General features: G+C 59.6%; 110 protein-coding genes and 1 pseudogene (1 of these 111 only partly in view). 30 read left to right on the top strand and 81 right to left on the bottom strand.

All coding sequences use genetic code 11. The annotated features are described in order from the left end of the window. Positions 1-186: 186 nt before the first annotated feature. Complete coding sequence (gene gltA / locus BLX89_RS01450) at positions 187-1,476, top strand: citrate synthase (RefSeq protein WP_075288872.1); 1,290 nt, start codon at positions 187-189, stop codon at positions 1,474-1,476. 30 nt (positions 1,477-1,506) lie between these two features. Here gltA and lpxB read toward each other — a convergent pair whose 3' ends face one another. The 14 genes from lpxB to BLX89_RS01380 form a co-directional block, all read right to left on the bottom strand. Beyond that, positions 1,507-2,694 carry a lipid-A-disaccharide synthase gene (lpxB, locus tag BLX89_RS01445; RefSeq protein ID WP_075288871.1) on the bottom strand — a complete coding sequence of 396 codons (1,188 nt, stop codon included), beginning with the start codon at positions 2,692-2,694 and terminating at the stop codon, positions 1,507-1,509. After that, positions 2,694-3,572, bottom strand: a complete 879-nt coding sequence (locus tag BLX89_RS01440; RefSeq protein ID WP_075288870.1) for an LpxI family protein — start codon at positions 3,570-3,572, stop codon at positions 2,694-2,696. The genes lpxB and BLX89_RS01440 overlap by 1 nt, the downstream gene beginning before the upstream one ends. Positions 3,573-3,577: 5 nt before the next feature. Beyond that, on the bottom strand, positions 3,578-4,390 hold the full coding sequence (lpxA, locus tag BLX89_RS01435) for an acyl-ACP--UDP-N-acetylglucosamine O-acyltransferase (RefSeq protein WP_075288869.1): 813 nt from the start codon (positions 4,388-4,390) through the stop codon (positions 3,578-3,580). A 4-nt stretch (positions 4,391-4,394) separates the two neighbouring features. Further along, the gene (gene fabZ, locus BLX89_RS01430) at positions 4,395-4,862 is read right to left on the bottom strand and encodes a 3-hydroxyacyl-ACP dehydratase FabZ (protein ID WP_075288868.1); all 468 of its coding nucleotides are present in this window, start codon (positions 4,860-4,862) and stop codon (positions 4,395-4,397) included. Further along, positions 4,855-5,916 (bottom strand): UDP-3-O-(3-hydroxymyristoyl)glucosamine N-acyltransferase, encoded by a 1,062-nt coding sequence (gene lpxD / locus BLX89_RS01425; protein WP_075288867.1) that lies wholly within the window; start codon positions 5,914-5,916, stop codon positions 4,855-4,857. The genes fabZ and lpxD overlap by 8 nt, the downstream gene beginning before the upstream one ends. A 47-nt stretch (positions 5,917-5,963) precedes the next feature. Next, positions 5,964-8,345: an outer membrane protein assembly factor BamA gene (gene bamA / locus BLX89_RS01420; protein WP_075288866.1), complete on the bottom strand. Its 2,382-nt coding sequence runs from the start codon at positions 8,343-8,345 to the stop codon at positions 5,964-5,966. Positions 8,346-8,593: 248 nt separating this feature from the next. Beyond that, entirely contained in the window at positions 8,594-9,727 is a 1,134-nt protein-coding gene (gene rseP, locus BLX89_RS01415; protein ID WP_075288865.1) for an RIP metalloprotease RseP, read from the bottom strand. 81 nt (positions 9,728-9,808) lie between these two features. Further along, on the bottom strand, positions 9,809-10,642 hold the full coding sequence (locus tag BLX89_RS01410; RefSeq protein ID WP_075288864.1) for a phosphatidate cytidylyltransferase: 834 nt from the start codon (positions 10,640-10,642) through the stop codon (positions 9,809-9,811). Further along, the gene (locus tag BLX89_RS01405; protein WP_075288863.1) at positions 10,642-11,391 is read right to left on the bottom strand and encodes an isoprenyl transferase; all 750 of its coding nucleotides are present in this window, start codon (positions 11,389-11,391) and stop codon (positions 10,642-10,644) included. The genes BLX89_RS01410 and BLX89_RS01405 overlap by 1 nt, the downstream gene beginning before the upstream one ends. Positions 11,392-11,427: 36 nt before the next feature. Beyond that, positions 11,428-11,988 carry a ribosome recycling factor gene (gene frr, locus BLX89_RS01400; RefSeq protein ID WP_075288862.1) on the bottom strand — a complete coding sequence of 187 codons (561 nt, stop codon included), beginning with the start codon at positions 11,986-11,988 and terminating at the stop codon, positions 11,428-11,430. A gap of 48 nt (positions 11,989-12,036) precedes the next feature. Then, a complete protein-coding gene (pyrH, locus tag BLX89_RS01395; protein WP_075288861.1) occupies positions 12,037-12,759 on the bottom strand; it encodes a UMP kinase in 723 nt (240 codons plus the stop codon). Positions 12,760-12,911: 152 nt separating this feature from the next. After that, positions 12,912-13,835 carry a translation elongation factor Ts gene (gene tsf, locus BLX89_RS01390; protein WP_075288860.1) on the bottom strand — a complete coding sequence of 308 codons (924 nt, stop codon included), beginning with the start codon at positions 13,833-13,835 and terminating at the stop codon, positions 12,912-12,914. A gap of 257 nt (positions 13,836-14,092) precedes the next feature. After that, positions 14,093-14,860, bottom strand: coding sequence for a 30S ribosomal protein S2 (gene rpsB / locus BLX89_RS01385; RefSeq protein WP_075288859.1), 768 nt, complete (start codon positions 14,858-14,860; stop codon positions 14,093-14,095). 193 nt (positions 14,861-15,053) lie between these two features. Further along, entirely contained in the window at positions 15,054-15,890 is an 837-nt protein-coding gene (locus BLX89_RS01380; RefSeq protein WP_075288858.1) for a cell envelope integrity EipB family protein, read from the bottom strand. Positions 15,891-16,044: 154 nt separating this feature from the next. Here BLX89_RS01380 and BLX89_RS01375 point away from each other — a divergent pair, with 154 nt between their 5' ends. The 4 genes from BLX89_RS01375 to BLX89_RS01360 are packed head-to-tail and all read left to right on the top strand — an operon-like array spanning position 16,045 to position 18,905. After that, positions 16,045-16,512 (top strand): RidA family protein, encoded by a 468-nt coding sequence (locus BLX89_RS01375; RefSeq protein ID WP_075288857.1) that lies wholly within the window; start codon positions 16,045-16,047, stop codon positions 16,510-16,512. A gap of 12 nt (positions 16,513-16,524) precedes the next feature. After that, entirely contained in the window at positions 16,525-17,256 is a 732-nt protein-coding gene (locus BLX89_RS01370; protein WP_075288856.1) for a glycerophosphodiester phosphodiesterase, read from the top strand. After that, positions 17,253-18,446: a GNAT family N-acetyltransferase gene (locus BLX89_RS01365; protein WP_075288855.1), complete on the top strand. Its 1,194-nt coding sequence runs from the start codon at positions 17,253-17,255 to the stop codon at positions 18,444-18,446. The genes BLX89_RS01370 and BLX89_RS01365 overlap by 4 nt, the downstream gene beginning before the upstream one ends. A 33-nt stretch (positions 18,447-18,479) precedes the next feature. Further along, a complete protein-coding gene (locus BLX89_RS01360; protein ID WP_075288854.1) occupies positions 18,480-18,905 on the top strand; it encodes an HIT family protein in 426 nt (141 codons plus the stop codon). Positions 18,906-18,908: 3 nt separating this feature from the next. Here the strand turns inward: BLX89_RS01360 and BLX89_RS01355 are convergent, their stop codons facing one another. The 8 genes from BLX89_RS01355 to BLX89_RS01320 form a co-directional block, all read right to left on the bottom strand. Further along, positions 18,909-19,253, bottom strand: a complete 345-nt coding sequence (locus BLX89_RS01355) for an AzlD domain-containing protein (RefSeq protein ID WP_075288853.1) — start codon at positions 19,251-19,253, stop codon at positions 18,909-18,911. Beyond that, positions 19,250-19,984 carry an AzlC family ABC transporter permease gene (locus BLX89_RS01350; protein ID WP_075288852.1) on the bottom strand — a complete coding sequence of 245 codons (735 nt, stop codon included), beginning with the start codon at positions 19,982-19,984 and terminating at the stop codon, positions 19,250-19,252. Before BLX89_RS01350 ends, BLX89_RS01355 begins: the two co-directional genes overlap by 4 nt. Before the next feature lie 73 nt (positions 19,985-20,057). Further along, positions 20,058-22,586 carry an ATP-dependent Clp protease ATP-binding subunit ClpA gene (gene clpA, locus BLX89_RS01345; RefSeq protein WP_075288851.1) on the bottom strand — a complete coding sequence of 843 codons (2,529 nt, stop codon included), beginning with the start codon at positions 22,584-22,586 and terminating at the stop codon, positions 20,058-20,060. Between the two features lie 9 nt (positions 22,587-22,595). Beyond that, positions 22,596-22,949: an ATP-dependent Clp protease adapter ClpS gene (clpS, locus tag BLX89_RS01340; RefSeq protein WP_075288850.1), complete on the bottom strand. Its 354-nt coding sequence runs from the start codon at positions 22,947-22,949 to the stop codon at positions 22,596-22,598. A 248-nt stretch (positions 22,950-23,197) separates the two neighbouring features. Next, entirely contained in the window at positions 23,198-23,548 is a 351-nt protein-coding gene (locus tag BLX89_RS01335) for a phasin family protein (protein ID WP_075288849.1), read from the bottom strand. A gap of 234 nt (positions 23,549-23,782) precedes the next feature. After that, positions 23,783-23,986, bottom strand: coding sequence for a DUF3126 family protein (locus BLX89_RS01330; RefSeq protein WP_075288848.1), 204 nt, complete (start codon positions 23,984-23,986; stop codon positions 23,783-23,785). A gap of 149 nt (positions 23,987-24,135) precedes the next feature. After that, the gene (gene cysE / locus BLX89_RS01325; protein ID WP_075288847.1) at positions 24,136-24,963 is read right to left on the bottom strand and encodes a serine O-acetyltransferase; all 828 of its coding nucleotides are present in this window, start codon (positions 24,961-24,963) and stop codon (positions 24,136-24,138) included. Between the two features lie 81 nt (positions 24,964-25,044). Next, positions 25,045-25,830, bottom strand: coding sequence for an alpha/beta fold hydrolase (locus BLX89_RS01320; protein ID WP_075288846.1), 786 nt, complete (start codon positions 25,828-25,830; stop codon positions 25,045-25,047). 171 nt (positions 25,831-26,001) lie between these two features. Here BLX89_RS01320 and BLX89_RS01315 point away from each other — a divergent pair, with 171 nt between their 5' ends. Together BLX89_RS01315 and BLX89_RS01310 are read left to right on the top strand one after the other, a co-directional pair. After that, positions 26,002-26,250: a zinc-finger domain-containing protein gene (locus BLX89_RS01315; RefSeq protein WP_075288845.1), complete on the top strand. Its 249-nt coding sequence runs from the start codon at positions 26,002-26,004 to the stop codon at positions 26,248-26,250. A 39-nt stretch (positions 26,251-26,289) separates the two neighbouring features. Then, on the top strand, positions 26,290-27,429 hold the full coding sequence (locus BLX89_RS01310; protein ID WP_075288844.1) for an FAD-dependent monooxygenase: 1,140 nt from the start codon (positions 26,290-26,292) through the stop codon (positions 27,427-27,429). On the opposite strand, the gene BLX89_RS01305 is transcribed toward BLX89_RS01310, so the two are convergent. Next, positions 27,430-28,620: a cystathionine beta-lyase gene (locus BLX89_RS01305; RefSeq protein WP_075288843.1), complete on the bottom strand. Its 1,191-nt coding sequence runs from the start codon at positions 28,618-28,620 to the stop codon at positions 27,430-27,432. A 341-nt stretch (positions 28,621-28,961) separates the two neighbouring features. Between BLX89_RS01305 and BLX89_RS01300 the strand changes: the two genes are divergently transcribed. From BLX89_RS01300 to BLX89_RS01285, 4 genes are all read left to right on the top strand, one after another. Next, positions 28,962-29,987: an amino acid ABC transporter substrate-binding protein gene (locus BLX89_RS01300; RefSeq protein ID WP_075288842.1), complete on the top strand. Its 1,026-nt coding sequence runs from the start codon at positions 28,962-28,964 to the stop codon at positions 29,985-29,987. A gap of 97 nt (positions 29,988-30,084) precedes the next feature. After that, positions 30,085-31,278, top strand: coding sequence for an amino acid ABC transporter permease (locus BLX89_RS01295; RefSeq protein ID WP_075288841.1), 1,194 nt, complete (start codon positions 30,085-30,087; stop codon positions 31,276-31,278). 3 nt (positions 31,279-31,281) lie between these two features. Further along, the gene (locus tag BLX89_RS01290; protein ID WP_075288840.1) at positions 31,282-32,433 is read left to right on the top strand and encodes an amino acid ABC transporter permease; all 1,152 of its coding nucleotides are present in this window, start codon (positions 31,282-31,284) and stop codon (positions 32,431-32,433) included. A 13-nt stretch (positions 32,434-32,446) separates the two neighbouring features. Beyond that, on the top strand, positions 32,447-33,220 hold the full coding sequence (locus BLX89_RS01285; protein WP_075288839.1) for an amino acid ABC transporter ATP-binding protein: 774 nt from the start codon (positions 32,447-32,449) through the stop codon (positions 33,218-33,220). A 129-nt stretch (positions 33,221-33,349) separates the two neighbouring features. On the opposite strand, the gene BLX89_RS01280 is transcribed toward BLX89_RS01285, so the two are convergent. The 6 genes from BLX89_RS01280 to BLX89_RS01255 all read right to left on the bottom strand — a co-directional run bounded on the left by BLX89_RS01280 (position 33,350) and on the right by BLX89_RS01255 (position 42,317). Further along, positions 33,350-34,909: a caspase family protein gene (locus BLX89_RS01280; RefSeq protein ID WP_075288838.1), complete on the bottom strand. Its 1,560-nt coding sequence runs from the start codon at positions 34,907-34,909 to the stop codon at positions 33,350-33,352. Positions 34,910-34,911: 2 nt separating this feature from the next. After that, a complete protein-coding gene (locus BLX89_RS01275) occupies positions 34,912-36,438 on the bottom strand; it encodes a caspase family protein (RefSeq protein ID WP_158025925.1) in 1,527 nt (508 codons plus the stop codon). Between the two features lie 2 nt (positions 36,439-36,440). Continuing rightward, complete coding sequence (locus BLX89_RS01270; protein ID WP_075288836.1) at positions 36,441-37,337, bottom strand: OmpA family protein; 897 nt, start codon at positions 37,335-37,337, stop codon at positions 36,441-36,443. Positions 37,338-37,348: 11 nt separating this feature from the next. Next, positions 37,349-40,609, bottom strand: coding sequence for a c-type cytochrome (locus BLX89_RS01265; protein WP_075288835.1), 3,261 nt, complete (start codon positions 40,607-40,609; stop codon positions 37,349-37,351). 25 nt (positions 40,610-40,634) lie between these two features. Further along, positions 40,635-41,894 (bottom strand): ferredoxin reductase family protein, encoded by a 1,260-nt coding sequence (locus BLX89_RS01260; protein WP_075288834.1) that lies wholly within the window; start codon positions 41,892-41,894, stop codon positions 40,635-40,637. A gap of 207 nt (positions 41,895-42,101) precedes the next feature. After that, positions 42,102-42,317: a hypothetical protein gene (locus BLX89_RS01255; protein WP_075288833.1), complete on the bottom strand. Its 216-nt coding sequence runs from the start codon at positions 42,315-42,317 to the stop codon at positions 42,102-42,104. A gap of 166 nt (positions 42,318-42,483) precedes the next feature. Here BLX89_RS01255 and BLX89_RS25285 point away from each other — a divergent pair. Further along, a pseudogene (locus tag BLX89_RS25285) lies at positions 42,484-43,848 on the top strand (M10 family metallopeptidase); the annotation flags it as partial. A gap of 156 nt (positions 43,849-44,004) precedes the next feature. On the opposite strand, the gene BLX89_RS01245 reads toward BLX89_RS25285, so the two are convergent. From BLX89_RS01245 to cysG, 5 genes are all read right to left on the bottom strand, one after another. After that, entirely contained in the window at positions 44,005-44,820 is an 816-nt protein-coding gene (locus tag BLX89_RS01245) for a ferredoxin--NADP reductase (RefSeq protein ID WP_075289216.1), read from the bottom strand. Positions 44,821-44,958: 138 nt separating this feature from the next. Further along, positions 44,959-45,456 carry a DUF934 domain-containing protein gene (locus tag BLX89_RS01240; protein WP_075289215.1) on the bottom strand — a complete coding sequence of 166 codons (498 nt, stop codon included), beginning with the start codon at positions 45,454-45,456 and terminating at the stop codon, positions 44,959-44,961. A 10-nt stretch (positions 45,457-45,466) separates the two neighbouring features. Next, positions 45,467-47,140, bottom strand: coding sequence for a nitrite/sulfite reductase (locus tag BLX89_RS01235; RefSeq protein ID WP_075288831.1), 1,674 nt, complete (start codon positions 47,138-47,140; stop codon positions 45,467-45,469). Between the two features lie 12 nt (positions 47,141-47,152). Then, the gene (locus BLX89_RS01230) at positions 47,153-47,467 is read right to left on the bottom strand and encodes a DUF2849 domain-containing protein (RefSeq protein WP_075288830.1); all 315 of its coding nucleotides are present in this window, start codon (positions 47,465-47,467) and stop codon (positions 47,153-47,155) included. 1 nt (position 47,468) lies between these two features. Then, a complete protein-coding gene (cysG, locus tag BLX89_RS01225; protein WP_075288829.1) occupies positions 47,469-48,920 on the bottom strand; it encodes a siroheme synthase CysG in 1,452 nt (483 codons plus the stop codon). Between the two features lie 236 nt (positions 48,921-49,156). On the opposite strand from cysG, the gene BLX89_RS01220 reads away from it, so the two are divergent. Then, positions 49,157-49,753 carry a deaminase gene (locus BLX89_RS01220; RefSeq protein ID WP_245292736.1) on the top strand — a complete coding sequence of 199 codons (597 nt, stop codon included), beginning with the start codon at positions 49,157-49,159 and terminating at the stop codon, positions 49,751-49,753. A gap of 4 nt (positions 49,754-49,757) precedes the next feature. After that, positions 49,758-50,597 (top strand): nucleoside triphosphate pyrophosphohydrolase, encoded by an 840-nt coding sequence (gene mazG / locus BLX89_RS01215; RefSeq protein ID WP_075288827.1) that lies wholly within the window; start codon positions 49,758-49,760, stop codon positions 50,595-50,597. Here mazG and BLX89_RS01210 read toward each other — a convergent pair. From BLX89_RS01210 to dusB, 9 genes are all read right to left on the bottom strand, one after another. After that, positions 50,594-51,139: a hypothetical protein gene (locus tag BLX89_RS01210; RefSeq protein ID WP_143523409.1), complete on the bottom strand. Its 546-nt coding sequence runs from the start codon at positions 51,137-51,139 to the stop codon at positions 50,594-50,596. The two genes, mazG and BLX89_RS01210, sit on opposite strands and share 4 nt — an antisense overlap. 81 nt (positions 51,140-51,220) lie before the next feature. Next, the gene (gene hflX / locus BLX89_RS01205) at positions 51,221-52,549 is read right to left on the bottom strand and encodes a GTPase HflX (protein WP_075288825.1); all 1,329 of its coding nucleotides are present in this window, start codon (positions 52,547-52,549) and stop codon (positions 51,221-51,223) included. A 76-nt stretch (positions 52,550-52,625) separates the two neighbouring features. Continuing rightward, positions 52,626-52,868 (bottom strand): RNA chaperone Hfq, encoded by a 243-nt coding sequence (gene hfq, locus BLX89_RS01200; RefSeq protein ID WP_018325164.1) that lies wholly within the window; start codon positions 52,866-52,868, stop codon positions 52,626-52,628. A 110-nt stretch (positions 52,869-52,978) separates the two neighbouring features. Then, on the bottom strand, positions 52,979-53,842 hold the full coding sequence (locus BLX89_RS01195) for a D-amino-acid transaminase (protein ID WP_075288824.1): 864 nt from the start codon (positions 53,840-53,842) through the stop codon (positions 52,979-52,981). Positions 53,843-53,866: 24 nt separating this feature from the next. Beyond that, positions 53,867-55,231 (bottom strand): two-component system response regulator NtrX, encoded by a 1,365-nt coding sequence (ntrX, locus tag BLX89_RS01190; protein ID WP_075288823.1) that lies wholly within the window; start codon positions 55,229-55,231, stop codon positions 53,867-53,869. Beyond that, positions 55,221-57,494, bottom strand: a complete 2,274-nt coding sequence (locus BLX89_RS01185) for a sensor histidine kinase NtrY-like (RefSeq protein WP_075288822.1) — start codon at positions 57,492-57,494, stop codon at positions 55,221-55,223. The genes ntrX and BLX89_RS01185 overlap by 11 nt, the downstream gene beginning before the upstream one ends. Positions 57,495-57,714: 220 nt before the next feature. Continuing rightward, positions 57,715-59,169 carry a nitrogen regulation protein NR(I) gene (ntrC, locus tag BLX89_RS01180; RefSeq protein ID WP_075288821.1) on the bottom strand — a complete coding sequence of 485 codons (1,455 nt, stop codon included), beginning with the start codon at positions 59,167-59,169 and terminating at the stop codon, positions 57,715-57,717. Next, positions 59,166-60,314: a two-component system sensor histidine kinase NtrB gene (locus BLX89_RS01175; RefSeq protein ID WP_075288820.1), complete on the bottom strand. Its 1,149-nt coding sequence runs from the start codon at positions 60,312-60,314 to the stop codon at positions 59,166-59,168. Before BLX89_RS01175 ends, ntrC begins: the two co-directional genes overlap by 4 nt. Continuing rightward, on the bottom strand, positions 60,311-61,330 hold the full coding sequence (gene dusB, locus BLX89_RS01170; RefSeq protein WP_075288819.1) for a tRNA dihydrouridine synthase DusB: 1,020 nt from the start codon (positions 61,328-61,330) through the stop codon (positions 60,311-60,313). The genes BLX89_RS01175 and dusB overlap by 4 nt, the downstream gene beginning before the upstream one ends. Before the next feature lie 209 nt (positions 61,331-61,539). Here dusB and BLX89_RS01165 point away from each other — a divergent pair, with 209 nt between their 5' ends. Both BLX89_RS01165 and BLX89_RS01160 read left to right on the top strand, forming a co-directional pair. After that, positions 61,540-62,754 carry a bifunctional 2-C-methyl-D-erythritol 4-phosphate cytidylyltransferase/2-C-methyl-D-erythritol 2,4-cyclodiphosphate synthase gene (locus tag BLX89_RS01165; RefSeq protein ID WP_075288818.1) on the top strand — a complete coding sequence of 405 codons (1,215 nt, stop codon included), beginning with the start codon at positions 61,540-61,542 and terminating at the stop codon, positions 62,752-62,754. Positions 62,755-62,758: 4 nt separating this feature from the next. After that, entirely contained in the window at positions 62,759-63,262 is a 504-nt protein-coding gene (locus BLX89_RS01160) for a CinA family protein (protein WP_075288817.1), read from the top strand. On the opposite strand, the gene BLX89_RS01155 is transcribed toward BLX89_RS01160, so the two are convergent. The 20 genes from BLX89_RS01155 to tpiA all read right to left on the bottom strand — a co-directional run bounded on the left by BLX89_RS01155 (position 63,263) and on the right by tpiA (position 82,897). Then, positions 63,263-64,099 carry a hypothetical protein gene (locus tag BLX89_RS01155; protein WP_075288816.1) on the bottom strand — a complete coding sequence of 279 codons (837 nt, stop codon included), beginning with the start codon at positions 64,097-64,099 and terminating at the stop codon, positions 63,263-63,265. 67 nt (positions 64,100-64,166) lie between these two features. Continuing rightward, positions 64,167-64,619 (bottom strand): type II toxin-antitoxin system RatA family toxin, encoded by a 453-nt coding sequence (locus BLX89_RS01150; protein ID WP_075288815.1) that lies wholly within the window; start codon positions 64,617-64,619, stop codon positions 64,167-64,169. 10 nt (positions 64,620-64,629) lie between these two features. Beyond that, entirely contained in the window at positions 64,630-65,199 is a 570-nt protein-coding gene (locus BLX89_RS01145) for a P-loop NTPase family protein (RefSeq protein ID WP_075288814.1), read from the bottom strand. 90 nt (positions 65,200-65,289) lie between these two features. Continuing rightward, on the bottom strand, positions 65,290-66,264 hold the full coding sequence (gene lipA / locus BLX89_RS01140; RefSeq protein ID WP_075288813.1) for a lipoyl synthase: 975 nt from the start codon (positions 66,262-66,264) through the stop codon (positions 65,290-65,292). A gap of 111 nt (positions 66,265-66,375) precedes the next feature. Continuing rightward, the gene (gene lpdA, locus BLX89_RS01135) at positions 66,376-67,821 is read right to left on the bottom strand and encodes a dihydrolipoyl dehydrogenase (protein WP_075288812.1); all 1,446 of its coding nucleotides are present in this window, start codon (positions 67,819-67,821) and stop codon (positions 66,376-66,378) included. Positions 67,822-67,888: 67 nt separating this feature from the next. Then, the gene (locus BLX89_RS01130) at positions 67,889-68,530 is read right to left on the bottom strand and encodes an SGNH/GDSL hydrolase family protein (protein ID WP_075288811.1); all 642 of its coding nucleotides are present in this window, start codon (positions 68,528-68,530) and stop codon (positions 67,889-67,891) included. Continuing rightward, positions 68,527-68,964 carry an endonuclease domain-containing protein gene (locus BLX89_RS01125; protein WP_075288810.1) on the bottom strand — a complete coding sequence of 146 codons (438 nt, stop codon included), beginning with the start codon at positions 68,962-68,964 and terminating at the stop codon, positions 68,527-68,529. Before BLX89_RS01125 ends, BLX89_RS01130 begins: the two co-directional genes overlap by 4 nt. 84 nt (positions 68,965-69,048) lie before the next feature. Next, complete coding sequence (locus tag BLX89_RS01120; protein WP_075288809.1) at positions 69,049-70,410, bottom strand: pyruvate dehydrogenase complex dihydrolipoamide acetyltransferase; 1,362 nt, start codon at positions 70,408-70,410, stop codon at positions 69,049-69,051. Between the two features lie 15 nt (positions 70,411-70,425). Then, positions 70,426-71,847, bottom strand: a complete 1,422-nt coding sequence (locus BLX89_RS01115; RefSeq protein WP_075288808.1) for a pyruvate dehydrogenase complex E1 component subunit beta — start codon at positions 71,845-71,847, stop codon at positions 70,426-70,428. Between the two features lie 21 nt (positions 71,848-71,868). After that, positions 71,869-72,915 (bottom strand): pyruvate dehydrogenase (acetyl-transferring) E1 component subunit alpha, encoded by a 1,047-nt coding sequence (gene pdhA, locus BLX89_RS01110; protein ID WP_075288807.1) that lies wholly within the window; start codon positions 72,913-72,915, stop codon positions 71,869-71,871. Positions 72,916-73,064: 149 nt separating this feature from the next. Continuing rightward, the gene (locus BLX89_RS01105; protein WP_075288806.1) at positions 73,065-73,373 is read right to left on the bottom strand and encodes an FtsB family cell division protein; all 309 of its coding nucleotides are present in this window, start codon (positions 73,371-73,373) and stop codon (positions 73,065-73,067) included. 134 nt (positions 73,374-73,507) lie between these two features. After that, on the bottom strand, positions 73,508-74,782 hold the full coding sequence (gene eno / locus BLX89_RS01100; protein ID WP_075288805.1) for a phosphopyruvate hydratase: 1,275 nt from the start codon (positions 74,780-74,782) through the stop codon (positions 73,508-73,510). A 126-nt stretch (positions 74,783-74,908) separates the two neighbouring features. Continuing rightward, positions 74,909-75,748, bottom strand: a complete 840-nt coding sequence (gene kdsA / locus BLX89_RS01095; RefSeq protein ID WP_075288804.1) for a 3-deoxy-8-phosphooctulonate synthase — start codon at positions 75,746-75,748, stop codon at positions 74,909-74,911. Next, positions 75,745-76,641, bottom strand: a complete 897-nt coding sequence (locus tag BLX89_RS01090; protein WP_075288803.1) for a VOC family protein — start codon at positions 76,639-76,641, stop codon at positions 75,745-75,747. Before BLX89_RS01090 ends, kdsA begins: the two co-directional genes overlap by 4 nt. 94 nt (positions 76,642-76,735) lie before the next feature. After that, complete coding sequence (locus BLX89_RS01085; protein ID WP_075288802.1) at positions 76,736-77,308, bottom strand: transglycosylase SLT domain-containing protein; 573 nt, start codon at positions 77,306-77,308, stop codon at positions 76,736-76,738. 73 nt (positions 77,309-77,381) lie between these two features. Continuing rightward, positions 77,382-79,082 (bottom strand): GH32 C-terminal domain-containing protein, encoded by a 1,701-nt coding sequence (locus BLX89_RS01080; RefSeq protein WP_075288801.1) that lies wholly within the window; start codon positions 79,080-79,082, stop codon positions 77,382-77,384. Between the two features lie 92 nt (positions 79,083-79,174). Beyond that, on the bottom strand, positions 79,175-79,675 hold the full coding sequence (locus BLX89_RS01075; RefSeq protein ID WP_075288800.1) for a GNAT family N-acetyltransferase: 501 nt from the start codon (positions 79,673-79,675) through the stop codon (positions 79,175-79,177). A 24-nt stretch (positions 79,676-79,699) separates the two neighbouring features. Further along, positions 79,700-81,328 carry a CTP synthase gene (locus tag BLX89_RS01070; protein ID WP_075289214.1) on the bottom strand — a complete coding sequence of 543 codons (1,629 nt, stop codon included), beginning with the start codon at positions 81,326-81,328 and terminating at the stop codon, positions 79,700-79,702. A gap of 149 nt (positions 81,329-81,477) precedes the next feature. Beyond that, positions 81,478-81,978 (bottom strand): preprotein translocase subunit SecG, encoded by a 501-nt coding sequence (gene secG, locus BLX89_RS01065; RefSeq protein WP_075288799.1) that lies wholly within the window; start codon positions 81,976-81,978, stop codon positions 81,478-81,480. 148 nt (positions 81,979-82,126) lie between these two features. Next, on the bottom strand, positions 82,127-82,897 hold the full coding sequence (tpiA, locus tag BLX89_RS01060; RefSeq protein ID WP_075288798.1) for a triose-phosphate isomerase: 771 nt from the start codon (positions 82,895-82,897) through the stop codon (positions 82,127-82,129). Positions 82,898-83,070: 173 nt separating this feature from the next. Here tpiA and BLX89_RS01055 point away from each other — a divergent pair, with 173 nt between their 5' ends. Together BLX89_RS01055 and BLX89_RS01050 are read left to right on the top strand one after the other, a co-directional pair. Further along, positions 83,071-84,699, top strand: coding sequence for a caspase family protein (locus BLX89_RS01055; RefSeq protein WP_143523404.1), 1,629 nt, complete (start codon positions 83,071-83,073; stop codon positions 84,697-84,699). A 28-nt stretch (positions 84,700-84,727) separates the two neighbouring features. Next, entirely contained in the window at positions 84,728-85,330 is a 603-nt protein-coding gene (locus BLX89_RS01050; protein ID WP_075288796.1) for a hypothetical protein, read from the top strand. 131 nt (positions 85,331-85,461) lie between these two features. On the opposite strand, the gene BLX89_RS01045 is transcribed toward BLX89_RS01050, so the two are convergent. The 6 genes from BLX89_RS01045 to BLX89_RS01020 all read right to left on the bottom strand — a co-directional run bounded on the left by BLX89_RS01045 (position 85,462) and on the right by BLX89_RS01020 (position 92,226). Next, the gene (locus BLX89_RS01045; RefSeq protein ID WP_425348588.1) at positions 85,462-86,913 is read right to left on the bottom strand and encodes an aspartate aminotransferase family protein; all 1,452 of its coding nucleotides are present in this window, start codon (positions 86,911-86,913) and stop codon (positions 85,462-85,464) included. Positions 86,914-86,930: 17 nt separating this feature from the next. Then, positions 86,931-87,941 carry an NAD-dependent epimerase/dehydratase family protein gene (locus BLX89_RS01040; RefSeq protein ID WP_075288794.1) on the bottom strand — a complete coding sequence of 337 codons (1,011 nt, stop codon included), beginning with the start codon at positions 87,939-87,941 and terminating at the stop codon, positions 86,931-86,933. Next, positions 87,938-88,369 carry an EamA family transporter gene (locus tag BLX89_RS01035; RefSeq protein WP_075288793.1) on the bottom strand — a complete coding sequence of 144 codons (432 nt, stop codon included), beginning with the start codon at positions 88,367-88,369 and terminating at the stop codon, positions 87,938-87,940. The genes BLX89_RS01040 and BLX89_RS01035 overlap by 4 nt, the downstream gene beginning before the upstream one ends. A 94-nt stretch (positions 88,370-88,463) precedes the next feature. Next, on the bottom strand, positions 88,464-89,786 hold the full coding sequence (locus BLX89_RS01030) for an FAD-binding oxidoreductase (protein WP_075288792.1): 1,323 nt from the start codon (positions 89,784-89,786) through the stop codon (positions 88,464-88,466). After that, positions 89,786-91,225, bottom strand: coding sequence for a UbiA family prenyltransferase (locus BLX89_RS01025; RefSeq protein ID WP_075288791.1), 1,440 nt, complete (start codon positions 91,223-91,225; stop codon positions 89,786-89,788). Before BLX89_RS01025 ends, BLX89_RS01030 begins: the two co-directional genes overlap by 1 nt. Positions 91,226-91,350: 125 nt before the next feature. Next, positions 91,351-92,226, bottom strand: a complete 876-nt coding sequence (locus tag BLX89_RS01020) for an alpha/beta fold hydrolase domain-containing protein (RefSeq protein ID WP_075288790.1) — start codon at positions 92,224-92,226, stop codon at positions 91,351-91,353. A 217-nt stretch (positions 92,227-92,443) separates the two neighbouring features. Between BLX89_RS01020 and parE the strand changes: the two genes are divergently transcribed. After that, a complete protein-coding gene (gene parE / locus BLX89_RS01015) occupies positions 92,444-94,534 on the top strand; it encodes a DNA topoisomerase IV subunit B (RefSeq protein ID WP_075288789.1) in 2,091 nt (696 codons plus the stop codon). 62 nt (positions 94,535-94,596) lie between these two features. On the opposite strand, the gene BLX89_RS01010 is transcribed toward parE, so the two are convergent. Continuing rightward, entirely contained in the window at positions 94,597-95,085 is a 489-nt protein-coding gene (locus BLX89_RS01010; RefSeq protein ID WP_075289213.1) for a GNAT family N-acetyltransferase, read from the bottom strand. A 211-nt stretch (positions 95,086-95,296) separates the two neighbouring features. Here BLX89_RS01010 and BLX89_RS01005 point away from each other — a divergent pair, with 211 nt between their 5' ends. After that, positions 95,297-95,773 (top strand): hypothetical protein, encoded by a 477-nt coding sequence (locus BLX89_RS01005; protein WP_075288788.1) that lies wholly within the window; start codon positions 95,297-95,299, stop codon positions 95,771-95,773. Between the two features lie 49 nt (positions 95,774-95,822). Here the strand turns inward: BLX89_RS01005 and BLX89_RS01000 are convergent, their stop codons facing one another. After that, the gene (locus tag BLX89_RS01000) at positions 95,823-96,842 is read right to left on the bottom strand and encodes an SDR family oxidoreductase (RefSeq protein WP_075288787.1); all 1,020 of its coding nucleotides are present in this window, start codon (positions 96,840-96,842) and stop codon (positions 95,823-95,825) included. 59 nt (positions 96,843-96,901) lie between these two features. Continuing rightward, positions 96,902-98,038 carry a DUF2336 domain-containing protein gene (locus BLX89_RS00995; protein WP_075288786.1) on the bottom strand — a complete coding sequence of 379 codons (1,137 nt, stop codon included), beginning with the start codon at positions 98,036-98,038 and terminating at the stop codon, positions 96,902-96,904. A gap of 72 nt (positions 98,039-98,110) precedes the next feature. Here BLX89_RS00995 and BLX89_RS00990 point away from each other — a divergent pair, with 72 nt between their 5' ends. Beyond that, positions 98,111-98,737, top strand: a complete 627-nt coding sequence (locus BLX89_RS00990) for a hypothetical protein (protein ID WP_143523403.1) — start codon at positions 98,111-98,113, stop codon at positions 98,735-98,737. Here BLX89_RS00990 and BLX89_RS00985 read toward each other — a convergent pair. Further along, positions 98,734-99,336: a flavin reductase family protein gene (locus tag BLX89_RS00985; protein ID WP_075288784.1), complete on the bottom strand. Its 603-nt coding sequence runs from the start codon at positions 99,334-99,336 to the stop codon at positions 98,734-98,736. The two genes, BLX89_RS00990 and BLX89_RS00985, sit on opposite strands and share 4 nt — an antisense overlap. Continuing rightward, positions 99,336-99,920: a nitroreductase family protein gene (locus tag BLX89_RS00980; RefSeq protein WP_075288783.1), complete on the bottom strand. Its 585-nt coding sequence runs from the start codon at positions 99,918-99,920 to the stop codon at positions 99,336-99,338. The genes BLX89_RS00985 and BLX89_RS00980 overlap by 1 nt, the downstream gene beginning before the upstream one ends. 156 nt (positions 99,921-100,076) lie before the next feature. Between BLX89_RS00980 and BLX89_RS00975 the strand changes: the two genes are divergently transcribed. Next, complete coding sequence (locus BLX89_RS00975) at positions 100,077-101,033, top strand: hypothetical protein (RefSeq protein WP_075289212.1); 957 nt, start codon at positions 100,077-100,079, stop codon at positions 101,031-101,033. A gap of 22 nt (positions 101,034-101,055) precedes the next feature. Here BLX89_RS00975 and BLX89_RS00970 read toward each other — a convergent pair whose 3' ends face one another. The 5 genes from BLX89_RS00970 to BLX89_RS00950 form a co-directional block, all read right to left on the bottom strand. Further along, positions 101,056-101,895 carry a lysophospholipid acyltransferase family protein gene (locus tag BLX89_RS00970; protein WP_075289211.1) on the bottom strand — a complete coding sequence of 280 codons (840 nt, stop codon included), beginning with the start codon at positions 101,893-101,895 and terminating at the stop codon, positions 101,056-101,058. A gap of 106 nt (positions 101,896-102,001) precedes the next feature. Continuing rightward, the gene (gene thrS / locus BLX89_RS00965; RefSeq protein WP_075288782.1) at positions 102,002-104,005 is read right to left on the bottom strand and encodes a threonine--tRNA ligase; all 2,004 of its coding nucleotides are present in this window, start codon (positions 104,003-104,005) and stop codon (positions 102,002-102,004) included. Between the two features lie 122 nt (positions 104,006-104,127). Then, complete coding sequence (locus tag BLX89_RS00960) at positions 104,128-104,670, bottom strand: DUF1697 domain-containing protein (protein ID WP_143523463.1); 543 nt, start codon at positions 104,668-104,670, stop codon at positions 104,128-104,130. Beyond that, positions 104,667-105,023 (bottom strand): membrane protein insertion efficiency factor YidD, encoded by a 357-nt coding sequence (gene yidD, locus BLX89_RS00955; protein ID WP_075288781.1) that lies wholly within the window; start codon positions 105,021-105,023, stop codon positions 104,667-104,669. Before yidD ends, BLX89_RS00960 begins: the two co-directional genes overlap by 4 nt. Before the next feature lie 207 nt (positions 105,024-105,230). Continuing rightward, entirely contained in the window at positions 105,231-105,674 is a 444-nt protein-coding gene (locus BLX89_RS00950) for an iron-sulfur cluster assembly scaffold protein (protein ID WP_143523399.1), read from the bottom strand. Positions 105,675-106,016: 342 nt separating this feature from the next. Between BLX89_RS00950 and folE the strand changes: the two genes are divergently transcribed. The 3 genes from folE to BLX89_RS00935 all read left to right on the top strand — a co-directional run bounded on the left by folE (position 106,017) and on the right by BLX89_RS00935 (position 108,281). Further along, positions 106,017-106,634, top strand: a complete 618-nt coding sequence (folE, locus tag BLX89_RS00945; RefSeq protein WP_075288780.1) for a GTP cyclohydrolase I FolE — start codon at positions 106,017-106,019, stop codon at positions 106,632-106,634. Positions 106,635-106,655: 21 nt separating this feature from the next. After that, a complete protein-coding gene (hisI, locus tag BLX89_RS00940; protein WP_075288779.1) occupies positions 106,656-107,108 on the top strand; it encodes a phosphoribosyl-AMP cyclohydrolase in 453 nt (150 codons plus the stop codon). A gap of 207 nt (positions 107,109-107,315) precedes the next feature. Next, positions 107,316-108,281 carry a patatin-like phospholipase family protein gene (locus BLX89_RS00935; protein WP_075288778.1) on the top strand — a complete coding sequence of 322 codons (966 nt, stop codon included), beginning with the start codon at positions 107,316-107,318 and terminating at the stop codon, positions 108,279-108,281. Positions 108,282-108,355: 74 nt separating this feature from the next. Here the strand turns inward: BLX89_RS00935 and BLX89_RS00930 are convergent, their stop codons facing one another. Further along, a complete protein-coding gene (locus tag BLX89_RS00930; protein WP_075288777.1) occupies positions 108,356-108,784 on the bottom strand; it encodes a CBS domain-containing protein in 429 nt (142 codons plus the stop codon). Between the two features lie 216 nt (positions 108,785-109,000). Beyond that, a complete protein-coding gene (locus BLX89_RS00925; RefSeq protein WP_075289208.1) occupies positions 109,001-109,738 on the bottom strand; it encodes a rhomboid family intramembrane serine protease in 738 nt (245 codons plus the stop codon). A gap of 348 nt (positions 109,739-110,086) precedes the next feature. Here BLX89_RS00925 and BLX89_RS00920 point away from each other — a divergent pair, with 348 nt between their 5' ends. The 5 genes from BLX89_RS00920 to BLX89_RS00900 all read left to right on the top strand — a co-directional run. After that, entirely contained in the window at positions 110,087-110,716 is a 630-nt protein-coding gene (locus BLX89_RS00920) for a PAS domain-containing protein (protein WP_075288776.1), read from the top strand. Positions 110,717-110,840: 124 nt separating this feature from the next. Continuing rightward, positions 110,841-111,449 (top strand): PilZ domain-containing protein, encoded by a 609-nt coding sequence (locus BLX89_RS00915; protein ID WP_075288775.1) that lies wholly within the window; start codon positions 110,841-110,843, stop codon positions 111,447-111,449. Positions 111,450-111,986: 537 nt separating this feature from the next. Continuing rightward, a complete protein-coding gene (locus BLX89_RS00910) occupies positions 111,987-112,595 on the top strand; it encodes a transglutaminase-like cysteine peptidase (RefSeq protein ID WP_075288774.1) in 609 nt (202 codons plus the stop codon). Positions 112,596-112,865: 270 nt separating this feature from the next. Further along, entirely contained in the window at positions 112,866-113,594 is a 729-nt protein-coding gene (locus tag BLX89_RS00905) for a hypothetical protein (protein WP_075288773.1), read from the top strand. A 168-nt stretch (positions 113,595-113,762) separates the two neighbouring features. After that, positions 113,763-114,300: the beginning of an SPOR domain-containing protein gene (locus BLX89_RS00900; RefSeq protein WP_075288772.1), read on the top strand. It continues 923 nt past the right edge of the window; the window shows 538 of its 1,461 coding nt (coding positions 1-538); it begins with the start codon at positions 113,763-113,765; its stop codon lies off the right edge, out of view.

Here is a 114,300-nt window from a genome sequence, read left to right as displayed (position 1 = left end):
CTGTGCCTAGAGCATTGGACACGTTGAAAAAACATGCAATTATCGCGACGCCGCATGCTGAATTTTGCAGCGCACAATTTGCCTTTGGTTCAACTTGGCAGCTGTGATTAAATCAGATAGCACATGGTCGGCGTTAATATATGCGGCATATTTATGTGCCAGTTTGCGGCAAACGGAGGACACCCTATGACGGAAAATAGCGCAGTCGTAACAGTCGATGGCAAGTCGGTTGATTTGCCGGTGCGATCGGGGTCTATCGGTCCTGACGTGGTCGATATCGGCTCCCTCTACAAGCAAACCGGCCGGTTCACCTACGACCCAGGCTTCACATCGACCGCATCCTGCGAATCCAAGATCACCTACATCGATGGCGACGAGGGTGTGCTCCTGCACCGCGGCTATCCGATCGAGCAACTGGCCGAGCATGGCGACTTCCTCGAAGTCTGCTATCTGCTTCTCTACGGCGAACTTCCGACCAAGGCACAGAAGATCGACTTCGACTATCGCGTCACCCATCACACGATGGTCCACGAGCAGATGTCGCGCTTCTTCACCGGCTTCCGCCGCGACGCACACCCGATGGCCGTGATGTGCGGCTGCGTCGGCGCGCTGTCGGCCTTCTATCACGACTCGACCGACATCACCGATCCGCACCAGCGCATGGTCGCCTCGCTGCGCATGATCGCCAAGATGCCGACGCTCGCCGCCATGGCCTACAAGTACCATATCGGCCAGCCCTTCGTTTACCCGAAGAACGATCTCGACTACGCGTCGAACTTCCTGCGCATGTGCTTTGCCGTTCCGTGCGAAGACTATGTCGTAAACCCGGTTCTGGCCCGCGCCATGGACCGCATCTTCATCCTGCATGCCGACCACGAGCAGAACGCCTCGACCTCGACTGTTCGCCTTGCCGGCTCGTCGGGTGCGAACCCGTTCGCCTGCATCGCAGCCGGCATTGCCTGCCTCTGGGGTCCGGCTCACGGCGGCGCCAACGAAGCGGCTCTCAACATGCTCGCCGAAATCGGCTCGGTAGACCGCATTCCGGAATATGTCGCCAAGGCCAAGGACAAGAACGATCCGTTCCGCCTGATGGGCTTCGGCCACCGCGTCTACAAGAACTACGACCCTCGCGCCAAGATCATGCAGAAAACGACGCATGAGGTTCTGGCGGAACTTGGCCACAAGGACGATCCGTTGCTCGAAGTGGCAATGGAACTGGAGCGCATCGCGCTCACCGACAGCTACTTCATCGAAAAGAAGCTCTATCCGAACATCGACTTCTATTCGGGCATCACGCTGAAGGCGCTGGGCTTCCCCACGACCATGTTCACCGTTCTCTTCGCACTCGCCCGCACCGTCGGCTGGATCGCTCAGTGGAACGAGATGATCGAAGACCCGGAACAGCGCATCGGTCGTCCGCGCCAGCTTTATATCGGCGAGCCTTCGCGCGACTACGTGCCGGTCTCCAAGCGTTAAGCGCAGAACGATAGAATAAACGAAGCCCGGTCAGAAATGGCCGGGCTTGTTTTTTTGATCGATAACGGAAAGCAACGTCTCGGCTGCCATTTCTCCGGGCGGCCTTTCCGTCTGCATGCGGTCCCAGACGGTCGCATAGCCTTGCATCATAGCAGCGCGTTCGGCGGTGGGTGAAACAAGCCGTTCGATCCAGCGGGAAAGCGCACCCGCCCGGATCGCTTCGTTCAGATATTCCGGAACGATTACGTAGTCTGCGATCAGGTTGGGCAAGGCCGCCGTCCAGATACGGATACGCTTGTGCATGAGGCGGACGATCCAGTCTGCACGGTATGCCGAAACGACGGGAATACCGCAAAGCCCAAGCTCAAGAATGACAGTGCCGGACGCCGCAAGTGCCGCATCCGCTTGTGCAAAGGCCTTCCATTTTTCCGCAGGCCCGACACTCACCTCCGGCTTCACCGGAAGCTCCGCCACGAGCCGCCGCACCAAGGCTTCCTGGCGGGGTACGGTCGGCAAAAGGAATCGCATTCCGGGGTTGCGGTCCTGAAGAACCTGCATCGTTTCGCCGAAAGCCGGCAGCAGGCGTGTAATCTCGCTGGCGCGCGAGCCCGGCAAGAGCAAGCATGTCTTCCCGCCAATCGAAAGCCCGTGTTCTTCTTTCGCACGCTGCGCGGCACGAACGCTCAGCACGTCCCGGCTACTTGCCAATCTATGACCAACGTAAGTCGTTGGCGGCCCCTGAAGCCTGGTCATAACGTCGGGCTCGAAAGGCAGCACCGCAAGCACATGATCGACATAGGCGCGCATGGCTGGCGCGCGCTCTTCCTTCCATGCCCACACACTTGGGCAGACATAGTTGATAACAGGCAGACCCGGCAGCGCCTTGCGCACGCGACGAGCGACGCGATGGGTGAAATCAGGGCTATCGATGATCAGAAGCGCATCCGGCTTGGCCGCAATAATCGCATCCGCCGTCTCACCAATGCGCCGCATAAGGCGGGGCAACCGGGCCAAAACCTGGGCGATGCCCATGATCGACAGTTCCGAGTAATCGAACAGGGATCGCAGGCCTTCTGCCTCAAGTCCCTCGCCGCCGACACCCACGAGCTCGACCGGACCCTTCACCATCGGCTTCAATGCCTGAACGAGATCCGCTCCGAGAAGATCGCCGGAAACTTCGCCGGCAATGACGGCAAGCTTCAAACCGCGATCTCTCATCATGGCTCTCCCGGGTGGGTGCGATCGATACCTGTCACGAAAATGCCATGCGCCTTGGCCGCCGAAAGCAGCGCGTCGCGCTCCAGCACCAGGGCACGACCGGCTTCCACGGCGACGCCTGCAAGTCCTGCTTCGTAAGCACCAAGCACGGTGGAAGGGCCGACCGACGGAAGATCCGCGCGCTGATCCTGCTGCGGTTTGCAGAGCTTGACGAGCACCCCTTTGCGGCGGCTCGATATTCGCCCATCGGCGCGCAATTGCCCCACACGTCGCAGCATGGCGTCGGTACCCTCCGGCCCCTCCAGCGCCACGACACGGCCCCCGACGGCCACAGCCCCCTGCCCGACATCCAGACGCCCCAACGCAACGGCCGCCTCGACAGCAATTTCGATATCCCGGCGATCTTCCGAATTCGGGGTCAAGGAACCAAGCGGTCCGATATCGGCCAACAGCTCTGGCACGATTTCCTGCACGCCAATGACCCGGGCGCCGCTTGCCTCGATCAATTCGATCGCCATTTTCAAGACGGCATCGTCGCCGCCCGAAAGCAGCGTGCTGAGAACGCTCGGAACCTTGGCAAGGGTCTTGAAGGTCGGCTTGAGATCCCGCCATTCCGGACGGCGGCGAACGCCACCTGAGAGAACGACCCGATCGATACCCTGCGCGCGGAAGGTCGCGGTGATATCCCGGAAATTGCCGATTCCAAGCGAGCAGTGATCAAAACCGGTCCAGTCTTGATCGGCTTCGTTGGAAAGTGCGATGATATAGGGGTCTTCACCGTGCAGACGCGCCGCATCGGCAACGTGATGCGGCAGCATGCCGCCGCCGGCGATGATGGCCAGCCTACCCGTTTTTTGCGGCTGGCCCAGAATCGTCATGATGCTCAGCCTTTTTTACCCCGGCTTGGCGAAGACAAGGCCCGATCACTTTCGGCCGCAATAAAGTCCAGAATTTCAAGCGCCGGCTTGCAGTCGATATATTCCTCGCGAATAGCCGCCGCATTGATGCGGATCGCGTTGGCACCTTCGAAAATCTGCTTGTATGCGCGGCGAACCGTGTGGATCGTCGGCTTGTCGAAGCCTGCACGGGTCATACCGACGACGTTAAGGCCGCTCAGGACCCCCGGGTTGCCGTTCAGCATGCCGTAGGGAATGACATCGTAGCTGACTGCCGAAAGCCCACCGATGAAGGCCTGACGGCCGATACGGGTGAACTGATGAACAGCGGAACCGCCGCCCAGAATGGCACGATCCTCAACCGTCACATGCCCCGCAAGCATCACGTTGTTGGAGAGGATAATGTTGTTGCCGAGGCGGCAATCATGCGCAACGTGCGCGTAGGCAAGGAACAGGTTGTTGTTGCCGACAACCGTTGCGCCGCCATGCTCGACCGTGCCGGTGTTCATCGTCACGCCCTCACGGATCGTGCAGTTCTCGCCGATCGTCAACGTCGTATCGACAGCGCTGTGATGCACGCTCTGCGAATCGCCACCGATGACGGCGGACGGGAATATCCTGGTTCCCTTGCCGACGGTGGTTCGTCCCAACATGGTGACGTGGGATATCAGTTCGACGTTATCGCCGAGAGTAACCTTCGGGCCGATATAGCAAAACGGGCCGATTTTGACGTTTTCGCCAATCACTGCGCCGTCATCGATGACCGATGACGGGTGGATTTTTGCGCTGGCTGCGATCATGGCTTTAAGCATTTTCCTTGCTGACAATCATCGCGCCGATATCAGCTTCTGCAGCAAGTTGCCCGTCAACTTTTGCTTCACAATGAAATTTCCAGATATTGCCGCGCTGCTTCTGCTTGACGACATGGAACTCCACGCGATCGCCCGGCACGACCGGTTTGCGGAAGCGGGCATTGTCGATGGTCATGAAATAGACGATGTTCGAGCCCGTGCCGGTCTTGCGCGCGCAGATGGCGCCTGCCGTCTGGGCCATGCCCTCGATCAGCAGCACGCCCGGCATGATCGGCTCTTCCGGGAAATGGCCGGTGAAGTGCGGTTCGTTCGCAGTCACGTTCTTGATGCCGATCGCAGAATTGTCGCTGTCGATCTCGATGATTCGATCAACGAGCAGGAACGGATAGCGATGCGGCAGCAGCTTCATGATTTCCTTGATATCCGCCGTACCGAGAACGGTGCCTGCTGCTTCACTCATCTTTGCCTCCGGTCGTCTTCTGTCTCTTGTGGCTACGTGCCGTCATTTCCGCGATATCGCGCAGGAAATCGCGCATCGGGCGTGCGGGTATACCGCCGTAGCGCTCGCCCGCTGGTACATCGGCGGCAACACCGCTCATCGCAGCGATCTGGACGCCGCTGCCGATCGTGATATGGCCATTTATTGCGCTCGCGCCGCCGATCAAGACGCCATCACCAATCCTGGTGCTGCCGGCGATACCGACCTGGCTGGCGATACCGCAATGGCGGCCGATACGGACGTTGTGAGCGATCTGGATCTGGTTATCGAGCTTCGTACCCTCGCCGATCACGGTATCGTCCATGGCACCGCGGTCTATCGTCGTACCGGCGCCCACCTCGACATTGTCCTGGATGATGACCCGGCCGATCTGCACGATCTTGATCATGCCGCGCGGCCCCGGCGCAAAGCCGAAACCGTCCTGACCGATGCGCGCGCCGGGATGGATAATGACATTATTGCCGATAAGCGCACACAGCACGCTCGCGCCGGCGGCCACCGTGCAATCGCGCCCGATGCGCACACCCGCGCCAATAACAGCGCCTGCCCCGATGCGCGTGCCCTCGCCAATCTCTACGTCCGCGCCGATAACGGCGAATGGTTCGACCTCCACGCCTGGCTCAAGCCGAGCGGAGGGGTCGATAGCGGATTGAGGGGAAATTCCCGTCGCACTCAAAGCTGATGATGGTCGCAGAGCTGAAGGATGGAGAAGGTTTCCGGCCAACGCAAAAGCTGCATGCGGACTTGCGGTCAGGAGAACCGGAATATGTTCGGGAACGAGCGTTGCGATCGACTGGTCGCAAATGATCGCCGTGGCCTGACACGTTTGAAGTTCGTCGCGGTGCTTGCGCGACAGCATGTAACAGATGTCGCCTTCCTTGGCCCGGTAGACGGGCGAAACGGACCGGGCGAGCCGATCCGCAGCACTGGCGTTCTGAAGCGTCGCGCCGACGGCATCCGCAAGATCGCTCAGACGGATGCCGCCATGTGGCGGGAAAAACCAGTTATGTTCCATGGCCAAACTCCAGAACAGATATGGCAGACAGTTCTGGACTGCCGGTATCAGAAGGACGACGAGATGCCGAACTTGATGTTCTGAACGCGGTCGAAGTCTTCCTTGGCAACCGGAATGGCGTAATCGACACGCAGCGGGCCGAACGGCGAAGCCCAAAGCAGGCCTACACCGACCGATGCACGGATAGACATATCCGTCCCGACGATATCGTCGTCGGCGCGAGTGTCTACATCGTTGCCATACAGCGTACCGGCATCAGCAAAGATCGCACCACGGAACCCGGAGTCACGCGGAATACCCGGAAGCGGGAACGTCGCTTCAGCAGAGGCTGTAAAGTACGTCGTACCCCCGATGGCGTCGTCGTACTTATCGCTGCGCGGACCGATACCGTTGCGTTCAAAGCCACGCAGTTCGTTCGGTCCGATCTGGAACTGATCAAACACTTCGAGGTCGCCCGAGGTCTTGAACACATGACCTGCGGTACCCGACAGCGAGCCGATGATATCGGCATCGTCGTTGAGCGTGTAATACCACTTACCCTTCGCCGTCAGCTTGTAGTAATCAGACGTGCCGCCAAGGCCGGCATATTCCTGTGTGATCGACGCGATAATACCTTCATGAGGCACCTGCGCATCGTCAAGCGTGTTGTACGTCAGGCTCTGTGAGATCGAAGAGCGGGTCCAATCGTCTCCCCTTACGGCATCGACGAATGGAGATGCGATGTCGTCAGACCCCACACCAGCACCGCCAGACGAAAGAGGGTCATCGCCATAGTATTCGGAGCCACTGTAATTCAGGCGCGTATAATTGTAGCGGACCGTCGTGGACAACGCCTCGGTGATCGGAGCGGTCACACGAAGGCTGAAGCCCTGATCTTCGTAGCTGTAATCATCGTCGTCGTAGTCGTTTTCGTTCCGGAAGATATCGAAACCGGCAGCCAGACGATAACCAAGGAAATATGGTTCGGTGAACGCGAAATTGTAGGTACGGCTATCCGTGCCGCGACCGGCAGCCAGACGAATATACTGACCGCGACCCAGGAAGTTCTTTTCCTCGATAGAGGCTTCAAGCAGCAGCCCGCCACCGCTGCCAGCGGCGTAACCAGCACCGATACCAAACGAACCGGTGGACTGATCCTGAACATCAACGACGACGACGACGCGATCCGGAGCAGAGCCCTGCTGGGTCGAAATATTGACCGCCGAGAAGTAACCCAGAGCCTCCAGGCGACGCTTCGCAGACGCGATCATTTCCTGATTGAAGGCGTCGCCTTCGCTCATGTCGAATTCGCGACGAATGACGTAGTCGCGGGTGCGGGTGTTGCCGCGGATATCGATGCGCTCGACATATGCGCGTTCGCCCTGATCGACCAGGTAATCGACGGCGATCGTGCGGCTGCCGAAATCGCGGTTGCCGCGCGGCGTGACGCGCGCGAACGGGTAGCCCTGCGCAGCGACCCGCTTGGAGATCGCGGCCATGGAGTTCTGAACATCCTTGGCTCGATAGATCGAACCTTCAGAGCTCGACACCAGCCCCCTCAGTTCCGTGGCATCGACACCTTCGACCGTCGATTCGACGTTCACGGCGCCGAAATCGTAACGGTCACCCTCTTCCACCGTGATCGTCACGGTGTATTCGTTGCTCGTTTCGTCGAGCGTGGCATCAGAGGATACAACGCGGAAATCGGCGTAACCGCGATTGAAGTAGAACTGGCGCAGCAACTCTTCATCTGCACGAAGCTTGTCTTCGTTGTAGACGTCCTTGCGGCTCAGGAACGAGAACAGGCCGGATTCCTTGGTCGCGATAACAGCCTGCAGACGGCCGTCGCTGTAGGCATTGTTGCCGACAAAATTGATGGCACTGATTTTCGTCTTCTTGCCTTCATCGACGACAAAAGCAAGGTTTACACGACCCTCGGCGATGGGAACGACCTGCGTCGTCACCGTGACATCGCTGCGACCCGTCGCGGCATAGGCATCCTTGATGGACTGAATATCGCCCTCGACGGTCGCCTCGCTGTAGGGACCAAGCGCACGCGACCGCACGACGGCCTGCAGCTTGTCATCCTTGATCTTGCGGTTGCCGTTGAACACAACCTGATTGATCAACTGATTTTCTGCAACTGTTACGACGAGCGTGCCACCGGACACGTTGATGCTGACATCGGAAAAGTAGCCGGTCTGGTACAGGCGCTTAACGGAAGAATCGATATCGGCATTGCTGAAGCTCTTGCCCGGAACGATCGTGATGTTGGCGCGCACGGTTTCTGCGCTGACACGGGTTGCACCACGAACCTCGACACGGCTGATCGTTGCGGCTTCTGCGACAGTTGCACTTGCAAGCGTTACGACACCAGATCCCGTTGCCACCATGCTGGTCGACAGGGCAACGGCCGACACCGCGTTCAAAAACTTTGAACCAGCTTTCATAAACTTTACCTTCTTCCAAATGTCCCGCAGCGAACTCGCACCGACTCCGGCACGTTTGCCGTTTTAACCGCTTTTCCCATACAAGCAAGGTCGCTCGTTAATTTCTGTTTACTTCAATTCAAACCGTGGCCTAACGGCCACTACGGACTTGTATTATCGTAAACAATTCCTTTCGGCCAACGTCCTGAAAATCGGCAAAACCGGTCTTCTCCCGATCATTTTCAAGCCGAATTTCAAAGCGCGAAAACCTAGCCCAACAGCGAACTTATGTCGTTCCAGGTGGCGAAAACCATCAGCATCAAAATCATCGCAAACCCGATCCGGAATGCGACGTCCTGAGCAGCAGGGCCCACCGGCCTCCCCCGAACGGCCTCAACCGCATAGAACATCAGATGCCCGCCATCAAGTACGGGAACGGGCATAAGATTAAGAAGTCCAATGGAAACCGACAGGACCGCTGCGAGATGCAGCACGGCGACCACGCCGATAGTTGCCATCTGGCCGGATGCCTGGGCAACGCGGATCGGTCCACCCAGCTGATCGGCCTTCATTCGTCCCGTCACGAGATTCGAGAGGTACTTGAACGTGCCGGTAACAATGTTCCAGCTCTCGATCGCTCCCTGCCCTACAGCCTCCAGCGGGCCATAGGTCTGCAGACGGAAATTGCCTGTCTCCTGATTGGTCAGGATGCCGATGATACCGAGTTCCACCTTGTTGCCAAACTGGTCGGTGATCTCGGTACGGCGCGGAACCATGGGCACATCGAACGGGCTGCCGTTGCGCTCGATCGTGATGACAATCTTCGTTTCAGGCCGGATACTGACATAGCGTCGCACATCGTCGAATGTCTTGACCGGATTGCCGTCGATTGCCACGAGCAGGTCGCCCGGCTGGATACCGGCCGCGGCAGCAGCACTGTCCGGCTTCACCTCGGCAACCACCGGATCGGCAATCTGCTTTCCATAAATTGAAAAAAGTACGGCAAAGATGGCAATCGCCAGAATGAAATTCGCGATCGGGCCTGCCGCCACCGTTGCGGCGCGCTTCCAGAGCGCAGCCCCGGGGAACGTCCGATCCCGCTCTTCGGCCGGAAGGGCCTCAAGCTTCCCATAATCGGGCGTGCTTGCAGCATCCTCGTCGCCGTAAAACTTCACATAGCCGCCGAGGGGAATCGCGCAAATTTTCCAACGGGTCTGATGCTTGTCCGTATAACCGACCAGCTCCGGCCCGAAGCCCACGGAGAAGGCTAGAATGCGAATGCCCGACCAGCGACCGATGAGGTAGTGGCCCATCTCATGGACAAACACCAGAAGGGTCAACACCAGCAGAAACGGCAAGATGTAGCCGATCAGGAAGTTCATCGTATCGCCAAGGAAAGCCATATCGTACCTCAAACGTGATCCCGGTCGACCTTGCGGCCGCAACTGTGGATCATCCTGTGATTCTCGATGCCAGCCCTCGTTCTAGAGGCCAAGCAATGCCGCGCCGACAAGTTGCCCCTGTGCACCTTGCGCCAAAATGGTCATCAACGCCACGAAAAGCGCCGCGAAACTTGCAAAAACGAGCCCGTCCACGCGATCCATCACGCCACCGTGGCCAGGGATGATACGTCCGGAATCTTTTACCCCGAAGCGACGCTTAATGAATGATTCGAAGAGATCGCCAATCTGGCTGAACACAGAGAGGACCGCCGCCAAAATGGGGATGCGCACGTCAAGGGACGAAAATTCAACCATGTAGACTGCGGTTCCGGCCAGAACACCCGACAATGCACCCCCGATGGCGCCCGACCAGGTCTTGCCGGGTGAAATTTTCGGAGCCAGCTTCGGCCCGCCGATGGCGCGCCCGACGAAATAGGCCAGAATGTCGGTGGCCCAGACGACCGCGAAGACAAAAATCATCGCAATTAGACCGATATGCGCGTCGTCGCGAATGGCAGAAAGCGAAATGCCGGTCAGCCCCGCATAGACGATCCCGCCGGGCAGCCACCAGCTGCCCTTGCGAAGCAGCACCCACGCGATGGCGACAACCGTCGACAAACCGAGAACGGGCAAGGTCCAGGCAATCTCGCCCAGCAGCACGAGGCCGGCAATGACGACCTGCGACAGCCAACCAAAGGCGTTGCCCTGCAAATCGTTCTCACCGAGCCGGGTGATGGTCGACCATTCGGAATAAACGAGGAGGGCAATAACGATCGCAAGCACACTGAAGGCGATGCCGCCTGCCCATGTTGCGGCCAGAGCGACGACAGCAAGCAAAATGCCGGAGATGATCCGGAGCTGCAATTCCTTTTGCATCAGGAGCCGACCGCCAGCGTTGCCGGCTGTTTTGACAGGCCCCCGAAGCGACGCTCCCGCGCCGCATAACGGTCCAATGCAGCAAGAAAGCTGTCACGGTTGAAATCAGGCCAGAGCTCCGGCACGAACAGCAATTCGGAATAGGCCGACTGCCATAACAGAAAATTCGAAAGCCGCTCTTCGCCGCTTGTGCGCAGCACGAGGTCGGGATCGGGAATGCCTGCCGTATCCAGCCGGCCCGCGATGCGCTCGGGGGTGATCTGGTCAGGCTGCAGCAGCCCTTCCTTCACGTCCATCGCCAGAGAACGAACGGCGCGCGCCAGTTCGTCACGGGCTCCGTAATTGAACGCGATGACCAGCGTGATGCCGGTGTTGTTGCGCGTCGTGTCTTCCGCTTCCAAAAGCAGCGGCAGGATGTCGCTGCGCAGGTTCGTCTTGTCGCCGATCACGCGGATGCGCACGTTCTGGCGATGGAGATCGGCCAGATCCCGACGGATAAACGCCTTCAGCAAGCCCATGAGATCGGAAATCTCGTCTTCCGGCCGGGTCCAGTTTTCCGATGAAAAGGCAAAGAGCGTGAGGTAGCGGATGCCGAGTTCGCCCGCGGTGCGAACCGCCTCACGAACCGCTTCGACACCCTTGCGGTGCCCCATGGTGCGCGGCAAGCCGCGCGCATTGGCCCAGCGCCCGTTGCCGTCCATGATGATGGCAACGTGGGTGGGAACATTTCTCAAGGGCGATATAGACATCGATTGTCCGGAAAAGAGAGACTCGAAATATGCAGATTATACCTGCATGATTTCCTTTTCCTTCTCGCTGAGCAAGCGATCGATGTCCGAAATCATGTCATCGGTAATTTTCTGGACCTTTTCCGACTGGCTACGGCTCGTGTCCTGGCCGATATCACCGTCCTTTTCCGCCTTTTTCAAGGTGTCCATGCCGTCGCGACGCACGTTGCGGATCGCGATCTTGGCCTTTTCGGCATAATCATGGGCAACCTTGACCAGTGACCTGCGGCGCTCTTCGTTGAGTTCCGGCAGGGGAATGCGCAGATTCTGGCCATCGACGATCGGGTTGAGGCCCAGATTCGATTCGCGGATTGCACGATCGACGGCGCCGACCATGGATTTGTCCCAGATGGAGACACCGAGCATACGGGGCTCCGGAACGGTAATGTTGGCGACCTGGTTCAGCGGTACGCGCGAACCGTAGGCTTCGACCATCACCGGATCGAGAACGTTGGCCGAGGCGCGGCCGGTGCGCAGCGATGCAATGTCGCTCTTGAACGCGTTCACAGCACCATCCATGCGGCGCTTTACATCGTTCAGATCAATACCTTCACTCATGGATCAAACTCCCGTTTTCGACGACGCCCTGAGGTATGATGTCGTGTATCAATTGTCGGTAACGATGGTTGCCCGGCCACCGCCGGTCAGAATTTCCGCAAAACCACCCTTCTCGTGGATAGAGAAGACGATGATCGGAATCTTGTTTTCGCGTGCCAGCGCAACGGCTGCGACGTCCATGACAGCGAGCCCCTGTCGCAGGACCTGATCATGGGTCAGATGGTCATAGCGGGTGGCGGTTGTGTCCTTCTTCGGATCGGCCGTGTAGATGCCATCGACCTGCGTGCCCTTGAAGATGGCTTCCGCACCGATTTCGGCCGCACGGAGAGCGGCAGCCGAATCCGTCGTGAAGAACGGGTTGCCCGTACCGCCGGCGAAGATCACCACGCGGCCGAGCGACAGGTGATATAGGGTCGCACGCTGCGAAAAGCTTTCGCAGATTTCCGGCATGGCGATAGCGGAGAGAACGACCGTGTCGATGTCGAGCTTGCGCAGCGATGTCGCCAGAGCGAGCGCGTTGATGACGGTCGCCAGCATGCCCATGTGGTCGCCGGTTACCCGGTCGCCGCCCTTGGAGGCTACGGCCACGCCACGGAAGATGTTGCCCCCGCCGACGACGACGCCGACTTCGACACCCATGGCACGGGCTTCAGCGATATCCGACGCGATGCGGTCGGCAACGGCAACATCGATACCGAACCCCTGGTTGCCCATCAGGGCTTCGCCGGAGGCCTTGAGCAGAACACGCTTGTAGAGTGGTTTCGCCGACATTATCGCTCCTGAACAAAAATGATGTGTCCGCGCGACCTCCGCCGATCGGGCGATCGAATGCGGGCCAGCGCCAAATATGGTGATGCCGGATACACGAAGGGCACCGCGTTGTCACGCGATGCCCTTCGGTTTTCCAGATCAGGATGAAGAAATCAACCCTTGGCGACAGCGGCCACTTCTGCTGCGAAGTCGCTTTCTTCCTTCTCGACACCTTCGCCGAGGAGAAGACGGGCCATGCCGGTGATTTCGATCGGCGCGCCGACCGACTTCTCAGCTTCCTTGACGGCTGCTTCGACGGTCAGGTCGGGGTTCATGACGAAAGCCTGCGACAGCAGGGCAACTTCCTCGAAGAACTTGCGCATGCGGCCTTCGACCATCTTTTCGATGATCGCGTCCGGCTTGCCGGATTCGCGAGCCTGCTCGATGAAAACGTTGCGCTCGCGCTCGGCGACGGCAGCGTCAACTTCGCTCGAACGGATGGCGAGCGGGTTCGTGGCAGCGATGTGCATGGCAACCTGGCGGCCGATGGCGTTCAGGGCGTCCTTGTCACCGGTCGACTTCAGCGCGACGAGAACGCCGAGCTTGCCGAGGCCGTCAGCAACCGAGTTGTGGATGTAGGTGGCGACAACGCCTTCTTCGACCGACAGGAGAGCCGAACGGCGCAGGGTCATGTTTTCGCCGATGGTGGCGATCGCATCGGTGATAGTTTCGGAAACGGACTTGCCGGTCGCCGGATAGGTGGCAGCAGCGATTGCTTCGACCGAACCGTCAGTGCTTACAGCAACATTGGCGATGCCGCGAACGAGGTCCTGGAAGGCATCGTTGCGGGCAACGAAGTCGGTTTCGGAGTTCAGCTCGACAACGACGGCCTTGGTGCCGGCGGAAGCGATACCGATCAGGCCTTCGGCAGCAGCGCGGCCCGACTTCTTGTCGGCCTTGGCAATGCCCTTGGCGCGCAGCCAGTCGATTGCGGCTTCCATGTCGCCATTGGTTTCAGCCAGGGCCTTCTTGCAATCCATCATGCCTGCGCCGGTCTTTTCGCGCAGTTCCTTCACCATTGCTGCAGTAACGCTCATCTTCTTTGCCTCTTTTGCTTGTTCGGCTGGTGTGCTGCCAGAAATCCGGCGCGCGACCAGGAGGGTGTGGCAGGGCATGACCCCTGAATGTGACATCGTGATGAAGAATCATCATGAAGAACGCCGCGGAGTTTCGAAATGGCGCAAAGCCGTTTCCTCCGGGGCAAATGAACAAGGCCGTTTACATCTTCGATCGCAAACGGCCTTGTCCAGATTTTACGTCGAGAAGCGGCCGGTCACCCAGCCGCCTGTCCCGATCAGGCTTCGGCAGACTCTTCGAGAGCCGGCTCGAGCGGCAGGTCTTCTGCGGCGCCGAGGTCACGGCCCGAAGCGCCCTGCTGACGAGCAATACCGTCGAGAGCAGCGCGCGAGATCAGGTCGCAGTAGAGCGAGATCGCACGCGAAGCGTCGTCGTTGCCGGGGATCGGGAAGTCGATCTGGTCCGGGTCGCAGTTCGAATCGATGATAGCAACGACCGGGATGCCGAGACGCTTGGCTTCCTGGATGGCGATCGATTCCTTGTTGGTGTCGATGATGAACATCAGGTCCGGAACGCCGCCCATATCGCGGATACCGCCGAGAGCGCGGTTCAGCTTTTCGCGTTCGCGCTCAAGGTTCAGACGCTCCTTCTTCGAATAGCCGGAGCCTTCTGAAGCGAGGATCTCGTCGAGCTTGCGCAGGCGCTGGATCGAGTTCGAGATGGTCTTCCAGTTGGTCATCATGCCGCCGAGCCAGCGAGCGTTGACGTAGTACTGGGCCGAACGCTTGGCAGCGTCAGCAATGATTTCCGAAGCCTGACGCTTCGTGCCGACGAACAGAACGCGGCCGCCCTTGGCAACGGTGTCGCTGACGGTCTGAAGCGCGCGCGAAAGCAGCGGTACAGTCTGTGCGAGGTCGATGATGTGGACGTTGGAACGTTCGCCGAAGATGTACGGCTTCATCTTCGGGTTCCAGCGGTGGGTCTGGTGGCCGAAGTGAACACCAGCTTCCAGAAGCTGGCGCATGCTGAAATCAGGCAATGCCATGCCTTTTTCTCCTTTTCCGGTTAACCTCCGCAGGGCAAACAGCGTCTTCTCTTGAAGATCGCCACCGGCGGAACCTTCCGGATTTCTCCCGGAAAATCCCAAACCCTGCGTGTGGAATGGGGTGGCCATACAGCGGACCGCCCCAGAAATCAACCCCTCGCCCAAGAAAAGCGAGGCGTCGCGCTGTCCTCAATTACTTGCAATCGCCGGGCTGGAACAGTTCCAGATCGGCAAGCTTTCCGCTGAGGACGAAATCGCCGTAGTCCATGGTGAGATCGCGGGTAATGCCGTTTTCATAGAGCTTGAACTCCATGCGGTAGATCGGCAGCGCGTCACCTGCGCTATCGTCATTGAAGTAGGAGATCGTCACCGGCCAATAGGCTTTGTCCGCCATCTCGCCTGCCTGGCTCACATCAGGATCATTTTCCAGCGGTCCGCGCTGCTTGCCGACCAGCGTCGTGGTGATCAGCGTCTTGTCGCCCGAATCCGAGCCGTCAAAGATGCGCGATTCGAACAGGGTTTCGCCCTTCTTCGCCTTGTCGATGACTTCAAGCATGTGCTCGGTCGGGAACAGGCTCTGAGCAAGATCGACCTTGCGCTTTTCCGGCTCCGTCAGATCGACGACAACGCCCGCCTTGTCGTCATGCGCCGAGCCGCGAACTTCCTTGTCGAGCTTCTCATCGGTGAAGGAACGGGTGAGGAAACGGAAGTTGCCGCCTTTTACATCCTCATACGTCGTGGTTTGCTGGTCGGTAAGCTTTACCTCTTCACCGTTGTCGACCTTGGTGACGAAACGGAAGCTGACCGTATAGCCTTCGCAGGCAGAACCATTGAACTCGTAGACCATGCGGCCATACATGCCGGAAATGCCGGAGCGTTCGGAGGCGTCTTTCAGCTCAAGGTCATACACTGCGCGATGCGGCACGAGCCCACTGCCCGGCGCGGCATGAGCGGCCGTCGCCGTCACACCCGAGATACATGCCCATGCCATAGGGACCCCTGCCATGACGGCAATGCCTGCACGAAACATCCGTTTCCTCCTGTTGGACTCGCTGACGATGCTATAGAACACCCACATCAGAAGCGAGGCACATCCGTTCTCGAAGTGTACATGACGACTTCGTGAATCTCGGCTGTGCATGCCGCATTTGCAAGCAAAACACAACATTCTCCGGGAGCCATTCATGTCCGCAACGATCGAAGCCCGTCTTAAAGAACTGGGAATCACCCTGCCGCAGGCCGCCGCACCGGCTGCAAACTACGTTCCCTACGTCATCAGCGGCTCGCTTCTTTATATCTCAGGCCAGCTTCCGATGGAAAACGGCAAGGTCGCAATCACCGGCCATCTCGGCGATGACGTTGACGTGCAGACCGGCCAGCGCGCAGCCGAACTTTGCGCCATCAACATCCTGGCCCAGGCTAGCGCCGCACTTGGCGGCGATCTCGGCCGCATCACTCGCGTCGTCAAGCTCAACGGATTCATCGCCTCCGTACCGACCTTCGTCGAGCAGCATCTCGTCATGAACGGCGCCTCGAACCTGATCGCCACGATCCTCGGCGATGCCGGCAAGCATGCCCGCGCCGCCGTCGGCATGGCTGCCCTGCCCTTCAATGCCGCCGTCGAAATCGACGCTGTCCTCGAAATTGCCTGACGGATCGCAGCAATGAAGGATATTTCCTGGTTGACCGCGCAGCCGATCGCGCATCGCGGCTATCACGACATGAACCACACGATCTGGGAAAACACGCTTTCCGCCTTTTCCCGCGCCGTCGAAAACGGCTACGCGATCGAGTGCGACGTGCAGTATTCGGCCGATGGCGTGCCGGTGATTTTCCATGACGACGACATGCAGCGCCTCTGCGGGATCAGGGGCGATGTGCGCTCGAAGACGGCAGGCGAACTCGCCCTGATGGCCGTCGGCGGTACAGCCGATAAGGTTCCCTCGCTCGGTCAGCTCTTGCGAATGGTCAAGGGTCGTGTTCCGATCATCGTCGAGCTCAAGGGCCGCAAGGGCGACGATGATGGGTTTGCCGATGCTGTGGTCGAAACGCTTGAGGGTTATCAGGGGCCTGTAGCCCTCATGAGCTTCGACCACTGGCTGCTCAAGGACCTGAAGGCGCTCGATCCACCCTATCCTATCGGTCTGACGGCAGAAGGCGCCAATCCGGACACCTTCTTCGTTCACGAAGAAGCGATGCAGCTCGGGCTTGATTTCATTTCCTATTTCTATGGACATCTGCCAAATTCGTTCGTCACGGCGCAACGCACTCAGGGTCGTCCAATCATCACCTGGACGGTTCGTGACAGTCAGGCCGTCGAGCACACCTTTGCCCATGCCGACCAGATGACGTTCGAGGGTTTCGACCCCAAGCAAGGATCTGCCGCCCACGTATGACCGGCGAGATAAAAATCCGAGTAGAGACCTCCTTTGCCAACATCGCGAAGGACGAGTGGAACAGCCTCTCCGGCGCGGCAAAGGGCCAGCCGGGGAGCATCTACAATCCGTTCCTGTCGCACGCCTATCTCTCCTCTCTGGAGGAATCAGGCTCGGCGGTGGCGGAGACGGGTTGGCTTGGACAACATCTGCTGATCGAGGACGACACCGGCCGAATTTCCGGTGGCCTCATCTCCTATCTCAAGAACCACAGCCAGGGTGAATACGTCTTCGACCACGGTTGGGCAGACGCATTTTCCCGCGCAGGCGGGCACTACTATCCAAAACTGCAAAGCTCCGTGCCGTTCACACCGGCGACGGGCCCCCGACTTCTCATACGCCCGGGCGAAGACCGGGATAGCACGCAAGCCGCCCTTGCTGCAGGCTTGACCGAGCTCACCCGCCGTCATGGCGCTTCATCCGCGCACATCACCTTCCTGCCGGAAGACGAACTGCCGACGCTCGAGGCAGCAGGCTTTCTCCATCGTACGGACCAGCAGTTCCATTTTTCCAATGCCGGATATGGTTGCCATGACGATTTTCTGGAAACACTCGCCTCGCGAAAGAGAAAGGCACTGAAGAAGGAGCGGCGCGCCGCGCTGGAGCATGGGATCACGATCGACTGGCTGACCGGCGGTGATCTCACCGAGCGCATCTGGGATCAGTTTTTTACCTTCTACATGGATACCGGAAGCCGCAAGTGGGGCCGCCCCTATCTGACCCGGAAGTTCTATTCGCTGATTGGCGAGCGCATGCCGGACGACATCCTGCTGGTCATGGCAAAGCGCAATGGCCGCTATATTGCCGGCGCGATCAACTTCATCGGTGGCGACGCGCTTTATGGCCGCCACTGGGGCGCAATCGAGGATCATCCGTTTCTGCACTTCGAGGTCTGCTATCATCAGGCCATCGATTTTGCGATCAGCAAGGGTCTTGCCCGTGTCGAGGCGGGCGCGCAGGGCGAACACAAGCTCGCCCGTGGGTACATGCCGATGACGACCCATTCGGCGCATTACATCTCGCATCTGGGGTTGCGACGCGCCGTCGCCGATTATCTCGTGCGCGAGCGGCACGAGGTGGAAGAGATCGGCGAAATCCTTGGCGAGCACAGCCCTTTCCGCAAGGGCGAGCGCCAGCAGCATGACGATTGAAACACGAAGATCACTTCAGGGAAGGAACGGGCCATGAGCGGCTATGACGACAACAACATCTTCGCCAAGATCCTGCGCGGCGAAATCCCTTCGCACCGCGTCTATGAAGATGATGCCGTAATTGCCTTCATGGACGTCATGCCGCAGGCGGAAGGCCATACGCTTGTGGTCCCCAAAGCGCCGTCGCGCAATATTCTTGATGCCGATCCTGCAACGCTGGCAGCGCTCATCCCAGTCGTGCAGAAGATCGCGGTCGCGGCCAAAAAGGCCTTTGATGCCGATGGCGTCACCATCATGCAGTTCAACGAGGCACCTGCCGGGCAATCGGTTTTCCATCTGCATTTCCATGTCGTACCCCGCAAGGACGGCATGGCGATGAAGCCGCATTCAGACGGAATGGAAGATGGCGCGGTGCTTGCCGCCAATGCCGAAAAGATCAAGGCTGCGCTTGGACAATAAGGATCAAAAGCCCAGCATATAGAGGCCGGTCGCGAGGGTCAGAATAGCCGCCGCGATCCCCACGGCCGGTTTTTGAGCCGCGGCAAAGAAGGCAGCGGCTCCCACGGCAATCGAGCCCAGTCGCAGCCAGAGCGGCGAGGTTTCCAGAACGCCCGTCGGATAAAGGATGAGCTTGGCAACGACGGCTGCCACCAGTGCGGTCGCAACAGCCCTTACCCAATTCAGCGCCTCGGAATCCTCCCGAAGCCTGTTGCCGGCGACAACCCCCAGCCAACGCCAGATGTCGGTCGCGAGCCAGCCGGCAACCGCGATGAAGACATATGGCCACCATCCCTCGAAGCCTGTCATCGACCGCCCTCCTGCTTCTGCCGCCAAAGCTTTTCACCGGCCCAGGCAAGCGTTCCGCCGACCAGCCCGGCCAGCAGAATATCGAACTCGGGAAAAAGCCAGTAAAACAACGGCCCGGCGGCGAGACCCAGCACCAGCGCGATGTGGATCACACGATGGCGCGCTGAATTCCAGATGGATGCGAGAAAATAGACCGGCGTCAGGAAGAAGAGACAACCCGCCACGATCGGCGGAAAGGTTGCGACATAGCGATAGGCTATGGCAACGAGCAGCATGTTGGCGAGCACCAGCGTAATGCCGAAGCCGGCGAAGAACGAAACGCGGCGTTCGCGGGGAACGCTTTCGACCTTCTCCATCGCATAGACCCAGGCGGTGATCGCCACGAAATGCGACAGGAACAAGAGCAGCCAGGTCGGTGTCCTTTGCCCCCTGATCTCCGGCACGAGTGCGGCCACCATCGGCATCATGCGCACGGACGATAGTGTGACTGCGATAAATGCGGTCAGAAGATTGGCACCAGCCATCATGGAGCCGACGAGGATAACCTTGGCCGGCAGGGCCCAGACCGCGCCTGTCATGAAGACCACCTGCTCCACCGGAATGCCCGCCTGGACGGTGAGTGCACAGAAACCGATGAAAGACAGCATCAGGATGATGGCCGGGAGACTGATGATGCCGCGCATGCCCACCAGAAACCAATGGGTATGGGACGCGATGTTCTCCTGCTCCATAAACGTGCCTGCAATCTCGACATAAAAAGATGCCGGGCTTTTAACCCGGCATCACACTCTCATCAGCCAGTGCTTACTTCTTGCGCGGCACCTTGGGGACGGTGCGGCCCTTGCGGGGTGCTTCGGCCGCAGCAGCCGGTGGTGTCTCGGCCTTGGCTGGGGCCTTGGTCGCGGCAGCTTTCTTCGGCTTCGGCTTTACATCGCTGTCAGCACCCACGGTCTCGACATCCTTTGGCTTGGCAGCCTTGGACTTTTTGACCGGTGTCACGATCTCGGCCTTCGGCTTGATACGGGCCGTTTCCGGAACCGCATCGAGCAGGATGCCCTTTGTGCCGTCCGTCTTGATACCGACAGAAACGGTGACGACGCCGCCCTTCTTGAGCTTGCCGAAGAGGATTTCGTCGGCGAGCGGCTTCTTGATGTTTTCCTGGATGACGCGTGACAGCGGCCGCGCACCCATCTTTTCGTCGTAGCCCTTCTCTGCAAGCCAGGCGATCGCATCGGGGTGCAGATCGAAGGTGACGTTGCGTTCGGCAAGCTGGGTTTCCAGCTGCATGACGAACTTCTGCACGACCTGATGGATGACCGGCGTCGGCAGCGAGCCGAACGGGATCACCGCATCGAGACGGTTGCGGAATTCCGGTGTGAAGAGGCGGTTCAGCGCCTCCACGTCATCGCCCTCGCGCTTGGACGAACCGAAGCCGAACGCGGCCTTGGCCATTTCCGAAGCGCCCGCATTGGTCGTCATGATCAGGATCACGTTACGGAAGTCGATCTTCTTGCCGTTGTGATCCGTCAGCGAGCCATGGTCCATGACCTGCAGCAGGATGTTGAACAGGTCCGGATGCGCCTTTTCGATTTCATCGAGCAGCAGCACGCAATGCGGATGCTGATCGACGCCGTCGGTCAGCAGACCACCCTGATCGAAGCCGACATAACCGGGAGGTGCGCCAAGCAGCCGCGAGACCGTATGGCGTTCCATGTATTCCGACATATCGAAGCGCAGCAGCTCGACGCCGAGCGAGGCGGCAAGCTGCTTGGCGACTTCCGTCTTGCCGACGCCGGTGGGGCCGGAGAAGACGTAGGAGCCGATCGGCTTGTTCGGTTCGCGCAGGCCGGCGCGTGCCAGCTTGATCGCAGACGACAGGGCCTCGATTGCCAGATCCTGACCGTAGACCACCGAGCGCAACTCCTTCTCGAGGTTGGCGAGAACAGTCTCGTCGTCTTTCGAAACGGTTTTCGGCGGAATGCGGGCCATAGTGGCGATCGTGACCTCGATCTCCTTTTCGGTGATCAGCTTTCGACGCTTATTGGCGGGAAGCAACATCTGAGCCGCACCGGTCTCGTCGATCACGTCGATCGCCTTGTCCGGCAGCTTGCGGTCGTTGATGTAACGGGCCGAAAGCTCTACGGCCGACTTGATAGCCTCGTTCGAGTATTTCAGCTTGTGATAGTCCTCGAAATAAGGCTTCAGGCCCTTCATGATCTCGATGGCGTCGTCGATCGTCGGCTCGTTGACGTCGATCTTCTGGAACCGACGGACGAGCGCCCGATCCTTCTCGAAGAACTGGCGATATTCCTTGTAGGTGGTCGAGCCAATGCAGCGGATTGCCCCGGAGGACAAAGCCGGCTTCAACAGGTTCGACGCATCCATGGCGCCCCCCGACGTCGCTCCCGCACCGATGACGGTGTGGATTTCGTCGATGAACAGAACCGCACCCGGATAATCTTCCAGTTCCTTGACGACCTGCTTCAGGCGCTCTTCGAAATCGCCGCGATACCGCGTGCCGGCAAGCAGAGTGCCCATGTCGAGCGAGAAGATGGTCGCATCTTCAAGCGCTTCCGGCACCTTCTTCTCGACGATACGCTTGGCAAGGCCTTCGGCGATCGCGGTCTTGCCGACGCCAGGGTCGCCAACATAGAGCGGGTTGTTCTTCGAGCGGCGGCACAGGACCTGGATTGTGCGGTTGACCTCGGCATGGCGACCGATCAGCGGATCGATCTTGCCGACCTTGGCCTTCTCGTTGAGGTTGACGCAGTATGCCGTCAGAGCGTCCTGCTGCTTCTTGGCGCCGCCCTCTTCCTGGTCGCCACCACGAGGAGCCTTCTGCTCTGACTCGGATTCGTCTGTACCACGCGGCGTGCGGCTCTCGGACGTTCCCGGACGCTTGCCGATACCGTGAGAGATGAAGTTGACCGCATCGTAGCGGGTCATCTCCTGTTCCTGCAGGAAATATGCGGCATGGCTTTCGCGCTCGGCGAAAATCGCGACGAGCACATTGGCGCCGGTCACTTCTTCGCGACCGGAGGATTGCACATGGATAACAGCGCGCTGGATGACACGCTGGAAGCCAGCGGTTGGTTTGCTGTCCTCGTCATAGCCCGTCACCAGATTGCCGAGCTCGTTGTCGACATAGTCGGAGACTGTCTTGCGAAGACTGTCGAGGTTGACGTTGCACGCGCCCATCACCGCCGCAGCATCCGAATCGTCAATCAGCGCCAGCAGCAGGTGCTCGAGCGTTGCGTATTCGTGATGACGCTCGTTGGCCAATGTGAGAGCCTGGTGCAGCGCCTTTTCAAGGCTGGTCGAAAATGTTGGCACGTTCGTTCCTCATTTCTTTTCCATGACGCATTGCAACGGATGTTGATGCTGGCGGGCAAAATCCATTACCTGCGTCACTTTGGTTTCGGCGACCTCGTAGGTGAACACGCCGCACTCGCCCACGCCATGATTGTGAACATGCAGCATGATGAGGGTCGCCGCTTCGCGGTCCTTCTGGAAAAAACGCTCCAGAATGTGGATCACGAACTCCATGGGCGTGTAGTCATCGTTCAGAAGCAGGACACGATACAGGCTGGGCTTCTTCGTCTTGGGCTTTGTCCGGGTGATAACGGAGGTGCCGCGGTTGCCATTCCCGGCGTCCCCGTCACCTTCACCCTGCATCCGGACCGGCATTACTGTCATGCGTCTTCATTCCCTTGGTCGTATCGCGCTAAGTGCGAGTGGTCCGCGACCTTACGTGACACATAATCTAGTGGTTCTTTTTACGATTTTAAGGCCGTTCTTCCGCACTGCAATCACAATTGCATCGTCATGGCGAAGATTGACTACTTTTCTTGTGCCGGCCTATCGGCACGGAGGGGGCAACAACAACGAAAAACCGGCCGTGAAACCACGACCGGTCGCAACAATCAGAATTTCAGGTCGACCGATTAGGCTGCGGCGGCCTTGACAGCAGCCGTTGCCTTGGCAACCGGCGCTTCGTAAGGCTTGTAGGCATCCTTAGCGAGATCGGCATACATTTCGCCAAGCTTCTGGGCTTCGGCCACGTAGCTCTCATAAGCAGACTTCAGGTAATTGGTCTGGAGCTCAAACGCAGCTTCGACGCTCTTTACGGAAGTAAGCTTCTCAAAATGAGAAACGCTCTCCTCGAAGGCCTTCTTGGAGTAGTCGGCAGCTTCCGTCGCGATCGCCTGAAAACCCTTGGTCATCGATGCGTAGCTCTTCAGAGCCGTGTCGATGGTTTCCTTGCTCTTCTTGTTGGCATCTTCGAAATTGAACATTGAGGCGCTCCTTTTTTCCAACCCTCGAATGCCAGTAATCTTATGTGCACTGCACAAAAAAGTCAATATATGCGTGCAACGCAATAAAACTCAATCCCACCAACAACTTGCGCGATTTGGGACAAATTCATCGAAATTTCACAAAAACCCGCCGAAAAAGTATGATTTTTTAAAGAAAACCCGGCCTGAAAAGCTTCAGACCGGGTGAAATTCGTAAGAATCTACTTTCAGCGATCACAGGTCGATATCGAGGACCGCCATCGAGAAGTTGTAGGAGAGTTCGCCATCTTCCTCATCGCGGAAGATCACGCCGAGGAACTCGTCGCCCAGATAGACTTCTGCGGATTCATCCTTGCGCGGACGCGCCTTGATGACGATCGACTGATTGAATGTGCGCTTGAAGTAGGCTTCGAGCTTGCGGATTTCTTCTGGCTTCAAGACGTTTCTCCATGAGCTTTAAAAGTGCGTCGCTTCTCGCACAGAGGTTCAAGAGGTGTAAACCCGTAAAGGGGCCGGAGACTGCCAATTCACACCGAACAGGCAACCGGAAAACGCGAGGGTACGGGAACAGGGGTACAGAACGTTGATCAGATCTCGTAGGAGGCGAGGATCTGGTCCATGGAACGGGAGGGCTCGGAGCAACCGGCTTCGCCGACCACGCGCGCCGGCACGCCGGCAACCGTCGTCTTCGGCGGCACCGCCTTCAGCACCACGGAACCGGCCGCGACGCGCGAGCAATGACCGATATGGATGTTGCCCAGAATTTTTGCGCCGGCGCCGATCAGAACGCCATTGCCGATTTTCGGATGGCGATCGCTGCCCTCTTTGCCGGTGCCGCCAAGCGTCACGCCATGCAGGATCGACACGTTGTCTCCTATCACGGCCGTTTCGCCGACGACAAGGCCGGTTGCGTGATCGAGGAATATCCCCTTGCCTATACGGGCAGCCGGATTGATATCCGTCTGGAAGACCGACGAAGACCGGCTCTGCAGATAGAGCGCGAAATCGCGGCGGCCGCGTTCGAGCAGCCAGTGTGCGAGGCGATGGGTCTGCAGGGCGTGAAACCCTTTGAAATAGAGTACGGCCTCGATGAAGCGCGTGCAGGCGGGATCGCGGTCATAGACGGCCTGGATGTCGACACGCAGGATCGAGCCCCATTCCGGCCATTCATCGAGCATTTCGGCAAAGGTCTGGCGCAGGAGGTTCGCCTGCAGGTCCGGGTGATCGAGACGTTCACAGATCCTATAAATCACAGCATCCTCCAGCGAGCGCTGGTTGATCACCGTCGAATAGAGGAACGCGGCCAGAAGCGGGTCCTGGCTTGCGGCAATGCGCGCCTCTTCCTGAAGACTGTCCCAGATGGGGTCCATGATCTTCAGGGTTTCGGTCGGGCGAATGTCTGTCCTGGCGACCATAGTCGCACTCCTTCGTGATCCGTCGTCTTTTCAGATATAAGGCAAATCGCCGCCAATAGAAATGGGCGGCAATCTGCTTCTTCAGGCTTGGCCGAATGTGGTCAAGAATTCCAATACAGCTTTCTTGAAAACCCTGTCTCCCACCGCAAGCATGTGGTCGCGACCTGGGATATCGAGCGCTTTCGCATGGGGCATGATGGCCGCGAGCTCCTGGGCGGAACCGGCGATATCGTCCTTTGTTCCGACCCCGATCAACGTGGGCACATCGATGCGCTCCATGTCGTCAACGGTCAACAGGTCGCGGGAGGTGGAAATGCAGGCGGCAAGCGCCTGCCGATCGCTTTTCGTCTGGTCTGCAAAGGCGCGAAACATGCGACCTCGCGGATGGCTGACATCATCGAGCGACGGCGCAAGCAGCGCGTCGGCAATCGGATCCCAGTCGCCGACGCCCGTCACCATGCCGATTCCAAGGCCGCCAAAGACGATCGAGCGAACGCGGTGCGGATTGGCCAGCGTCAGGAACGCCGTGATGCGCGCGCCCATCGAATAGCCCATGACGTTCGCGGACGCGATGCCCAGATGGTCGAGCAGGGCGATCGCATCGGACGCCATCGACTGTGGATGATAGACAGATGGATCATGCGGCTTGCTGCTTGCCCCATGGCCACGGTTATCAAGTGCGATGACGCGGTATCCGGCGTCTCCCAAGGTCTTGAGCCAACCCGGGAACACCCAATTCACATTCGCGCTGGAGGCAAAGCCGTGAATAAGCAGGACCGGTGCACCGGACGGATCGCCCTCGTCGAAATAGGCAATCGATAGTCCATCATGCTTGAATGTCGAGAATGGAGGGGGATTGAGATCCATGGCATCGCGTCCGGCAGGTCTGAATTTTGGCGGGAACCTATTCGTTCCGTTGGCGCGATTAAACCCCTACCCCTCAAAAAACGCCGGGCAGCGACATCTTTGCCGCTACACATTTACGTCAAAGCTTTCTATGGTGCGCCACAACAATCACATTGAGACTTGGAGCATCACATGGCCGGGCACGGTATTCCCCACTTCCAGAACGACGGCGGTCATCAGGTGATCGAAATCGGCGTGAAGGAATTCATGTGCACGGGCGCCTCGGTTCCCTACGATCATCCTCACATCTACATCGACATGGGCGACGACAACGAAAAGGTCTGCTCCTACTGCTCGACCCTCTATCGCTACAACCCGTCGCTCAAGGCCAGCCAGACCGTTCCGGACGGCTGCGTCTTCCACGATCACAAGGCGGCCTGATCGCTTCTGCGATCCCGCCTTTCCTCACAGTCGCACACCATGGCTGAAACCGGTCCCATCATGATCGCGGGGGCCGGCATCGCCGGCCTGACGGCAGCGCTTTCGCTTGCCCGCAAAGGTTTCGCCTCAACGATTGTCGACCAGGCGAAAAGCCTGAGCGAGGTGGGTGCCGGGCTGCAACTCTCCCCGAATGCAACACGCATTCTCGAAACGCTCGGTCTTGGACCCGCGCTTCAGCGGGTGTGGCACCTTCCGCCCGCCGTCTCGCTCGCCGATGGCACATCTCTACGCACGCTCGCCACAGTACCGGCTGGCGATTTCGCGTTGGAGAGATGGGGAGCGCCTTACGCCGTTCTGCATCGCGGCGATCTGCAGCGTATGCTTCTCAATGCTGTAAAAAACGAGCCCCTCTGTACGCTGCGTCTGGGAGACCGTTTTGATACCAGTCAACCGCCTGCAGGTAACAGCCTCCTTGTCGGGGCCGACGGCGTCTGGTCACGCACGAGATCGCGCCTCCAACGTACCGGAATATCACGTTTTACCGGCAATGTTGCGTGGCGCATCACGTTACGAGAGGCGGACATTCCGCCTGTTCTGAATACGCATCGGGTGACGGCTTTTCTCGGGCACGGCGCGCATCTTGTCGCCTACCCCTTGAGCCGAGGTCGATTCAACATCGTCGCGATATCGAAAGGTTCGGCCCTTGGGGAAAACTGGAGCGGAGAGGCCCGGGATCGCGGTGACTTGCTCAACTCTTTCTCCGGCTGGAACCCTGCCCTGACCGATCTGCTCGCCAAAGGCGACAACATCACGCGGTGGCCGCTGCATGAGGTGACGGAAGGCGCATGGCATGATGGCGAGCACACGATCCTGATCGGCGATGCGGCCCATGCGATGATGCCGTTTGCCGCGCAAGGGGCAGCCATGGCGATCGAAGACGCCTTCGAACTTGCCCATTTTCTGGCGGGTCGCGGCATCAATCAACAGGCGCTAAAGGCCTTCAGCGAGCATCGAAAGAAACGTATCGCGCGCGTTCGTACACGCGGCGCCTTTAATCGCTTTGCCTATCATGCGGCCGGCCCCTTCCGGATCGGCCGCAATCTCGTTTTGTCCCTGCGAAAGCCGGAGAGCCTCGCTAAGGATTTCGACTGGCTCTACGGCTATCGCGCTTTGGATTGATCAGACCGCGGCCGCGGCTGCAAGTCCAGCCTCTATATCCCGGCGAATATCGGCGACGTCTTCCAGACCGATCTGCAGGCGCAGGACCGGGCCCTCGGTCGGCGCCTTGCAAATACGGCGATCCGACAGGCCGACATGGACCGCAAGGCTTTCGAAACCGCCCCAGGAGTATCCGAGGCCGAAGAGACGAAGCGCGTCCAGGAAAGCGTGTGCCTTGGGTTTGAACTGCTCGGCGCTGTCGACCTTCAGCACGAAGGAGAAGATGCCGCTCGCGCCCTTGAAGTCGCGCCTCCAGAGATCGTGGCCGGGGAAACTCGGCAAGGCCGGATGCAGCACCCGGGCAACGTCTTCGCGCTCTTCCAGCCAGCGGGCGAGATTGAGCGCGCTCTCTTGATGCCGCTCGAGCCGAACGCCCATCGTGCGCAGGCCCCGCAGGATCTGGTAACTGTCATCGGGCGAACCGCAGATGCCAAGCGTGATGTTGGCTTCCTTCAGTTGATCCCAGTGCGTCTCATTGGCCGAAACCGTGCCGAGCAGAATGTCGGAATGGCCGGACGGATACTTGGTCGCCGCATGGATCGAGATATCGACACCATGGTCGAGCGGCTTGAAATAGAGCGGCGTCGCCCAGGTGTTATCCATCGTCACGACACAGCCATGGCGATGAGCGGCGGCAGCGATCGCGCCGATATCCTGCATTTCAAATGTATTCGAACCGGGGGCCTCGGTGTGGACGAGCTTCGTGTTCGGCTTGATAAGCGCCTCGATGCCGGCGCCGATCATCGGGTCGTAGTAATCGACCGTCACGCCGAGGCGCTTTAGCATCGTGTCGCAGAAATGACGGGTCGGGAAATAGACCGAATCGACAATCAAGGCGTGGTCGCCCGCGGACAGAAACGCCAGGAACGGAACCGTGACGGCTGCGAGACCGGACGGGACGAGAATGGTGCCGGCTGAGCCTTCAAGCGCATCGATGGCTTCACACAATGCGTCAGTCGTCGGCGTACCGCGGGTACCGTAGGTGTATTTCTGCGCTCTGGTTTCCATCGTGCGGGCGTTGGGAAACAGCACCGTGGAGGCATGAACGACCGGCGGATTGACGAAGCCGTGAAATTCTGTGGGATCGTTGCCGATATGGGAAAGCCGCGTATTCATACCGGCTTCATCAAGGAAGCTTTTCTTGTCGCTCATGGGAAATCCGTCTGCGAGGAGGGTTTATCGAGGCGACTTTTCAGCCCCGCGCGCGCATCGGTCAAGTCCTGAGTTGTTACCACGACAATAGCGCGCCCGCTGCAGAATTGTCGTTTTTTTGATCATTCCCTGCCCTGATCCGCAGAAAACTGCCCATTCGCCGGGCGTATCGCAGTCTTGTTCGCTTCCGGCCCAAAAAATCGGCAGGATGTCTTGACCCTGCGGACATTTAAGCATGAGATAGCTGGTACTCGCGCCAGGAGGGTGGCGGGGGCTGCAGCCGTCTTCTACGGGTCGGACGGCGCAGGACGGAGAACGACAACTTAAAAAGGTTATAAAAAATGGGAAAAAGAATCCTGACGGCGCTGATCGGCGCTGCCGTGATGGGGATTGGCACTCAGGCTGCCTCGGGCGCGACGCTTGATGACGTAAAGGCCAAGGGTTTCGTTCAGTGCGGCGTCAACACGGGTCTCGCAGGCTTCGCCTCTCCGGACGCTTCGGGTAACTGGAGCGGCTTCGACGTCGATTATTGCAAGGCTATCGCTGCCGCCATCTTCGGTGACGCAACCAAGGTCAAGTACACGCCGACCTCGGCGAAGGATCGCTTCCCGGCCCTGCAGTCCGGCGAAGTCGATGTCCTCGCCCGCAACACGACCTGGACCATCAACCGCGACACCGCTCTCGGCTTCAACTTCCGCGCCGTCAACTACTACGACGGTCAGGGCTTCATGGTTCGCAAGGGCCTGAACGTGAAGTCGGCTCTCGAGCTCTCCGGCGCTGCCGTCTGCGTACAGACCGGCACCACCACCGAGCTGAACCTCGCCGACTACTTCAAAGCCAACAACATGCAGTACAACCCGGTCGTCTTCGAAAAGCTCGAAGAAGTCAACGCCGCCTACGACGCCGGTCGTTGCGACGTCTACACCACCGACCAGTCGGGCCTGTATTCGCTGCGTCTGACGCTTTCGGCTCCGGACGATCACATCATCCTGCCGGAAATCATCTCCAAGGAGCCGCTCGGCCCGGCCGTTCGCCAGGGCGACGATCAGTGGTTCGATATCGTCAGCTGGGTTCACTACGCCCTGGTCAACGCTGAAGACTTCGGTATCACCCAGGCCAACGTCGAAGAGATGAAGAAGTCTCCGAACCCGGACGTCCAGCGCTTCCTCGGCGTTGAAGCCGACACCAAGATCGGTACCGATCTCGGCCTCGAAAACGACTGGGCCGTCAAGGTCATCACCGCCGTCGGCAACTACGGCGAAGTCTTCGACCGCAACATCGGTGCCGGCAGCCCGCTGAAGATCGAGCGCGGCCTCAATGCTCTGTGGAGCAAGGGCGGCATCCAGTACGCCCCTCCGGTTCGCTGATCCGGCCGAAACGATATCGAAAAGCGGCTTCGGCCGCTTTTCTTCTCCCAATAAGAATGATCGTCCATAAGGGCGGCTCGGGGATATGAGGCTCTGAATGACAGTTGACGCCATGAATCCGTCCGGCAAAAGCCGGTCGACAGGCTCCCTATTAAACGACCCGAATGTCAGGGGTATCGCCTACCAAATCCTGACGATGGTACTGCTGGTCCTGTTCATCTATTGGGTGAGCGCCAACACCATCGAAAATCTGAAGCGCGCCAATATCGCCTCCGGCTACGGCTTTCTCAACGGTCGCGCCGGTTTCGACCTGGGGCAATCGCTGGTGCCGTATACGAGCGATTCCACCTACGGCCGCGCACTCTATGTCGGTTTTCTCAACACGCTTCTCGTCGCCGTCACGGGGATCATTACCGCGACGATCATCGGCTTCATCGTCGGCATCGGCCGGCTTTCCAACAACTGGCTGATCGCAAAACTGTCGCTGGTGTACGTGGAAGTGTTCCGCAACATCCCGCCCTTGCTCGTCATCTTCTTCTGGTACAGCGGCGTTCTGGCCGTTCTCCCGCAGCCGCGCGAATCGCTTGCGCTGCCGTTCGATATGTACGTGAACAATCGCGGCCTCGCCTTCCCGAAGCCGGTTTTTGACGCTGGCTCCCAGTTCATCTTCTACGCTCTTGTCATCGGTATCGTGGCGGCGTTCCTCGTCAGCCGCTACGCAAACCGGCGTCAGATGGCGACCGGAGAACGTTTGCCCGTGCTCTGGGTAAACCTGGCCCTGATCTTCGGCTTGCCGCTTTTGGCTTATCTCGCAACAGGCATGCCGATTTCCTTCGACATACCGGTTGCGGGCAAGTTCAACCTGACGGGCGGCAGCGTTGTCGGCCCTGAATTCCTGTCGCTGTTCCTGGCACTTTCGTTCTACACCGCATCCTTTATTGCGGAGATCGTGCGCGCCGGCATCCGCGGCGTCAGCAAGGGGCAGACGGAAGCTGCCGGTGCGCTGGGCATTCGCCCTGGCCTCACCACCCGTCTCGTGATCGTTCCGCAGGCCATGCGGATCATCATCCCGCCGCTGACCAGTCAGTATCTCAATCTCACCAAGAACTCTTCGCTTGCCATCGCGATCGGCTACGCCGATCTCGTCGCCGTCGGCGGAACGATCCTCAACCAGACGGGCCAATCCGTCGAGGTCGTCAGTATCTGGCTGATCGTCTACCTGTCTCTCAGCCTGATCACATCCGTCTTCATGAACTGGTTCAACGCCAGAATGGCACTGGTGGAGCGCTAAGAGATGACATCACAAAGTTACATCCGCAGCGAAATGCTCGGTCCCACATCGCCTCCGATCAGCGAATCCGGAGCGTTCTTCTGGCTGAAGCAAAATCTCTTCGCTACACCCAAGGACACGGTCCTGACCCTGATAGGTCTTCTTGCTCTCGGCTGGTTCCTGCCGCCGATGATCAACTGGCTGTTCATTGATGCCGCCTGGACGGGCGGCGGACGTGGCGTCTGCGCCACCGTCGCGCAGGGTGGCTCCCAGCCGGAAGGCTGGAGCGGTGCCTGCTGGGCCTTCGTTGGCGCCAAGCTCGATCAGTTCGCGTTCGGCCGCTATCCGGTCGATGAGAGATGGCGGCCCATGCTGGTCGCGGTCCTCTTCGTGCTCCTGCTCGCCCCGATGCTGATCCCTAAGGTGCCCTACAAGGGTATCAACGCCATCCTGCTCTTCCTGGTGCTGCCTGTCGTCTCCTTCTTCCTTTTGGTTGGCGGCGTGTTCGGTCTGGAGCATGTGGAAACGGCGCTCTGGGGCGGCCTGATGGTCACGCTCATCCTGTCCTTCGTCGGCATCGTCGTCTCGCTGCCGCTTGGCATCCTGCTGGCGCTCGGCAGGCGATCCAAGATGCCGGTCATCCGGATTCTCTGCACCGCCTTCATTGAAATCGTGCGCGGTATTCCGTTGATCACGGTTCTGTTCATGGCAAGCGTGATGCTGCCGCTGTTCATGCCGCCGGGCATGACTGTCGACAAGTTCCTGCGTGCCCTGATCGGCGTCTCGCTCTTTGCTTCCGCGTATATGGCGGAAGTGGTGCGCGGCGGTCTGCAGGCGATCCCGAAAGGGCAGTCTGAAGGCGCGGACTCCCTCGGCCTCAGCTACTGGCAGAAGATGCGCCTCATCGTTCTGCCGCAGGCGCTGAAGCTGGTCATTCCCGGAATCGTCAACACCTTCATCGGCATGTTCAAGGATACGTCTCTTGTCTCGATCATCTCGATGTTCGACCTTCTCGGCATCGTTCGCCTCAACTTCTCGGATGCGAACTGGGCGTCTCCCGTCACGCCGTTGACTGGACTTGTCTTTGCCGGCTTCATATTCTGGCTTTTCTGCTTCGGCATGTCGCGCTATTCCGGTTTCATGGAACGTGTGCTTGACCGTGGCCACAAACAATAACAGGGGGAATGACATGGCGAACGAAGCCATCCAGAAACTGCAGGTCTCGGCCACCGACGTCGCAGTCGAAATCATCGGCATGAACAAATGGTACGGTGATTTCCACGTTCTGCGGGATATCAATCTCAAGGTGATGAAAGGCGAGCGCATCGTCATCGCCGGTCCTTCCGGTTCCGGCAAATCGACGATGATCCGCTGCATCAACCGGCTGGAGGAGCACCAGAAGGGCCAGATCATCGTTGACGGCATCGAGCTGACCAACGACCTGAAGAAGATCGACGAAGTGCGCCGGGAAGTCGGCATGGTGTTCCAGCACTTCAACCTCTTCCCGCACCTGACGATCCTCGAAAACTGCACGCTCGCCCCGATATGGGTGCGCAAGATGCCGAAGAAGGAAGCCGAAGAGGTAGCGATGCACTACCTCAAGCGCGTCAAGATACCGGAACAGGCAAACAAGTATCCGGGCCAGCTTTCCGGTGGCCAGCAGCAGCGCGTGGCGATCGCCCGCTCGCTGTGCATGAAGCCAAAGATCATGCTGTTTGACGAGCCGACCTCGGCACTCGACCCGGAAATGGTCAAGGAAGTGCTGGATACGATGGTATCGCTCGCCGAAGAAGGCATGACAATGCTCTGCGTCACCCACGAAATGGGCTTTGCGCGTCAGGTGGCGAACCGGGTCATCTTCATGGACCAAGGCCAGATCGTCGAACAGAACTCGCCTGCCGAATTCTTCGACAATCCGCAGCACGATCGCACCAAGCTGTTCCTCAGCCAGATCCTGCACTGAGACCAAACGCTCGGTTAAAATCACAGCGACAGGCCCCGCGCACCTTGGCGGGGCCTGTTTGCATTCGGCGACAAGGAACAGCGGGCAATTGGCGGAGAAGCGGGCGACGCAGCGACAGAGGGCGGCCGGTCAGCGGATGCGATATCTCAACGTGCCCGCATACCAGAGCGTGCCTCGGTTCTCCGCATCGCCGGTCCAAACCTTCCTCAACCGCGCCACGATCTCGCTCAACGCTTCTCGTGCCTTTATCGGGTCAGAAAGCCCCTGCTCCTTGGGCGCGAGAGGCGTCAGATCGACATCATCTCCGACGACAATCGCAACGAGCATGTTCTCGCCTTCGCCTTCCGCCTCGAAATCGAAGCCGTAGTACGCGTCCGGTATCGTCAGGGGCTGCCCCGCGGTCAGAGGTGTGATCTTCCGGGCCAGGGTATTCGGGAAGATCTGCGTTGCCATGCCCTTCCCGTCGACATCCAACAGAACGAGTTGGCCGTCATGGCGGCTTGTCACGGAGATCGTGAAAGCCTCACCCGATTGGAGTTCCGGACCCGGCTGGAGACTGATGGCGACGTCGCCTCTATTCTCCCGGCCCAGGATATCGCCGATATTCGAAAGCGGATCGGCAGCAACATAGACCGGTGCCACAACCGCCTCCGTCTTCACGTCCTCGTAAACACGACCCTCATCCGGTTCGGTCTCCTCCCGATTGATGTCCGGCTGCGCGGGCGTTTCGATGACGGATTCAGGCTTCACGACGGCCGCCCCCAGCACCTGCGGTGTCGTCTCAAGCTGCGGATCGATATCGTCACAAGCGTCCTGCGTCTGGCAATAGGCCTTGGACTGGCTGGTTACATACTCAAGAAGCTCGGCATTGCTGATCAGACCGTTTGCGTTACCATCCGAGGTCTCAGGGCGATATCCCTCGATGAAAGCCGCGGTGAAAACGCCGTGCCGATCTTCGATCGGAAGCCTCACATCATCCCAGGCGACCTGATAAGGTGCTGCGGCACTCCAGACCGTTACACCCGCCTCAGCCAGCGGTTCCGGCTTATCGATGACGCCGAGATCGATGCGCAGGCCGCGTGTCGCGGGCTTGCGTGCTGGCGCAAACGGCCGCGGCAGATAGCGTGTGCCCTTTACCCCCGAGGCTGCCTGTGGCGAGAGCGAACGGGAGATGGTGCCGGAGTGGCAGGCATCGATGACCAGTGTAACCGCCCTGCCCTTCATCTCGGCGATGAGGGGTTCCAGTTCGTCGTCAAGAATGACATTCGTCCAGTCATCATCGCCAGCCTTGAGATCGTAGGTCGAGATGGCCTCGTCCATCCCGTCCTCTTCGTCGCCGCTTTCATCCTTCACCTGAAGCCCATGGCCGGAGAAATAGAGGAAAACGCGGTCGCCGGCTTGTGTGCCGTCGATCAGCCACTCCCGTATGGAAGACAGCATCTCGGTCTTCGTGGCCTGCTGATCCGTCAGGAGACGTATGCCGCCCGGCTTGAAGCCGAGGGTCCCGGTCAGGAGGGCGGAGACGGCTCTGACGTCATTTTTCGGCCCGTGAAGAAACATTTCTTCCAGCAGATTTTCATATGTTCCGATACCAATGACCAAGGCGCGATCCGCGGCCACCGCGGGAACCGTGCAACAGAGACCGGCCGAGAAGCCGAGTGTCATCGCGAGGCACCGGATCAAGCCCATCGTCACACCCTCTCCCTCGTATAGAGCGGCTGGATCGCGACAGCGGCTTCCTTGCCGTCGAGCCGAGAAAGAAGGAGTTGCAGCAGGCTTTCCGCATCGACTTTATTTTGCGCCAGAAGCGCCGCAATCGCATCGATCGGCTCGTTGGTCGAGATCACCACGAGATGATCGGCGCCAAACGGTTCCACGACCTCCAGATCAGTCAGCTTGAAGACGTGGCTTTCGGTGCCCTCCTGCTGCACGTCGAGCAGTTGCACCTCGCCGGTATTCGCGAGATTGAAGACCACCGTATTACGATAGCGGCTCGCCGGTGCTTCGAAGGCGATCCGGTCGCCTTTCGCGTAGATATCCTTTGATGGGGCGAGCGAAACCTCGCCCGGATTGCGGCTCGCGAGCACCTTCAGAAAGTCGAGCAGCACGAACTTGTCGACCACACCCTGCAGGGTGTCGGGATCGACATTCTCGCCGGCCACATCTCCGTTGGGCGTGAAGAAAACGCCGCTCGCGGCGTCCCAGCGATAAGGCACGCCGGTACCGCCGACGTGCTGCAGCGATACATCCGCACCGCCGACATCGAGCGCCAACCGGTTCTGCCAGCCGAGTTCGGCAGCCGTCTTGCCCGCCTGCTCTTCGGTCATTGCGGCCCCATCCGGGCCGATCGGCAACAACACCTCTTCGGCCGAACGCGCGAGTTGCGGCATGAAATTCGGCACCTGCAGCGCTTCCGACTGATGCTTGACGTTGGCGAACACGTAGTCTTCAAGCTCGATCCGCGAAATCCTTCCGTCCCCGTTGCGATCCGCCGCACCTTCGACAGCGCGCGCGAAACTCCAGCTCAGGGCGCCCCGCGGTTCGCCTTCGATAATTACCTCGGGTGAAGGCTGGCTTTCGAGTGATGCGGCCAACACCGTCACCTCCCGGAAATTCACTTCCCGGATCGCAGCACCACTGGATGCTTCCTGTGACGGTGGGGCGAGCTTGACGGTGACCGCAGACGCAAGCCGCGTCTTGCCGGTCACCGACCGGCTCATCCCGCCGGAGTGGCAGCTGTCGGAGACGAAAAGCACACGAACACCCTTGGCCTCCGCCTCGGAGAACCAGGCATTCAGCTCATTGTCGACGATAATCTCTTGCTCGGTTTCCTGTGCCCGCGCGCGGTCGAAACCGGGAAGCTGCAAAAATTCATCCAGCCCGTCTTCCTCGTCGCCTGCCACCAGCTCCGGCATCTGGGAGCCGTGGCCGGCATAGGTGAGGATGATCGTATCACCCGTCGCAGAAGCAGCGACCAGCCCGGTCCAGGCTGCGCGGATATCGTCCTTGCGCGCTTGTGCGTCGTAAAACGTCACGATCTCACGGACCCCGGCCCCCTGAAGCGCCGTTGCCACATCGCGAGCGTCTTTCACCGCGCCTTCAAGGCTCACCTCATGCGGATACGCATCCACGCCGATGACAAGGGCGCGGGTGGCGGCAAGCGCCGGATGATAGACAGTGGCGGCAAGGAAGGCCGTCAGCAAAGCGCGACGCAGCATCGTCATGGCTCCAGATCGACTTCAACGCGGCGGTTCAGCTGGTTCAGCATCTCTTCGTCATAGGCACTGGCGTCATCCGGTTTGAAAGGCTCATCCTCGCCCTTGCCCACCACCTGCCACTGACCCGGATAGCCCTCCGCGACCAGGTAGCTCGCGAGTGCTTCCGCCCGCGCCACCGACAGCGCGCGATTATTGGCGGACGAGCCGATCGTATCCGTATGGCCGATCAGCGTGATCGCCTTGGGCTTTACCGATTTCAGGCATTCGGAGAGGTCTTTGGCAGACTCGATCCCTTGCGGCGTGAACTCCGCCGTACCGAAAACATACCGCACCGGTGTCGCCTTCTTTTTGAGGGCAACCCCGCGAAAATTCACTTTGCAGGCACCGCGCATTGCAAGCTTCACCGGTTCCGGCGCCGCAAGCCGCATCTCTGTCGCCATTCGGTCCAGCCGGGCGATATAGGCGGCATCCGGCGCCATCCAGTCAGGCGTCAGCGTTCGGTTGTCGCTGTCCTCGAGTGCCATCTGGTAGTATCGCGCCGCCGCCGCATAATCCTTTCGGTCGCGATTGATGTCGCCGAGCGCATCCAGCACCTGCCAAGGGGCCGCCGTCTCCTTGATCAGGGAATGGAGCTCGCTTTCGAAGCCGGCCAGATTTGCGCCTGCGCCGACCGCTGCAACGATGCGGTTGAAGGTCGAAAGCGCCGCGATCCGGTCAATCAGGGCCGCTTCGTCCGGGCTGCACCCGCTTCTGTCGCGGTCCTGTGCAATCCGCCTGGCCAGCGTCTCGTTCCCCGCATTGGTCGCCTCCGCAATCTCCGTCAATGCGGGACACGCGGCATGCGCGGCAGCGGCTGGAAGCGTGAACAAAAGAGCAAGACCGATAAGCTTGAGCGTCATGCGCTTTCCCTCTAGGGCCTGATCTCGAAGGTTACGACCTGCAATCCACTGGCGCCATGATCATCCTCGGCCTTCTTGGCGAGATTGATCGCAAGACCCCGCGTCGGCGGCAGGTGGGATTGGGCGACGATCTGACGGGCTCGATCCGCCGTCAGCTTCTGGTCTCCCAACCCACCGGCACGACAAAATGCCACCATCGTTTCGGCGGGCGCCGGCGTATCGAAGGTGAGATTGCCGGTACCGGTCTGCGGAATGAGGCGACGTTCGCCCGGCTGAAGCGTCGTGTTGCCGATCATCGCATCGGGAATAACCTCGACATTGCCGGTCTCTTCCACGTAGAGCACCTGCAGTTCGCAGGTTTTGTTGGAGCTCAGCTCGAAGGAAAGGTGGTCCCCGACTTTCGCCGTTGTCGAAGCGACGTGCAACGCCAGCTCCAGCTTGTCTTCCTTCTTCGTCTCTTCCTGCCGGTATTCCGGGATTGCCGCGGCAAGCGTTTGCTGCTGGACCGTCGCCTGCGTGGTCACCGCCTGGGGGCTTGCCGCAAGCAGATAGCCATCGGAGAAGTTCACCGTCGTCGTATCCAGCGGCTTGAGCTGCATGAGCGGGTGCAGCAGGTTTGCATACTGCTGCTCCAGCTCCGCCCTCGGGATCGTTCCGCCCGCTTCGGCGGTCGTTACCCAATCCAACGCCAGCCGCAACGTGTCATTGTCCGTCACCTGCTGCACAGCGCGGGAAAACTCCTGCGGCGTCATGTCGAATTCGGAAGCGAGCGCTTCGAAATCGAGCTCATCTTCATATTTGTCGGCGAAATAGGTGACGAGTTCGGCGGCGCCCGGCGCCATCATGCTCTCGGCACCGCCATCCGGCGTTGGCTGGGTTACGCCGAGTTTCACAAGGGCATCGACAAAACGCCGGCGATCCTTGTCATAGGCCGCGTCCAGATTTTCCTGACTGACATAAAGCTTCAGCAACAGGTCCTTCTGGTCGCGATCGAAGAGCGTCGATGTCTGGATGTGCTCGCGCAACTGATCGCGCTTGGAAAGAATGCCATTCGCATGGCAATCGAAGCAGGATCGCGCGTTGACGATCTCGACACCCTTGCCGATCGGTCTCTTGCGGAAGGAAACGATGCTCGTCGGGCCGACATCGAGCTGTTTGCCGTCAGCCGTCGACAGATAGTAGCCCTGCAACCCGTTCGGCAGCGAGAAGATCATCTCGCCTCCGTCATGCTCGAAGGGCTGCAATCCGGTCTCGAGCGGTGCGATTTCCTTCGGTCCGTGCGGGAAACGCTTCAACACCTGATGACCGACGTCCCCTCCGAAATCGTAGGATTTCCAGTAATACCCGCCAAAGGGCATTTCATGCCGCTCCAGCATGCGGTTATGATCGGAAACACCGGAAGAACCATCGGCAAAGCCGGCTCTCAGAACATTGGCCCGCCTTATGTTGTCATCGACATCGATCTTGAACCGGCTTTCCAGTTCGCGAATGTGTGGCGGCAGCTTCATCAGCTGGTTGTAGATCCTGGGCTTTGCCGCATTGGCCATGAACCAGTCGATGCGCATGATCGGCAGGACACTGTCCGTCTCTTTGGCAAGGGCCAGCAGCGAGGCATCGCTTGCCGGATCGACGCCGTAGAAATAGTCCTTCACCAGAAACTTGTAATCGTCGCCGGACCACTGGAGGTCGCGCAGATCAACCCGGACCAGAAGGCCGTTGGTCCCCGCGACCTCGTGCGGCAGCACCAGCGTCGGGCCGTAAGACAAGGAATTCAGCAGCTTCTTGAAGCCGCCCGCCAGGGTCGGCATGCGTTTCATGAAGGTCTTGTCGTCCTCGCAGCCCATCATGCCGTTGTACTGGTTGCGATAGGAGAAATAGCGAACGAACTGGCGATCCAGAGGATTGACGGTCGAGATATCCTTCAATGCCGCTTCGATGAAGTCGCCATAGGCAAGCATGGGTCGGGTGCGTGCCGGCTTGGCTGCTGCCGCTTGCGGCAGGTTTGAGCGGGTAAGCGAGTTGATCCAGTCGCCCAGCGCCTTCACCTCCTCCTCGCTCGGGCGCTTGCCGAGCGGCATGCGACCGCTGGTGACGGAGGTAAACAGGCGCGACTTGGCGGCATCGCCCGGGACGACAAAAGTTGCATCGGCGGAAATCGACGTGAGGTCCCCGGCGGGATAGCTGCCCTGCGCACTTTCGCCCGGACCATGACAGTTGCGGCAATATTTGCCGATGAAAGCATCCGCGGCCGAAGCCAGCGCCGCATTGTCGCCTTCGAGTGCGGCCGCAGGCGTTGCCTCCTTGCAGACAGCCGTAGCCGATTGCTGGACGGGCGATGGCGGCTTCACCTCCCGGTCGGCAAGAAAGGCGTATATGGCGGTGCGATCCGCTTCATTGAGTGCAGCAAGTCCGTGGGCAAGACGGCGCTTGACAGGGTCTGTCAACGGCGAGCCGGAAAGCTTCTTGCCCTCCTCGATCAGGCCGACGGTAAAGACGTCCGGCGAGGCGAGACCTGCCATGCGGGCCTTGGTGATATCCGGCGCCACGGCACCGGTCAGCCCTTTTTCACCCTCATAGGCACGCTCCATGTCCAGCCCGTAGGTCGTGGTCCTCGGCGTGTGGCATTCGCCGCAGCCACCGACGTTTTCCACCAGATAGCGCCCGCGCTCCATCTGGCTTTCGGCGCGCGATTGGTATTCCGCCACGTTGAAATGGCTGCGTTTCCAGAGCGTGATGGTAGTTTGCCGGCTAAAGGGAAAGGAAATCTCGTGTTCTTTCGACGCGGCATCAGAGCCTTCCAACGTGTCGATATAGGCTTTTATGTCGAGCACGTCCTCGGGCTTCATGCCGCCGTAGGAGGTATACGGCATGACCGGGTAGAGATTGTTGCCCTCCTCGTCCTCACCGATCATGACGGCATTGAGAAAACGGGCGTTGGACCATCCGCCGATACCATTGGGATGGGGCGAGATATTCGGCGCGAAGAAGGTGCCGATCGCGGTCTGCATCTCCATTCCGCCGGAAAGCAGTTCGGTATTCTCCCCGGCCCCATGGCAGGCCCCGCAGCCGGCGGCGTTGAAGAGATACTTGCCGTTTTCGACATTCGCCGCGTAGCCGGCATAAGCATCATCGGCATAGCGGTCGCGCGCCGAAGCCTGCTGCGGACAGAGAAGGCTCGCGCCTAATATCAGGGCGAGACAGATTGCGGCTGAAAATTGCGACACGATTGCGCGTTTGCCTCCCGGGGTCGCCTCATGGCCGATGTCATTCATCGCATCCCTCCCGCCCATGGTTTGCTCACCTGAACTCGAACCGTTCGAACTCGACGCGCTTCGGCTTCTTGCCGATTGCACGCAGGCCATTTTCAATCGCCTTGCGCAGGCCGGCGGGCCCGCAAAACCAGAGATCCGCCTCGCCCGGGTCTATCGCACTTGCCTTGGCGAGCCTTTCGGCATCCAGGCGACCATCCGTCTTGGAATCATGCAGGATGAAATTGAAATTGGCGAGTTTTTCCGCCTGCGCCTGAAAGGTTTCAAGGCCAATCGCCTCGCTCCTGTCGCCCACGCAATAGACCATCTGAATATCCTGGCCTTCATCGCCCTTGAGGCGGCTTGCCATGGCAAGAAAGGGCGTGACCCCGATGCCGCCGGCAAGCCATATCTGCTTCTTACCGCCCCGGCGGTGGTCGAACCGTCCGTAGCCGCCCTCAAGCCTCAACCGGTCACCAACGGCAAGCCCGTCGCGCAAGGCGCGGGTAAAGTCGCCCAACGGCTTGATTGCGAAACGCACCGTGCCAGCATCGTCCATGCCCGCAATGGTGAACGGATGCGGCTCACGAAGTCCGGCCTTCCCGGCCCGGAAAAACCCGAACTGGCCAGGCCGCACCCTCAGTTTCCAGCCGAGCGGCCGAGCGGAAATCACCGTTCCGCCAGCGTGATGCTCGATATCGACGACTTCGTAACGGCGTGTCCTGATCCATGGCAGCAACTGGGTGTAGAGATAGCTTGCGGTCCCCAGCATGGCGAAGACATTGAGGTAGACCGCGAGCATCGCGGTTCCGTCATAGGGTCTCTTGATAAACGTCTGGTGGAAAGCAACCATGACGAACAGGATGCCGATCAGCCGATGCGTCCAGCGCCAGAGATGATACGGCAGTTCGATCCGCGTGCCGGGTATCGTCTTGAAGATGCTGAGAACCAGCAAAATGATGAAGCCATAGAAGGCATAGTTGCCGGCATCCTTGGCGGTTTCATTCAGGCTGCTCGTCAGCGCCAGCCCCTTGAAGTTCGGGGTGATGAAATAGTGCACGAGAATCAGAACAAGCACCGCGATACCGATGCTTCGATGCGACCTGTAGATACGGTCCAGACCGCCGAACAGCCGTTCGACCAGTGGCGGACGGGTCGCCAGAAACTGAGCGATCCCCATACCCGCAAATGCCATCGAAGAGGCGACGAGGGAGATGGTCGTCTCGGTATTTGTATAACTGACGGCCGGCACGGCGAGCACCCCGGCAAAACCAATCAGCAGCCACACAAGAAACGTTCCCGTCGTCACGCTCTGCCCTCTCCGGCTTCCGCTGGTCGCGGTCGCTCTCCTCGCATGAAGACTGGCTTGCGCGGAACGCTTCGTCAATCATCGTATCGAGGTGACGGGTGGCCATTGAGCTTTATTCGTTTGTCGCAAGTCGCCGGCTGTCAGAAGCAGATTGTCAACCCGCTCATTTGACATTCCCGCAGGCTGCACACGATCAGACGAGCAATCCTAGCGGGAGAGCCAAGACCTGGCATCTTCGGCCAACGGATGATCAGGGTGTCTGCGAATGAAGAGTTCGTAGCCCTCTCGGGTGCCCTTGCGGACGACGCCCTCATACTCACGCCGCACGGCCGCTTCCCCATCAGGCGCGGGCGCCATGATGCCGCCTTCGCCCGTCTGTGAATTTGCGTCATCGCTGGCGGCGAAAGCAAACAACGAGACCATTGCGACCACTCCTGACGCCAAGCTTGCGCTTCGAAAGAACTTCAACATTTAAAGACCTGCTTCAATTTCGCGAAAGCTCTCTTCGCTAAGGTCAAAGCCGCGAACGTCCGCGTCACAGCCGGCGCAGAAACACGGTGCAAGACCCAATGTCGAACAAGGTATCACGATGACGGGAACCAGCAAGAAAACCAAGGCAGTTTCCGATGCCAGCACGGACCTTGTAAACGGCATTCTGTCTGGCTCGGCGTGGAGCGGAACGAGCATCACCTACGCCTTTCCCTCAAGCGCGTCGAGCTACAGCTACAAAAACGAGGTCAACAACAATTTCGGTGCGGTTTCCAGCGCACAGAAATATGCCGCACGGTTTGCACTCGATCAGAGCTACGGCACGAGCGCAAACGACGGATTTTCGCTGGAGGGATTTACCAACCTTGGTGTTTCCGAGGGGTCTCAATCGAGCTCCAATATCCGTATCGCGCAATCGGACGAAGCCACCCCCACGGCGTATGCCTACTATCCGGGCCAATACTCCGAGGCTGGCGACATATGGTTCAGCACATACTACGCCGGCACCAGTAGCGATTACAGAAAGCCCATCGCGGGAAACTACGCCTGGCATACCATGCTGCACGAGATCGGTCACGCACTCGGATTGAAGCATGGTCACGAAGAAGACGGCGGGAATGCGCTGCCTTCCTCCTATGATTCCATTGAATATTCGGTGATGACATATAGCGGGTATGTTGGAGGCGACGGATATTACTACGAAGCCTACGGCGCTCCGCAAACCTACATGATGGCCGATATCGCAGCCCTGCAGCACATGTACGGCGCCGACTATGGGACGCAAAGCGGGAACACCGTGTACAAATGGTCGCCGGGCAGCGGCGACACGCTCGTCAACGGGCAGATCGGCATCGATGCCGGCGCAAACAGAATTTTTGCAACCCTTTGGGATGGTGGCGGCGAAGATACGTTTGATCTCACAGGCTACAGAACATCCTTGAAGGTCGATCTGCGGCCGGGCAAATATTCCGTTTTCGACGATGCTCAACTGGCCTATCTCGGCGGCGGACCGAACGATGGTTTCGCCCGCGGCAATATCTTCAATGCCCTGCTCTACGAGGGCAACACCCAGTCGCTGATTGAAAACGTCAAGGGTGGATCGGCATCCGACATCATCATCGGCAATCAGGTTGCCAACAAACTGTATGGCAATGCCGGAAACGACACACTGAAGGGTGATCGCGGCAACGATATTCTGAATGGCGGCACCGGTGCGGACAAACTTTACGGCGGTTCGGGCGGCGACAAATTCGTGTTTGCGGCTCTGAAGGATTCAACCGTCACGACGACCGGTCGTGACACGATCTACGATTTCGCCTCCTCGTCCGGCGACCGGATCTATCTTTCAAGTATCGATGCCAATTCAAAAACATCGGCAAACGACGCATTCATCTTCGTCGGGACAAAAGCATTTTCGGGAAAGGCCGGGGAACTGCGCTACGACAAAGCCGTTTCAGACACCTACATCTACGCGGACGTCAACGGCGACAAGAAAGCTGATTTCGCTATCCATCTGGACGATGCCGTCACCTTCGAGAAGGGGTTTTTCGTTCTCCGACAGTCGCACGTTCAACAAAAAAGCCGGCTCGGGGCCGGCTTTTTCGTGGGATCAAAGGAGAGATCAGCCGACGAAGGCGCGCTCGATGACGAATTCGGCCGGCTTGCTGTTCGCACCCTCTTCCAGACCAGCCGCTTCCAGCAGTTCCTTGGTTTCCTTCAGCATCTCGGTCGAGCCGCAGATCATGCCGCGATCGGTTGCCGGGTCGAAGGCCGGAAGATTCAGGTCCGAGAAGAATTTTCCGTCGCGGATCAGGTTGGTGATGCGGCCCTTGAACGGATAGTCCTCGCGGGTCACCGTCGCATAGTGGCGCAGCTTGTCGCCGACGATTTCCGATAGGAACTCATGGTTGCGGATTTCCTCGATCAGGTCGAAGCCGTATTTCAGCTCGGCCACATCACGCGTGGTATGTGTGAGGATGACTTCCTCGTACTTCTCATAGACGTCGGGATCGCGGATCAGGCTTGCGAACGGCGCGATGCCGGTGCCTGTCGAGAACATATAGAGACGCTTGCCGGGGGTCAGCGCATCGAGAACCAGCGTACCGGTCGGCTTCTTGCGAAGCAGAACCTGATCGCCGACCTTGATCTTCTGCAGATGCGAGGTCAGTGGACCATCCGGCACCTTGATCGAGAAGAACTCGAGTTCTTCGTCCCAAGACGGGCTGGCAATCGAATAGGCACGATAGATCGGCTTGCCCTCGACCATCAGGCCGATCATGGCAAACTCGCCCGAGCGGAAGCGGAACTCGGCAGGCCGCGTCATGCGGAAGCGGAACAGCCGATCCGTATAATGCGTGACGCTCGTCACCGTTTCCGCAAATACGCCTGCGGGAACGACGGGAGCCGCAAATTCTTCGAGCTTGGCCGGAGCATTCATCGTGGCATCATGTCCTGTAATGTTGACTTCGGTATTCAGGTTCTGCGGATATTCCAAACGCAGCCTAAATGGAAGCAATTCCGTTCCAATTATAGCCGGTTTTCGGGCATTCTCGTATGCTTCAGACTGTCGCGGGTCTCAAGAGACCCTGCGCCAGCTGTAAGACTTGGCGTCCGTGGATGGGCGCGCCGCCGGCTGATAGTGGTTCTCGATGCCCGGGAGGCGCCCTTCGGAGAGCCGCTTGAGCGCTGTGGCATTGCTCACCGCGAAACTGTCGATACCACAGCGCAGCATATGCGGCACCTGATCGATCAGCACATCGCCAACCGCGCGGATTTCCTTGACGAAGCCGAGACGCGACCGGAGCAGCGAAGCGTGGCTGAAGGCGCGACCGTCGTTGAAGGCCGGGAAAGCCACGGCAACCAGCGAAATCTGCTCCAGGAAAGGCTGAAGGCTCATCACATCGTCAGCCGGATTGATCAGCACGCCAAGGCCGGTTTCACCGGATTGAGCCTTTTCAAGAAAGGCATCGAGACCGTAGATCGCCTTTTCATTCGAACCGGCCTTGGTTTCTTCCGTCTCGACGACCCAGGGGTCGTCCGTCACGAAGCCGGTTTCTTTCCAGATTTTCGTCATCATACTGTCCTTACGCGGCTGCCTGGGCGCCGTTGCCGTAGAGCGCATCCTTGAAGGGTTGCGGGCCGACGCGACGGTAGGCATCGAGGAATTTCTCGCCGGGATCTAGGCGAAGGCCGAGATAGGTATCGACGATCGTCTCGATCGCATCCGTCACCTTCTCCGGCTCGAAGCCACGGCCGATGATTTCGCCGATCGAGGTGTTCTCGTCCCCCGAACCGCCAAGCGTGATCTGGTAGAGCTCGGCCCCCTTCTTCTCGACACCCAGAAGGCCGATATGGCCGACATGGTGGTGGCCGCAGGCATTGATGCAGCCGGAAATCTTGATCTTCAGCTCACCGATTTCGGCCTGACGGGCCGGATCGCCGAAGCGGGTCGAGATTTCCTGCGAAACCGGGATCGAGCGCGCATTGGCAAGCGCGCAATAGTCCAACCCGGGACAGGCAATGATATCCGTGATCAGTCCGGCATTGGCCGTTGCAAGACCGATCGAAACCAGACCGCGATAGACGGCTTCCAGATCGGCAAGCGCCACATGCGGGAAGATCACGTTCTGCTCGTGGCTGATACGGATTTCGTCGAAGGCATATTCTTCGGCGAGATCGGCAATCGCGTCCATCTGCACATCGGTCGCATCGCCTGGAATGCCGCCAATCGGCTTCAGCGAAATCGTCACCATGCCGTAATCGGGATTCTTGTGCGGCTGCACGTTCTGGTGAACCCAGCGGGCGAAGTCCGGATCGGCCTTTTTCCAGCCCGCGAGATTCGCCCAACCTTCCGGACGCTCGGTCAATTCCGGCAGGGCGAAGTACGTGGTGATGGCCTGGATATCGGCTTCGGGCAGCTTCAGTTCGGTGTTCTTGAGCTGCAGGAATTCCTGCTCGATCTGACCGGACAGCTCTTCGACGCCCGTTTCATGCACGAGAATCTTGATGCGGGCCTTGTACTTGTTGTCGCGGCGGCCATGCAGGTTGTACACGCGCATGATGGCCGTCGTGTAGGACAGGAGATCGGCTTCCGGCAGGAAGTCCTTGATCTTCTTGGCGATCATCGGGGTGCGCCCCTGCCCGCCGCCAACATAGACGGCAAAGCCGATTTCGCCGGCCTCGTTCTTCTTCAGGTGCAGACCGATATCGTGAACCTGGATCGCGGCGCGGTCACGCTCGGCGCCGGTGACGGCGATCTTGAACTTGCGCGGCAGGAACGAGAATTCCGGGTGAACGGACGACCACTGGCGCAGGATTTCCGCGTAAGGGCGCGGATCAGCGACTTCATCGGCAGCAGCGCCGGCAAAATGATCGGCGGTCACGTTGCGAATGCAGTTGCCAGAGGTCTGGAGCGCGTGCATCTCGACGGAGGCAAGCTCGGCCAGAATATCCGGCGTGTCCGACAGGCTCGGCCAGTTGTACTGGATGTTCTGGCGGGTGGTGAAATGGCCGTAGCCGCGGTCATACTTGCGGGCGATATGGGCGAGCATGCGCATCTGGCGGCTGTTCAGCGTGCCATAGGGAATGGCCACGCGCAGCATGTAGGCATGAAGCTGCAGGTAAACGCCATTCATCAGGCGCAGCGGCTTGAAGGCATCCTCAGCCAGTTCACCGGACAGGCGACGGGTCACCTGATCGCGGAACTGCTCGACGCGGTCGGAGACAAAGGCGTGGTCGAATTCATCGTAACGATACATACTGTTTGTTCCTCAAGCCGCCTGGTCGGGACCGCTCAGCCCCTTGTAGCCGGTTGCATAATCGATCGTCGGGCCTTCCGCGCGAATACGCTCGCGGAGACGCAACGGGCGCAACACACCATCGACTTCTTCGATGTCGATGACGTTCACGTCAACCACCTTGTTGTCTGCAAAAGCCGTCTTTCCTGTTGTCTCCAGCGCCGAGACAGCCTCGGCATGACGGGCGACAAAGGCATCCTGCAGCGACTCCACCCAGTTTCCGGCGGCATCGAGCCAGACGGAGATACCGTCCGAAAGGCGATTTGCTGTCAAGACCTTGTCTGCCATCTCAGTTCCTTGTTTCGCTTTCCTTTTGGCGCAGCACTGCTTCGCCCTTGATCGACTTGCCACGAACCAGCGGCTCGGAGCGCTCGAAATTCGCACCGGCGACTGCGTCACCGATAATGACCATTACCGGCCCGGTGAGTTCGTCGCGATGTTCCAGATCCGGCAGGTCGCTGAGCGTGCCATGCAGCAAGCGACGATCAGCGCGGCTGGCATTCTCGATGACGGCGACCGTCGTCTCTGCCGGCAACCCGGCCTGTATCAGACGCGCGGCAACCGAAGCGGCAACCGTGCGGCCCATATAGACCGAAATCGTCGCACCAGAAATCGCAAGCCTTGCCCAATCGGGAAGCACATCGCCGGCCAGATCATGACCGGTCGTAAAGATCAGCGACGACGAGACGCCGCGCAGCGTCAGCGGCAGCTCGAAATCGGCGGCAGCGGCAAAGGCAGACGTGATGCCGGGGACGATTTCATAGGAAACACCGGCATTGCGCAGCGCCGCCATCTCTTCACCGGCCCGCCCGAAAACGAGAGGATCGCCGGACTTCAGCCGCACCACGCGCTTGCCTTCGTGACCAAGGCGAACCAGCAGCTGGTTGATCTCTTCCTGCGACTTCGAATGGCAGCCCTTGCGCTTGCCGACCGAAATCCGCTCCGCATCGCGACGGCCCATATCGACGATCGCCTGCGGAACCAGCGCGTCATAGACCAGCACATCGGCCTGCATCATCACCCGCTGGGCACGCAGCGTCAGCAAATCCTCGGCGCCCGGACCGGCACCCACGAGCCAGACATGGCCCGAAATCTTTTCCATGGACTTGAGAAGCTTCGTCGCCTCACGGCGGGCTTCAGAAACCTTGCCAAGCGCGATCTGGTCGGCGACAGCGCCTGAGAAGAAGCGGTGCCAGAACACGCGGCGGGCAACCCCTTTCGGCAACAGCCGATCGACAGCCCCGCGGTAGGCCTGCGCCAATGTAGCCACGCGACCAAGCGAGGGCGAGAGCAGCTGATCGACTTGGGCGCGGATCATCTGGCCGAGAACCGGCCCAGTACCTTCGGTTCCGATGGCCACGGCAACAGGTGCACGGTTGACCAAGGCCGGCGTGAGGAAGTCGCAATAATCGGGTTGGTCGACCGCATTCGCCGGAATTTTCTGAGCGCGGGCGGCGGCAACGATGATGCGATCCTGCTCGGCGTCACCCGTCGCCGCAAAGACCAGCGTTGCGTCCTGGACCTGAAAAGGTGCGAAAGCGGCAAGGACCGTCTCGATGGAATTCTGCGCAAGGAACGTCGCGAAATCCGCTTCGGGCTCTTGCGCATAAACGATGATGCGCGCCTGCGTGTTCATCAGCAGCCGAACCTTGGCGTAGGCTTCGTCACCATTGCCGAAAACCGCCACGCATTTCTGCGCAACGCGGAAGAAGGCCGGGAAAACGGTCAGCTGTTCGCTCATGATCCGGAAAGGGTCCTGTTACAGGTCTTCAGAATATCTCTTTTATATCCGCGAAGTTGAAGAAACAGAAATTCTCATGGCTTGGCAGTGGCGTATTCTTTTACCCGACATCGCCTCCAATTGAGCAAATCTCACCGGCTGTCACCACGCAGCAACACGTTTTCCCAACACATCGATCACAGTTGCCTCGCCTGACTTATATCCCTTAAATGCTGTCACCATCCAAGGAGTCTCCCGTGCCCCAAACAGAACCCGCCGATCTGGCCGCCCGCCTGCTTTCCGTCATCGAGCATGACATCCTGCCGCTTACCGAAAAGGGTGTCAGCGTCGGCAACAAGGTGTTCGGGGCCGCGATCCTGCGCAAGTCCGATCTTTCGCTGGTTCTGGCCGAAACCAACAACGAAACGGAAAATCCGCTCTGGCATGGCGAAGTGCATACGCTGAAGCGCTTCTACGAGAAGGCCGAAAAGCCGGACACGAAGGACCTGATTTTCCTTTCCACCCATGAGCCCTGCTCCATGTGCCTTTCGGCCATTACCTGGGCCGGTTTCGACAATTTCTACTATTTCTTCAGCCACGAAGATTCGCGCGATGCCTTCGCGATCCCGCATGACCTGCGCATCCTGAAAGAAGTCTTCAAGCTGGAGCCCGGCGGTTATGCGCGCAACAACGCATTCTGGCACTCGGCCAAGATCGGCGACATGGTCGAGACGGCTGACCCGGCCGTGAAGGCAGAATTGAAGGCGCAGGATGCCCGTATCCGGGTGCAGTATGATTCACTTTCCGAAAGCTACCAGTCCGGCAAATCCGGCAACGACATTCCGTTGAACTGAGATCATGCAGCCTTCCCGCGACATCAGCCGCCTGATCGAAATCATGGAAACCCTGCGGCAGCCCGAAACCGGCTGCCCCTGGGATATCGTCCAGACCTTCGAGACCATCAAGCCCTACACGATCGAGGAGGCCTACGAGGTGGCCGACGCGATCGAGCGGGGCGACATGGGCGATCTCTGCGACGAGCTCGGCGATCTCCTGCTGCAGGTGGTTTTTCATGCCCGCATGGCCGAGGAAGACGGCGCCTTTTCGTTCGGCGAGGTCGTCGAAGCGGTGACGAAGAAGATGATCCGCCGCCATCCGCATGTCTTTGCCCGCTCCGATGCCGACACGCCTGAGGCCGTCAAGCTGCAATGGGATCAGATCAAGCAGGCAGAGAAAGCCGAACGCCGCGCAAGGCGCGCAAAACATTGCTTACCGGAAGACCCGGATGCGGGGTATCTCGGCTCCGTCCAACGCAGCTTTCCTGCGCTGATCGAGGCGCTGAAGCTTCAGGAGCGCGCCGCGAAGGTCGGTTTCGACTGGTCAGAACCGGAACCGATCCTCGACAAGATCGAGGAGGAAGTGGCCGAACTGCGGGAAGCCCTGAGAAGCGGCGACAAGGCCAAGGTTGCCGATGAACTGGGCGACCTGATCTTCGCCGTCGTCAACATCGGCCGCCATGTCGGCACAGAGCCGGAAATGGCATTGCGCGGGACCAACACCAAGTTTCGTCGTCGGTTTGCGCATATCGAAACCGAATTGCAGGCTGGCGGAGAGAGCCTGGAAGCGGCGACGCTGGAGCGTATGGAAGAGCTTTGGCAGGCAGCGAAGGCTATTGAGCGACAGTTGCCGAAACGTTAGTCATCCTCGATACCGGTCCAAGCGGAAGAGTCATAATCGGCGGCAGGCTGGACGGTTTTCGGTCCAAACTCCCGATGATAATCTTTTATGCGGTCGAAAACGTTCCGTGCTGACTCACCTTCAATACCGTTCAGGCAAAAGCGTGCCTGCGTACCACCAGCCAGATCAACAATGACGGTTTTGGTTTGTCGATACCGCCCGCTTTCATAAAACTTGATCTTTAAAATCGAGGACCAGGGCAGCACTTTCGTGCTGGGCCAGCAGAAAGACAATGCGTTCTTATCAACCACCAATATCGGCTTCTCGAAATCGATCAGGGATATGAGTTTTGAGATGGCAACCAGACATGCGGCAGCCATCACGCACCAAGCCACGACATAACCGGCAGGACTGATTGACCATGACAACGGCAAAGTTGCCTGAGCGGCTTTAACAACAAACCACGGAAGTACGAGGCTTACCACTGACAAGCCTATTCGATAGATGAGCCTCGATCGTTTTAATTCCAGCGAAGGAAAGCTGTCCGGATCGTCCATTTCCACAGAGAGCCATCCCTCCACAGCTTCTACCGTTTGCGCGCGGAGCAAACTCCGCTAACAAAGCGAATACACGACAGACATACGTTACCAGTCTTCCGGCTGCGGCTTCACTCCATTGCCAAGACGGCGATCGAGTTCCACCGATTCGGCTGCCGTCAGGCGAAGATCAAGGCTGACCGAACCGTCTTCCAGATCGTTGCGCTCATCGACGATGGTGTGCTCGTAAATCCACGGCAGAAGCTGCAGCTTATCGCTTGTCAGGACAACGGTGGTTTCCGTCATGACGCCGGAAAGGCGGGTGTTGATCTCGCCAAGAAGCTTGTCGACCCCCTCGCCCGTAAATGCGGAAACCGCGGCTGTATTCTCGCTTGCAGCGGCCTTTTGAACCAGCGCCTCGCGGGCTTCCGGCTCCAGCTTGTCGATCTTGTTCCAGACCTCGATGATCCGGTCTGCGCTTTCCTTTTCATCGACACCGAGATCGGCGAGAATGCGCAGCACGTCGCTTGCCTGTACCTGATTGTCAGGGTCGGACAAGTCGCGCACATGCAGGATGAGATCAGCTTCCAGAACCTCTTCCAGCGTCGCCCGGAAGGCGGCGACCAGATGGGTTGGCAGGTCGGAGATGAAACCGACGGTATCGGAGAGGATCACTGTACGACCCTGCGGCAGTTTCATGCGGCGCAGAGTCGGATCGAGCGTCGCAAAGAGCATGTCTTCGGCGAGCACACCGGCACCGGTGATGCGGTTGAACAGCGTCGACTTGCCGGCGTTGGTATAGCCGACCAGCGCCACGATCGGGTGCGGCACCTTCTTGCGCTTGGCACGGTGCAACTGGCGGGTGCGACGCACCTGCTCCAGTTCCTTTTCCAGTCGCAGGATTTTTTCCTGCAACAGGCGGCGGTCGGCCTCGATCTGGGTTTCACCGGGACCGCCGAGGAAGCCCGCGCCACCGCGCTGGCGTTCAAGGTGGGTCCAGCTGCGGACCAATCGGCCCTTCTGGTAGTTCAGATGCGCAAGCTCAACCTGCAGCGTGCCCTCCTTGGTGGAGGCGCGGCGGCCGAAGATTTCAAGGATCAGGCCCGTCCGGTCGATGACCTTGGCGTTCCATTCCTTTTCAAGATTGCGCTGCTGAACCGGCGTCAAAGGATGATCGACAATGACGAGACCGGCATTGTGCTCGTTCAGCAGATGGCCGATCTCCTCGATCTTGCCGGTGCCGAGAAGTGTACCGGGTTTCGGCTGCGCCACAGGCACGATCAGCCCCTGCACAACGGTCAGGTCGATTGCGAGCGCGAGACCGATTGTCTCTTCAAGCCGGCTTTCATCGGAACGGGTGGTGGTTGGCGCGGTAATGTCGGCCGAGGCCTGTCGCCCGGTCTTCTTCAGAACCGGAACGACGACGAGAGCGCGCATATCATCGCGGAGCTTTTCCAACTCGGGGATGATAGACGACGATTTGGTATCACGTTTGGTAATGTCAGGTGTCCTGTCAGGAAGCGGATTCTTCGCTCTCGAACATCTGCATCGGCTGGCCCGGCATGATGGTCGAGATGGCGTGCTTATAAACCAACTGCGAATGACCGTCACGACGCAAAAGCACACAGAAGTTGTCAAAAGACGTGACAACGCCTGTCAGTTTCACACCATTGATAAGAAAAATCGTCAAAGATATTTTCTGCTTGCGGACTGTATTGAGAAAAAGGTCCTGTAAGTTCTGAGAACGTTCCGCCATGGCGCCGCTTCTTTCTTATTTGCCGGTCCCGATTAACCGGTTGATTATACGATTTTAATGCCCCGAACACCGCCAGCTATGGATTTTACGGTGTCTCCCCGGATTTGGTATCAAATCAAAGTCTTCTCCGCAACGTCGAAAAAGGCTTCGCGAATTTTCTGCGCGGTGCTGCCGGGATGTCCGTTGGCGATCGTGTGACCGTCAACCGCCACCACCGGAAAGCCAATGCTGGTTGCAGCGGTGATGAACACCTCGCGAGCCGCCAGCATGTCTTCCACCGTGAAGGCACGCTCCTCGATTTCAAGCCCGATTTTGGTTGCGACATCCTGCAGGGTCGTGCGGGTGATGCCGCGCAGAATGCCATGATCGGCCGGACGGGTCCGCAGGGCGCCGTGCCTGTCGACGATCCAGACATTTGTGGCCGCGCCTTCGGTCACCTTGCCATCCGTATCGACATAAATCGCTTCCTGTGCACCTGCCTCTTTCGCGTCCTGACGCGCAAGCACGTTCGAAAGCAGGCCCACGGTCTTGATGTCCACGCGGTCCCAGCGGTTTTCAGGCACGGTGATGGCGCGGATACCGTCGGTATTCTTGCGGGCAATCAGCGCGGCATCGGTGCGCTTGGCCGTCACGACCAGGGTCGGTAGCGTATGGGCTGCCGGAAACACATGGTCGCGTCGCGCCGCACCGCGCGTGACCTGCATGTAGAACAGGCCGTTTCTGACGTGATTGCGGCGGATCACTTGGCGGATGATCCCGACCAGCGCCTTGCGCGACATGGGTGGCGCAAGGCGGATTTCCGACAGGGAGCGATCGAGGCGATCGAGATGCCGGGTCAGATCGACGATGTAGCCATGCCGGATTTCGCAGACCTCATAGACACCATCGGCAAACTGGAAACCGCGATCCTCGATGGAGACCCCGGCTTCGCCCGTGCGCAGATAGGCCCCGTTCACATAGGCTATTCTCGTCATGCCCGCCCCCCCGGGGTTAGTATCTCAGACGCCGAGAGACTTCAGCTTGCGGTGCAGCGCCGAGCGCTCCATGCCGACGAACTCCGCCGTGCGGGAAATGTTGCCGCCGAACCGGTTGATCTGGGCGATCAGATAGTCGCGCTCAAACATTTCGCGGGCTTCGCGCAGAGGCAGCGTCATGATGTGCTGGTCGCCTTGCGCGGAAATCTTCGGCAGGCTGTCGCCCACTTCCGTCGGCAGCATATCGGCGGAGATTGCCGTATCCGGCCCATCAGTGCGGGCCAGAATCATGAGGCGTTCGATGTTGTTGCGCAGCTGACGGATATTGCCCGGCCAGTCATGGGCCTGAAGAACGGCGAGTGCATCGTCACCGATCTTGCGGGCACGGATACCCGCCTGCTCGCTGATCTGGCGCATGAACATATCGACGAGGAATGGAATATCCTCTCGCCGCTCGGCCAGCGCCGGCACGCGAACGGGAATAACGGCCAGACGGTGATAAAGATCTTCGCGGAAAGCGCCCTCGGCGATCTGGCTTTCCAGATTGTAGGCGGTCGAGGAGATGATACGCACATCGACCTTGACGCGCTTGGAGCCGCCGACACGCTCGAACTGCTGATCGACGAGAACGCGCAGAATCTTGTTCTGCGTTTCGCGCGGCATTTCACCGACCTCATCGAGGTAGAGGATGCCGCCATGAGCTTCCTCAAGCGCGCCGGTCTTGCGCGGCTGACCCGAGGTGCCCTCGGTGCCGAACAGCGCGACCTCCATGCGGTCGGGCGTGATCGCGGCAGCATTGAGCGCAACGAACGGTCCGTTGGCTCGCGTCGACTTGCGGTGGATCATACGCGCCACCAGTTCCTTGCCGGAACCGGACGGTCCCTGGATCATGATGCGGCTGTTGGTCGGCGCGACCTTTTCGATGTTCTGGCGCAGCTGCGAGACGGCGACCGACGTGCCGATCAGTTCGACCGGGTCGCCGGAGCGCTTTTTCAGTTCCGACACTTCGCGCTTGAGCTTTGATGTCTCCAGCGCACGCTCGGCGATCAGGATCAGCCGGTCTGCCTTGAACGGCTTTTCGATAAAATCATAGGCGCCGCGGCGAATGGCCGAGACGGCCGTCTCGATATTGCCGTGACCGGAAATCATCACCACCGGCAGATCGGGATGCCGGTTCTTGATCTCGTCCAGCAGCGCCAAGCCATCGAGCTTACTGCCCTGCATCCAGATATCGAGAAAGACCAGACGCGGTACGCGGTCACTGATCGCGGCAAGCGCACTGTCGCTGTCGAAAGCGGTGCGGGTCTCGTGCCCTTCGTCAGACAGGATGCCGGAGACGATTTCGCGGATATCCTCCTCGTCATCTACCACAAGAATGTCAGCCGCCATGAGAATAGTCCTTGTCCTGTGTCATGTCCGAGCCGCTCCAAGCCGGAGCGGGCGGTAAAATAATCCTGATCATCGCACCGTTGCCGCCGTCAAAATCGACCGGCGCATCGTGCAGCTCCAACTGACCGCCATGATCCTCGATAATCTTCTTCACGATGGCGAGGCCAAGGCCGGTGCCCTTCTCACGCATCGTCATATAGGGTTCCAAAATACGATGGCGATTCTCGGTCGGCAGTCCCTTGCCGTTATCGATGATATCGACGACATACTGACCGGTCGTATCGTTCCGGCGCGAACGCACCATGATCTTCAACTCGCCCCGCACCGCGTCCGCCGGCAGCGCCTCGATCGCCTCGACAGCGTTCTTGACGATATTGCCGAAGGCCTGAGCCAGCATGCGGCTGTCGAAGAGGCCCTCCAGCGGTTCATCGCCGAAATCCCGGATGAACGTGACGTGCGTGTTGCCCATCTCCCGCAGGAAGACCGCATCCTTCAGAATGGCGCGAATATCCGCCTTTTCCTTGGTCGGTTTCGGCATGCGGGCGAAGGCGGAGAATTCATCCACCATGCGGCCGATATCCTCGACCTGTCGCACGATGGTATCGGTGCACTGATCGAAAACGGTTCGGTCATCCTCCGCGATCTGACGGCCGTAACGACGCTTCAGGCGCTCGGCCGAAAGCTGGATCGGCGTCAGCGGGTTCTTGATTTCGTGCGCGATGCGCCTTGCCACATCCGCCCAGGCAGTCGAGCGCTGGGCAATGACGAGATCGGTGATGTCATCGATGGTGATGACGTAGGATTCCTGCGCGTCGGTCGTATCCTCGCGCGTTACCTGCACATTAAGCGTGCGCTCGGTGCCGTCGCGCATGATGTTGATCTGCTTGCGGTAATCGTTGCGGTGGCGGCTGGCGGCCTCGTTGAGAACCTGTTCGATCTCCGGCGCCACGTCCCCCAGACGCTCACCCACCAGATCGACCGGATGGTGCGAGAGGAAATGCTCGGAAGACGGATTGGCGATCGTGATGCGCCGGTCGTTTTCCACACCGATCACTGCCGCCGTCACCCCTGACAGCACCGCCTCGATGAAGCGCCGGCGATGGTCCATTTCGTCACGAGCCTCGAGAATCTCATCCCGTTGCGTGCGAATTTCCGCGATCATTTTGTTGAACGTCCGCGACAGGCTGCCGACATCGCCATCGACGGCATGCACGGGAACGATGACATTCAGGTTGCCGGCGGCAACGCTGTCTGCAGCGCCGATCAGCAAACGGATCGGGCGCACGATACGGTCGGCGACCGCGATCGCCGTCCAGATCGCGGCAAGGAGCACGATCAGTGCGAAGCCGAGATAAAGAACGCCAAAAGCAACCTGTAGCGACGTCCGACCGGCTTCGAGATTGCGATATTCGGCGGCGTTCTCTTCCATCAGCCGCATCGAGTTCATCACCTTGGGATCGACGGTGCGAACGGTATAAAGATACGCCCCTTCGATATTGTCGATGGGAATAACCGCGCCGACAAGGTTGGTGACGCCCGGAGGGATAAGCGTCGGCTGTCCAGCAACAGAACTCACCAAGGCGTCCTTCGGGATAGCCGGCAGCGGCCGATCGGTCGGGATATTCGCCTGCAGGATCGCCGAGCCGTCCGCGCGAACCAGGAACGCCCCTAACATGCCACGTCCCCGCGCCTGACGGGTCATGAGTTCGACGAAACCGGTGCGATCGAGACTGTACAATTGGCGATTACGCTCAAGGTCGTTCGCCATGGAGACCGTTTGCCCCTGCAGATAGCTCGCATTTTCGAGCACATACGCCTGGGCGACGTCGATCGAGGATCGCACGATGGATTGGGTGCGCAGCGAAAACCAGCGATCGAGGCCGACATCCAGAGTGATCGACGCAAAGATCGCGACGAGAATCGCGGGCGTGATCGCCACGATGGAAAACAGTGCGACGATACGGATATGAAGACGCGCCGCAGCCCTTCCTCGACTGCGCGCCTTGAGAAGCCGGGTAATTTCCCGCCCGATCAGCGCCATAAGGCCAATGACGAAGATGGCATTGATCGCAGCCGAGCCGATCACAACAGGAGTTTCCGGTCGAATCGGCGTCAGGCCGAGCAGAATGAGAAGGGAGACGATGGCGCAGAAAAGCGCGCCCGTGGCGAGAAGCAGACCCGGCAAGGCGAAGGATGCGCGCCGATCAGTGCTGGTGACGACACCTTCTTCACTCTCACGCGACGTGGTCAGCCTGTCGGCCATACTGAAATGCTTCCCCCAGGCTGACGACGTTCCGCAAGGAAACACCGTCCGCAATCTTTTTACGTGTGGTCAGAAAGTGACCGGCCGGGCCAGAGAGGTCGTCTCGGGACAACCGTTGGTCCGGCACCAATGACGTTGCGGGAGGTCATCATGCACTCGCCGCATCTGTGTCGTCTAAGCAACGCATTGTGGCGAAAATGCAACGCTCTTCATCATGAAGTCAAGCGTTGCGTGAACTGCGATACACCGACACCCCAAGTTCGCGGATTTTCTTGCGCAGGGTGTTGCGATTGAGGCCGAGCAGGTCCGCCGCCTTGATCTGGTTTCCGCGCGTTGCGGTCAAGGCCGCGAGGATGAGCGGATACTCCATCTCGGCGAGCACACGGTCGTAGAGCCCCGCCGGCGGCAGACCGTCCCCGAATCCGGCGAAATACTGGCGCATGTTTTCTTCGACGGCTTGCGAAATCGACATCGATCCGGTGCGGCCGGAGGCCTTTTCAATCGGGCTGTCAGGAATATCGGAGCGCAGCTCGTTTTCGATGATCTCGCGGGTGATGACATCCTGGGGATAAAGGGCCGTCAGGCGGCGCACGACGTTTTCCAGCTCGCGGACGTTACCGGGCCAGGGATGCGCCTTCATCAGTTCCAGCGCTTCCTGATCGAACCGTTTGACGTCCAGGCCTTCCTTTTCCGCCTGCTGAACGAAGTGGCGGACCAGATCGGGGATATCTTCGGCACGGTCGCGCAGCGGCGGCAACCGCAGCGGCACGACGTTCAGGCGATAATACAGGTCTTCGCGGAAAAGCCCCTGATTGATCGACTGCTTCAGGTCCTTGTTGGTTGCGGCAACGATGCGCACATCCGAGCGGATCGGCGTGCGTCCACCGACCGTCGTGTATTCGCCCTGCTGCAACACGCGCAGCAGACGGGTCTGAGCATCCATCGGCATGTCGCCGATTTCGTCGAGGAAGAGCGTGCCGCCCTCTGCCTGTTCAAAGCGCCCCGTGGAGCGGTTCTGCGCGCCGGTGAAGGCGCCCTTTTCGTGGCCGAAAAGCTCCGATTCGATCAGGTCGCGCGGGATCGCGGCCATGTTGATGGCGACGAAGGGGCCGTTTCGGCGTTTGCCGTAGTCATGCAGCGCGCGTGCCACCAGTTCCTTGCCGGTGCCGGATTCGCCGGTGATCATCAGCGTCAGATCGGTCTGCATCAGACGCGCCAGCACGCGGTAGATTTCCTGCATGGCGGCGGAGCGGCCGACGAGCGGCATACCGTCCTGCGTATCGTCATCAAGCTTGGCAGGCTTGCGTTTCGGCTCTGCCAGCGCGCGGCCGATGATGGCGATCAGTTCGGTGAGATCGAAAGGCTTCGGCAGATAGTCGTAGGCCCCCTTTTCCGACGCCTTGATCGCAGTCATGAAGGTGTTCTGGGCGCTCATGACGAGGACCGGAAGGTCCGGCCGGGCCTTCTTGATCCGCGGCAGAAGGTCGAAGGCATTTTCGTCCGGCATGACGACATCCGTCACCACGAGATCGCCGTCGCCGGCGGCAATCCAGCGCCAAAGGGTCGCGGCATTCGACGTGATGCGCACATCATAGCCGGCGCGGCTGAGCGCCTGGTTGAGCACGGTGCGGATCGCGGCGTCGTCGTCGGCGACGAGAATGGTGGCGCCAGTCATCGGGATTGTCCTTTAATGCTCATGGGTGCTGTGTCTTCCGCCGAATTTCCCTTGGAGGCCGGCATCAGAACGCGAAACGTGGTGCGATGGGCCTGGCTGTCGCACTCGACAATGCCGCCATGGCCGCCAATAATCTTTGCAACCAGCGCAAGGCCGAGGCCGGAGCCATTGGTCTTGGTGGTGATGAACGGGTCAAACAGGTGTTCGACGAGATCGGCCGGAACGCCCGGGCCGTTGTCGTGAACGCAGAATTCGAGGGGCAGCGAGATTTTCTCCCGCGTGCCCGCGACGGAAAGGCGGATGCCCGGACGATAAGCCGTCGTCAGCATGATCTCGCCCTCTGCCCGGTTTCCAACGGCTTCCGCCGCGTTTTTCACCAGATTGAGAAAAACCTGCACAAGCTGGTCGCGGTTTGCGTAGACCGGTGGCAGTGATGGATCGTAGTTCTCGGTGATGCGGATATCGCGGGCAAAGCCGGCCTTGGCGATCGCCTTCACATGATCGAGCACCGAGTGGATATTGACCGGTTGCCTGTCAACAGGCCGCTCGTCGGAGAAGACCTCCATGCGATCGACCAGCGAGACAATTCGGTCAGTCTCATCGCAGATCAGCCGTGTCAGGGCACGATCCTCATCATCTACCGACGTCTCGAGCAACTGGGCGGCACCACGGATGCCGGAGAGCGGGTTCTTGATCTCGTGTGCCAGCATCGATGCGAGCCCCGTCACGGAGCGGGCGGCGGCGCGATGGGTCAGCTGGCGATCGATCTTGTCGGCCATCGATCGCTCCTGGAAGACGATCACGACCGAGCCGGGCTCCGAAAGCACAGGCGCCACATAAAGATCGACCAGTTTGTCGGCTCCCAGACGCGGCGAACTCAGATCAACGCGGTACTCGTTCACGGCCGCACGACGCTCGCGCACCTGTTCGATCAGGGTCAGCAGCGGGCTGCCAAAGGGAATGAAATTGCTGATGTCGTGTTTTGCCAGATAGTTTGCGCTCGCGCCAAAGAATGCTTCGGCCTCCCAGTTGGCAAAGGTGACCAGACCCTTCTCATTGACGAGAATCACCGGATTCTGGATGGCATTGAGCACTGCCATCGGCAAGGAATTCATCGCCTTGCGGTCTTCGTTCTCCGCGCTCATGCCGCCAGATCCGTTTCAGCTGCACAAGCGGCGATGGCTGCAGTCACCTTCGAGAGCACAGCTTCCCGGTCTGTCGATGTCATGATTTCCGCCTTATCCCTGCCCGCCAGCTTGGGCGCAAAACGATCGAGATACCAGCCGACATGCTTTCGCGCGTGGCGAAGACCGGCCTCGATCCCGTAAAACTCGAGCATCATCAAATAATGCTCGGCAAAAATATCCGCGATCTCACGAGGTCCTGGGTGGCTTATGGCGCCCGCGAGCACGCCGGGGTGCCAGGGGCGCCCTTGTGTCGAGCGGCCAACCATCACCGCATCCGCGCCAGAGCGAGCAAGAATCTCGCGCGCATCTGCCTGCGTGACGACATCGCCATTTGCAACGAGCGGCACGGAAACGGCATCCCGCACGGCGCGGATCGCATTCCAGTCGGCCTGGCCGTTATAGAACTGCATGCGCGTGCGGCCGTGGATCGTAATCATCTGCACGCCAGCAGCTTCCGCCCGCCGCGCGATCTCCGGCGCATTGATCGAGTTTTCGTCCCATCCGAGGCGCATTTTCAGGGTAACCGGCACACTGACTGCCTTGACGGTCGCTTCAATGAGGGTCAGCGCGTGATCGGGATCGCGCATGAGAGCGGAGCCGGAGTAACCGCCAGTCACCTTCTTGGCCGGGCAGCCCATGTTGATATCGATGATATCCGCGCCATTGTCAGCTGCGATACGGGCCGCCTCGCCCATCCAATGGGCCTCACGACCGGCAAGCTGCACCATATGCGGATTGATGCCCGCGCCTTTCAGCCGCGCCCAGCTTTCCGTGGCATTGCCGACAAGCTCGCGGCTCGCTACCATCTCCGTCACAACGAGGCCCGCGCCATAACGCCAGGCAAGCTGTCGAAACGGCAAGTCTGTCACGCCCGACATCGGCGCAAGCACGATGCGGTTTCGGAACGACACGCCCCCGACCTCAAACGGGGATGACAAGGCCGGCAATGACAACTGACTATCTTTCGGGCACATACTATTTTTGCACTATTTTTAGACATTGTTCATGGACTTGCCAAGCCCTTTCCGCAAGCCCGTCCAATTTTTCATCCACAACTGGCAAAGGGCCAACGTTCAAGATACATCACGGGCGGAGCATGGCCGCCCGGTGCAGCAAACGCGCGACCGCGAAGGGCGGCTCCTTAGATCAAAAGCGACGAGAATCACAGGACGCTTTTTAGAAGATGGAAACAAAAGAAGACATTTCCTGCGCTATCGTCGTTGTGGCAGCCGGAAGAGGCGAAAGGGCGGGATCGCCGGGGGAAGGCCCGAAGCAGTATCGCCGGATCGGCGGTCGGCCGGTTATCTGCCATACACTTGATCGTTTTGCGACATGGGCTGTGGAAACGGGGCAGAAGCCCATTTTTGTCGTCGTCATCCACCCCGACGACGAAGCCCTCTTCGAAAATGCACGCGCCTCGCTGACCGCCGCTCACGATATGATCGTCGTTCACGGCGGCGAGACACGCCAACGCTCCGTTCTGGCTGGCTTGAAAGCGTTGACAGCGCGCCAACCAAGCCATGTGATGATTCAGGATGCCGCGCGGCCTTTCGTTGATCACGACATGCTGGTGCGTTGCCAAGAAGCTCTCGCCGCAGGCCATGCGGCCGTTTTGCCGGCGGTTGCGGTGGCAGACACCCTGAAACGTGCAGACAGCAACAGTCATGTCACCGAGACGGTTTCCCGCGCAGGTCTTTTCGGCGCGCAAACGCCGCAGTGCTTTCGCTTCGATGCTATCCTCTCCGCCCATGAGGGGGCCGCCCTTTCCGGCCGATCCGATTTTACAGATGACGCCTCGATTGCCGAATGGGCTGGCATACCGGTCACGCTGGTCGAGGGATCGCCGGACAATTTCAAGCTGACGACACAACGGGATATTGCAATGGCCGACCAGATTCTGAGCCAAACCGCCCTGCCCGACGTTCGCACCGGCAACGGCTACGACGTTCACCAGCTGGTGGAAGGCGATGGCGTCACGCTGTGCGGCGTCTTCATCCCGCATGATCAGAAACTGCTTGGCCATTCCGATGCCGATGTCGCCTTGCATGCGCTGACGGATGCGCTGCTCGCAACCTGCGGCGCCGGGGATATCGGCGATCACTTCCCGCCGTCCGACCCGCAATGGAAGGGGGCTGCCTCGCATATTTTCCTTGAACATGCGGCCGCGATCGTGCGCGAGCGCGGCGGGGTGATCATGAATGCGGATGTGTCTTTGATCGCCGAAGCTCCGAAGGTCGGGCCGCATCGCAATCAAATGCGTGCCAATCTGGCCGAAATGCTCGGCATCAGCCTTGATCGCTGCTCCGTCAAGGCGACGACCAACGAGAAGATCGGGTTTGTCGGCCGTCGCGAGGGCATCGCGGCCATCGCGACGGCTACCGTGGTCTTTCGGGGATAAATTGATGAGCATCTGGCCGTCGGATATCGAAGAAAGAGCCTACTCCACAGTCCACGATTTTACGGCGCGTGGGCTGATGGTCGCGACTGCCGAATCCTGCACGGGCGGCATGATCGCTGCTGCCCTCACGGAAATTCCCGGGTCATCCGCTGTGGTCGACCGGGGATTCGTCACCTATTCCAACGAAGCGAAGATGCAGATGATCGGTGTCTTGTGGGAAACATTGGCGGCCCATGGTGCCGTCTCGCGGGAAACGGCAATCGAAATGGCAACGGGTGCTCTTTCAAACTCGCGGGCTGATGTGAGCATCGCGGTGACAGGTATCGCAGGCCCTGGCGGCGGCTCGGCAGAAAAGCCCGTCGGGCTCGTTCACCTGGCGGCGGCCCGTCGCAACGGTGAGATTTTTCATCGGGAAATGCTCTATGGCGATATCGGGCGGCAAGGCGTCAGGCTTGCAACTGTGCGCACGGCACTGGAAATGCTGATGGAGGTTGCCGCCAGCCGGTAGTCACTTCGCGCCCACCGGGCAAATCTGGTATGGGTTCATCGCCTGTTCGTCCGGCGCGATATAGGGTTCGACTTCCCAAAATGCGTTGCCATCGGGCAGGAAGGTATCGACCATATACTTGTCGGACCCTTCACGCTGCTGGCGGGCCTTTTCCGCATAATCCGATGCGTTTCGCCTTTTCTGAAGGCAACTCGTGAAGTCGGGCGTGTAATCGCCCCGGATCAGGTAGTCGATATAGAAATCGCCGCTGCTCTTAGCCTCGCCGGATACGATATGCTCAACCGTGGCGGCAGCCGCGTCCGACAGGTCCATATCGAGCGTTTCGATATAGACGCGCTTTCCCCATTCCGGCCCCGGCGTTTCAAGATCGTTTCGTTCGATCGTATAGAAATGGTTGATGAGATCGACGCCCTCCAGATTGGAGGCGAGCGTTCCGATCATGGAAAAGCGGATGACGCGTTCTTCAGGCTGGAGCGTCGCCGCGAGCGGCCCCAGCGGGGTTTCCTTCTGGATGATGTTTTCCTTCTTGCCAATCGTGCCAAAGGCGGGCTCGGGGGTATAGCTGTAACGTCGGTTTACGAAGGACAGCATGGCGGCAAGACGGGTCGGGAAAGGATCCCTGTCGACGAACTCAGGTTCCGTCGGCAAAGCTCCCTCCCGCGAGCGCACCCTGATCTTCAGGGTCGGAGAAAGCCAATAGGTGCCTGCAACAGGCTTTTTATCTGCATCGAGAAGGAGGACGTAGCGCCCGGCCTTGCGGATCTCGACGTCAGCCGCCTGCGCGACAATCGGCACAGCACAGGCGACAGCGAAAAGGCAGAGACGAGCGATCATCATGCCCAGATGACGCGCCGATAGCGCGGAATATTCAAGTATCCTTGGAAAAATAACTCGAAAATACGCTTCAGGCCGAAGCGTAGATCGTATCGGCGCGTTTTTCGAAGGCCTCGGCAAACATGCGGAAGGCGCGGTCGAACATCGACCCCATCAGGGCACCGAGGATACGGCTCTTGAACTCGTAATCGATGAAGAAGACCACGTTCGATCCCGCCTCGCCCGAAGGCTCGAAACGCCAGCGATTGTCGAGATATTTGAAGGGGCCGTCGATATATTTCACATCGATCACCCGCTCCGCCTTGTTGAGCAGAACCTGTGTCGTAAAGGTCTCGCGGATCGCCTTGTAACCGACGGTCATATCCGCAACGAGCAGCACTTTTCCATCGCGCTCCTTGCGAGAGCGGACGGTCAGAGCTTCGCAAAGCGGCAGGAATTCAGGATAGCGCTCTACATCGGCAACGAGATCGAACATCTGTTCGGCGGTATGCTTGACGGGGCGCGTGGTTTCGAATTGAGGCATGGTGTCTCAGCTAATCGCGACCGGTGCCAAGTGCAAGTAGGCGCTCGTTGTCAGCCCACGATTTCAACACGATGACCGGCACATCGGCACCGAATTTCTCCAGTGCCGCCTCGATTTCCGGCGTCTGCGTCTTCTCGAAGTTCCATATGTAGCGCAGGAAGTCGACCGTCAGCCGCTCCGGGCAGCCATCGGCCATTTCCGGCCGGCTCTGGCCACGAAACTTCCACCAGCGCGAAATGACGCCGTAGAGCGAACTGTAGCGCGGCGGCCGAAGCCAGATCAGGAGGTGCGTGCGCGGCAGGCGCAGCGGCAGCGTGCCGGGGCTCGTGCCGTCGATCACCCATCGGGGCTCGGCCACGAAGGCACGCAACCGCTCGATCGCCTCGGGCCGCGGACGCGGCGTCCAGCCGGCCATCCAGAAGACTTCACGATCCATGGAGATGTGGGTCAACCGCAAACGTTTGGCGAGCTGTATGGCCAGCGTGCTCTTGCCGCTGCCGGAGCAACCGATGACGAGGATGCGCTCGGCCGATTGCAGAATGCCTGCGGCTTCTTCCAACGTGTCGAGATAGCGCGCCATACCCTCTCCTTCCGAAACCGACCTCATTGCAATCGTCTAAACGCAAAAGGCCGCAGCCTCGCGGCTGCGGCCTTGCACAATCGTCAAATATTAATCGGCCGCCGCCAGCAGCTTCTTCTCGCGGTTTGCCTTAAGACGAGCAAAGTCATCTCCGGCATGGTGCGAAGAACGGGTGAGCGGACTGGAAGCCACCATCAGGAAGCCCTTGGTATAGGCAACCGTCTCGTAGGACTGGAACTCTTCCGGTGTGACGAAGCGCTCGACCTTGTGGTGCTTGCGGGTCGGCTGCAGGTACTGGCCGATGGTCAGGAAGTCGACGTCGGCGGTGCGCAGGTCGTCCATCAGCTGCAGCACTTCGTTGCGCTCTTCACCGAGGCCGACCATGATGCCAGACTTGGTGAACATGGTCGGGTCCAGTTCCTTCACCCGCTGCAGAAGGCGGATAGAGTGGAAATAACGCGCGCCGGGACGGACAGTGAGATAGTTGCCGGCGACGGTTTCCATGTTGTGGTTGAAGACGTCGGGCTTCGCGGCGACGACGCGCTCCAGCGCACCCGGCTTCTTCAGGAAGTCAGGCGTCAGGATTTCAATCGTGGTCGTCGGCGAAGCGGCGCGGATCGCCCAGATTACCTTCTCGAAATGCTCGGCGCCACCGTCTTCCAGATCGTCGCGGTCAACGGAGGTGATGACGACGTGGGAAAGGCCCATCTGCTTGACGGCCTTGGCGACATTCTCCGGCTCGGCCATATCCAACGCATTCGGCTTGCCGGTGGCGACATTGCAGAAGGCGCAGGCGCGGGTACAGATCTCGCCCATGATCATGAAGGTCGCGTGCTTCTTGTCCCAGCACTCGCCGATATTCGGGCAGCCGGCTTCCTCGCACACCGTCACCAGCTTGTGGGAGCGCACGAGTTCGCGGGTTTCCTGATAGCCCTTGGAGGTCGGCGCCTTGACGCGGATCCATTCCGGCTTGCGCAGCATCTCGGTGTCCGGCTTGTGAGCCTTCTCCGGATGACGAACGCGCTTGGCATCATCGATATTGGTGCGGTCGAGAATGGTGACCATCTTTGGATTTCGCTTTCCTTCAGACGCATCGCAAAGCGCGCCCGTTCGAGCCGAAAAATGCGGCTCGCCTTCATTTGCCCATTTTAGACATGGAGGCGAGCCCTAACACAATCAAGCGTTCAGTGCACGTCCATAGGCATCCAGAACGCTTTCCTTCATCGTCTCGGAAATCGTCGGGTGCGGGAAGATCGTGTGCATCAGGTCTTCCTCGGTCGTTTCAAGGTTCATGGCGACGACAAAGCCCTGGATCAGTTCGGTGACTTCGGCACCGACCAGATGCGCGCCCAGAAGTTCACCTGTCTTCTTGTCGAAGATGGTCTTGACCATGCCCTGGTCTTCGCCGAGCGCGATCGCCTTGCCGTTGGCGACGAAGGGGAAGCGCCCCACGCGGATATCGCGGCCCTGTTCCTTGGCCTTTGCTTCCGTCAGACCAACCGAGGCGACCTGAGGGTTGCAATAGGTGCAGCCCGGGATCTTCAGCTTGTCCATTGGATGCACATTCGGCAGGCCGGCGATCTTCTCGACGCAGATGACGGCCTCATGCTCGGCCTTGTGGGCGAGCATCGGCGGGCCGGCGACATCACCGATCGCATAGATACCGGGCACATTGGTCTTGCCATAGCCGTCGATGACGATGCAGCCGCGGTCTGTTTTGATGCCGAGCGTTTCCAGGCCAAGATTTTCTATATTGCCCTGTACGCCGACAGCCGAAATCATCCGGTCGGCGGTGATCTTCTCGACCGTGCCGTCCTTCTTCTCGACATGGGCGGTGATCGAGTTTGCTGATTTCTCGACCTTCGTCACCTTGGCTTCGAGGATGATCTTCATGCCCTGCTTGTCGAACTGCTTCTTGGCGAAGGCGGAAATCTCGGCATCCTCGACCGGCATCACGGTCTTCATCACTTCGACGACCGTCACATCGACGCCCATCGTGCGGTAGAACGAGGCAAACTCGATGCCGATCGCGCCAGAGCCCATGACCAGCAGCGATTTCGGCATTTCCTCGGGCTTCATCGCCTCGAAATAGGTCCAGATCAGCTTGCCGTCCGGCTCGATGCCCGGCAGCGCGCGCGGGCGGGCGCCGGTCGCGATGATGATGTGCTTGGCAGTGTAAGTGCCCTCGCCCTTGGCGTTCTTCGGCAGCGGCGCCTGGGGCTGGACGGCCGGCTTCGTGGTCTTGGACACGACGATCTCGCCCGGCTTGGTGAGCTTGGCTTCGCCCCAGATGATATCGACCTTGTTCTTCTTGAACAGGAAGCCGACGCCGCCGTTCATGCGCTCGGCAATGCCGCGCGAGCGGGCGACGATGGCCTTCAGGTCCGGCGTGATCGTGCCTTCCAGCGTCAGGCCGTAGTTTTTGGCATGCTGGGCGCTGTGCAGCACGTCGGCGGAGCGCAGCAGCGCCTTGGTCGGGATGCAACCCCAGTTGGAGCAGATGCCGGCCAGATGCTCGCGCTCGACGCAAGCGACCTTGAGGCCGAGCTGGGCTGCACGGATGGCCGCGATGTAGCCGCCGGGACCGGAACCGATGATGATGACGTCGTAATTCTCAGCCATGGTGTTTCCTGCCTTTGTTCTTGGCGTGTTCTTGGGCGCGCGGGCAAAGCCACGTCGCGTCTTGTTCTCAAAGCCCGAGCATCATTCGGACGATCGGCTCGAGGCCGCGTCCGATCGCACGGGTATTTTCCGCATCGAGATGAATGCCGTCGAGCGGCGTGGTTTCAGCAACGGAGCCGGCATCGAAGAAGCCGCAGCCCTTCTCATCGGCCAGATCGGCGTAAAGCGAAGCCAGCATCGCCGATTGCTCCAACGAGCCGGCAAACATGGCGGCGAAAGCCGCATTCGCGGTCTCGCGGATCGCCGGCGGGGCGACGATCAGAATTTCCGGGGCGCTGTCGTTATCGAACGACCATGCGTGATGCCGCACCAGCTCTACGAGCCGCTCCATGCCCTGCACCGCGCCGAATGCCGTACCATGGATGACCGGCTTCATGTCGTTGGTGCCAAGCAGCAGGATCACCAGATCGATCGGATCGTGACTGTGCAGGATCGTCGGCAGAATGCGTGCGCCATTGCGGTCGCAGTCGGCCAGATGATCATCATAGGCCGTCGTGCGACCGTTCAGACCTTCGGCGATGACCTGAACATCCGGACCGAGCGCCTTTGCCAGAACGCTCGACCAGCGATCTTCCAGCGCATGCCGGCCGAGGGAGGCTGCATCGTAGCCCCAGGTCAGGCTGTCGCCGTAGCAAAGGATTGTTTTCATGCAGAGCCTCCATATTCCCCTCCCCCTTGCGGGGAGGGGCCAGGGGTGGGGGTGTATCGATCGAGCTCCACAGCTATTGTTTTCAACACCGCCGTCATATCCAGCATCACATCTCGGTTCCTGAACCGGACCACACGAAAATTCTCAGCCCGAAGATAGGCATCACGCTCGACATCCCGCTTCTTCTGCTCCGGGTCCGCATGAATCTCGCCATCGACTTCGATGATGAGACGGCGCCCGAGACAAACGAAATCCGCAACGTAACGTCCAATCGGCATCTGCCGCCGAAAATGCGTATCCGGCATTTCCGGCAACTCCTTGCGAAGGGCGGTCCAGAGACGGCGTTCCGCGTCAGTCAGGGAGCGCCGCAGACGTGGCGCATTCCGTTTGGCTTCGCGGCTCGCCGGTTTCGGGTTTTCACGATTCCAGACCATGGTTACCCTCTCCGTCCCTCGCAAACACCCCCACCCGTCCGCTGCGCGTCCACCCTCCCCGCAAGGGGGAGGGAAAAAGGAGCCTCACACCAGCATGCCCATCGGGTTTTCGATGTAGCGCTTGAAGGCGCCGAGCAGTTCGGCTCCGAGAGCGCCATCGACGGCGCGGTGGTCGGTGGAAAGCGTGACTGTCATCACGTTTGCAACAACCATCTGGCCCTTCTTCACCACGACGCGCTCCTCGCCTGCACCGATCGCAAGGATCGTCGCATGCGGCGGGTTGACGACGGCGGCGAAGTTTTTCACGCCCATCATGCCCATGTTGGAAACGGCCGTCGTGCCACCCTGATATTCTTCAGGCTTCAGCTTGCGACCCTTGGCGCGGGCGCCGAGATCCTTCATCTCGTTGGAGATGGCCGACAGGCTCTTCAGTTCGGCACTGCGGACGATCGGCGTGATGAGACCACCGGGGATCGAGACGGCAACGCCGACATCCGAATGCTTGTGCTTGACCATGTTGGCCTCCGTCCAGGAGACGTTGGCATCGGGCACATCCCGCAGCGCGAGAGCAAGCGCCTTGATCACCATGTCGTTGACCGAAAGCTTGTAGGCCGGCTTGCCGTCCTTCTCCGGTGCGGCAGCATTGAGCTGGGCGCGAAGCGCAAGCAGCGCGTCGAGTTCGCAATCGACCGACACGTAGAAGTGCGGGATCGTCTGCTTGGATTCCTGCAAACGCTTCGCAATCGTCTTGCGCATGCCGTCATGCGGCACGAGTTCGTAGGAGCCTTCGGCGAAGTTCTTGAGAACGGCTTCGTCGGACGGCCCCTTGGCAAGAGCAGGCGCAGCAGAAGGTGCCGAAGCAGCGGCGGCCGGAGCGGCAGCAGGCTTGGCGCCGCCACCGGCAACAGCCGTTTCCACGTCCTTCTTGACGACGCGGCCATGCGGACCGGAGCCGGCAACAGCCGAGATGTCGATACCGGCATCCTTGGCAAGACGGCGGGCAAGCGGCGAAGAGAAGGTGCGCTTGCCCCCGGAAGCGGCGGCCGGTGCAGCGGCGGGCGCGGCAGCCGCAGGAGCAGCTTCAGACTTGGCGACCGGAGCGGCAGCTTCCGCCTTCGGAACCTCAGTCTTCGGTGCTTCGGCCTTAGCTTCTGCCTTCGGTGCAGATGCGCCACCGCCGGAAGCGGCAGCAGATACATCCTCGCCATCAGCGGCGAGGATCGCGATCAGGGCGTTGACCTTGACCGCTTCGGTACCAGCCGGCACGACGATCTTGGCTACGGTGCCTTCGTCCACGGCTTCGACTTCCATCGTCGCCTTGTCAGTCTCGATCTCGGCGATCACGTCACCAGGGGCGACCTTGTCGCCTTCCTTGACGAGCCACTTGGAAAGATTGCCCTCTTCCATGGTCGGCGAAAGGGCTGGCATGGTGATGTTGATAGGCATCTCTTCACCCTTCCCTTACTTGTAGCAGACGGCTTTCACCGCCTGGACGACTTCGCCGACATTCGGCAGGGCCAGTTTCTCAAGGTTTGCCGCATAGGGCATCGGAACGTCCTTGCCGGCGATCGTCAGGATCGGCGCATCGAGGTAATCGAAGGCCTGCTGCATGACGCGGGTGGCAATTTCGGTGCCGACGGAGGACTGCGGGAAGCCTTCCTCGACGGTGACGAGACGGCCGGTCTTCTTGACAGACTCGATGACGGTCGGCAGGTCCATCGGACGCAGCGTACGCAGATCGATAATCTCGACGTCTATGCCTTCCTTCTCCAGTTCAGCGGCAGCCTTGACCGCGTAGGTCATGCCGATGCCGAAGGAAACGATAGTGGCGTCCTTGCCGACCTTGTGAATGCGCGCCTTGCCGATCGGCAGGACGAAATCATCCATCTTCGGCACGTCGAAGGAGTGACCGTAGAGGATTTCGTTTTCAAGGAAGATGACCGGGTTCGGGTCACGGATAGCAGCCTTCAACAGTCCCTTCGCGTCCGCTGCCGTGTAAGGCATGATGACCTTGAGGCCCGGGATGTGGCTGTACCAGGCGGCATAGCACTGCGAGTGCTGCGCGCCGACGCGGGCGGCAGCGCCCGACGGGCCACGGAACACCATCGGCGCACCCATCTGGCCGCCCGACATATAGAGCGTCTTGGCGGCCGAGTTGATGATGTGGTCGATCGCCTGCATGGCGAAGTTGAAGGTCATGAACTCGACGATCGGACGCAGACCCGTCATCGCAGCACCGACGCCAACGCCGGCGAAGCCATGTTCGGTGATCGGGGTATCGACGACACGACGCGGACCGAACTCCTGCAGCAGGCCTTGCGTGATCTTGTAGGCGCCCTGGTATTCGGCAACTTCCTCGCCCATGACGAAGACGTCTTCGCTGCGGCGCATTTCTTCGGCCATCGCGTCGCGAAGGGCTTCGCGCACGGTGGTCGAGACCATTTCGGTGCCGGCCGGAATATCCGGGTCGGAAGCGACGTCGACCTTCGGCTGGGCCGGAACCTTGCTGTCAGCCTTGGCCGTCGGCTCCTCGGACGACTCGCGGGCTTTGCCACCGGCATCGTTGGCGGCCGCGGTCGGGGTGTCAGCGTCTGCCTTCGGCGCTGCAGGCTTCGCGGAACCAACGTCGCTGGCGCTTTCGCCGTCCTGCAGGAGAACGGCGATGGCGGTGTTGACCTTGACGTTCTCGGTGCCGGCGGCGATCAGGATCTTGCCGATAGTGCCTTCATCCACGGCTTCCACTTCCATGGTCGCCTTGTCGGTTTCGATTTCGGCGATCACGTCGCCGGAGGCGACCTTGTCGCCCTCGTTTTTCAGCCACTTGCTGAGCGTGCCTTCTTCCATCGTCGGCGACAGAGCGGGCATCAGGATTTCGATAGGCATGATGTTTTCCTCGTCCCGGTCTTAAAGCAGAATATCGGTGTAGAGCTCGGATACATCCGGCTCCGGATCGGCCTGGGCGAAATCGGCGCTGTCGGCAACGATGTCGCGGACATCCTTGTCGATGGCCTTGAGTTCGTCTTCGCTGGCCCAGCCCTTCTCAAGGAGGCGTGCCTTCACCTGCTCGATCGGATCGTGTTCCGACCGCATTTTCTGCACTTCGTCCTTGGAGCGATACTTCGCCGGGTCGGACATGGAGTGGCCGCGATAACGATAGGTCTGCATCTCGAGGATGATCGGACCGTTGCCGGCACGGCAATGGGCAACAGCCTCATCGCCCGCCGCCTTGACGGCGCGAACGTCCATGCCGTCGACCTGGAAGCCCGGAATACCGAGTGCCACGCCGCGCTGCGAGAAGTCATGACCGGCCGAGGCGCGCGAGACCGAGGTACCCATGGCGTAGCGGTTGTTTTCGACGATGTAGATCACCGGCAGCTTCCAGAGAGCGGCCATGTTGAAGCTCTCGTAGACCTGACCCTGGTTGGCCGCGCCATCGCCGAAATAGGCAAGCGAGACATTGTCGTTGCCGCGGTACCTGTTGGCAAAGGCAAGGCCGGTTCCGAGCGAAACCTGGGCACCGACGATGCCGTGGCCGCCGTAAAAGTGCTTTTCCTTGGAGAACATGTGCATCGAGCCGCCTTTCCCTCGGGAAAGACCGCTGCGACGACCGGTGAGCTCGGCCATGACGCCACGGGCGCTCATGCCGCAAGCCAGCATGTGGCCGTGATCGCGATAGGCGGTGATGACCTGATCGCCTTCCTTCAGCGCCATCTGCATGCCGACGACGACAGCTTCCTGGCCGATGTAAAGGTGACAGAAACCGCCGATGAAGCCCATGCCGTAGAGCTGGCCGGCTTTTTCCTCGAATCGACGGATCAGCAGCATTTCGCGATAGGCCTTCAGATCGCTCTCGCGATCAAATTCGGCAATCGTTCCTGCGGTGAAATCCTTCTTGGCGGGCTTTGCCGACGTCTTGCGGCTGGATACGGACGCGGTTTTTCGCGGAGCCATACGATCCTCCCTATGGTTAGCCTTTTGACGACACCATAGGCAAAGAACGACCCAACAGCAATGCTATATTTGCATGGCTTGTATTCTATACAAGTACATGAAATTTATGTCATTTTTTCGATTAACTTATTTCAGGTTAATCAAGGCAATCAGTGAAAGATCACGATTTCATCGGCGCGCGACATATTCAGCCCGAAACGCGCTTTCTCGTCGAGCATATCCCGTTCCAGCGATCCGTCACTCAACAACGCCACTTCCTTTTCAAGAATCTGACGCTTCTCCGTCAACTCGTCGAGACGTGCCTGGCGCTCGATGCGCTGGCGATCGAATTTCTCGGTCGCCTTCAGGCCGTAGTCGCCGTGAACGGAATGATAGCCGAAGTAGGAAAGAAAAGCGACCGTGATGAGCGGCATCACAAACCGCCCCAGCTTCCGCTTCTTATGATGTTTGGTCCACATCGCTCATGCCCTGTACGCAATACAGGCAGACGATAGCGCCGATTGATTAACCGACCGTTGACCATAACGGGGAGCATGAAAAAACCCGCGCCATGTGAAGGACGCGGGTTTCTGGTTTGGGACCAGCGGGCGTATTAGCCGCGCAGGATCGACGTGCCGGCGTAGCGGGCCTGCGGGCCGAGTTGCTCTTCGATACGGATCAGTTGGTTGTACTTGGCGGTGCGGTCCGAACGGGCGAGCGAGCCGGTCTTGATCTGGCCGCAGTTGGTAGCAACCGCGAGATCGGCGATCGTCGAATCCTCGGTCTCGCCCGAGCGATGCGACATGACGGCGGTGTAGGCCGCCTTGTGCGCGGTCTCGACGGCATCCAGCGTCTCGGAGAGCGAGCCGATCTGGTTGACCTTGACGAGGATCGAGTTGGCAACGCCCATCTTGATGCCGTCGCGCAGGCGGGCCGAGTTGGTGACGAACAGGTCGTCACCCACGAGCTGAACCTTCTTGCCGATCTTGTCGGTCAGGCTCTTCCAGCCGGCCCAATCATCTTCTGCCATGCCGTCTTCGATCGAGAAGATCGGGTACTTGGCGGCGAGTTCGGCAAGGTATTCCGCCATGGCGTCCGGCTCGAGCGTACGGCCTTCGCCTTCGAGCACGTACTTGCCGTGCTTGAAGAATTCGGTCGAGGCGCAGTCAAGCGCGATGTGCATGTCTTCGCCCGGACGGTAGCCGGCTTTCTCGATGGACTTCATGATGAAGTCGAGCGCGGCGGGAGCCGAAGCCAGACCCGGCGCGAAGCCGCCTTCGTCACCGACATTGGTGTTGTGGCCATCGGCAGCGAGCTGCTTCTTAAGCGTATGGAAGACTTCAGAACCCATGCGAACGGCGTCGCGGATTGTTTCGGCGCCAACCGGAACGATCATGAATTCCTGGAAATCGATCGGGTTGTCGGCATGAGCGCCGCCGTTGATGATGTTCATCATCGGAACCGGCAAAACGCGGGCGTTCGGGCCACCGACGTAGCGGTAGAGCGGCAAGCCGGCAGCAGCAGCGGCAGCCTTAGCAACGGCCATCGAAACGCCGAGGATGGCGTTGGCGCCGATGCGGCCCTTGTTGGAGGTGCCGTCAAGTTCGATCATCGTGGTATCGATGAGAACCTGATCTTCAGCATCAAGGCCGCCGACAGCTTCATAAATTTCACCGTTGACGGCTTCGACAGCCTTTTCAACGCCCTTGCCGAGGTAACGGCTGCCGCCGTCGCGAAGCTCGACCGCTTCATGCGCGCCGGTGGAAGCGCCCGACGGAACCGCTGCGCGACCGAAGCTGCCATCTTCCAGATGAACGTCGACTTCCACGGTCGGATTGCCGCGGCTGTCCAGAATTTCGCGGCCGATAATGTCGATGATAGCGGTCATGGTCTCTTCCCTGCTTTCGGATGATGGACGGATGGCCATGTCATAATTCATGGCCGGGAAATTACAATGCCGGGCGGGGACGAATGCGTCCCCGCAGCCGGGCTTCAATAAAATTTCATGAAAGTCTCAACGCTTGGAAACGGCGTCGAAGGCGAGCAGCGTTTCGAGGAGGCGCGGCATGTCCTTGAGGTAAACCATGTTCGGGCCGTCGGACGGCGCATTGTCCGGGTCTTCATGGGTCTCGATGAAGACGCCGGAAACGCCGACGGCAACGGCTGCACGCGCCAGCGTCTCGACAAACTCGCGCTGGCCGCCGGAAGAACCGCCCTGCCCGCCCGGCTGCTGCACCGAATGGGTGGCATCGAACACGACCGGCGCGCCGAGGCCTGCCATGATCGGCAGCGAGCGCATGTCGGAAACCAGCGTGTTGTAACCGAAGGACGCGCCGCGCTCGCAGAGCAGGACATTCGGGTTGCCGCTTTCGGTGAACTTGGCGAGCACGTTCTTCATGTCCCAAGGCGCCAGGAACTGGCCCTTCTTGACGTTGACCGTGCGGCCGGTCTTGGCGGCTGCGATCAACAGGTCCGTCTGGCGGCAGAGGAAGGCCGGGATCTGCAGGATATCGACGGTCGGGGCGACGAGGCCGCACTGTTCTTCCGTGTGGATGTCCGTCAGGACGGGGAAGCCGTACTCCTTCTTCAGATCGGCGAAGATTTCCATCGCCTTGTCGAGGCCGATGCCGCGCTTGCCGGAGAGCGAGGTGCGGTTGGCCTTGTCGAAGGACGACTTGTAGACGAGGCCGATGCCGAGCTTCTCGCAGAGCTCGACCATGGTACCGGCGATCATGAAGGCATGATCGCGGCTTTCCATCTGGCAGGGGCCGGCGATCAGCGACAGGCGCTTGCTGTTGGAAAAGGTAACCTGCTTTTTGCCTTCGCCGACAACGACGTCTGCATTCGTCTTCATGACTTTTCTCCAAATACGAAAAGCAGGCCCTGCCCCGGCGCTTCCGGGACAATAAGGCGCTCGCCTTTTCTGATAAATTCAACCGCATTGCGGATAAGAAGATTTTCGGTGGCAGCAAGATTGCTCACCGTGAACACCACGGCGCGACCGCGAAGCCCACGCGAATGGGATGGTGTGCGCTTGTCGAAGAAGCCGCTCATGCCGGCCGGATTGAGCACCGAAATCTTCACATTGCGAGTTTCGATATCCATGCCAAAGGAATGGGCGGTGACTTCGCGCTCATCGACCGCTTCCTGCAGCAGATACTGAAAATCCGTCGGGTTCGGTTCCGACAGCACGACTTCCCGCATACCCGTGACGCCATTGGCGTGGGTTTCAAGAGCGGTCCGATCTGCCGGCAGCGCCTTCAGGCGCTGGCAGGCGAAAAGGAAGAAATCGGGCGACCGAAGATCGGCGGCAAAGGCGAGGCGGAAACTTGCCTCGGCCTGCGAGCCATCCGGCAATGTCATCGCGCGGGAGAAATCCAGCGTCTTGCCGCCGGAGATGCCCTTTTCGACGAAGCGCGCATGATCGCCGGCAGCGTCGTCGGTGGAAAGCACGATAGCCGAAAAGCCATCCTGACCGCGGCGGAAACGATAGGCCTGGTCGCGGGCGACAAAAACATTGCCCCCGATTGCCGAGGCTTCGCAGTCCTCGCGGCTGGCGATTGCCAGCGGCTCCAGATAGGTCTTGTCGGCAAGAAACACGCAGGCATTTTCAGTGCCAAACGGATGCAGCGCATCGTCAGCCACCGTAAAACCTAGCTGCTCATAGCGGCGCCTTGCCGTCGAAAGCTCGCTCACCGGCAAAACCAGATGGTCGAGAAGACGCGCACTGCGGGGGGCTGCAATCATAACATTTCCTGACATGGCCTCGGGCAGGTGCTTTGCCCCTTTTGACCGCCATTTTCAAGGGAATGTTGGAATGAGACGAGTGAAGATCAAGCGGTCAACCGCAGCTCTTCAACTGCTGGGCATAGGTTCGGGCTATATTCGAGGCGCGTTGCGCCGCCTTCTTCATTCCCGAATTGCCGCGCCACGTTCCGCGCGCATAGCCGGCATCGCCGGAATAATAGGCGAGATAGAGATGATAGGCGTCGTTCAGCGCGATGCCGTTCGTCTCGTGGCTGTTGCGGTGATACCAGCCGACGAAATCGATCGCATCGGCAAACTTTGTGCGCCGGGCCATCAGATGGCCGGTCTCCCGCTTGTAGCGCGACCAGGTGCCATCAAGCGCCTGCGAGAAACCGTAAGCGGTCGACTGGCGCTTCCAGGGAATGAAGCCGAAGAGCTTGGTGCGCGGCGGGCGGGCATTGGGGCGGAAGCCTGATTCGGTGTAGATTGTTGCCATCAGGATTGGCACCGGCACGCCATACTCACGCGACGCTTTTTTAGCGGCACGCTCCCAGTTGTTGAACCAGCCATCGCGCTGTTCGAAGATGGCGCAGGCGTTGCGCGTATTCTTCGGCGCGGTTGCACACCCCGCCAGCGCGAGAAGGGCGACGATAAGCAATACACGCATCGCACGATCTCTCACTTTCGGAGAGATTACTAACAGGTAAACGTTAAAGAGACGTTTTTAGGCAATACGGATGTCAAAGGCGCAGGACAAAAACCTGTGCAGAAAGAACCGCGCCCTCTTCCGCAACAAGCTTCGCGCCTCGCGCCGGCTCGAAACCATCGATGCGCTTGGTGCCGGCCCAGCGTCCGCCGTCGGCAAAAACCTCCACGGAGCCCGTATCGAGAAAGATCGACAACGTCGACGGCTGCGCACCCAGAGCGGCGTAACGCGGTGTACTCTCCTTGCCGTCTTCAAAACGTATGCAAAGCCCGGCATCATCAACAGCCACGCCAAACCGCGTTTCCGGATGTTCGAAAGACAGCTCGAAATGCGCGCCCGCGCGGGCAAGCTCCAGCGATATTTCGATTGCACCGGAAGGAAATGAAACAGGCTTGCCCGATATCAGTTGCCGGTCGTCGAGCAATCGGTCCCTGAGCGTGACGACCGAGGAGACCGGTGGCGTCAGCACATGGTCTCCCCGCAGGATGATACGACGCGGCAAGGTCATGGCCGTCGGAAAATCGACAGCATGAGAGACATCCGCCCAGTTCGCGAGCCAGCCGATACCGACCGCGACATCGCCGTCGACAAAGGCCTGAAAAGCGTAGTTGTCGGTTCCGAAATCCAGCTCCTGCTCGAACTCGCGCTGGAAGCGGACACCATCGAAACGACCGACTGCAATCAGTGTGAGGTTCTTTCGCCCGGTGGAGGCGTCGGTGCTGTTGACCATGCCATAAATCAGCGCCCAGCGCGTTTCCGCGCCATCAGCGGGTCCGTCCAATGGAATGAGGCACGGACATTCGATCACGGCGCTGCCGAACCGCTCCTCCAGCAAGAGAACGCCGAGAAAACGCCAGCCATCCGCGCCAGCCGGATCGTCCGTCTCGTAGAGCAGGACGACGCCGCCCTGCTGGCTGAGGCCGCCCAGCACCATTTTCCAGAAGCCATCGGGGCCCCGCACGACATAGGGATCGCGAAAATCGAGCGTCAGGCCGAGCCCGGATGGTCGGCTCGGAAGGATGACGGTCGCCTCGCTGGCCGTAATGATGTTGTGAGACGTCGCCGTGAGCTGGATTTGGGTTTCCGGCGTGCGCTCGATGACCTGTTCGGTGAAGAAAACCCGGATACCGGCATCATCCTCCAACGGAATGGCCGAGCCGGAAAAAGCACCGCCGCGCTTGTCCGGCCGCGCGGTCAAGTCCTCCGACGGAAACAGGAAGATCGGCATGTGATGCCAGTGCAGGTAATCGGTGGAAACCGCATGCCCCCAGTGCATGGTGTTCCAGCGCAGGCCATGGGAGTAATGCTGATAGAAGAGATGCGGTCTGCCGCCGAAACGCCCAAAGCCGTTCGGGTCGTTCATCCAGCCGAAAGGCGGGCGAAAATGATAGCCGTCCTTGACCGGCGCGGGAGCGTTCGCGACGCTCGTGTGCATGACGGTGATACCCTTCTCCACCACCTCCGCGGCGTTGAAGAAATAGGCGACGGAGACAGCGGTCGTTGCCGTGTCGTAGCGGCATTCCAGCGCGCCGCCACTGACGACCACGAAGGGGCGGAAAACATATTCCTCGCTGTTTTCCACCGAAACTTCCCCGATCTTCTCGCCACGGCAGACGAACGCCATGGCGCCCGGAACATCCGGTCCCTTAGCCTTCAGCCAGACATGCAGTGTGGCACTGACCGGAACCTCTGCTGACAGCACCGCGATCGTATCGGGGGACGACAAGTCGTTCATGCGCCTTCCTTCCTCGGCAAAGCCTGTTGAAGGTCGAGCTAGGGTCAATGGCCTCGATGTAAAGGGGAAAAGCTCTTCAGAATAAGGCTATGTCAGAGCTTCAGGCGATAAAAAAGATTGTCCACGGCCATGATCGGAAAGGCGGCGGGCAGTTCATCGCGCCTGATCTGGACGAAACCGTTCTTCTCGTAAAAGCGGCAGGCGGCCTTCAGGATATCGATGGTACCGAGGAAGATTTCCGATATCCCTGCCCCGCGTGCCCTGTCGATCAGGATCGACAGCAGCCGTGCCGCAAGATTGTAATCCCTGCCACGGAAGGCAGACGCAACGAACATCTTGCGAATGAGGGCTTGGCCGTTGCCGATATCCTTCATCCCGATGGAACCAACGATCTCGTCGCCATGCCGGGCGACCCAGAATTCGCCTGCACCGGTCTGGTAGAAATTCGGGATATCGAAAAGGTCTGGCTGCTTCTCCGCCGAGGTTTGAATTCCGAATTCAAGGGTCTGGATCGGCAGGATGAGGGCAACGATGCCGTGCTCGTCGCCGCTGCGGTAGGGGGAAATCTCGATTTCGAAAGCCTTGTCTGCCATCGTCTCGCCCCCGCTGAGGCCGCCTCAGACGAGGCGGCTCTGTTCGACGGCAGCTTCGATGAAGCTTGCAAACAGCGGATGCGGGTCGAGCGGACGCGATTTCAGTTCCGGGTGGTACTGAACGCCGATAAACCAAGGATGATCCGGATACTCGACAGTTTCCGGCAGAACGCCGTCCGGCGACATGCCCGAGAATTCGAGGCCGCACTGCTCAAGTCGATCCTTGTAATCGACGTTGACTTCGTAGCGATGGCGATGACGCTCGGAGATATCCGTCGAACCGTAGATGTCGGCGATCTTGGTGCCCTTCTTCAGGCTCGCCTTGTAGGCGCCGAGACGCATTGTACCGCCGAGATCGCCGGAAGCCGTGCGCTTCTGAAGTTCGTTGCCCTTGATCCACTCGGTCATCAGACCGACGACCGGCTCGGTTGTCGGGCCGAATTCGGTAGACGACGCCTTTTCAATGCCGGCAAGGTTGCGGGCCGCTTCCACGACCGCCATCTGCATGCCGAAGCAGATGCCGAAATAAGGCACCTTGCGCTCGCGGGCGAAACGGGCAGCGTTGATCTTGCCTTCCGAACCGCGCTCGCCGAAGCCGCCGGGCACAAGAATGCCGTGCACCTTTTCGAGATACGGCGCCGGGTCTTCCTTTTCGAAGACTTCCGATTCGATCCAGTCGAGCTTGACCTTGACGCGGTTGGCGATGCCGCCGTGATACAGCGCCTCGATCAGCGATTTGTAGGCATCCTTGAGACCGGTGTACTTGCCGACGATCGCAATCGTCACTTCGCCTTCCGGCGTACGGATGCGGTTGGCAACGTCTTCCCAGTTTTCGATGCGCGGCTTCGGAGCGGGTTCAATGCCGAAGGCAGCCAGAACCTCGTTGTCGAGGCCTTCCCTGTGATACGCAATCGGAACGTCATAAATGCTCGCGACATCGAGCGCCTGGATGACGGCGGACGGACGCACGTTGCAGAACAGCGAGAGCTTGCGGCGTTCCGCTTCCGGGATTTCGCGGTCGGCGCGGACGAGCAGGATATCGGGGTGAATGCCCAGCGCCTGCAGTTCCTTGACGGAATGCTGCGTCGGCTTGGTCTTCAACTCGCCAGCCGCCGGGATATAAGGCATCAGCGTCAGGTGCACGAAGACCGACGCGCCGCGCGGCAGGTCGTTCTTCAGCTGACGAATTGCCTCCATGAACGGCATCGCCTCGATATCGCCGACCGTGCCGCCGATTTCGCAGATGACGAAGTCGTACTCGTCATTGCCTTCAATGACGAAGTTCTTGATCTCGTTGGTAACGTGCGGAATGACCTGAACGGTCGCGCCGAGGTAATCGCCGCGGCGTTCCTTGTCGATGATGTTCTTGTAGATACGACCCGTGGTGATGTTGTCGGTCTTGGTCGCTGAACGGCCGGTAAAGCGTTCGTAGTGGCCAAGATCGAGGTCGGTCTCGGCACCGTCGTCGGTGACGAAGACTTCGCCGTGCTGGGTCGGGCTCATGGTGCCCGGATCGACGTTGAGATAGGGGTCGAGTTTGCGGAGCCGCACCCGATAACCACGGGCCTGCAGCAACGCTCCGAGAGCGGCTGCGGCAATCCCTTTTCCAAGGGAAGAAACCACGCCGCCAGTGATGAATACATATCGCGCCATGGGCTTCACCGGATACCGTTTCAAAAACGATTCCGCCACCGAAAAATTCATCTTGCAGAACTTTTCCGTCAAAAGGTCGGTGGCAGGAATTCAAACAAAAGAAAACCGGCGGAAAAATCTTCCGCCGGCGATTTCAGGGTGCGTTGGCCTTACTGGCCGCTGGGAACACCCGAGTTATCGGCAGGCGTCTGCGTCGTGGCTGGCGCCGTCGTTGCAGGTGTTTGCGTTGCCGGGGTCTCAGTCGCAGGGGTCTGCGTTGCAGGCGTCTGGGCAGCCGGCGTTTCGGTTGCCGGCGCCTGACCGCTGTTAGCACCGTTCTGGGCAGGCGTTTCACCGGCCGGGACAGCAGCGCCGCCACCGAGCGAATCGAGAACGCCGTTGCCGTTGTTGGTCGTGCCCGGAATACGGTCGAGCACATCCGTCGCGTTCGGCTGGTAGCGGGCATAGATGCCCATGGCGAGCGCAAGAACGAAAAACAGAGCCGCAAGAATGGCGGTCGTCCGGGTCAGCGCATTGGCCGTTCCGCGTGCCGACATGAAGCCAGAGCCGCCGCCGATACCAAGACCGCCGCCTTCCGACCGCTGAATCAGCACGACGCCGATCAGCGCCAGAACGACGAGGAGATAGATGACGAGCAGTACTTCTTGCATTTTATCCGGTCCTGACCATCGTCTCGGCGGCAAGCGGATATTCGCCCAGCCAGCCGGGATGCCAATAAAGTTTGTTGGCGGCTGCATATACCAAGCAACCGCGCATTAAAAGCCCCTAACCCGCAATCGCGCTGGGCAATTACCAGACTTAAGCCGCCAATTCTTCATACGCCCGGTAGATGGCGAGGAAGTCGTCGGCTTTCAAGCTCGCGCCGCCGATAAGCGCGCCGTCGACATTGGCAATGCCGAGAAGTTCCCGCGCGTTGGAAGGCTTGACCGAACCGCCATAGAGGATACGCATCTTCGCACCTTCTGGGCCAAAGCGCCTTGCGAGTTCGTCGCGCATGAAAGCATGGGCCTCTTCCACATCCTGTACCGTCGGCGTGAGCCCCGTGCCGATTGCCCAGACCGGCTCATAGGCGATCACGGTATCCGCGGCAGTCGCATCGTCCGGCACGGACGCATCCAGTTGCCGCTTCAACACATCCAGCGTCGTGCCGGATTTGCGCTCGGCTTCGGTCTCGCCAATGCAGATGATGGCGGTGAGATCGGCGTCGTGGGCCGCTTCCGCCTTCGAGCGGATCAGCGCGTCTTCCTCGCGGTGGTCCGTGCGACGCTCGGAGTGGCCCACGATGACATGGGTGCCGAAGCAGTCGGCGATCATCTCCGCCGAGACATTGCCGGTGTGGGCACCGGCGGTCTTCTCGTGGCAATCCTGGGCGCCGATGGCAAGCGGACTATCCGTGCAAAGCGCTGTCGCGACATAGAGAAGCGTGATCGGCGGGCAGATCAGGGCATCCACCTTTTCGGAGAGTGGCCCCTTAACCCCCTCGGAAATGGCCTTGATCTGGTCGAGCGACGCACGAACCCCGTTCATCTTCCAGTTTCCGGCAACAAGCGGACGTACGTCGGGGGTCATGCGGCTTCCTCCAAGCTTAGAATGATAGGCGCCCGGCCTAGCAAATCTGCGAACGGATGGAAAGCAGCGCTTTTTCAAGCAGCTTGTTGATTTGACGGCGCGATCCGCCGCGCTTATCCTTTAGCAACTGTTTGCATAGGTTATTTCCTGAAACTGGACCGGGGTTGCGGTCGGTGCGCTATTCTTCGATCTTTGCGGTGATGTTGTCCTTCGCTCTGGCCCTTGCCGGAGCGTCCTCGGTCGCATCCGAAAAAATTGGCGCAACACCCGCCAGCATCGCGGCGGAAACAGATGCCGGTCGCGGGCTTGCACCGGCCGCGCGCGGGCTGCCGAAAGCCGGGGCAACCGCTCGCCGGCTGACAACACCATCCAGCCAGCATTCTGACCGTATCGCATTGGTAATCGGCATGGGGGCTTACGAAGCGATCACCCCGCTCAAGAACGCGGACAACGATGCCACCGCGATTGCAGAAACCTTGCGCAAGATGGGATTTGACACGCAAGTTGCCATCGACAAGCCGCTGTCGGAGCTGCTTGGCATCGTCAACGATTTCTCGTTTCGATCGGAGACTGCAGATATCGCATTCGTCTACTACGCCGGACACGGTGTCGAAGTTGGCGGCGAGAACTACCTGCTGCCGGTCGATATCAAGATCGAAAACCCTTCGGAGATATCCGCCAAGGCTCTGGTATTGAAAGAACTTCTGCTCGCGGTCGATCGCGCGCGGCAGCTGAGGATCGTGGTGCTCGACTCCTGCCGCAACAATCCCTTCGCAGGCGCCGTCGAGAGCGCTTCGGTGAAAAGCAGCGAGAACACACCTGTTGAACGCATTCGTAGCGCAGGCCTGGCCGCGCCTTCGCCGGACCGCGGCATGATCGTGGTTTACGCCGCCAAGGACGGCGAGGTCGCGCTTGACGGCACCGGAGAGCACAGCCCGTTTGCCACGGCGCTGATCAAGAGCCTGCCGGAGCCGGATGTCGAAATCGGACTGATGTTCCGACAGGTGCGCGATCAGGTAATGGCGGAAACCGGCAACCGCCAGCAACCTCATTTTTATGGCTCGCTTTCCGGTGTCCCCTTTTTCCTGGCCGGCGGGCAAGCGTCGGCGACGGATGTCACGGACAAGGTTTCAGCCTGGCAGGCGCTTTCACAGGATCAAGGCGTTCAGCTTGCCGCGCTGGCGGATCAGGGCGATACACGCGCCATGCTCGGGCTTGGCTACATGGCACTGAGCCCGGAGAGCGAGCGCTATTCGCCCGAAAAAGCCTTCACCTTGTTTTCAGATGCCGCCAAGGCGGGAGATGCGGAAGCGACGTTCGAGCTGGCAAAGCTCTATGAGCGCGGTATCGGCGTTCAGCAGGATCTCGCGGAAGCCCTAAGGCTTTACCGGACGTCCGCGGATATGGGCTTTGCCGATGCGATCAACGATCTGGGTTTTTTCCATTATCAGGGCATCCAGGGTCTGCCGCGCGATCCGCAGAAGGCTATACAACTTTTTCAGCGGGCTGCTGATCTCCGTCATCCGCAAGCCATGTTCAACGTGGCCGCGCTGATTGACGATGGCGTGATTCCCGGAAAATCGCCCGAAGACTCTGCGCGTTATCTGTATCTCGCGCTCAGGTCAGGCGTTGACGATGTCCTGAAGCAGTTGACCGAGAACCCGACGATGTTTTCACTCGAAACCAGACGGGCGCTTCAGCAGGAGTTGACGCGCAACAAATTCTACGACGGCAGCATTGACGGTATGATCGGACCGGGAACGCAGCGCAGTATGCGCATCGCCTTTGGCCAGAGCGAATGATGCAGCCCTCAGCCACAGGTGACATTCCATGAAGATCAACGAAGCGACCCGCTGCGCCCTGATCGCGCTGACAAGTTTGGCGCTGGCGACGACGTCGGCGGACGAAGCCTTCTCGCAGTCCCGCCAGTCGAACAACCGAACAGGTGACTTTTCCGGTGAGCGCGAAACTCCGCGGCTGATAAAGCTCAGCGACTACGCGACAAGCGGCATCGTCGCCGACATCCAGGCCGTAAAACTGGAATGCGAGCATTTCGAGCCGAAATATCGCGCCGACTGCCTGAAGCAGGGTTACGATCTGATCGCGGAACGTATTCCTCGCAACAGCGAATACGAGCCCATGCGCAGGATCATCACGCGTGCTGCCCGCGATCTCGGCAGGATCGTCGCAAGAAATGCGGACTACGACGCGGTTCAACGGCCCTCCAGCGGGAACCGGCGCTTCAAGTCCCGCCGCCGTTTTACCGCCGTCAGGACCGACAGATTGCAAACAGTTCTAAAACAGGCCGCTGCCGTGGTTCAGGAAGCGGAGACCCAGCTGCTGCGTTCGTCCGAAAATTCCGAGAAACGCGCTCTGCATTTCCAGCGGGTCGCCACGGCCATCGGATCGACGAAGGTTCTTTTGCGGAGTTGATCCGTCAAAGCGTGAATCTTTCCGGACTCTTGTCCCACTTCGCGAAGCTGTTTTCGAAGAACCGGGCAATCTGAATCAGAAAACGGCGGTAAACCGCCGTTTTCAAATAGTAACCGGAGCGAAATCCGTCTTCAGCCGATCTGGCTGCCGACGAAATCCTTGACGATGCGGACGATGCCGCGACCGAGCAGGTCATCCAGCGCATCGCAGAGCTGATCGACATGCTGGCGCTCGCAGATCAGCGGCGGCAGCAGGCGGATGACGTTGCGGTTATATTCGGTGAACGCCACCAGCGTATCGTAATCACGCAGCAAGAGCGCGCCGATGAAGCCCGAGAGCGAGCCCTTCAGCTTGTCGTCGAGGACGGAGATCACCGGACGCAGCACGAGCGGCAGCGTCTGGCTGAAATCCTGGAACTCGAGGCCGACCATCAGTCCCTGGCCGCGCACGTCCTTGATGATCTTCGGATACTTGTCTTTCAGCGCATTGAGGCGCTGCAGCAGGTATTCGCCCTGCACGGCCGCGTTCTCAATGAGGTCCTCGTCATAGAGCACGTTCAGCGTCTCGATTGCCGTGATGCAGGCTTCGCCGATGCCGCCGAAGGTGGCGTGGGCGTGGATCATCGCGGTCTTCGGCGTGCCATAGGCCTTCATGTAGATGTCGCGGCGGGCGATCATCGCGGCCATGGCCGTCTTGCCGCCGCCGAGCGACTTGGCGACTGCCGTGATATCCGGCACGACATTGGCGTATTCGAAAGCGAAGAAGCGGCCGGAGCGACCGACGCCGCACTGCACTTCATCAGCCACCCAGATGACGCCATGCTTGTTGCAGAGCGCACGAACGTCCTGCCAGAACTCCGGCGGAGCGATGTTGATGCCGCCACCGCCCTGGATCGTCTCCAGAACGAGAACGCCGATCGTCGGATCACTCTCGAAAGCGCGGCGGATCGCATCGATATCGCCAAACGGCACCTTGACGTTGTTGTCGAGCAGCTTGAATTCGCCGCGATAAAGCGGACCATCGGTGATCGACAGCACGCCGCGCGTCTTGCCGTGGAACGAATTCTCGGCGTAGACGATGCGCGGCCGCTTCGGGCCGGCAACGCGCTCGGCAAGCTTGATCGCCGCTTCCATGGCTTCCGAGCCGGAAGAGCCGAGGAACACCATATCGAGATCCCCCGGCGCGATTTCAGCCAGGTTCTTGGCCAACGCCGCCGCATATTGCGACATGAAGGCGATGGCGATCTCGTGGCGGTTCTCGTCTTGGAACTGCTTGCGGGCCGCGATCAGACGCTGATGGTTGTGGCCGAGCGCCAGCGAGCCGAAGCCGCCGAAGAAGTCGAGGATCTTTCGACCGTTCTGGTCGATGTAATACATGCCCTCGGCCGTCTCGACCTTGATCTTGTTGAAGCCGAGCAGCTTCATGAAGTGAAGCTGGCCCGGATTCAGGTGATCCTTGAACAGCGTCGTCATATCGGCGACGCTCATGTCCTTGGCCTGTTCGACCGTGAGCAGATTTGGCTTCTTGATGCCGCCGTCGAGGGCGGGAGCGTCGATCATGACGCGAGCTGGCTTATCGAGCATTGTCCTTGTCCCCTCGTTCATTCGGCCGGTACGACAGAAGGTGCCGCCACAACATGGCCGGCCTTCTTGGCGCGATATTCGTCATAGGCAGCGGCGAGCATGTCGCTGTCCCGGTATTCTGCCTTCCAGCCGAGATCGCGCTTCAGCTTGCCCGTCTCGCGGACGCACATCTCATCGGCGATGAGGTACTGTTCCGGGTCCATGATCGGCAGGTTGATCGCATCGAAGGCGGCAAGCGTCGCCTTGACGGCAAAACCCGGCGTCGGGATGAGGAAGGACTTCGAACCAGCGTGGGTGATGAGATCGCCCAGCAGCTTGCGCACGGACGGCGGATTGTCGGAGCCGAGATTGTAGGCCTCGTTCGGAACGCCGCCCTTCCAGGCAAGGCGCGCTGCTTCCGCGCAATCGAAGACCGAGATGAACTGGTACGGCGCCTTGCCCGAACCGATCATCGGCACCGGCAGGTTGGCGTCGATCAGCTTGAACAGCTTTTCCAGAATCCCGAGACGGCCGGGGCCGATGATCAGGCGCGGACGGAAGATGGTGATCTTCATGCCCTGCTTGCGCCATTCGGCGGCGAGCTGTTCGGTTGCCCATTTGGACTTGCCGTATTCACCGAGAGGCTTGGCCGGATGGTCTTCCGTCTGAGGCGACTGAACGGTGTGGCCGTAGATCATGTCGGTGGTGAACTGCACGAGGCGGTTTGCGCCCGAACGCGCTGTCGCCTTCATGATGTTCTCGGCACCGTAATAATTGACCGGCCAGAAGAACTCCCAGCGCTTGGAGCGGATCTGCAAGGGCGACAGCATCTTTGCCGCCATGTTGTAGACCATATCATCCGGGCCGATATCGACCGCAAAGACATCTTCTTCCTTCGTCACGTCGCAATGGACGAAACGGGTGCGGGCGTAGTGCGGAAGGTCGGACTTGGCGATGTCGGCGACAAGCACCTCCTGGCCTTCCTGCACGAGCTTGTGGGCGAGATGCCGGCCGACGAAACCGTCGCCGCCGAAAATGACATGCTTCATGATGCACTCCCGATTTTTGCTGTTGCGCCCTCGGCGACAGGACTTTCGTCATGGGACGACATGCCGGATTGGGCGATAAGAACGGTACCCACGCAGATGAAGGCGATGCCGGCGATGCGCCACGCATTCAGGTCTTCGCGGAAGATGAAATAGGCAAACAGAGCGACCGCCACGTAGGCAAGGCTCAGGAATGGATAGGCGAAGGAGAGTTCCACCTTCGACAGAACGTAGAGATGCGAGGCCATGGAGATGACGAAGGTCGCCAAACCCGCGAAGACCCATGGATTGAAGACGATCTGAAAAATGCGTGCGATCGCCGTGTCAGCGGTAAAGCTCAACGGGCCAAGCGACATCATGCCCTGCTTCAGCATAAGCTGTGCGGCAGCATTCGTCAGCACCGTGAATAGGATGAAAACAATATACTTCACGTTTTTACTCCCTGTTCCCGCAGATGGATCTACATCAAAGAGAAGTACATTCGGTTTAAGCCGGCGGTTTATTTGACTAAAGTTTTACGCATTCTCATTTTGGCAAAGCCAGAGCCGTTCGTTTCCAGAAATTGGAGACCATCGCCGGATCGCGCAGGGCTTCAAGCTTTTTCCACTCGGGGAACGAAGCAGCAAAGGTTTGAGGGCTCATGCGCGCATCCTTGTAGGGGTTGACGGCGCCGCCGGCCTTCAAGACGATCGCATCCAGCGCATCGAGAAGCTTAAGCGTTCGTTCACCCTGATTGGCGAAATCCAAAGTCAAAGTAAAACCGGGCCGTGCGAAGGACAGAACCCCTCGTTTCGGCCGGTCCCCGAACTTCTTGAGCACCGTCAGAAAGGAGGCATGGCCGGCCTTCCGCGCCGTCTCCATCAGCAAGGCTGTGACGGCTGGCGCATTTTCCGCGGGAAAGACGCTCTGGTGCTGGTAAAGCCCCTTCGGACCGTAAAGACGGTTCCAGTTGCCGATCGCATCCAGGGGGTAGAAATAGCCCGGCCACTTGACCGTCGAGACGACCTCACCCGGCTTTTCCTTGCGATAGTAAAGCTCGTTAAAGCCTTTCAACGTCAGGCGATTAAGCAGATTGAACGGCGGTGAAAACGGCACCCCGAGTTTCAGCCCGCGCGGCATGTCGGGAAATTCACACGATGCGTCCGCATGGTCGCCGGCGAGCAACACCCCTCGCCCCATTGATTTGCCGGTCGCCAGCTGGTCGATCCAGGCGACGGAATATTCGTGTTCGCCGTCGATGCGATCGACCATGGCGAAATAGTCGTCGAGACTATCGAAGCGGATCGCGTGCTGCTGGATATGGGCGGACGGAACCTTCATCATCTGCAGGTCGACGGAAAGGATAAGGCCTGTCAGGCCCATGCCGCCGATCGTCGTAAAGAACAGCTCGCTGTTTTCCTTCGGCGAACAGGCAAGCACATCTCCATTGGAGCGCAGCAGCGTCAGGCCAAGCACATGATGACCGAAGGTGCCACGCGCATGATGGTTCTTGCCGTGTACGTCGTTTGCCACGGCACCGCCGACTGTAACGAAGGCCGTGCCGGGGGTGACGGGCAGAAAGAACCGGTGTGGTATCGTCCGCTCCAGAATCTGCCGCAGCGTGACGCCCGGATCGCAGGAGAGGATACCCGTGCCGGGGTCGAAGGCGTTGATGCGGCTGCGCGTGCCGTTGTCGATCAGAGCGCCGGCGTCATTGTGGCAACTGTCGCCATAGGAACGGCCATTGCCGAACGGCAGGAAAGCACCGATCCCGGCGCCACGCCCCTCCTCCTCGAAGGCATGCACGCTGATCGCCCGGCGTGGGCGCGGGTCCAGCCTTCCCCAGCTCTGGTAGTCAGTACCGGTCATCACACGCCCAATGCACCGAAGACCACCAGGGTCGCGCCGATCGACATGGTCACGAGGCTGCGCCAGTCCCGCATGATGAACACGACGGGATCTTCATGCAGCATACCGCGACGGGCCAGCATCCATATTCTGAGCAGCATATAGAGAATGAGCGGGCATAGCGGCCACAGAGCCCACGGCTCCGTGTACATCTCCATCATTTCCTTGCTGTGAATGTAAAGTGCCAGAACAAGCGCTGCGGTGAAGGCCGAGGCGACGCCGGCCTGACCAACCATCTCGTAGTCATCGGCCATATAGCCGCGGCCGGGGACCTGCTGTCCATCGCCGCCTTCATAGTCATGCAGCTCGACATAGCGTTTCACCAGCGCAAGGCTCAGGAAGAAGAAGATCGAGAAGGAAAGCAGCCAGAAGGACAATTCCGTACCCGTCGCCGCCGACCCCGCCACGATGCGAACCGTATAAAGACCGGCGAGCGCGAAGACGTCTACGAGCAGCTTCCGCTTGAGGAAGAATGTATAGGCTGTCGTGGTGACGGCGTAGAAGGCGAGCACGAGCGCGAATTCAAGCGGCAACAGCAATGTGATCGAAAGCGATGCCAGAACGAGGCAAACGGCGATCGCCAGGCCCATCGGCACCGACATGGCGCCACTCGCCAGAGGACGGTTGCGCTTCTTCGGATGGCGGCGATCGTTCGTCAGGTCGGACAGGTCGTTGATGACGTAAACGGCCGAGGCAAGGAAGCTGAATGCGAAGAAAGCATAGACGGAGTTGAGGACCGCCGAAACATTGAGAATGTCGTGATTGAGAACGGCGGGAACGCCGATCAGCACGTTTTTTGCCCACTGATGAACCCGGATCGATTTGAGGGCCATGAAGGCACTCGTCCTGCCCGTATCCAGACGCTCCGCATCATGGCTGCGGCGCCACTTTTCGGCTGCGGCATCGGGCGCCACGACGATGGCCTTGCGTGCCGCATCGAAAACCGGCACGTCGTCGCGACTGTTGCCCATGTAGTCAAAGCCGCCTTCGCCGAAACGTTCGATCAGCGCCGCGCGCTTGCGGGTGCTTGTAAGGTTCAAGTCCGCGGAACTGTGCAGGACCGAAGAGAAGACGCCGACATGCTCGGCAATGGCGAGCGCGACACTTTCCGCAGCCCCGGTCACCAGCACGATCGGCCGCCCAAGCGCCTTTTCCCGTTCCAGCCGGGCAAGAACGGCTTCCCGGTAGGGCCAATCTGCCGCTGTGCGCCCGGAGCGCGTGGCGATCTCGTATTTCAATCTCGCCTTGCCCCGACAGAGCCAGTAAAGCATGGCGAAAATCATGAAGGGGTTGCGAAACAGAACAATCGCTACGCCTTCCCACAGCGTATCGGCGGCCAGCAAAGTGCCGTCGAGATCGACGCAAAGCGGAATATGCCGGATATCGGTGCGTGCATCCATGTGAGACCATCCCAATTAACGCTTGGGAAAATCCCACGAGCAACTTTCAGAAAAGAAAATATCCGCTCACGGATGTCTCGAATTTGTCGGATTGGTTAACGAGCCCGGTCGTTTATCGATAAAATTCAACGGACCCCGATCCAGTTCAGCACTTCGCGCCAGTCGGTCATCCGGATCGGGGTGCCATGGGAACCCGTGTTGAACAGCACGAAGCGCGCCGGATAGCCTTTTCCCTTGAGCGAACGGTAGAAATCGACCTGCACCTGATACGGATAAACCTCGTCGAGGCTGCCATGACTGAAATAGATCGGCAGCTTCGCCTTGTAGGCCACGCTCGACGTGTAGGAACCGTCGGTCGGGCCACCCATGATCACCATGCCTTGAAGCGCGGAAACAGCCTTCGGATCACGGGCGATGCCCCAGCAGATGAAGCTGCCCATCGATGCACAGGTCAGAACCACCGGCCTGCCGGGAGAACGCTGCTGGGCATAAGCGATCAGCCCCGCCACATCGGCAACACCGGCATCGTCGAAGGAACGGATCGTCGGCGCGTAATAGACGCCGCCGTTGGCCGCCACGAGGTTCTTGACGCGATTGAAATTGCCGCCGAAACGGTAATCGTGCATGCCAAGCCGCCTGTCGCCGCCGCGCCCGTGCACGAATATCACGGTGAACGCAGCGCCATCGGCCCTGCCGGCCCGCCCGACATCCAGCCTTCGGCCGCCGAGATCAAGGGTCTCGTTCGCCTGAACCCTCTTCACCCCCAGCGAAACATACTTGCCCCTGACACGCAGTTCCGGCTCCTGGTCGCGCTGGTGGATGTCGCGCATCTTGTCGTAGTCGATCACGCGATAATCGCCGTTGTCGCCGCTCTCGAGCACTTTCCCGTAGGAAAAGAGATCATCCTTGAAAGGACCGATACCCTGCGCATGCGTTGGCGAAACGGCGGCGAGAAGCGCCAGAAACGCGGCGAAAGCGAAATGAACTGTGGACAGGGGCATACGGAATGTTCCTCTTTTGATCCAAGCCTTGCCATTAGCGCTTTCGAAACGCAACACTTGGGGGTATTGAAGGCATGCTTCGAAACAAGGCCTGCGGAAGGTGCAAATCTTCCAGTATCGCTTACGGGCAGCAAGTTGGGATCGCGTCCACAGGGACTCAACCAACCTTAACAGCCAAAACCGAAGCCGCCAGAATGGAAAGATTTTCGAACGCTCCATGAACGACAGCAACGACCTTTTCTCCGCGATCCCGCAGACACCCGAAGCGGCGACCCCTGAACCTGTTTCCATACCGAAGCCGGCACAGCCCGCTGTGACGCCGGCTGGCGATGCGCAGGCAGCGACGCCTGCCGCAAGGCCCGCCCCCCTGAAGAACGACACCGGCGACTACAATGCGTCTGCGATCGAGGTTCTGGAAGGCCTTGAGCCGGTTCGGCGCCGCCCAGGTATGTATATCGGCGGCACGGACGAAAAGGCGCTGCATCACCTCTTTGCCGAAGTCATCGACAACTCGATGGACGAGGCCGTTGCGGGCCATGCGAACTTCATTGATGTGAACCTTGATGCCGAGGGCTGCCTGACGGTCACCGACAACGGTCGCGGTATCCCTGTCGAGAACCACCCGAAATTTCCCGGCAAGTCGACGCTCGAAGTCATCATGACGGTCCTCCATGCCGGCGGAAAATTCGACAGCAAGGTCTATGAGACGTCCGGCGGTCTGCACGGTGTTGGCGTTTCCGTCGTCAATGCGCTCTCCGACATTCTCGAAGTCGAAGTCGCCCGCAATCGCAAGCTCTATCGCCAGCGCTTTTCACGCGGCGTCCCCCAGGGCGGCCTTGAGGAACTGGGCGATGTTCAGAACCGGCGTGGCACCAAGGTCCGTTTTCACCCCGATCCGGACATCTTCGGCCCTCATGCGAAATTCGACCCGGCCCGCCTTTTCCGGATGGCCCGCTCCAAGGCCTACCTCTTCGGCGGCGTCGAAATTCGCTGGTCCTGCGATCCCGCGCTCGTCGAAGGGACCGAAACGCCCGAAAAAGCCGTCTTTCATTTCCCGGGTGGCCTGAAGGATTATCTTCAGGCGACCATGGGCAAGGAATTCACCGTTACCCGCGAAATCTTCGCCGGCAAAAGCGAAAAATCCGGCGGCCACGGTTCGCTAGAATGGGCCGTCACCTGGTACGGCGGCGATTCGATCGTGCATTCCTACTGCAACACGATCCCCACTCCCGAAGGCGGCACCCACGAGGCCGGCTTGCGCATTGCCTTGACCAAGGGGCTGAAAGCCTATGCGGAGCTGACGCAGAACAAGCGCGCGGCCATCATCACCACCGACGACGTGATGATCTCAGCTGCGGGCATGCTCTCCGTCTTCATCCGCGAGCCGGAATTCGTCGGCCAGACGAAGGATAAGCTGGCGACCGTGGAAGCCCAGCGCATCGTTGAAAACGCGCTGCGCGATCCCTTCGACCACTTCCTTGCCGACAATCCGCAGGAAGCCGCCAAGCTTCTGGAATGGGTGATCGAGCGCGCCGACGAGCGCGTGCGCCGCCGCAAGGAAAAGGAAGTCAGCCGCAAGACCGCCGTGCGCAAACTGCGCCTCCCCGGCAAGCTTGCCGATTGCTCGCAGAACTCCGCCGCCGGTGCCGAGCTTTTCATCGTCGAAGGCGATTCGGCCGGCGGATCCGCCAAGCAGGCGCGCAATCGCTCCAATCAGGCGATCCTGCCGCTGCGCGGCAAGATCCTCAACGTCGCCAGCGCCGGTCGTGAAAAGCTCGGGGCCAACCAGCAGATATCCGATCTCGTGCAGGCGCTTGGGTGCGGCACCCGCAGCAAATACCGGGACGAAGACCTGCGTTACGAGCGCGTCATCGTCATGACCGATGCCGACGTCGATGGCGCCCATATCGCCTCGCTTTTGATCACTTTTTTCTATCAGGAAATGCCGGACCTGATCCGCGGCGGCCATCTCTATCTCGCGGTTCCACCGCTCTACCGCATCTCGCAAGGTGCAAAGACGCTGTATGCACGCGATGATGCGCACCGCGTCGAGCTGATGGAGACGGAATTTACCGGCCGCGGCAAGGTCGAGATCGGCCGCTTCAAGGGGCTGGGTGAAATGATGCCGGCCCAGCTCAAGGAAACCACGATGGACCCGTCCAAGCGCACACTGCTCAAGGTGGCGATCGACGAGGTGGATTTCGAAGGCACACGCGACGCGGTCGACAGCCTGATGGGCACGAAGGCCGACGCCCGCTTCCGCTTTATCCAGGAGCGTGCCGCCTTCGCGGAAAATCTCGATATCTGAATCTTTTCGAGTCCCTGGAAAGAAGCGCTCAACAGAAATGACAAGACGAAAAGCCGCCCGGTTCAGCCGAGCGGCTTTTCCATGAAGAGGCTCAAGGGATCGGGCTGATAGCTGCCGAACGGGCCGATGTCGCGGTACCCGGCGGAACGATAAAGGCCGATCGCTTCCGGCTGACGGATACCGGTCTCAAGCCGGATTGCCTTCATCCCCAGGTCTCGACCGTGCGCTTCAATGTGCTCCAGCAACCGGCGCCCGATCTTCAAGCCACGCGCCCGGGGATCGACGAACATGCGTTTGATCTCGCCTGTCCTATCCTTTGCATCGACGAGCGCACAGCAGCCGACAATCGCGCCATTGTGGCGCGCGACGAAAAAGCTGACGTCCGGTTTCTCCAACGTCTCGATGTCCACCAGATGATTGCTTTCCGCAGGATAGAGCGACTGAGCGTACAGGTCGGACTGGTGCAGCAGGTCAATGATCTCCGGCTGCCTCGGGCGTTCTTTTTCAATGGTGACAGTCACTTGGCTCCATCCCCTTAAATTTTGATTCATGCACTTCAGAAAACGATTCACGCTTCTTCGTGCCCAATAGACGCTCAGCGGCGTGGCAGCCATACGGCGGAATACGTAGACCAAGCCACCTCTCATAAGGAAACAAGCCGAAACAAATTTCCTGACGCCTGTGGCAACCCCGCCTTACTTTCGTGGAAAGCGCTTCCTAAAAACACTCTTAACGCAACGAGCCCCGGCAGGAAGACGCGCCATGAAGACCGCCCTGATCGTTATGACAATTCTTGGCTGCGACGACAGCGTCAGCCAGTGCCATTATATCTCGACCGTTCCGGGAACCTGGGAAACGGTCGCCGTTTGCGACGCGGAATCACAAAAGCAACTGCCCAAGTTTGCCAACAGCAACTATCCGGTTGTGGTCGCCATGTGCGAGAACTCGGATCAAAAGCTTGCCGATACGCCCAAGGCTCTTGAACAGGCTGCGCCGGCAGATGCTGTGACCGCTCTTCCCGCCGCCCCGACAGAAGCTTTACCCATGGCTGGCCGGCAAGCGGAACCTGTGCCGACGCCGCCGATCGAGCAGGCTGAACAAAAAGCCGCCCTTCCCAAAAGAGCCCTCGCCTTCCTGTCCGGCGCTTTGCCTGACACCGAAAAGCTTCGAGACGTTGTAGCCGCGCCCGTGCATTCCATCCAGAACGGCTATTCCTGGGTCGCGCGCCGTTTCGACTGAGATGAGCGCGGTACGCCGGCAGCACCTGTCCCCGCCTCACAGACCCGATTTAGACCAAGCGGGCGGCCAGCAGACTTTGAGCCGTCGCCCGCACCGCCTCCTGCGACGGGCGTGGCGTCCATCCGAGAACACGCCGCGCCTTCTCGTGCGACACCCGCTGGTCTCGACCGAGTTCCTTTACGATCAGCTTGAGACCCGGATCGAACGGCGCGAAGAGACGCACGAGCCAGGTCCGCAGAACGAGACGCGGCACTTTTCGAGCCTGCTCCGGAAATGACTGCCGCAGCGTTGCGGCGATTTCCGCCATCGTCATCATATCGGCAGCAGCAATAAAGCGCTCGCCGGCGGCTTCCGGCACCGTCATTGCCATCACATGGGCATCCGCGGCATCCCGCACATCGACGATCGATACTCGAAAATCCGGTATCGCCGGGTACTTGCCCTTCAACAGGCTTCTGATCATCCCCGTCGATGTGCCGGTCTGCCGTCCGAGAACGGGACCGAGAATCATTCCGGGATTGATGACCGCAAGCTCCAGCCCTTCGCGTCGGGCAAAATCCCAGGCCGCCTTCTCGGCGAGGGTCTTTGATCTGTAGTAGGGCACCGTCAGCGGCCCGTCGATCTCGGTCCAATCCTCTTCGGTGAATGGCGGCTTGCCATTCCCGTAGTTGATCGCGGCAATGGAGGACGTGACGACGACACGCTGCACACCGGCTTGCCTCGCCGCGTTGAGCACGCGGAGCGTGCCTTCGCGTGCGGGCCGGATCAAATCATTCTCATCCTTCGGCAGCGCGGAGGGAAATGGCGAGGCGGCGTGGATCACATATCTCGCGCCCTCCATGACGTCGGGCCATCCGTCGTCAGAGAGAAGATCTGCCTCGACGAAGGAAAGCGTGCCGGTTTCGCTCGCAGAGGCGCGGATATCGGCTTCGACAGTTTTCGCACGCTTCAGGGACCGGAGCGTACCGCGAACATCATAACCCGCCAGAAGCAGGCGCGCGGCGATATGACCGCCGAGAAAGCCTCCAATCCCGGTTACCACAACGAGGTCGCGATGTTGGTCCTGCATATCTCACTCCGTGCTACAGAGCCGGCGTGGAACCGGTCGGCGTCTGGAGTTCAGTCCTATCAGGCGGCTTCGCGCGCGGCTAGAAGCGCGTATTCGCGAGCCGACTGCCGCTGCTCGGCGATAGACAGCTTTTCGACCATCTCCGCCAAACCGCTTGCAGCGCCTTCCGGAAGCGTTAGCCTGCGCAGACGCGGCAGCAATGTCGCGGACATGGATGTCGCTGCCGGCCCGCCCTGATGATTGTCCTTGCGCCAAAGGAACAGCGCATCGGCGAATTGCTCGCTGATGTCGCGAGCAAGCCCCGCCTGTTCGAACAGGGCGCGGACTGCATGGATACGCCCATTGGAAAGCACCGAGCGAACGCGCTTTTCCGCTAGTCCCGAAAGATCGCAGATCGCCGCCGCAAAGAAATCGATCCGGCCAGAACACAGGGCGCGCATCAGGAATGCAGGCGTCAGCCTGCCCGAGACGCGCAGATGTTCGACAAGGGCGGAGACCTCCGCCGCATCCGCACTTCCCGCCATACCGACCGCAACGCTGTCGCAGGCCTCGCGGGTTATACGTTCGACCCGGCGCTCGCCAATGGCTGCCTGAACCAGCGAGAAGCCGGAAAGCGCCGCACCGACTTTCTCCACCAGCATATGGCGCACATCAACGGGCAGATCGCTCCGGTCAAGAAGATAGTTGCGCACCGCGGCGACGTGGCCGAGCCGCTCACTGAGGCGCTTCAAGGCCCGCTGCGAAAACTCGGCGGCCGGATTTTCGAGAAGGATCAGCACCTCGTCCTCACCGCCGATCTCGGCGATGGCGGCGACGACGGGCCGCGAAATCGCATGACGGGCCGCGATGACGGCCCTTGTCTCCGGCGTACCGCTTGCGGCAAGATCGACGAGATCCATATCCGTCAGGACAGGCGAACGTGCGATGACGGCAAACGCCGCCTCCGGCTGATCTTCGGCAAGTGAAATCACGATCGCTCGAGGAATGAGCGGACAATCGGCAATGGCTTCAGCCAGAGCGATGCGAACCTTTGGCGAAGGATCATCAAGCAGAAATGTCATCGCCATTTCTGCTGCGTGGCGGTCCAGCGTGTTCATCTCCGAGGAAGCATAGGCACGCCCCAGCGCGCTTGCCGCTCGCGCCCGGTCGCCAGCCTTGGCTGTTTCGACCCAGCGAAGAAATGCTTGAATGATCACGGACGCCCCACTACACCGACTGTCACTTCATGGATCGAAGAGTAGCGGGCAAAAGTTTAAGATTGGTTCACCATGTCCGTTAACCTGCGGAACATTTCTGGCGATATGTATCTGGTTTCGCCGGGAGCGTCGGTCATTGACCTTCCGGCCGATCGACGCTTTTCCCTGATTGTCGATCTGGGGGTGCACTGGAAAACTGATGCTGCAGTCTCCAACCTTTCGCTTCTACGCCAATCCTGCCCGCAACAAGCCGTTATCTTCCTCCGCATCGAGGGTATTCCAGAAGACGTTGCGACGTTGCTGACGGAGTATCTGGCAGCCGGGGTCGGTGGCATCATGCTCTCCGGATGCACCGGACCTGCGCATCTGCAGCATCTCGAAACGATGCTGCGTGTTGCAGAGGCTCAGGCGGGCAAGCCTGACGGATCGACGAACATCGTTGCGGAATTGGGGGGCTCGGAGGACGCATTTCTGCCTCCCCGCCCCCTCACCTCCGATCGACTTTCGGCCATTGTCTTCAATGAAGCAGCAGCATGCGCAGGGATCGGAACAGCCAGTTCGGCCATCGGCTCAATGCGCGCATCGACGCAGTTGATCGCTGCGCAAGCTGGTGTCCCCTGTTATCTGCTCGGGGACGGGGCGCTGGATGGATTCGACGGCCGCATCCTTCGAAACGGCCTTGACGGCAACGGCGTCTAGCGCCTCGGCCGGAACATCTCGAAAACATCGCCGGCATCGCAATAATCCATGTAGCCCATGCGGCCGATCGGTCGGACCCTGGCCATGTCAAAACGCCCCTCGCGGATCGCTTCCTCTCGGATATGGATGCCGACAACCTGGCCGATGACCATGTAGTTATCGGACACATCACCCGACAGCGTCTTCGGCTGGAACATTTCGGTGACTTTGCATTCCAGCGCGGCATAGGCCTCCGCGACAAACGGAGCGGATACGAGCTTGCCGATCTCCGGCGTCAGGCCGGCAATATCGAATTCGCTTTCGCCGCGCGGCGCGGCGATGGAACTCATGTTCATTTTATCGGCGAGATCGCGACTTGCGAAACTTGCGGTGAATTCACCGGTCTGCTCGATGTTGGTGACCGAATCCTTGCGGCCGGAGGAGGAAAACATCACCAGTTTCGGCGTATCGCTGATCGCATTGAAAAACGAATACGGCGCCAGATTGTAGCTGCCGTCGTTTGCCCGAGAGCCAATCCAGCCGATGGGCCGGGGCGATACGATCGCCTTGAACGGATCGTGGGCGAGGCCATGGATGTTCGTCGACGTCTCGTAAAACATCAGGCGCTCTCACCGGCCCAGGTCACGATATCGGCGAGTTCGGGACGTGGACGCTCGGTCGGCGGCACCTGCGGCGAGCCGATGTGGATGAAACCGGCGATCCTTTCGCCCGGCTTCACGCCCAGCAGCGGATAGGCCTTCTCGTCGAAAGCAAACCATTCCGTCAGCCAGTTGGAGCAGTAGCCGTGGGCATTGGCGGCCATCAGCAGGTTGAGACAAACAGCACCTGCCGACATCACCTGTTCCCATTCCGGGATTTTGAAATGCGGGGCAGCCGTGCTGACGACCGCGACAACGACAGGCGCGCGGGTCAGTCGCGTGTTTTCGACCGCGATCATTTCCTGCGAAAGATCAGGTTTCGCCGCAATCGCCATCTTCGCAAGTTCTGCGCTGATGCGGGCACGCTCTTCGCCGCGATAGACGATGAAACGCCAGGGAGCGAGCTTGCCATGATCCGGAACACGCGAGGCAAGCTTCAGCATTTGCTCGATTTCCGGCTTTTCCGGTCCCGGCTCGCACATCTGAAAGGCGGGGATCGAGCGGCGGGTGGACAGATAATCAAGCAGGCCGATTTCAGTTTTCATCGCGGTCTATTTCCACTACTTTGCTAGGGGCTTGTCGCGGCCGCAGCCACGAAAATGCCATACCGGCGTCTCAAGTGGAGCCACCCAGTCAGGAAGTCAACTACCGTCATGCGCATCTCCGCAGGTCTGCTTCACACGTTTGCGTCGGCACTCGCCATGATCGCTCTTCTCACCCCGCCTGCGATGGCGCAGGATGCGGCAAATCCATTCCAGAGCTTCCCCTCGATCTCAACCCCGCAGAAGATGCCGAAGCTCAACAGCTTCAATCCGGTTCTTCCCGGCGAAGCGACGGAAGGGGCAACGCTGAAGGACGTGAAGCTGGAAGCGCTCTTGAAGGAAAAGGGCGACCCCGTCGAACAGGGACTGACCTGGCGCGTCTTCAGCCCCATTCCCGGCTCCGATGGCAAGCTCCCGCTTGTGGCCACCTCGGAGGGAGGTACCGCTGCTTTCCAGCTCGTGCCCGGCGAATATTTCGTCAACGTTGCCTTCGGTCGCGCCGGCGCGACCCGCAAGATACGGGTACCTGAAACCGGCAATGCCGACATGCAGGTACTGGTTCTGGATGCCGGCGGCGTGATGCTGAATGCCGTCTCCGGCAGCGATGTCCGCATTCCGCCAAACGAACTCAGCTTCTCGGTCTTTTCTTCCGATGTGAAGGAAGACGGCGAGCGGGCGCTGGTCGTAGCCGATGTGAAGCCTGATACGGTCGTGCGGCTCAACAGCGGCACCTACCACGTCGTGTCCAACTACGGCTCGGTCAATGCCGTGATCAGGGCCGATATCCAGGTGGAAGCCGGCAAACTGACGGAAGCGACAATCCAGCACCGGGCAGCGAAACTCACGTTGAAGCTCGTCTCCGAGCCCGGCGGCGAAGCGATCGCCGATACGGCCTGGTCGATCCTGACGTCCTCGGGCGACGTTGTCAGCGAAAGCGTCGGCGCATTCCCGACGCTTGTCCTGGCGGAAGGCGACTATACTGCTATTGCCCGCAACGACGAGAAAATCTACCAGCGCGACTTTACCGTGAAGGCCGGCGTCAACACGGATGTCGAAGTGCTTCTGGAGGAAAAAGGCGCGCAGGCCGCCTCGGCAAATATCGACGCCCAGGACTGATCGCCTTTCTGGGCGGGTGTGATCAGCTTGCCTTGCGCAGCATGCCGATGCGTCGCGGCGCCATCGAGAAAACCGCATCGTATATGCGCGTCAGCAAGTCCTTTCGATCTCCATACGCGCTCAACTCTTCCCACGAGATCATCGGGCCAATACGCGAGGAGATCGTGGTGCCGGACAGGCGGCGGAACTCGCGGATCAAAAGCGAGATTCGCAGCGTCATCGAGAGCTTGCTGGCAAGATGGAAAAGCCGACCGTTCTGGCCTTCGAAGTAGATCGGGATAACGCTCGCCTTGGCGGCCTGGATGAGCTTTGCCGGAAAAATCTTCCACGGCAGGTCTTCGGCATTGCCGAACCCTTTCTTCGCCGTTGCGACGCCGCCGGCGGGGAAGACGACGATTGTCACGCCTTGCTTCAGAAGCCTGACGGCCTCGTGGCGGGTCTGCATGTTAAGGGCCAGCGCTTCCTTGGTCTCCTCGAAAGACACCGGCAGCGAATAGGGCGCCATTTCCGGCACCTTCAGCAGTTCGTTGTTGATCAGAACGCGGAACGGGCGGTTGAGCTGCTCGGCAAGCGAGAGAATGGCAATACCGTCACCGATGCCGAACGGATGGTTGGCGACGATGACGAGCGGCGTGTCCGGCAGGTTACGCGGAGGCCATTCGCCCTGAACCTGCATTCTGAGGTCGATCAGATCCAGCATGGGTCCGAAGATGCGCTCGTTCTTGCCCACGACCTCATGACGCCAGTGGTTATAAAGACGGGCGTAGCGATTGCGACCGCTCAAGCCTTCCATAGCGCGGATGAACCAGCGTTTCAGGCGGCGGTCGTTTTCATTCGCATAAGACAGCTCTTTGAACTGCACGTTCTTCCCCGTTTCAGACATCTCGGCGAGCGCTTCGATAAAGCGCGTCGTCGAGGGATAGACTGCTAATGTAACGCTTTTCTGACAGGGGCTTTGCCCGGAGGGATTACCCCCGGGCTTTTCTGGCTTCCGCCTTGCGCTTCAGGTCCGGCGGCGTTGCCTCGTCGACGAGCGCAGCAATCGCATCGGTGAGCGACATCGGCGTCTGAGCCTGGGAGCCGAGACGGCGGATGTTGACCGAACGCTCTTCGGCCTCGCGCATGCCGCAGACGATGATCACCGGGACCTTGGTCACCGAATGCTCACGGACCTTGTAGTTGATCTTCTCGTTGCGGAAGTCGGTCTCCACTGTGAGACCCGCATCACGCAGAAGTTCGGCAACCTCGCGGCCGTAATCGTCCGCTTCCGAGGTGATGGTGGCGACCACGACCTGCAGCGGCGAAATCCACAACGGCATATGGCCGGCGAAGTTCTCGATGAGGATGCCAAGGAAGCGTTCCATCGAGCCACAGATGGCGCGGTGGATCATCACCGGCTGGGTCTTTTCCGAGTTGCTGTCGATGTAGAACGCGCCAAAACGCTCCGGCAGGTTGAAGTCCACCTGCGTCGTCCCGCACTGCCATTCGCGGCCGATGGCGTCCTTCAGCGTATATTCGAACTTCGGACCGTAGAAAGCGCCCTCGCCCGGCAGGATGCCGGTCTTGATCTTGCCTTCGGCTTGCGTCTCGATGGTCTTCAACACGTCCATCATCACGCTTTCGGCGCGATCCCAGAGGGCGTCGGAACCGACCCGCTTTTCCGGACGTGTCGAAAGCTTGACCACGACTTCCTTGAAGCCGAAATCTTCATAGACCGACAGGATGAGGTCGTTGATCCGCAAACATTCCGCCGCCATCTGCTCGTCGGTGCAGAAGACGTGAGCGTCATCCTGCGTGAAGCCGCGCACGCGCATCAGGCCATGCAGCGCGCCCGAAGGCTCGTAGCGGTGGACATTGCCGAATTCCGCCAGACGGATCGGCAGTTCGCGATAGGACTTCAGCCCATGCTTGAAGATCTGGATGTGCCCGGGGCAATTCATCGGCTTCAGCGCGAAGACGCGATTGTCCGCTTCTTTGTCATCGGGATGGGTAAAGGCATGGGCGGATTTCACCGCAAACATGTTTTCCTGATACCAGCCCCAGTGACCGGAGGTTTCCCACAGAGCCGTATCGAGCACCTGCGGCGCGTTCACTTCCTGATAGACGCCGGAAAGACGGCGACGCATGTAGGACACCAGCGTCTGGAAGATGCGCCAGCCCTTGCCGTGCCAGAACACCACGCCTGGACCTTCTTCCTGGAAATGGAACAGGTCCATCTCGCGGCCAAGGCGGCGATGGTCGCGCTTTTCGGCTTCGGCGAGGATGTTCAGGTAGGTGTCCAGCTCTTCCTGGGTATGCCAGGCCGTGCCGTAGATGCGGGTCAGCATCGGGTTGTTGCTGTCGCCACGCCAGTAAGCGCCGGCCACCTTCATCAGCTTGAAGGCAGTGCCGATCTGGCCGGTGGAAGCCATATGCGGGCCGCGGCAGAGATCGAACCAGTCGCCCTGATAGTAGATCTTCAGGTCCTGACCTTCGGGGATCGCATCGACCAGCTCGACCTTGTACTTCTCGCCCTTGGCGGCAAAGACTTCCTTCGCCTTCTCGCGGCTCCAGATTTCCTTGGTGAACGGCTTGTTGCGCTGGATGATCTCCTTCATGCGCTTTTCGATCTTCGGCAGATCGTCGGGCGTGAAGGGCTCATCCTTGGCGAAATCGTAATAGAAACCGTTCTCGATGACTGGGCCGATGGTGACCTGCGTCCCGGGCCACAGTTCCTGCACGGCTTCGGCCATGACGTGGGCGGCATCGTGACGGATGAGTTCCAACGAACGGGCATCCTCGCGGGTGACGATTTCGAGGCGGCCGGTTTCGACCGGATCGGACAGGTCGCGCACGACGCCGTCAAGCGCGATGGCGACGGCCTTCTTGGCGAGCGACTTGGAGATCGATTCGGCAACCTCGCGACCGGTTACGCCTGGGGCGTATTCGCGAACGGAGCCATCGGGAAATGTAAGGGAAACGGCGTCAGACATATGTTTTTCCTTGTCCAGTCCCGCCAACGAATGCGGGTGGTTTTTGCGGCCGGAAGGCTTGGAAGTCCGGCAATTTGACGCGCGGGTGATAGATCGTTTTTGTGTCGGAGTAAAGGACAGCCTCAGCCTGCTGCGAGCATGGCAGCAACGTTGCGCACGGTATTCCAATTGCGCGTCGTCCCGATGCCGAGCCGTTTCGTGGTCAGCGCCGGCAGCAGTTTCGACGTGCTGGGCTTTGCTGCGAAATCCATCCAGAGGTCGCCGTTGACGAGCGCGATCTTTTTGCCGGCCGTACAATAACGCCCAAGACTATCGATTACGCTCTTATCGAGCGGTTGGCGCATGACGCGGATGCCGACGTTCTGGCCGTTGAGTTCGCTTGCTTCGGGAAACGGGTTCGCCGCTGCAAGAACCCGCCATTGGTCCGCCGTTCGCGCAATGATATCGACCGCCTTGCCGAAATCACGCTGAAAGCCTGTTTCGAGCCGTTTTTCGATATCCGCCAACTCAGCGTCATCAGCCTCGAAAACCAGGTTGCCCGTTGCAGCCAGGGTACGAACCGAACGGTATCCGACGCTCTCCGCCGTGGTACGCAGCCTGTCCATGACGACGCGCTGCCCCGGCGAAAGCACGAAGCTATAAAGCAGCGCCACGTATTGCATCACGGATGCGGGCCAAGGCGCCAGAGCCGCCACGGCGCCCACCAGCGTTTTTCTCCATCCAGCTTCTCCGGCACGGGATCGAACCCGCTGGTGCCGCCGGGACCGCATCGCATCACCCGGAACAACGCCATCCAGCCGCCCCGCCAGAAACCGTGTCGGGCAATCGCCTCATAGCCATATTCCGAACAGGTCGGCAGATGGCGGCAGGAATTGCCGATAAAGCCGGAAAGGGTAAGTTGATAAAGACGGATCAAGGCCATCCCGAACAGGCGGCCGGGGGTCTTGCGGAACGGGCCGGCGTAGTTGCGGGTTTTTCCGCCTGTCGCAGGGTACCCCACTCTGTCACGTCGTGACATCTCCCCCTCAGGAGGGGAGATCAGTTGGAGCCGCTTCTCGCTTTCTTTCGCAGGCCTCTCGTAGCAATACATGCACATGCTCAAGCCACCGCGAATGAGGAAAGCTTGAAAGCCGCAGAGTCAGCCGCTTTTGATCTTCCCCCTTGAGGGGGAGATGTCACGACGTGACAGAGGGGGGTAAGGTGCCGCAAACTCATCAGAAAGCCGTCACTCCGCCGCCACCCGCTTAGCCTCGATCTGCCCGATCGCATCGACAACGGCATCGAAGGTTAGCATCGTCGAAGCATGTCTTGCCTTATAATCCTTCACCGGCCGCAGGAACCGCATCTCCTCGAAACGCCCCGAAGGCCCCTCGCCGTCCGCCTTCAGCATGGCCAGCATATCCTGCCGCGCCTGACGGATTTCGGTCGCCGTCGCGCCCACGACATGGCGCGCCATGACGGACGACGATGCCTGTCCCAGGGCGCATGCCTTGAGCTCATGGGAGAAGTCGCTCACCGTGTCCCCATCCATCTTCAGGTACACGCGGACCTTCGAGCCGCAGAGCTTGGAATGGGCCTGCGCATCCGCGTCAGCATCCGCAAGAACCCCGATCCGCGGGATATTTCCGGCAAATTCGAGAATTCGGCTGTTGTAGATGTCATCCATCATTCGGCGCTATCCGGTTCATTTTGCGCGTTTTCAGGCAATCTTCGCATGATTTTCCATGGTATACCGGAAAAAAACACAGCGTCTCCCAATCCGCCTCTTTCACACCATTGAAGGCGTACTATATGCTATGTCGTGTGGGGGCGACAGTTTGGCAAGGCCAAACCGTCGCCTGTTGTTTGGGAAACCGTGCCGGACGATCCAGAGCCCTTAACCTCTGCAAATCTGAAAGCCCCGGAACCCGCCAACGGAAACCAAAGCCTGCAATGCGTCAGGTGAATGGTCAGTGGCGAGTTGTCCGAAAAGATAAACGTCGTGTAACCCGCGTTAAGCAAGGGCCCATTTATGGACGCAATCGTCAAGAATTTTCCGGCGCTTTCCGGCACTGACAGCCGCCCGACCCAGAAGGAAGCGGAAGACGCGGTACGCGTTCTGCTGCGCTGGGCCGGCGATGATCCGTCCCGCGAGGGGCTTGTTGACACCCCAGCGCGGGTCGCCAAGGCCTACAAGGAACTCTTCGCCGGTTATGACCAGGTAGCGGAAGACGTGCTCGGTCGTACCTTCGATGAAGTCGGCGGCTATGACGACGTCGTTCTGGTCAAAGACATTCCGTTCTTCTCGCATTGCGAACACCATATGGTGCCGATTATCGGCAAGGCGCATGTCGCCTATCTGCCGAACGGCCGGGTGCTCGGCCTTTCCAAGATCGCCCGCGTCGTCGAAATCTATGGTCGCCGCCTGCAGACCCAGGAAACCATGACGGCCCAGATCGCCAAGGCGATCGACGATACGCTTCAGCCGCGCGGCGTTGCCGTGATGATCGAAGCGGAACATATGTGCATGGCGATGCGCGGCGTCCAGAAGCAGGGCTCGACAACCCTTACGACGACCTTTACCGGTTCGTTCAAGAGCGAGCCCGCCGAACAGGCGCGCTTCATGACCATGCTTCGGGGCTTCAAGTAAGCTCCGGTACCGGAGCTGACGATGACTATTGCTTTCGACACCCCACCCGACGACAAGGCGCAGCTTGAAGCAGGCGGCGCCTTTACTCCCCGCTTCGATGCCAACGGGCTTATCACGGCTGTCGTTACCGATGCCGGAGACGGCGAATTGCTGATGGTGGCGCATATGAACGATGAGGCGCTGGCACTCACCATCGAGACGGGTATAGCGCACTACTACAGCCGCTCGCGCAAGACGCTCTGGAAGAAGGGCGAGACCTCGGGAAACCTGCAGACGGTGGTGGAGTTGCGCACGGATTGCGATCAGGATACGATCTGGCTGAAGGTCAAGGTCGCCGGCCACGATGCGACCTGCCACACCGGCCGCCGTTCCTGCTTCTATCGGATCGTCCAGAAAGACGGCGATGCGGCGAAAGTCGCGATCACCGACAACGAAATTCACTTCTACCCGGACGAAATCTACGGCAAAAATTAAGCATCTGACGCTTTTCGGGGCGGTTTTGACGAGAATTCACGAATTCGCAACCAGGTGAGCGCGTAATCTATTCAATGCGGGGCAGTTTCCCCGGTTACAGCGAAAAACCGGCGCTTACGCAGAATTGCCTGACCGAGATCGTCCCCGCGGCCGCAACCGCTGACAAGATCGGGTGTAGCAATGCTATCTGCGGCATGGAGGTGCCGGATGTTGAACTGGTCATTCAATCGTAACGTTCCGACAGCGGATGCCTCCGCCCCCGGCGGCCCATCCTTGAACCCGCCGCAGGAACCTCCACAGGAAAACAGACCTGCGAAGTCGCGTATCGCTCTTGCTTTGGGTGGCGGCGCCGCGCGCGGATGGGCCCATATCGGCGTCCTTCGCGCTCTGGATGAAGAAGGCATCGATGTGGGCATGATCGCCGGCACCTCGATCGGCGCCCTCGTTGGTGGCTGCTATCTCGCCGGAAAGCTCGATGAACTCGAAACCTTCGCCCGTTCGCTCACCATGCGCCGTATCGCAGGCCTGCTCGACTTCGCCATCGGCGGAGGCGGCCTGCTTGGCGGCCTGCGCCTGACCAAGCGCATGCAGGAGCATCTGCAGGAAACCGAAATCGAAACGCTCGACCGCCGCTTCGTCGCCGTCGCAACGGAAGTGAACACCGGCCATGAAGTCTGGATCGGCGAAGGCTCTCTCATTACCGCAATCCGCGCCTCCTACGCCCTGCCCGGCATCTTCGAGCCGGTCAAGTGCAACAACCGCACGCTGGTCGACGGCGCGCTGGTCAATCCGGTTCCGGTTTCGGTCTGCCGCGCGCACGAAGAGCAGCTGGTGGTGGCCGTCAACCTGCATTACGATCTTTACGGTCGATCCGCCGTCATCAAGCACCGCGCCACCAACCAGGTCGTCGAGCCGCAGGCCAAGGTGCCGGTCGACAACGCCGCCAAGCTCGGCGTCACCAGTGTCATGGTCCAGGCCTTCAACATCATCCAGGACCGTATTTCCCGCGCCCGCCTTGCGGGAGACCCGCCGGACCTGCAGCTTCACCCCAAGCTCAACGATATCGGCCTTTCCGAATTTCATCGCGCGGGCGAAGCGATCGACCGCGGCTATCATGAAGCCAAGGCGAAACTGGGCGAACTGAAGCGCCTGCAAGACGTCATGATCCGGTGATCGCGGGCATGGAACTTCAAACGACAAAGGGCGCGTCTGCCAAAGACGCGCCCTTTGTCGTTTTTCAGCGATAATCAGCCGGCTATATAGGCCTTGATCTCCTCGGCTTCACGCTCGATCGCCGTGATGTGCCGGCGAACGGCGTCACCGATCGAGACGATCCCGACCAGACGGCCATTGCGCTCTACCGGAAGGTGGCGGGCGCGAATGTGGTTCATGATCTCCATGATATCGTTGACGCTCATCTCTTCATTGCAGACATGAACCTTGGACGTCATCAAAGCCGAAACCGGCTTGTCGAGACAGCCGGCACCGTATTTCGAGACACCGGCGACGATATCGCGTTCCGAGAGAATGCCGGCAATCTTGTCGCCGGATTTGGTCACGACAACGGCACCGACCCGGTGCCTGTGCAGCGCGTCAACGGCATCGCGCACCGTCGCATGCGGATCGACGGTATGAACCTGTCGTCCCTTTTCATCGAGTATGGCCTTAACAGACATTCGAAACCTCCACTTCAATACTGTCTGGCAGGCGAACGTCGAAACCGGCGCACGGCGATGTGCGTTTTCCGGTTCGGATCGGTCCGCATGGCAGACGTCCTCCAAGTCGCACATTTCATCCGTTGGGTGCCGCTCCCCAAAACAGACTTTCGGCAGCAACGGAATGAAATGGTGCGCCGAGCCGGCGCGGAAATCAAGAAACGTCGGGAAAAATCGTCAGTTTCGCGGATCGAACAAACCGAAAAGCAGAAACCCGAAGAGAAAACCGCCGATATGGGCCTCCCAAGCGATCGCCCCCGCCCCACCGAAGGCGAAAACGCCGAGACCGATCAGGAAATTGGTCAGGAACCAGATCCCCGCAAACACCAGCACCGAGCGATTGGAAAGCGCTTCCCCGATGCTGAGGCGGCGGTTGAGATGGGCAAACTGGCGACTGATGCGGCCGCTCGGCGAAAAGACAAATCGTGCAGCCGCCCCCATCAGTCCCGATACGACACCGGAAGCGCCGACCACCACGGTCATTTCGCCCCAGTGGAACACCATGTGAAGCGCTACGGCCGCAACAGCCGAAAGACACCAGAAGACCGCGAGCCTGGCCATGCCGATGCGACGCACCACCGGTGCCCCGAAGGCAACCATCCAGAATCCGTTGAAAATCAGATGCTCCCAACCACCGTGCAGGAGCGAATATGTGACGGGGCTCCAGAGCCAGGCGAGCCCCTGATCCGCCAGCGGGTGATCGTAGCGGGCCGGCAGGAAGGCAAAATTGAAGATCACTTCGTTATCGAGCGCCGCCGGAAGCAGATAGGTGCGGATCACATGGATCGCAACGAGGACAGCCAGAATGGCGACCAGCCCTCCCGGCAGGTTGAAGGCCGGCTCATTTCGTCGCGGCAGCACCGTGCCACCTTCAGCGTCGTCCGGACCGGGCTGTCTATCGCTTTCGTTCGTCATGCTGTTCCCGATCATTGTCCTTCGTTTCCGGCCAAGAGGCTCTAGCCGATTCAGCGCATTGCCGACAGGTCACAATTGACAGTCAATCAGGCAAAAAAAATGGCCGTCCAGCGAGGCTGAACGGCCGCGGCCCCCGAAATCCCCGTGGACCTAAAATAATGTGTGCTGAAGGCAAGCCTTCGTGAAGTGATGTCCCTTCTTGCCATGATGCCGTCAGGGATCGCAATCTAAACCACTCGTTAACCTTAGTTTTCGCTCTGGCACGGTTCTCGCTACGTCCTTCATTCGAGGCGGTTTTTCTCCGCCGGACGTGCCGTTTCGGCACAACGACATGAATGGAATGAACGCATGCGCAGCAAATCCGCCGTGGAGATATTCAGCTACTGGAACGCTTTGCGCGGGAATAACGAGGTTCCTTCCCGCGACCAGATCGAACCGGCTCATATCCGCACGCTCCTTGCCGATCTCCTCATTCTGGAACACCGGGCCGATGACGAAATCCGGTTTCGGCTTGCGGGCACCCGCATCTGCGCGCTGTTCGGGCGGGAATTGCGTGGATCGCGCTTCGATGCGCTTTGGGCCGGCGAACAATCGGCAAAGGTCGAGCGGCTGCTGAAGGATATTCTGGCTCAGAAACTGCCTGTGTCGCTCTCTGCCGTGGCGCTTGCCGGAAGGTCCGATCGACTGCCGACGGAAGTCGTCCTCCTGCCACTGAGATCGTCCGAAGGCCATGTCAATCGCATTCTGGGCGCGATCGTTCCCCTTACGCGCCCGCTGTGGCTCGACGCCACGCCCGCGAACTATCTGGACCTGACCGGAATTCGCGTTCTGGACGTCACCAAGGCGGCTCCGTTCCTGCAGAGCAGGCCGGAAATAACCCTGCCACCGATCCCTCCGCGCTCCGACCAACTCGGGCTGGGAGATGCCTTGAGGCGGGTGCTGCATCTTCGCGTTTTCGAAGGTGGCAGGGCAAAATAGGGGTTTCGTGCCGAAAACCGCATTCTACGGTTGCAACAGGCAGCAATCCTGGCGGCGAGAAAACCTTCTATTAACTCGACTGCGGTAGAAGCAATACTTACGATCGACGTCTTGAAGTGTGGCGATGTATTCCTTCCAGCAGGCACAATCGGCGGTTCCCAAGCAGCACGATGAAGGCGCTTTCCAGCGCGTGTCCGTGAACCTTGCCGGACGCCTCATGCTCGCCAATCATGAAGAGTATGATTGCACGGCAACGGATATGTCGCCGGGCGATGTGCTTTTCTCCTGCGAGGCTCGTCCGCGCACCGGCGAGCGCATCATTGCCTATATCGATCATGTCGGCCGCCTGGAGGGCACGGTATCGCGCCTTTCGGACGATGCCTTCGTCATCAAAATCACCGCGACGGATCGCAAGCGCGAAAAACTCGCGGCGCAGCTGACCTGGATTGCCAACAAGCATGAGCTTGGCCTGCCGGAAGACCGCCGCCATGACCGCCTCGCTCCGCGCAAGACCCGCACCGAGCTTACCCTCGACGACGGCACCAAATATGTCTGCCGTATTATCGACCTTTCGCTTTCGGGCGCAGCCGTGGATACCGAAAGCCGCATTCCGATCGGAACCGGGGTCCAGCTCGGCGGTATGAAGGGACGCATCGTGCGTCACTTCCTGGAGGGCATGGCGATCGAGTTCTTCGGCGTGCAATCGCGCGAGGCGCTCCGCGAGTTCCTCTGAACGAGAGCGCCAAATCGCTCGCAATGTTTTTGAAAAGACCGGCATGTCCGGTCTTTTTTCGTTTCTGCATATCACCCAACGCAGAAAGCCGCTTTCAAGGAACAAGCTGATTGTTCCGAAGCGGGACAGGTCGGCTCGAAATAAATCGACATGCGAAAATTATTTTTTTCATCGAAACAAGCTGGAATCGGTATGAAATCCGCCTCGGCGGCTTATCCTCATGTATATCTACGCTCGTAATATCCGCATGTCCTGCGCATGCTCCCGGCAATCCTGTTTCCCTGCGACTCGGATACGCGATACAAAACACCACATTTCCAACGACTTAAATGGATAACAATGCGTTTCCAAAGGCGTAAATCCTCAAATACGCGAAAAATTTTATTCAAAACTGCGTAAAATATAAATCAAAACAGATTAAATGTAGATTTTAATTTTATACTTATTCTATTGGCATTTGTTCTTTATTTTACTTCCACAATTCGCCAGCGGTAAAAATCTCTGTGTCATTGTCAAACCATAACGGGGAGACAGAACATGACACACATCAGAAGCATGAAAGCAGGCGCCCTCGGCGCACTTATCGGCCTGATCCTCACACAATCGGCCTATGCCTTTCCGGCAAACATGACCACCGACGGGGTGACCAATCCACCGGTCGGACACTATGAATTCTGCAAGCGGATGCCACAGGAGTGCCGGGCAAATCCCGCCAGCAGCGGCCCCGGCGTCTTGACCCGCGACGGCTGGAAGAAAATCCTCGAGATCAACTACGACACCAACCAGGCGGTCACACCGATGACCGACAAGGAAATCTTTGGCGTCGAGGAGTTCTGGGCCTATCCCGACAAGGTTGGCGATTGCGAGGATTATGTTCTCCTCAAGCGGAAGAAGCTGATCGACGCCGGCTTCTCGCCCTCTGACCTGCTGATCACAGTCGTCCTTCAGCCCAATGGCGACGGTCATGCGGTGCTGACCGTGCGCACCGATCGCGGCGACTTCATTCTCGACAACATGCGCAACAAGGTTCTGCTGTGGTCAGAGACGGAATACACCTTCCTCAAGCGCCAGTCTGAAAAGCACGCTGGCCGATGGGTGAAGCTGCAGGATGGCCGTGCCGTGGCCGTCGGCAGCGTCAGCCAGTAACAATCCGTGGCCTCATCAGGCCGCGGACGAAAAGGGCGCCGGTCAGCCCCTGTCCCCGTGTATGACCCGCCCTTCCCGGCCGGTTCCGCTGTCCCCGGAACCGGCCATTTTCTTTTCTCTACCAGCCAGGCGCGTTAACTGAAAATTTACCATGCCGCCTCAAGCTCAAGCGCGCTGCGACACCCTGCACGCAAGGCCCGGACCAGCACCGCGTGACATGACGTTACGCAAAACATGGCATTGACGCCGCCAACGCTGGGAGAGCCGCGCATGACCGCCAGGCACAGCATGACAGACGATCACGCCCCGCTTATCAATCCACGCTTTGTCTACGCCGTAACGGCGATTGCTTTGACGCTTGCCGGCATCACGGGCGCAATCAGCCTTGCAGGAAAGTGGTATGGCAGCGCGCTTTCGCTTGCCGGCCACACGGAAAGCACTGAGATCAATGATCTTTTCATAGGTCAGGATCATCTCAAACTTCCATCGAACATCATCCGCTTCGAGGAGCAGAGAGTGACCGGCATCGTCGAGCGGGTGGATCTCTACGCGACCTGGCCCGACATGCTCGGCTACAGCGCGGAAACCAGACACCTTTTCAACGATATCAGCCGCCCGGATGCCTTGATCTTCATGCAGATATCCCAGAGCACGATGTCGCGCGATATGTCCGGCCGCGTGGAGCCGATCTACCGGCATCTCTTCGAAGGTGCCGCGACGCCGGGGCCTGCCGGCCTGATGGAACACCGCATGCGTGAAAACTCCGGGTACGGCGACGAGACGCTGCTGACCGCAGATCGGGCGATGGGCGATCCGTACGCGGTGCGCTGCCAGTTGCCGGACACACCGGACAAGGCCACCAGCGCCGATTGTCAGCGGGATATCCACACCGGAAAAGATCTCGTCGTACTTTATCGGTTCTCCAGCCAATTGCTGCCACAATGGCAGGCCATCGACGAAGCGGTCATCAAATTCGTCAACGACCGGCTTGCGCCATAACCGCCCGGGGTCTGTTCCCAAGGCTTTTTCCAAGGCGAGGCTAATGTGCAAGGAACTCTCGAAAATGCGGAAACCAATCATTCATCATAAACCGATTGGTAACGCTATCCCGCTAGTTTCTACGGAACGGTCGTCTTTTGGAGGCGACGCCCGGACGAAATCTGTGAAATGAGAATGAAGAGAAGTGTAGTGTCCAAATTTCTGTTCAACGGTTCCGCTCAACGTTCTTCGGCGCCCTTCCTGAAAGCAGCTTGCCGGTTTGCGGTGGTCTCCCTGGTCGCCTCCTTCACCTTCGTCGCGCCTGCAATGGCCGCGAAATATGCCGGCATCGTCGTCGATGCGAAAACCGGCAAGGTTCTCTACAGCGAAGATGCCGACAGCCTGCGCTATCCGGCCTCGCTGACGAAGATGATGACGCTGTACCTGACCTTCGAAGCCCTAGAAGCCGGCAAAATCTCGAAGAGCACGAAGGTTCCCTTCTCCAAGCACGCCTCCGCCGAGCCGCCATCGAAGCTAGGCGTCCGTTCCGGACAGTCGATCACCGTCGAGCAGGCCATTCAGGCCCTTGTCACCCGCTCGGCGAACGACGCTGCTACGGCGCTCGGCGAATTTCTCGGCGGCTCGGAAGAGCGTTTTGCCCGGATCATGACCAACAAGGCACGCGCACTCGGCATGACGCGCACCACCTACCGCAACGCCCATGGTC

The organism is Pararhizobium arenae (assembly GCF_001931685.1).
Taxonomy (GTDB): Bacteria; Pseudomonadota; Alphaproteobacteria; order Rhizobiales; family Rhizobiaceae; genus Pararhizobium; species Pararhizobium arenae.
Note: the sequence above shows the minus strand (reverse complement) of the source record. Positions and strands in the feature narration are given on the sequence as shown.

Bases quoted from the DNA above. Each gene is read 5' to 3' on its own strand.
- gltA (WP_075288872.1), top strand. From the start codon at position 187: ATGACGGAAAATAGCGCAGTCGTAACAGTCGATGGCAAGTCGGTTGAT.
- lpxB (WP_075288871.1), bottom strand. From the start codon at position 2,694: ATGAGAGATCGCGGTTTGAAGCTTGCCGTCATTGCCGGCGAAGTTTCC.
- BLX89_RS01440 (WP_075288870.1), bottom strand. From the start codon at position 3,572: ATGACGATTCTGGGCCAGCCGCAAAAAACGGGTAGGCTGGCCATCATC.
- lpxA (WP_075288869.1), bottom strand. From the start codon at position 4,390: ATGATCGCAGCCAGCGCAAAAATCCACCCGTCATCGGTCATCGATGAC.
- fabZ (WP_075288868.1), bottom strand. From the start codon at position 4,862: ATGAGTGAAGCAGCAGGCACCGTTCTCGGTACGGCGGATATCAAGGAA.
- lpxD (WP_075288867.1), bottom strand. From the start codon at position 5,916: ATGGAACATAACTGGTTTTTCCCGCCACATGGCGGCATCCGTCTGAGC.
- bamA (WP_075288866.1), bottom strand. From the start codon at position 8,345: ATGAAAGCTGGTTCAAAGTTTTTGAACGCGGTGTCGGCCGTTGCCCTG.
- rseP (WP_075288865.1), bottom strand. From the start codon at position 9,727: ATGGCTTTCCTTGGCGATACGATGAACTTCCTGATCGGCTACATCTTG.
- BLX89_RS01410 (WP_075288864.1), bottom strand. From the start codon at position 10,642: ATGCAAAAGGAATTGCAGCTCCGGATCATCTCCGGCATTTTGCTTGCT.
- BLX89_RS01405 (WP_075288863.1), bottom strand. From the start codon at position 11,391: ATGTCTATATCGCCCTTGAGAAATGTTCCCACCCACGTTGCCATCATC.
- frr (WP_075288862.1), bottom strand. From the start codon at position 11,988: ATGAGTGAAGGTATTGATCTGAACGATGTAAAGCGCCGCATGGATGGT.
- pyrH (WP_075288861.1), bottom strand. From the start codon at position 12,759: ATGTCGGCGAAACCACTCTACAAGCGTGTTCTGCTCAAGGCCTCCGGC.
- tsf (WP_075288860.1), bottom strand. From the start codon at position 13,835: ATGAGCGTTACTGCAGCAATGGTGAAGGAACTGCGCGAAAAGACCGGC.
- rpsB (WP_075288859.1), bottom strand. From the start codon at position 14,860: ATGGCATTGCCTGATTTCAGCATGCGCCAGCTTCTGGAAGCTGGTGTT.
- BLX89_RS01380 (WP_075288858.1), bottom strand. From the start codon at position 15,890: ATGTTTCGTGCAGGCATTGCCGTCATGGCAGGGGTCCCTATGGCATGG.
- BLX89_RS01375 (WP_075288857.1), top strand. From the start codon at position 16,045: ATGTCCGCAACGATCGAAGCCCGTCTTAAAGAACTGGGAATCACCCTG.
- BLX89_RS01370 (WP_075288856.1), top strand. From the start codon at position 16,525: ATGAAGGATATTTCCTGGTTGACCGCGCAGCCGATCGCGCATCGCGGC.
- BLX89_RS01365 (WP_075288855.1), top strand. From the start codon at position 17,253: ATGACCGGCGAGATAAAAATCCGAGTAGAGACCTCCTTTGCCAACATC.
- BLX89_RS01360 (WP_075288854.1), top strand. From the start codon at position 18,480: ATGAGCGGCTATGACGACAACAACATCTTCGCCAAGATCCTGCGCGGC.
- BLX89_RS01355 (WP_075288853.1), bottom strand. From the start codon at position 19,253: ATGACAGGCTTCGAGGGATGGTGGCCATATGTCTTCATCGCGGTTGCC.
- BLX89_RS01350 (WP_075288852.1), bottom strand. From the start codon at position 19,984: ATGGAGCAGGAGAACATCGCGTCCCATACCCATTGGTTTCTGGTGGGC.
- clpS (WP_075288850.1), bottom strand. From the start codon at position 22,949: ATGACAGTAATGCCGGTCCGGATGCAGGGTGAAGGTGACGGGGACGCC.
- BLX89_RS01335 (WP_075288849.1), bottom strand. From the start codon at position 23,548: ATGTTCAATTTCGAAGATGCCAACAAGAAGAGCAAGGAAACCATCGAC.
- cysE (WP_075288847.1), bottom strand. From the start codon at position 24,963: ATGGTCGCCAGGACAGACATTCGCCCGACCGAAACCCTGAAGATCATG.
- BLX89_RS01320 (WP_075288846.1), bottom strand. From the start codon at position 25,830: ATGGATCTCAATCCCCCTCCATTCTCGACATTCAAGCATGATGGACTA.
- BLX89_RS01315 (WP_075288845.1), top strand. From the start codon at position 26,002: ATGGCCGGGCACGGTATTCCCCACTTCCAGAACGACGGCGGTCATCAG.
- BLX89_RS01310 (WP_075288844.1), top strand. From the start codon at position 26,290: ATGGCTGAAACCGGTCCCATCATGATCGCGGGGGCCGGCATCGCCGGC.
- BLX89_RS01305 (WP_075288843.1), bottom strand. From the start codon at position 28,620: ATGAGCGACAAGAAAAGCTTCCTTGATGAAGCCGGTATGAATACGCGG.
- BLX89_RS01300 (WP_075288842.1), top strand. From the start codon at position 28,962: ATGGGAAAAAGAATCCTGACGGCGCTGATCGGCGCTGCCGTGATGGGG.
- BLX89_RS01295 (WP_075288841.1), top strand. From the start codon at position 30,085: ATGACAGTTGACGCCATGAATCCGTCCGGCAAAAGCCGGTCGACAGGC.
- BLX89_RS01290 (WP_075288840.1), top strand. From the start codon at position 31,282: ATGACATCACAAAGTTACATCCGCAGCGAAATGCTCGGTCCCACATCG.
- BLX89_RS01285 (WP_075288839.1), top strand. From the start codon at position 32,447: ATGGCGAACGAAGCCATCCAGAAACTGCAGGTCTCGGCCACCGACGTC.
- BLX89_RS01280 (WP_075288838.1), bottom strand. From the start codon at position 34,909: ATGGGCTTGATCCGGTGCCTCGCGATGACACTCGGCTTCTCGGCCGGT.
- BLX89_RS01275 (WP_158025925.1), bottom strand. From the start codon at position 36,438: ATGCTGCGTCGCGCTTTGCTGACGGCCTTCCTTGCCGCCACTGTCTAT.
- BLX89_RS01270 (WP_075288836.1), bottom strand. From the start codon at position 37,337: ATGACGCTCAAGCTTATCGGTCTTGCTCTTTTGTTCACGCTTCCAGCC.
- BLX89_RS01265 (WP_075288835.1), bottom strand. From the start codon at position 40,609: ATGAATGACATCGGCCATGAGGCGACCCCGGGAGGCAAACGCGCAATC.
- BLX89_RS01255 (WP_075288833.1), bottom strand. From the start codon at position 42,317: ATGGTCTCGTTGTTTGCTTTCGCCGCCAGCGATGACGCAAATTCACAG.
- BLX89_RS01245 (WP_075289216.1), bottom strand. From the start codon at position 44,820: ATGAATGCTCCGGCCAAGCTCGAAGAATTTGCGGCTCCCGTCGTTCCC.
- BLX89_RS01240 (WP_075289215.1), bottom strand. From the start codon at position 45,456: ATGACGAAAATCTGGAAAGAAACCGGCTTCGTGACGGACGACCCCTGG.
- BLX89_RS01235 (WP_075288831.1), bottom strand. From the start codon at position 47,140: ATGTATCGTTACGATGAATTCGACCACGCCTTTGTCTCCGACCGCGTC.
- BLX89_RS01230 (WP_075288830.1), bottom strand. From the start codon at position 47,467: ATGGCAGACAAGGTCTTGACAGCAAATCGCCTTTCGGACGGTATCTCC.
- cysG (WP_075288829.1), bottom strand. From the start codon at position 48,920: ATGAGCGAACAGCTGACCGTTTTCCCGGCCTTCTTCCGCGTTGCGCAG.
- mazG (WP_075288827.1), top strand. From the start codon at position 49,758: ATGCAGCCTTCCCGCGACATCAGCCGCCTGATCGAAATCATGGAAACC.
- hflX (WP_075288825.1), bottom strand. From the start codon at position 52,549: ATGCGCGCTCTCGTCGTCGTTCCGGTTCTGAAGAAGACCGGGCGACAG.
- hfq (WP_018325164.1), bottom strand. From the start codon at position 52,868: ATGGCGGAACGTTCTCAGAACTTACAGGACCTTTTTCTCAATACAGTC.
- BLX89_RS01195 (WP_075288824.1), bottom strand. From the start codon at position 53,842: ATGACGAGAATAGCCTATGTGAACGGGGCCTATCTGCGCACGGGCGAA.
- ntrX (WP_075288823.1), bottom strand. From the start codon at position 55,231: ATGGCGGCTGACATTCTTGTGGTAGATGACGAGGAGGATATCCGCGAA.
- BLX89_RS01185 (WP_075288822.1), bottom strand. From the start codon at position 57,494: ATGGCCGACAGGCTGACCACGTCGCGTGAGAGTGAAGAAGGTGTCGTC.
- ntrC (WP_075288821.1), bottom strand. From the start codon at position 59,169: ATGACTGGCGCCACCATTCTCGTCGCCGACGACGACGCCGCGATCCGC.
- BLX89_RS01175 (WP_075288820.1), bottom strand. From the start codon at position 60,314: ATGAGCGCGGAGAACGAAGACCGCAAGGCGATGAATTCCTTGCCGATG.
- dusB (WP_075288819.1), bottom strand. From the start codon at position 61,330: ATGTGCCCGAAAGATAGTCAGTTGTCATTGCCGGCCTTGTCATCCCCG.
- BLX89_RS01165 (WP_075288818.1), top strand. From the start codon at position 61,540: ATGGAAACAAAAGAAGACATTTCCTGCGCTATCGTCGTTGTGGCAGCC.
- BLX89_RS01160 (WP_075288817.1), top strand. From the start codon at position 62,759: ATGAGCATCTGGCCGTCGGATATCGAAGAAAGAGCCTACTCCACAGTC.
- BLX89_RS01155 (WP_075288816.1), bottom strand. From the start codon at position 64,099: ATGATGATCGCTCGTCTCTGCCTTTTCGCTGTCGCCTGTGCTGTGCCG.
- BLX89_RS01150 (WP_075288815.1), bottom strand. From the start codon at position 64,619: ATGCCTCAATTCGAAACCACGCGCCCCGTCAAGCATACCGCCGAACAG.
- BLX89_RS01145 (WP_075288814.1), bottom strand. From the start codon at position 65,199: ATGGCGCGCTATCTCGACACGTTGGAAGAAGCCGCAGGCATTCTGCAA.
- lipA (WP_075288813.1), bottom strand. From the start codon at position 66,264: ATGGTCACCATTCTCGACCGCACCAATATCGATGATGCCAAGCGCGTT.
- lpdA (WP_075288812.1), bottom strand. From the start codon at position 67,821: ATGGCTGAGAATTACGACGTCATCATCATCGGTTCCGGTCCCGGCGGC.
- BLX89_RS01130 (WP_075288811.1), bottom strand. From the start codon at position 68,530: ATGAAAACAATCCTTTGCTACGGCGACAGCCTGACCTGGGGCTACGAT.
- BLX89_RS01125 (WP_075288810.1), bottom strand. From the start codon at position 68,964: ATGGTCTGGAATCGTGAAAACCCGAAACCGGCGAGCCGCGAAGCCAAA.
- BLX89_RS01120 (WP_075288809.1), bottom strand. From the start codon at position 70,410: ATGCCTATCAACATCACCATGCCAGCCCTTTCGCCGACCATGGAAGAG.
- BLX89_RS01115 (WP_075288808.1), bottom strand. From the start codon at position 71,847: ATGCCTATCGAAATCCTGATGCCCGCTCTGTCGCCGACGATGGAAGAA.
- pdhA (WP_075288807.1), bottom strand. From the start codon at position 72,915: ATGGCTCCGCGAAAAACCGCGTCCGTATCCAGCCGCAAGACGTCGGCA.
- BLX89_RS01105 (WP_075288806.1), bottom strand. From the start codon at position 73,373: ATGTGGACCAAACATCATAAGAAGCGGAAGCTGGGGCGGTTTGTGATG.
- eno (WP_075288805.1), bottom strand. From the start codon at position 74,782: ATGACCGCTATCATCGACATTATCGGCCGCGAAATTCTGGACAGCCGC.
- kdsA (WP_075288804.1), bottom strand. From the start codon at position 75,748: ATGAAGACGAATGCAGACGTCGTTGTCGGCGAAGGCAAAAAGCAGGTT.
- BLX89_RS01090 (WP_075288803.1), bottom strand. From the start codon at position 76,641: ATGATTGCAGCCCCCCGCAGTGCGCGTCTTCTCGACCATCTGGTTTTG.
- BLX89_RS01085 (WP_075288802.1), bottom strand. From the start codon at position 77,308: ATGCGTGTATTGCTTATCGTCGCCCTTCTCGCGCTGGCGGGGTGTGCA.
- BLX89_RS01080 (WP_075288801.1), bottom strand. From the start codon at position 79,082: ATGAACGACTTGTCGTCCCCCGATACGATCGCGGTGCTGTCAGCAGAG.
- BLX89_RS01075 (WP_075288800.1), bottom strand. From the start codon at position 79,675: ATGGCAGACAAGGCTTTCGAAATCGAGATTTCCCCCTACCGCAGCGGC.
- BLX89_RS01070 (WP_075289214.1), bottom strand. From the start codon at position 81,328: ATGGCGCGATATGTATTCATCACTGGCGGCGTGGTTTCTTCCCTTGGA.
- secG (WP_075288799.1), bottom strand. From the start codon at position 81,978: ATGCAAGAAGTACTGCTCGTCATCTATCTCCTCGTCGTTCTGGCGCTG.
- tpiA (WP_075288798.1), bottom strand. From the start codon at position 82,897: ATGACCCCCGACGTACGTCCGCTTGTTGCCGGAAACTGGAAGATGAAC.
- BLX89_RS01050 (WP_075288796.1), top strand. From the start codon at position 84,728: ATGAAGATCAACGAAGCGACCCGCTGCGCCCTGATCGCGCTGACAAGT.
- BLX89_RS01045 (WP_425348588.1), bottom strand. From the start codon at position 86,913: ATGCTCGATAAGCCAGCTCGCGTCATGATCGACGCTCCCGCCCTCGAC.
- BLX89_RS01040 (WP_075288794.1), bottom strand. From the start codon at position 87,941: ATGAAGCATGTCATTTTCGGCGGCGACGGTTTCGTCGGCCGGCATCTC.
- BLX89_RS01030 (WP_075288792.1), bottom strand. From the start codon at position 89,786: ATGACCGGTACTGACTACCAGAGCTGGGGAAGGCTGGACCCGCGCCCA.
- BLX89_RS01025 (WP_075288791.1), bottom strand. From the start codon at position 91,225: ATGGATGCACGCACCGATATCCGGCATATTCCGCTTTGCGTCGATCTC.
- BLX89_RS01020 (WP_075288790.1), bottom strand. From the start codon at position 92,226: ATGCCCCTGTCCACAGTTCATTTCGCTTTCGCCGCGTTTCTGGCGCTT.
- parE (WP_075288789.1), top strand. From the start codon at position 92,444: ATGAACGACAGCAACGACCTTTTCTCCGCGATCCCGCAGACACCCGAA.
- BLX89_RS01010 (WP_075289213.1), bottom strand. From the start codon at position 95,085: ATGAATCAAAATTTAAGGGGATGGAGCCAAGTGACTGTCACCATTGAA.
- BLX89_RS01005 (WP_075288788.1), top strand. From the start codon at position 95,297: ATGAAGACCGCCCTGATCGTTATGACAATTCTTGGCTGCGACGACAGC.
- BLX89_RS01000 (WP_075288787.1), bottom strand. From the start codon at position 96,842: ATGCAGGACCAACATCGCGACCTCGTTGTGGTAACCGGGATTGGAGGC.
- BLX89_RS00990 (WP_143523403.1), top strand. From the start codon at position 98,111: ATGTCCGTTAACCTGCGGAACATTTCTGGCGATATGTATCTGGTTTCG.
- BLX89_RS00985 (WP_075288784.1), bottom strand. From the start codon at position 99,336: ATGTTTTACGAGACGTCGACGAACATCCATGGCCTCGCCCACGATCCG.
- BLX89_RS00980 (WP_075288783.1), bottom strand. From the start codon at position 99,920: ATGAAAACTGAAATCGGCCTGCTTGATTATCTGTCCACCCGCCGCTCG.
- BLX89_RS00975 (WP_075289212.1), top strand. From the start codon at position 100,077: ATGATCGCTCTTCTCACCCCGCCTGCGATGGCGCAGGATGCGGCAAAT.
- thrS (WP_075288782.1), bottom strand. From the start codon at position 104,005: ATGTCTGACGCCGTTTCCCTTACATTTCCCGATGGCTCCGTTCGCGAA.
- yidD (WP_075288781.1), bottom strand. From the start codon at position 105,023: ATGTCACGACGTGACAGAGTGGGGTACCCTGCGACAGGCGGAAAAACC.
- BLX89_RS00950 (WP_143523399.1), bottom strand. From the start codon at position 105,674: ATGATGGATGACATCTACAACAGCCGAATTCTCGAATTTGCCGGAAAT.
- folE (WP_075288780.1), top strand. From the start codon at position 106,017: ATGGACGCAATCGTCAAGAATTTTCCGGCGCTTTCCGGCACTGACAGC.
- hisI (WP_075288779.1), top strand. From the start codon at position 106,656: ATGACTATTGCTTTCGACACCCCACCCGACGACAAGGCGCAGCTTGAA.
- BLX89_RS00935 (WP_075288778.1), top strand. From the start codon at position 107,316: ATGTTGAACTGGTCATTCAATCGTAACGTTCCGACAGCGGATGCCTCC.
- BLX89_RS00930 (WP_075288777.1), bottom strand. From the start codon at position 108,784: ATGTCTGTTAAGGCCATACTCGATGAAAAGGGACGACAGGTTCATACC.
- BLX89_RS00925 (WP_075289208.1), bottom strand. From the start codon at position 109,738: ATGACGAACGAAAGCGATAGACAGCCCGGTCCGGACGACGCTGAAGGT.
- BLX89_RS00920 (WP_075288776.1), top strand. From the start codon at position 110,087: ATGCGCAGCAAATCCGCCGTGGAGATATTCAGCTACTGGAACGCTTTG.
- BLX89_RS00915 (WP_075288775.1), top strand. From the start codon at position 110,841: ATGTATTCCTTCCAGCAGGCACAATCGGCGGTTCCCAAGCAGCACGAT.
- BLX89_RS00910 (WP_075288774.1), top strand. From the start codon at position 111,987: ATGACACACATCAGAAGCATGAAAGCAGGCGCCCTCGGCGCACTTATC.
- BLX89_RS00905 (WP_075288773.1), top strand. From the start codon at position 112,866: ATGACCGCCAGGCACAGCATGACAGACGATCACGCCCCGCTTATCAAT.